Raw genomic sequence first — 115,343 nt, forward strand, 5'->3', positions numbered from 1 at the left:
AGCCTCCTGCCAAGATTCTGGTAAGTGATCCCATGCAGCAGGACATAGAATTCGTCTCCGCCAAATCTGCCAAGCAGATCCTCCTGCCGGAAGGTACTCTTCATCCTGTCTGCTGCCTTTTTCAGCAGTTCATCTCCTGCCACATGCCCATATGTGTCATTCACCTGCTTGAAATTATCCATATCAAAGAAAACAAGCGCCATATTGACATCCTCTGAGCTGGACAGCACATTTTCGGCAGCCCTCTTAAATGCCTCTTTATTCAGCAGTCCTGTCAGTCCATCCGTCTGTGACTGCTTCTCCAGTGTTGTCCGCAGGCGCTGTCCCTCCTGCATATGCTCCTTATATTCCTGTGTCTGGTAATACATATAATAAAAGATCGTAGAAAGCACGATCACAGCCCGTCCTGTGAAACGCACCTTGATCACTGCCTCAAGCACCATACTTATAATGATCAGCGTCACCGTTGATATAATAATGGCAGACTCCATCACAGGATTTTCCTTTGCATTACGGATGGCGAAAATTATCACCAGAAGCAGATAAAAAACCGTAACGATCTGTGAAGAATAGCCTAAGGGTCCCCGGATGAATCTGTTATCGGGTGAATAGGAATAAGCAATATCTGTAAAAAATGCAGAAAAAGCGATCAGTGCATTAAGACAGAGAGGGATCAGCAGCAGGATCCCTCTTTTTCTGCTGATTTTTCTCTGCATGGTGCACCACAATACCATGAAGGCAAGCACCGGCCTTATCGTATATCCCAGTGCTGACAGCAGGATCCTGTGCATTGTCGGATAGGGAAGCCCTGCTGTTACAAGCTCACAATTATAGAAAATAAGCTCCAGCAGCTCCAGACCCATGATCCAGTAAAAATTATACTTCAGCTTTTTTTCCATAGAGGTATTCGTATATAAAAAGACAAACAAATAAATTAATCCGATCACCGATGCCGTATTGATCATGATCCACAACTGCAAATCCATAAGCTTCTCCTTTCTGGTACTTCAGTACTAGTTCCAATTTTATGATAAGCTTATCCTATTTCCTTCAGAATTGCAATAAAAAAATGCAATAAAAAAAGCCCTCACGGACTTTTTTATAACTGGTTCACGATATTTTCCGGTCTTCTGCCCTCTGTCATGTCCTGTACTGCCTGCCAGAGTATTCTGTGGGACCGCTTCATGGAGCTTGCTGTGGCTCCGCCGACATGCGGTGAAAACAGGATCCTGTTTTCAAATCCCTCCGGCAGATGCAGCAGTGGATTTTCTATTGTTGTCGGTTCCGGGAACACCGTATCCAGTGCGGCTCCGGCTATCCTTTCTTCCACGATTGCCTGCACCAGTGCTTCATTATCAACCAGATCCCCCCTGGCTGTATTCACAAGAAACGCCTCTCTCTTCATCCTGGTGAGGAACTCTGCATTTACCATATTCCTTGTATCATCAGTTACTGCGCAGTGAAGGCTGACCACATCACAGACAGAGAGCAGCTCCTCCTGCGTCAGATACGTCACATGAAATGCCTTTTCTGTTTCCGGATCCTTTCTGTGAAGAGAGGAATAATACAGCTCACAGCCAAAGGCATGAAGTCTCTCTGCTGTTGCTTTGGCGATATCCCCAAAGCCGATCAGACCTATCTTACAGTCCGATACCTCCTTCAGTCCTTTTACCATCATGGCTTCCTTCATCTGCATCTGTTCCCCGATCCGTTCCCTCCGGTCTCCCTCTGTTACCTGCCGCAGGAAGCCCAGGATCAACAGAATGGTCTGTTCTGCAACTGCTCCGGCATTGGCGCCCTTGCAGTTACATACATATATCCCGGCCTCTCTGGCCGCTTCCACGTCAAAGCCGTTAAATCCGACTCCTTCCGAATGGATCATTTTTAAATGTGGCAGTCCCTCTATGGCAGCTCTGCTGACCTTTGTCATGGGGTCTGCTGCAAGAAACTCACAATCTTTTCCGGCAGCAATGATCTCCTCATCAGAAGCTCCTCTTGGCAGGAATATCTTTTCTATCGTCCTGGTGACAGGGATATCCTCCGGCATATGTCTTGCATACCGATCCTCTGCACCGATAATCAGTATCTTCATTTTCTTTCTTGTCCTCCCGATATTAGGTCATATTCATTACAGACCATAGGCCTTTGCCAGCTTTTTGAATGCCTCCACTGACCTTTCTGCTTTCTCTGTCTGCACACAATAGGATATCCGGAAATATCCCGGACATCCGAAGCTGTCACCGGGAACCAGTACCAGATTGTATTCCAGTGCCTTCTGGCAGAATGCCATTGCATCCTCCTCAAGTGCCTTGGGGAACATATAAAAGGTTCCTCCCGGCTCCTGACAGGTATAGCCCATAGCCGTCAGCTCTTTATACAACATTCTGGCATTTGTTTCATAAACCGTCAAGTCAGAAGTTTCCCCGCACATTCTTCCTGCCACATACTGGATAAGAGAGGATGGGCAGTTATGTCCTATGCATCTGGAAATCTGCGCACACATATCAATGATCAGCTCAGCCATGCTGCAGGCCGGGTTCACTGCCACATATCCGATTCTTTCCCCCGGCAGGGATAACGATTTACTGAACGAATAACAGATGATCGTATCTGCATAATAGTCAGAGACAAAGGGATTGTCCACTCCCGCAAAAACGATCTCACGGTATGGCTCATCTGAGATCAGATAAATGGTATGTCCAAGCTCCTCTGATTTCTGCGTCAACAGTGCTGCCAGCCTTTTGACCGTTTCTGTTGAATACACAACTCCAGACGGGTTATTTGGTGTGTTGATAAGAACTGCAGCTGTTTTTTCTGAAATCTCCTGCTCTAACAGATCAAAATTAATCTGAAAGCTTTCTGTATCCGCAGGTATGATCTTCAGCGTCACACCCGCTCCTTCAATATAGGGCTTATACTCAGGAAAATATGGTGCAAAGGTAATGATCTCTTCCCCGGGACTGGCAACTGCACGTACAGCATGTGCCATGGCCGCACAGGCGCCGCTTGTCATGAAGATATCTCTGTAGCTGAAGGGTATCCCAAATCTTTTCTGCAATGACGCAGCGATCTGCTTTCTGACCTCCAGGATACCATGACTTTCGCTGTAGCCATGCAGCAGCACTGAATCCATACCAGTCAGCAGCTCTTCAAAAACTGCATTCAGGTTTTCCGGTGCAGGCACACTGGGATTTCCAATAGAAAAATCAAATACATTTTCTGCACCGATCTTCTCTGCGATCGCATTTCCCTGGCTGTTCATCTTCCTGATCACAGATTCTCCTTTTAACATACTTCTGAATTTTGGTGAAATCATAAAACTGCCTCCTGTTCCTTTCTATGCGCCAAGATATGCTTTCTTGATATTATCATTTGCAAGCAGCTCTGACGCCTTACCACTCATGCTGATTCTTCCAGTTTCAAGGACATACGCCCTGTCTGATACAGCCAGTGCCATCTTTGCATTCTGCTCCACCAAAAGGACGGTGATCCCATTCTGATGAAGCGTCTTTATAATATGAAAGATCTCCTTTACAAGGAGCGGTGAAAGTCCCATAGACGGCTCATCCATCAGCACAATTCTGGGATTGCTCATCAGGGCTCTTCCTGTTGCCAGCATCTGCTGCTCTCCTCCTGACAGGGTTCCTGCCAGCTGTTTTTTTCTCTCAAGAAGCCTTGGAAAATACTCGTAGACCATATCCATATTCTTCTTGATCTGGCTCTTATCATTCATGATATAGGAGCCCATCTCCAGATTTTCCTGTACACTCATCTGGGTAAAGACGTGTCTTCCCTCAGGCACATGTGCCATTCCGATCCGGATGATATGGCTGGGATCCATCCTGCGCAGATCCTTTCCATCATACTCGATGACTCCATCTGTTGCACCCTTCAGTCCTGTTATCGTATGCAGGGTTGTGGTTTTTCCGGCACCATTGGCACCGATCAGGGATACCACCTCACCATCATTCACCGTAAGGCTGATATCATGGAGCGCATGAATTGAGCCATAGGAAACATTTACCTTTTCTATTCTGAGCATATTATGCACCCTCCTCTTCTTCATCTGCCCCAAGATAAGCAGTAATAACCCGCTGGTTGGATGCGATCTCTTCAGGAAGTCCTGTGGCAATGGTTACGCCATAATCAATAACAACAATCCTTTCACAGATCTTCATGACAAGACTCATATCATGCTCGATCAGAAGAATCGCAATCCCGAACTGTTCCCTGATCACATTGATGCAGCGGAGCAGATCAGCGGTTTCCGTAGGATTCATACCTGCTGCCGGCTCGTCCAGAAGAAGCAGCTTCATCCCGGTTGCCAGTGCCCTCGCGATCTCCAGCTTTCTCTGCTGGCCATAGGGAAGATTATCTGCCACAAAATCTGCCTTATCCTCGAGACCGAAGATTTTCAGAAGCTCCATGGCCTTTTCCCGATATTCAGCCTCCTCACGCCAATAGGTGCTGCTCCTGAAAAGAGCACCCGGCATCTTGTACTTAATACTCATGCCATAGGCTACCATAACATTCTCAATTACCGTCATTGACTTAAAAAGACGGATATTCTGAAAGGTTCTGGCAATTCCTGCCTGGACGACCTGATAGGTCTTCTTTCCATTCATCTTTTCCCCGCATAAGAAAAATGCACCCTCCGTCGGTGTATACACACCAGTCAGAAGATTAAAGACGGTTGTCTTGCCGGCACCATTTGGTCCGATCAGTCCCATCAGCTCACCGGCTTTTATTTCAATATTAAAATCATCAACGGCCTTCAGGCCGCCAAAGGATATGCCAAGATGCTTTGCCTGTAAAATAACCTCTGCCATATTATTTCACCTCCTGTTTTTTCTCCGCCTTTTTCCCATGAAAGATCCGGTTTAAAAGCCGGTACAGAGAAAATTCATAGGTTCCGAGAAGCCCTGTAGGCTTAAAGATCATAACAAGTACAAGAGCCACGGAATATGCGAGCATTCTGTACTCGGAAAAGCTTCGAAGAAGCTCCGGCAGTGCAGAAAGTACAATAGCTGCCAGAATGGAACCGGTAAGGGAGCCCATGCCGCCAAATACTACCATGATCACGTACTCGGTTGATTTCAGCCAGCCAAAGGTAGCTGCATTTAAGGATCCGATATAGTGTGCAAAAATACCGCCTGCAATTCCTGCAAAAAATGCTGATACCGTAAATGCAAGTACCTTGTAGAAGGTAGTATTCAGTCCGGAGGCTCCGGCTGCAATATCATCATCCCTGATCGCGATGATCGCTCTTCCATATTTGGAACGGATGAAGGTGTAAAGAAGTGCTACCGAAATCACTACCATCCAGAACACTACATAAATATCAGCCAGTCTGTTGATCCCCACTAATGCCTGGCCTGCCTGCCCCTCTGAAAAGCCCTTGCCGCCTGCAAATTTCAGATTCTGGATGATAACCCGGATGATCTCACCAAAGCCAAGTGTGATGATCGCCAGATAATCTCCACGGAGCCGCAGGGCAGGAATTCCTACCAGAACACCGAATACGGCTGCCAGTACACCACCTGCCAGTGTTCCGATCAGGAACCGCAGCGTATCGGGTGCCCCTGCTCCCACAAGAATTCCGGATGCTTCCATTGCCTTTGTGATCAGTGCCGCTGTATATGCACCAATTGACATGAAACCACAGCCGCCAAGTGCTACCTGTCCCAGATATCCTACTGTGATATTTAAGGAGCTTGCCATAATAATGGCAATGCCACATACCATCAGCACACCGCTGATATAGTTGGAAAGGGCACCTGTCTCTCTCAGAATGACAAGGAGCAGAAAGAGTAACAGTACTCCCGCCAGGTTTACTATCATTGCTTTTCCTTTTTCTTTTGGTATCCTCACAGTCACCACCTACACTTTCTCTCCAATATTTTTACCAAGAATACCTGCCGGCTTTACGATCAGAACGATGATCAGTATGCCAAATACGATCGCATCTGAAAATGCAGAGGTGATCACACCGCCTGTAAGTGTTCCTATATATGCCTTTGTCAGGCTTTCTACCAGTCCTATGATGATACCGCCGAGCATGGCACCCGGTATGATCCCGATCCCGCCAAGAACGGCTGCAATAAATGCCTTCAGACCAAGCATGGAACCCAGTGTGGGAGTTGCCTGCGGATAGGAGGCACAATACATAAGAGAAGCGACTGCTGCCAGTGCAGATCCGATGGCAAAGGTGATGCTGATGGTTCGGTTCTTGTTGATCCCCATAAGGATCGCTGCTTCTCCATCCTCAGATACTGCACGCATTGCCTTTCCCATTTTGGTTTTCTTTACGAACAGCTGCAAAGCAATCATCATTACAACGCCAATTGCGATCGTGAGCAGCGTATTTCCATTCAGCTTGGTACCTCCGATCTCCAGATTAGGGAAATTAAAGATCGTTGAAATTGACTTTGGTGAAGCGCCAAACAACGTCTGTGCCAGATTCTCCAGAAAAAGACTCATGGCAATTGCGGTGATCAGTGCGCTCATCTTTGTTCCCTTTTCCCTTACTGGCTTGTATGCAACCTTTTCTACGGTAATACCAACTGCCGAGCAGGCAATAATAGCAAGAATTACAGCCGCCCATGCAGGAAGTCCGCCTGCTACCATGATTGGAATCGTGTAAAGCAGCACATAGCTTCCAACCATGATGAAATCTCCATGTGCAAAGTTAATCAGCTTGATGATACCGTAAACCATGGTATACCCAAGTGCTACTAACGCATACACACTGCCGATTTTCAATCCGTTTATGATCTGTTGTATGAATATGCTTATCTGTGTTCCCATAGTCGTTCTCCTTTATAACCGGCACCACCGCCGGGGCGGCGGTGCCTTTCTGGTTTCTTACTGCCTGACAGCTGTTAATCCAGTGTGCAGTTCCAGACAGCTTCTCCATCCTTAAATTCAATAACTGCAACTGACTTCTCAGGTGTACCTGTTTCATCCAGGATGAACTTACCGGTAACGCCCTCAAAGCTCATGCCTGACATGGCATCACGGATCGCTGCTCTGTCTGTGCTGCCCGCCTTTTCAATTGCATCCTTAATCATATAGGCGGAATCATATGCAAGTGCTGCCAGCGCATTTGGCTTTGCACCATATTTATCATTGTAAGCAGTAACAAAGGTCTGTACTACATCAGAGGTATCATCCGGTGAATAGTGGTTGGTATAGTAGCAATTATTGTAAAGAGTCTTGTCATCCAGCATGGATTCTGTCGTACCATCATAACCATCAGCACCCATGATCACACCCTCAAAGCCTGCTGCTCTTGCCTGGGGAATGATATAAGGACCTGCCGCATTATAGTAGTAGGGTGCAAACAGGAACTCTGCTCCGCTTGCTGCAATATTGGTCAGCTGGGAAGAGAATTCGGTATCATCTGTTGAGGATGAGCTTTCTTCTGCCACGATCTCCAGTCCAAGCTCGCTGCAGGCTGCATCAAAGGACTCTCTTACACCTGCCGAATAAGCATCTCCGGAAGCATACAGGACAGCCACCTTCTTTACTCCCAGCTTTTCTGCCGCAAACTTGGCTGCCATCTTGCCCTGGTAGGAATCCTTAAAGCAGGCGCGGAATACGTAATTATCTGATTCGGTAATGGTATCTGCTGTTGAGGTAGGTGTCAGAAGTACGATCTGGCTCTCATCTGCAAGAGGTGCCAGAGAAGCGGTAACACCACTTGTTACAGAACCGATAATGGCACAGGCACCATCACCTACCAGTCTGTTAAAGGCATTTGCACCCTCTGTGGAATCTGCCTTATCATCATAGGATATAATGGAAATATTCTTACCAAGCACACCACCTGCTGCATTGATCTCCTCTACCGCCAGGTTAATACCATTCAGAACGGATTCTCCATAGGTTGCAAGATTACCGGTATTGGGTGAGATCACCCCGACCGGAATGCTGTCCCCATCTGCTGCTGTTCCTGCTTCTGCTGCTGTATCACTGCTGACGGCACTTTCTGCTGCCCCGCCGGTGCTTCCACATCCTGCAAGCAGTGCTGCTGTCATTGTTCCGGCACTGACAAGTGCCGCCAGCTTCTGAATCACTTTTCTTTTCATAATCTCATCCTCCTTTTGCATTATAGAATACATGTATACAATACTTATTCATAGAAAAGGTATCCGTAACGATACCCTGTAAAACAAAAAACTCCGCCGGTTGTCTTCACCTGCGAAGTATTGTTTTCATTATGTTATTTTGTACCTGTCCTAGGAAATACCCAGCTTAAAATCCACGAATTTCTTAATGATCTCAGTACACTGTTCATAGCTGTATATCCCGGTATCCAGCGACAGATCATAGTTCTTTACATCCTGCCATTCCCTGCCGGTATGGTATTTGTAATAGGCACTTCGGTAAGCATCCATCCTGGCGATCTCATCGACTGCCTCTTTTCTTGTGCAGCTCTGGAAATCCATTTCATGAAGTACACATCTCTCATAGGGTGCATGAATGAAAACTCTCACGAGATAAGGATAATCCTTAAGCACGTAATCCGCTGCCCTTCCCACTACCACATAGGATTCTCTTTTTGTCAGTTCCTTTAATACCTTAGCCTGATAAGCAAACAGGTTATCATTTGAGGTAAAATCATTGCTTTCCGGTGGGATCAGCTCTCCATTGAAAACCTTTTTAAATGCCTTGAACAACGGCTTCTTCTTCGTTGTTTCATCTGCTGCTGCAAATAGTGTTTCATTGATTCCGCTGTCTTCTGAAGCAAGTCGCAGCAGCTTTCTGTCATACATATCAATCTGATAATCATTTGCAAGCATTTTTGCAATGGTCGTACCGCCGCTTCCACAGGTTCTTGTGATTGCAATTACAAAATGTTTCATTGCAGCTCCTCCTTTTCAAGCCAGTCGGCAATCTTCTCTGCCAGGATCTGTCTGCATTCAGGAAAATCATGGGATGCAGGCAGTGTCTCAAGCCTTCTGACCGCGTCTGTCTGGTATTCTGAAAGCTTTTCCCAGAAGGGATACACATATCGTTCCGGAAAAGCGATCTCATCATATTTACCTTCTATCAGGTACAGATTCCTGTCTTTCAGTCATATCTGCTCTCCATCAAGTTTACAGTTATTGTAATCTCGCATCTATGCAAAGTCAATTATCATTAATAATGCATTTTCAGGCAGATTGTTACTAATTATTTCTACTCCTTCTACTTATTTATAAGTAGTTAATTTTTGTTTTCTGCTTCAAAATGAGTACGCAGCCTTTTTCCGGTCTCCGTAACAGCAAGACCTCCTTCTCCTGTTTCCTTTAAATCCATCGGCATTTCATTACCGATCCTGCGCATGGTATCGATCACCTCATCAGCCGGGATCGCACTCCGTACTCCTGCCAGTGCCATCTGTGCTGCACTTACAGCATTCACAGCCCCTGCCGCATTTCTTTTTATACACGGAACCTCTACCAGTCCGCATACCGGATCACAGGCAAGACCAAGCATATTTTTGAGTGCCAGGGCTGTGGCATGTATCATTGCCTCATGACTGCCACCCTGCAGATAAACAATTGCCGCTGCCGCCATGGCACTGGCAGACCCTATCTCTGCCTGACAGCCTCCGGCTGCACCGGCAATGCTTGCATTCTCCGCGATCACTTCCCCAATGCCGGCGCTCAGGAAAAGCGCTTCCACCATTTTCTCTTCTTTTTCCCCAAACACCTCCTCATAGGCAAGCAGGACTGCCGGTATGACACCACAGGAGCCCGCTGTAGGCGCCGCAACGATCCTTTTCATACAGGCATTGGACTCTCCCATCTTTACCGCCTTCTCCATGACAAGGGAGGGATAAGCCCCCATCAGGCTGTTCCCTGTCTGGTTGTATGCATGAAGCCTTTCCCCGTCTCCTCCGGCAAGACCGCTCGGAGAAGAAAGAGCTCCGTTGTAGGACTGGTCAGCCTGCTTCATGGCAAGGTACATGGCTCTCATGGCCTCAAAGGTTTCCCCCTCCGTAACCTGTCTCTCCTCCATGTCCTTTTCCATGATGATACGCCACATGGGCACCTGCTTTTCCTCTGCCAGATTTTTAATATCTTCTATGGAATGATAGATCATCTGCTCTTTCCCTCTCTTTCACAGCCTCCGTTAAAGAAGGCTCAGATACGTCACCTTCTGGATTCCCTCAAGATGTGTCAGGAAACGGATCCCGTCCTCCGGAACCTCCTGGTCACACTCAATGACCATAACCGCATCACCGCCCCGGCTTCTCCTGTAAAGCTGCATGGTCGCAATGTTCACAGACTTATGTCCCAGCATGGACGTAACCTCTGTGACGTGTCCGGGCTGATCCAGGTTATGTACGATCAGCGTAGGATAATCTCCTGAAAAATTGGTTGCGATCCCATCGATCCTCGCAATATTGATCCTGCCCCCGCCAAGAGACTCACCGACAATTTCCAGCGTTTTACCCGTTTCTCCGGTAAGCAGCAGCTCAGCAGAATTAGGATGCCCCTCCTTCAGCTCCGCTTCCCCAAAGGAAAACCGGATCCCTCTTTGCTCTGCCAGTGCAAAGCTTTCCGGTATCCTGGTATCATCCGGCTTCATTCCAAGAAGTCCTGCTATGATCGCTTTTCTTGTTCCATGTCCGATACCGGTTGCCAGAAAGGAGCCATACAGCAGGATCCTTGCCTCCCTTACCGGCTCGCCAAGAAGCTTTCCTGATACATAGCCTATCTTGGCAGCACCTGCTGTATGGGAGCTGGAGGGACCGACCATAACCGGTCCTATAATATCGTATATGTTCATACCATTCACCCCCTTGCCAGGTTCAAAAGGATCCTTACAACTGCCTCCATGGATTCTATGCAGATATACTCAAATCTGCCATGGAAATTATGGCCTCCTGTACAGAGGTTCGGGCAGGGCAGCCCCATATAGGAAAGTCTGGCACCATCCGTACCGCCCCGGATGGGAACCACAACCGGCTCTACCCCGGCTTCCCTCATCGCCTCCATGGCATGGTCGATCAGCTCCATATGATCCTCTATGATCTCCTTCATGTTGTAATAAGAATCCTTAAGCTCTATTTCCACTGTGCCTTCCCCATACTTCTCATTCAGGAATGCACCGGCCTTCTCAAACAATGCCTTTTTCTGTTCAAATTTTTCTCTGGAATGATCCCTGATGATATAATCTGCCACTGCCCTTTCAATATCTCCATTCAGTGCATCCAGATGGTAGAAGCCCTCATATTTTTCCGTGTACATCGGGTTTTCAGATACAGGCAGCATTCCCTGGAATTCCATGGCAGTCAGCAATGCATTCTTCATTTTGTTCTTGGCATCTCCCGGATGCACACTTCTCCCATGGAAGGTTACCCTGGCACCTGCCGCATTGAAATTCTCATATTCCAGCTCCCCGAGCTTACCGCCGTCCACCGTATAGGCACAGTCTGCTGAAAACAGCTCTACATCAAAGTGATCTGCTCCCGCTCCCACCTCTTCATCCGGGGTAAAGCCGATCCGGAGCTTTCCATGGGGAACATCACTGTGGGAAAGCAGGTACTCCGCCATGGTCATGATCTCAGCAACACCTGCCTTGTCATCTGCGCCAAGCAGCGTAGTTCCGTCTGTCACGATCAGGCTCTTTCCCTGATATTCCTTAAGCTCCGGGAAATCCGCTGTTTTCATGACAATGCCAAGCCCGCTGTTCAGGACAATATCCTCTCCGTCATAAGCAGTAATGATCCGCGGCCTTACATTCGCCCCACTTACTGCCGGAGAGGTATCCATATGGGAAATGAAGCCCATGACCGGCTTTCCCTCCATCCCTTCTGTGGCAGGAATGGAAGCATATACATAGCAGTGCTCCTTATCATAGGTGATCTCCTCTGCCCCCATTTTTGTAAGCTCTTCCACGAGGAGCCTGGCAAGCTCATGCTGCTTTTCCGTAGTCGGCGTACCTGTTCCCTCTTCATCTGACTGGGTATCTATCTGTACATAACGCAAAAACCTGTCCGTAACCTTTTCCATCTTAAACCTTCCTTTCCCTACTTCTATTTTTCTCTTTTATTTTGTGTTTTCTTTTATTTTCATATCCGCAAAGTCCTAAAACAGGAGCAGCGATACCACAGGCATGGTAATGACTGACAAAAGCGTCGTCAGTGTCACACCTCTTGATGCTGTCTCATAATCTCCGTCATACTCCTGTGCCAGCATGGCAGTCATGCTTCCTACCGGCGTTGCCAGCATGATCATAAATACACCGCAGATCACCTCATTTGTCACTACCTGCCGGATCAGAAGCATACCAAAAACCGGTATCAGAAGCAGCTTGATCAGTGAAAAGAGTAACAGCCTCACATCCGTAAACAGCTCCCTCAGACTAATGCTTGTCATGGAAGCGCCAATGACCATCATACTTAAAGGTGCAGTCAGATTTCCAAGATAACTCAGCGTATCTGTGAGAAATCCCGGTACCCGGATCTGCCAGAGATACAGGATCAGTGAAATAATACTGGTGATCACCCCGATATTCAGGACTTCCTTCAGCGAAAGCTTTTTCTTTTCCGCACCATTCTCCTTTTTCCGCAGTGCAGAGACACCAAAGGTATAGATCAATATATTAAAAGGGATGCTGTACAGTGCTCCATAAAGAACGGCGCTGCTTCCATACAGGGCTGCGATTATGGGATACCCCATAAAGCCTATATTTGAAAATACCGTCATGGCCTGATAAACACCCCTGCTCTTTGGATCTACACGCAGCAATGCCGGCAGCAGATAAGCCAGCAGCAAAAGTACCGCATAGATCGCAAGGATTACTACTGTCAGTGAAAGCAGCTCCCTGCCTTCCATTCTTTCGTCACTGATCCCACTGACAAGGATCATCGCCGGATTGGCGATATTCACAACGATCGCCGACAGCCTTTTGGAGGTTTCCTCTGTGATCATTCCGATCTTACTTCCCACAAAGCCGACACTCATAAGCAGAAACATGATAATCATTTGTTGTAAAAGCAGCATAGGTTTTCTGTCCTTTCTTATCCGCCGTAAATCTGTATCAATGCATTCAGCTTCCCCTTTTTGCTTAATCCCCGGCCTCCTGCATAGATAAACCTTCCATAGCCACGTACAGAAATCTGATCTCCGTCCTTCAGCATATGACTGTTATTTTCACACTGTCTTCCATTCACGAAGATCCTCTTTTGCAGAAACAAGGCTGCACTGTCACTTCTTGATAATTTATACACCTTTGCGATCACACCGTCAATACGTTCTGATGCAATCTGTATATTGATATCCTTAAGCTCTGCCTCTCCTTCCACCGGTATCTCCTCTGTCACCTCACAGAGGACAGAGGTATGTTTTACCCTTGTCAGGTTCTCCATGATATAAGGTGCAATGATCTCTTTACAGAACAGAAATGCTTCCTTTTCCTGAAGGATAATATCCCCAAGAGTACCTCTTTCAATACCAAGGTTCATCAGTGCACCAAGAAAATCCCTGTGTGTAAGATCCTCTGCAAATTTTTTCATGAGTGGTCTTATCCTGAGACATACAATGGGAAAATCCTGTTCATAACCAAGCTCTCCCGGATTTCCAAACCGGATCATGCACCGCTCCCGCCCTTCACTGCCACCGGATACCATCTCTCCGGCAAATGACAGCTCACGCTCCATTTCGTAGTAACAGGAAAGCTCCGCAAGCGACAGAAAATCTGTAAAGGTATAACAATTTCCCCTGTACGATCTTTCTGCCAGCTCACGGAGCCTTTTTTTCATTTGTTCTTCTTCTGCATTCATTCCGCTCTTCTGTGCAGCCTTCCAAAATATGCACAGCCCTTCTCCCCTTCCGGGGACTACACTTTCAGGATCTTATGCAGCCTCTTCATCACATGGAAATATGCCGGAAACAGAAACAGATCAGCAAGGATCCAGGCCAGCGGGCTTGCAAAGCAGGCTCCGGTATACCCAAACACAGGTACCAGAAAAACACCCCCCAGCGTCCTTGCTATCATTTCAAATACACCCGCCAGGATCGCAAAGGTACTGTAGCCCATTCCCTGGATCAGGAAGCGGATCACATTTACAAACGTAAGCGGAATAAAAAATGCTGAATTGATCACAAGCATCATCCGTGCATTCTGCAGAATTTCTGTCTCCCCTGCATCCAGAAACATCAATGCAAATTTATCCCCGAAGAAATACAGGATCACAAAGGCTGCAATAGAATAAACAATTCCCAATATGCTACAGGATAGCAGACCTTTGCCGATCCGGTCAAGCCTCTTTGCTCCCACATTCTGTCCTCCATAGGTTGACATGGTGGAGCCAAGGGCATCAAAGGGACAGCAGAAAAACAGACTTACCTTTGAGCCTGCTGTCATGGACGCTACTGCTGCCGAGCCGAGGGTATTGACCGCTGTCTGAAGAATAACAGATCCGATCGCTGTGATGGAATACTGCAGTCCCATGGGAACACCCATGCTGCATAGAATCCTCATCAGATGGGTATCCGCCTTCCATTCATCCTTCTTCACGATCAGAATGTCAAATTTATAATACATATATATCAGACACAGGATTCCTGAAATAAGCTGGGAAAGCACCGTGGCAACTGCAGCTCCCGCCACTCCCATCCGGAAGACCATGATCAGCAGGAGGTCAAGTCCGATGTTCAAAACGGAAGAGATCACAAGAAATACCAGGGGTGTCTTACTGTCCCCGATGGAACGGATAAAGCCGGACAGCAGGTTGTATAAATAAGTGGCAGGGATCCCGATAAATACAATCAGAATATATGAATAGGCGTATTCAAGAATATCCTCCGGTGTTCTCATCAGAGTCAGGATCTGCCTGCAGAATATCGATACCAGTACGGTCATCACAGCAGCAAATCCTATAGAAAGCCACACACTGTTCGCAATAAAACGGCGCATGGTCACATAATCCTTAGCACCAAATTTCTGGGCCACCGGGATTGCAAATCCATTACAGACACCCATGCAGAAGCCGATCACAAGAAAATTCACGGAACCGGTAGCACCTACACCGGCAAGAGCATCAACACCAAGTGTCTTCCCAACAATAATAGTATCCACAACGCTGTAAAACTGCTGGAACAGAAAGCCGAACAACAGGGGTACTGCAAACCCCAGAATCAGCTTCATCGGTGAACCAACTGTCATATCCTTTGCTGAACTTCCTGCCATTTTCTTCTCCTCCTGAAATAGAAGTTTTCTCTACTGAAGCAAGTTAGAGTATACTCATCTTCCTGTCAGAAATCTAGTATATTTTCTTACAAAAAAAGTAAAAATCTCTTCTGTTATGCATCAAAAAACTGCCGCCCTCTCCATACAGCCTTCTGTCATGGAAAAGAGCGGCAGCCTTATTTTTATTTCATCTTACCTTTTCAGTCTGTCTGATTTCTTATGCGAAAGGATTCTCGGAAGGATAACGAACTCCCTTCGGCTGATTATAACCGATGCTGTCAAGCTTTACACCAAGGAGCTTCAGTACCTCGAACATTGCCTTTCCGTAATGTCCAAACATAACAGCTCCATGGTGAGGGAAATTCTTCTCAACCAGTACATGACGGTAAAATCTTCCCATTTCAGGAATAGCGAAGATACCGATACCGCCGAAGGATCTGGTCGGAACATCAAGGATCTCACCTTCTGCCACATAGGAAACCAGCTCTCCGTCTGAATTGCACTGCAGACGATAGAAGGTAATGTCAGAAGCTGCGATATCACCCTCCAGGGTTCCTCTTGTGAAATCAGGCTCGCTTCCAGCGGGCTCAAGAAGTCTGTGCTGGATGAGCTGATATTTAACAGCTCTGGATGAGCACATCTTGCACTCCGGTGTATTTCCGCAGTGGAAGCCCATGAAGGTATCTGTCAAAGCATAATCATACTTGCCGGCGATATCCTCGTCATAAATATACTTCGGTACGGAGTTGTTGATATCAAGCAGTGTAACTGCATCATCAGATATGCACAGTCCGATGTATTCGCTGAGAGCACCGTAGATATCTACCTCGCAGGATACCGGAATACCACGGGATGCCAGACGGCTGTTTACATAGCAGGGCTCAAATCCAAACTGGGAAGGGAATGCAGGCCAGCACTTATCAGCAAATGCCACATACTTTCTTGCACCCTTGTGGTTCTCAGCCCAGTCAAGCAGGGTAAGCTCGAACTGTGCCATCTTGACATTGAGGTCTTCGTAGTAGCTGCCTTCTCCCATTTCCTTAGCCATGTCTGCACATACCTCAGGGATACGGGGATCATTCTCATGCTCCTTGAAGGAAACAAGCAGATCCAGTTCAGAGTTCTCTTCGATCTCTACGCCAAGCTCATATAAGCCCTTGATCGGTGCGTTGCAGGCAAAGAAGTCCTGAGGACGGGGACCAAAGGTGATGATCTTCAGATTGCGGACACCAATGACAGCACGTGCGATCGGTACAAATTCGCCGATCATCTTTGCGATATCATCTGCGGTTCCTACAGGATATTCAGGAATATAGCCCTGCAGATGACGCATTTTCAGGTTATAGGAGCAGTTCAGCATACCACAGTAAGCATCGCCTCTTCCATTGATCATATCGCCGTCACCTTCTGCTGCTGCTACGAACATGCAGGGACCGTCAAAATTCTTTGCGATCAGTGTTTCCGGTGTTTCCGGTCCGAAATTTCCAAGGAATACTACAAGAGCATTACACTCTGCCTTCTTTACATCCTCTACTGCCTTCAGCATATCCTGCTCATTTTCCACAGTGACAGGGCACTCATATAAGTCACCCTTGTAGGCAGCCTTGATTGCTGCACGTCTCTTCTGTGATAATTCGATCGGGAAACAGTCACGGCTGACTGCCACGATACCAAGTTTTACTACCGGTAAATTGTTCATGATTACCTACCTCCTGTTTTCTTATATTGTTTTATTCATTGATATTAAGGTTCTTTCCAACAAGTCCCATGGGACTGCCCTCCGGAAGTCCTCCTTCGGGATGGCCAAGGAGCCATTTGTTCTTTGCGGTAAGGTGTCCGTCCTCACCCTCTGTATGGGCTGCTTCCAGATCAAGGTTGGTTCCCTTCGGAAGTACTACTGTCACACGGAAGCCCTGTCCATTTACGCCGCAGGGTGCATAATGCAGAGTGGTTGCATATACTTCTACTGCAGTTCCCGCAGGAATCAGAAATGCTTCTGCCAGAGAGGTATCATAGGTAAAGTCCTCCGTGATATCCTGCTGTCTGCCAAGGATCAGAATGGCGTCTGTCACTGCCACATTGATCTCTGAGCTTCTGTGATATTCAAAAGCATTCAGCATACAGTTGTGTCCGTTGCAGTAACCGATCTGGACCTGCAGCTCTCCGTAGGTCTTATCTGTCAGCTCCTTCATAACTGGAAGTGCCTCAAGCTTTTGATCTCCCGGTACATAGATCACATCCTCAGGACAGGGTGTTTCTTCCATGGCCTTGCAGAGCTCTGAAAAGTCGATCCCGGTAACAACTCTTCCATAGGTCTTGAATCTCTCATCTGTTACACTGTAAATCTTCATTTTCCTTCTCCCTTCTTTAGAATAAAATTACTTAATGATATCAAACAGCGGCTTGCAGGCAGGATAGATCTGCCTGAACTGCTGATAACGCTCGTCATACTTCTTTACCAGCTCTTCCTCCGGCTCTACAGTATCCACAATCCTTACGATCTTAGCGGCAGCTTCTTCCACGTTCTTATATTCCCCGCAGGCTACCGCCGCCAGCATGGCTCCGCCAAGTGCCGGTCCTTCTTCGCTTTCGATCACATCCACCTTCAGGTTCAGGATGTTGGCGATCATCTTTTTCCAGAGAGGGCTCTTCGCACCGCCGCCGCAGATCTTCGTCCGCTCAATCTTAATGCCAAGGGACTTGGCTACCTCGAAGGAATCACGAAGTGCAAAGGCTACGCCCTCCAGCACTGCCTGGGTCATATCTGCCCTGGTGGTATCCATGGTCATGCCGATAAAGGTTCCTCTGGCATTGGGGTTATTATGAGGGGAACGCTCGCCCATCAGGTAGGGCAGGAAATACACGTGATTTTCTCCAAGTACACCGATCTTCTTCTGCTCTGCGCCGTAATCGGAGGTACCGATGATCTCATCCATCCACCATTTATTGCAGGAAGCTGCACTGAGCATACATCCCATCAGATGATAATGTCCGTCTGCATGTGCAAAGGCATGCAACGCATTGTTCTTATCTACACCAAATTTCTCAGAAGAGATAAAGATGGTTCCGCTTGTTCCAAGGGAGATATTGCACATACCATCTCCAACAGTTCCGGTTCCTACTGCTGCTGCGGCATTGTCACCTGCACCGGCTGCCACCTTTACTGTCTCCGGAATACCAAGCTCCCTTGCGATCTCTGGCTTTACTGTGCCTACGCATTCATAGCTTTCATAAAGCTTTGGCAGCATCTCCTCGCTGATACCACAGATCTCACACATTTCCTTTGACCAGCGGCGGTTTTTCACATCCATCAGCAGCATACCGGAAGCATCTGATACATCCGTACAGTTCACACCGGTCAGCTTATAGGCGATATAGTCCTTGGGAAGCATGATCTTCACAATTTTTTTAAAATTCTCAGGCTCCTTATTCTTCACCCAGAGGATCTTCGGTGCCGTAAATCCGGTAAAGGAAATATTGGCTGTATACTCGGAAAGCTTTTCCTTGCCGATCACATTGTTCAGATAATCACACTCTTCATAGGTTCTTCCGTCATTCCAGAGGATTGCGGGACGGATCACCTGATCCTCCTTATCCAGAATGACAAGTCCGTGCATCTGTCCGCCAAAGCTGATACCTGCAACCTTACTCTTATCTGCCTCTGCAATCAGCTCCTTCATGCCATCCATAACCTGCTCATACCAGTCCTCAGGCTTCTGCTCTGACCAGCCCGGATGCGGGAAATACAGGGGATATTCTCTGGATACGATCTTCTGTATCTTTCCTTCCCCGTCCATCAGAAGCAGCTTCACTGCGCTGGTTCCCAAATCAATTCCTACGTATAACATTTCTCTCCTCCTTTTCTTCTGATACCCTTCTGTTCCATCGTTCTATATAAAAATCCTCAGAAATAAATGAGATTCTCTTTCATGATGATCTCCAGCTTGGCATAATGCTTCTTTTCACTCCGGACCTTGCCGTAGCACATCTCTTCAAACAGCATTCTCACTGCCCGGTATGCCTGGCTGCTCAGATCCTGATAGATCAGTGCATCGATCGTGGAATCCTCCACACTGCCTCTGATCTCCTCAAACAGATCGAATCCAACCAGCGGAATTTTTTTCTTCTGCCGCTTCAGGACATCTGCGATCACATCCAGCCGGTAGGTAAGATCAAAAATACCATCCGGTTTCCTATCTGGTTCTTCCTGTAAAAGCTTCTCCAGTGCTTCCTTTATCTCCCTTTCTCCGGTAAGTCCAAAGAATGGCGGCAGCATCTCCAGCTTTTCGCAGGTTTTCAGTCTGTCCTGAAACCCGGAAAGTCTGCTCAGGATATCCTGATTTGTTTTATATTCTTCTGTCACCGGTACAAAGATTATGCCCCCCTCCGGCATCAGCTTCATCAGAAGCTCTGCCGCCAGCATGCCACTGCGGTAATAATCCACGCCCACATAATAATTGTCCGGATGCTCCGCCACATCACGGCTGAGCAATACGATCCTGCAGTTCTCCTTTTCAAGCCTCTCCAGAATCTGGAGGATCACTTTATGGCTGGAATAGGAAAGGATAAAGCTGTCAACGCCCTGCTGTCTCATCTCTTCTACAGCTGCAAGCTGCTCCGAAGGCTTCTCCACATCAAATTCAGAGATCATGAGCGTCAGTCCGTCGTCTCCAAATTCCTGCAGTGCCCTCTTAAGTCCCCTGCCTACTTCCGTTGCAAAGTAATTGGCACTCTTTGACCTAAACCCCACATACCCGATCGTATAATGGCGGTTCATAGCCAGATTACGGGCATTTCTGTTCTGTACATAATGGTACTTTTCCAGCGCGTCCTGTACCATTTTTACGGTTTCTTCGCTGACACCGTCTTTATTTCTAAGCACTTTGTATATTGTTGTGCGTGAAATACCTATTTTTTTAGATATTTCTTCTAATGTCATACGGGAGGCTTCTTCCATTTTGCACCCTTTTGCCCATTTCACTTTTCATTTAACACGTGTTAACTATATGCTATCACCAATTGGAATATGTGTCAACAGCTCTGAAAAATATTTTGCCACAGCAGAAAAAACGGACCACTGCTTTCGCAGCGGTCCGCCTGTCATTTCAGTCTCTGTTCAGTTTTCAGCTACCGATCAGCCTTCGAAAGGAACAACTGCTCCTTCATAGGTCTCTTCGATAAACTTCTTGATATCATCAGACTTAAGAACGTTAACCAGTGCCTTAACACCTTCATTGTCCTCATTGCCTTCCTTAACAACAACGACATTTACATAGGTCTGTGCTGCAAGGGAATCAGATGTCTCAGATGCCAGAGCGTCTGTCTGTGCATTCAGACCTGCATCCAGTGCATAGTTACCATTGATAACTGCGAATGCCACTTCACTAAGAACCTTGGAAACCTGTGCTGCTTCCATCTCAACGAAATTGATGTTGTGAGGATTCTCTGCGATATCATTGATGGTTGCATCAATGCCGGCACCTTCCTTTAAGGTAATGATACCATTGTCCTGAAGGATCAGAAGGGCTCTTGCCTCATTTGTTGTATCGTTAGGGATTGCAATGTCAGCACCATCAGAGATATTGGAAAGGTCACTCTCTGTTCCTGCATAAATTCCGATAGGCTCATAATGGATCTCTCCAACGCTTACAAGGTGAGTTCCTCTCTCTTCATTGTAGCTGTTAAGATAAGGGATATGCTGGAAATAATTGCAGTCGATATCACCGGCTTCTACAACCTCATTGGGCTGTACATAATCATCAAATACAGTTACCTGAAGATCATATCCCTGCTCTGCAAGGATGGGCTTTGCTGCCTCAAGGATTTCTGCATGGGGAACAGCTGTTGCTGCTACGGTGATCACCTGAAGGTCACCTGTCTCTGCCTGTGCATCTGTGTCTGCTGTTTCTTCTGCTGCTGCAGTTTCTTCTGCTGCGGCTTCTTCTGTGGTTGTTTCTGCTGCATCTGTCTGTGCCTCGCTGCTTCCGCAGGCTGTCAGGACTCCTGTCAGTAAAGATGCTGTCAGAATCAGTGCTAATGCTTTTTTCATAATACTCTCCTCCTGAATATAATGCATTTATGATAAACCCTTTCGGGATCTATCCTTACCTGAGATTTAATCGGTGATACGCTTATCCAGCTTCTTGGATACTGCGGTTCCGATCATCTGCAGTACCTGAACGATGACGATCAGTATAATAACTGCTGCGTACATCACATCCAGCTTGTTTCTGTAATAACCATACTGGATGGCGATATTGCCAAGTCCGCCACCGCCTACTACACCGGCCATAGCGGAATAACCAAGGATCGTTCCAAGAGCAATAGTTGCCCCCACGATCAGGGAGGTTCTGGCCTCTGCCAGAAGCACCTTGAAAATAATAGTAAATAATCCGGCTCCCATGCTTTCTGCAGCCTCGATCACACCCTTGTCTACCTCAAGAAGGGAAGATTCTACAAGTCTTGCCACAAAGGGCGCTGCCGCAATGGCAAGGGGAACGATCGTTGCCGCCGGTCCGTAGCTCTTTCCTACGATCAGCTTGGTAAGAGGCATGATCGTGATCAATAAGATCAGGAATGGTACGGAACGAAGTATATTTACAATAAAATCAAGAACCTTGTAGGCACCCTTATTGGGACGCAGTCCACCGGGTGCAAGTACTACCAGGATCACACCAAGCGGAAGACCGATGGCATAGGCGATCAGGGTAGAGATCCCTGTCATATAAATACTGATCCATGTATTTTCAGCAAGCATGCTGATCATTGAACTATCCAACATAATTTTTCAGCTCCTCCACTTCCAGATTTCTGTCTCTCAGGTACTGGATCATCTTCTCAGCAGCTACGGCCTCGTCCGGAAGCTGAAGGATCATCTGACCATGCGCCACACCTCCGATATCCTTAGTGTCAGCAAGCAGAATATTGACAGGTGCCTTACATGCCAGCACCATATTGGCAATCACCGGTTCAAAGGACGAATTGCTCTTAAATACGATACGGATGCATCTCTTTCCGGTCATCTCCTCATATTTTCCATTTTCATCCTGGAATACCAGCTTTCTGGCTGCACTGCTCTTCGGTCTTGAGAAGACCTCCTCTACTGTACCGGTCTCTGCCAGATTTCCGGAATCTACGATGGCAACATGTGTACAGATCTCCTGTACAACTGCCATCTCATGGGTAATGATCACAATGGTAATTCCATATTTTTCATTGATTTCCTTTAACAGGGCAAGGATCGCCTTGGTTGTTGTCGGATCCAGCGCACTGGTTGCCTCATCGCAGAGCAGGATCTTCGGATTGTTGGCAAGTGCTCTTGCAATCGCCACTCTCTGCTTCTGTCCACCTGAAAGCTGTGCCGGATAAGCCTTCGCTTTCTCAGAAAGTCCAACGATCTCAAGCAGCTCCTTTGCTCTCTTAACCGCATCCTTTCTGGAAGTTCCCTTGATCTCCATGGGGAAGCAGATATTATCTATGACATTTCTCTGCATCAGCAGATTGAAATGCTGGAAGATCATCGCAATCTCGGTACGGGTCTTTCTAAGCTCCCCTTCCTTTAGCTGTGACAGATCCTTTCCTTCTATAAATACAGTTCCTGTTGTCGGGCGCTCCAGGAAATTCAGACACCTTACAAGTGTGGACTTACCGGCACCGCTCATACCGATGATACCGTAGATCTCTCCCTTATGTATGTCCAGATTGATTCCCTTCAGGGCTTCGACCTTATTATCTTTTCCAACGAAGGTTTTCGTAACATCCCTTACCTGAATGATTGCTTCCATCTGACCTTTTCCTTCTATATTATTGACTTTCTTAAGTCTCATAGTTCTGTATCATATCACAAACTGCCAAACCTTGCAAGAAAAGCTAATCCATAGTTATTCTGTATGAATTGTATAGTATCATCTGTTTCTTCATCTGTCAACACTATTTTCAAAAAATTTTAAACCCTATACAAAATTCCTCTGTTTTGTTATACTGAAAGCATGATGTTTCCGGGCATTCACTCCCCGGATCATACACTTTCTGATAGAAATAGGGAGGTATTTCCTGATTATGAGCAAAAAAGCAGTCGTTTCCCTCGGGCATGATGCCCTTGGCTATACAACCATGGCACAGTTAGATGCCGTAAAGGTCACAGCCAAAGCACTGGCTGACCTGATCGAGGCTGATTACCAGCTTACGATCACCCACAGCAACGGACCTCAGGTCAGCATGATCCACAAGGCCATGACTGAGCTGCGCCGTGTCTACATTGATTACACGCCTGCTCCCATGTGCGTCTGCAGCGCCATGAGTCAGGGCTATGTTGGCTATGATATCCAGAATTCCCTGAAGGCTGAGCTGCTTTCGCGGGGAATCAGCAAGACCGTCTCCACGATCCTGACACAGGTTACCGTGGATCCGTATGACGAAGCCTTTTATGAGCCTACCAAGCTGATCGGACGTTATATGTCTGCCGAAGATGCTGAGATGGAAGTAAAGAAGGGCAACTTTGTCAAGGAAGAGGAGGGACAGGGCTTCCGACGTATCATCGCAGCTCCAAGGCCCATTGATATCGTAGAGATCGAAGCGATCCGTACCCTTGCTGATGCAGGTCAGATCGTGATCGCCTGTGGCGGCGGCGGTATTCCCGTGATCGAACAGAAGCATGCCTTAAAGGGCGCTTCCGCTGTCATTGAAAAGGATGCCATTGCCGGCAAGCTGGCAGGTGACCTCAGAAGTGATGAGCTGATCATTTTAACCTCTGTTCCCAATGTATACCGCAATTACCAGAAGGAAAACCAGGAGGCACTTGCTTCCCTGACTGCAGCCAAGGCTAAAGAGCTGATCGCAGAAGGCCAGTTTGAAGAAGGCACCATGCTTCCCAAGATCGAGGCTGCTATTTCTTACCTTGCAGCCAATCCTGCCGGCAGCGTCCTGATCACCTCTCTTTCTGAGGTTGCAGATGCTGTGAAGGGTAAGGCCGGTACACGCATCACTGCTTAAATACCACTGACCCTGCACCTGTATCCGTATATCGACAGATACATGCTCTTAAAAAGGGACCGTCTTTTAACAGACAGTCCCTTTTCCTATCCTCCCCTTACTCCAGGTTCAGTTTCTTTGTTACCAGATATTCTGTCACAAAATACAGCAGAACGGTTACCACCAGGCTGACAGTTCCTATTCCAAAATATGTTCCTGTCAGCAGCGGCAGTGGGTTATCTCCTTCAAATCCGATCATGATCGGAAAAAATACGGCCTGCGAAACAATCTGAAAAACCGTCATGATCCCAAAATAAGCACCGATAGATCCAAGAATCCTGTGTTTTCCTACAAGCTGTCCGATAGCAATGGAAGCTGCCAGCACCATGGGTCCGTTAAAAATCCCAACGATCATGATATAAACCATACTGATGATAAAGGCTGTCAGTGAACTGCCACCCATCAGCTGCATCTGCCGGATCAGCTCATGGATCTCTTCCCATATCACTGTCATAACCGCAATGCCTTCCCTTTCTGCAAACAGCATTCCCATGCCGCCAAAAATCAGCACCGCCAGAGCCACAACCAGCATCGTCAGAAGGCTCCATGCAGCCATGGGAATCAGCTTCGACCAGAGCAGCTCACGCCCACTAACCGGCAGGGTATGTGTCAGATAGCCCTCATCCGTATACATGGTCTTATAAAAATGGACTGCCAGATAAATGGTAATCCCGAGACTGACTGCGATCAGTGCAAAATAAAACAGCAGCCACAGCATAATTGTCATAAATCTGCTGACATCCGCAGCCCCCTCCCTGATCCCAAGGAACGAAAAACCAGAGATCACAGAAAGCACCAGCAATACAACAGATAAAACACACGGGATCACAGATATCTCTTTCCACTCATGCTTCAATAACTTGCCTAACATGCAAACACCTCCCTGAAATAAGCATCCACGCTCTTGCCCTTCTCTTCCCGGATCTCCTCCACACTTGTCTGAAGCAGAAGCCTCCCTTCCTTCATAAAGACCACCTCATCCAGAATGTTCTCGATATCAGTGATCAGGTGCGTGGAGATCAGCACTGTGGCATTCTCATTGTAATTTGTAATAATAGTACGAAGGATATAGTCTCTGGCTGCCGGATCCACACCTGCGATCGGCTCATCGAGAATATACAGACTGGCATCCCTGCTCATTACCAGAATAAGCTGTACCTTTTCTCTTGTTCCCTTGCTCAGCGCCCTGATCCTGGCATTCTCTTCGATCCGGAGTGCTGCCAGCATTTCCTTCGCCCGGTCAGTCCTGAAATCATCATAAAAATCCTGAAAATAAGAAAGCAGCTCCCGGATAGTCGCTCCATTCTTCAGATACGTTCTCTCCGGCAGATAGGACACCTTTGCCTTGGTAGACGGTCCTGGCTTTTCTCCATCGATCAGGATCTCTCCGCCATCCGGCACAAGCAGCCCGTTTAACAGCTTGATCAGTGTCGTCTTGCCGCTGCCGTTTGGTCCAAGCAGCCCTACGATCCTTCCTCTTGGCAGTGTCAGTGTCAGGTCATGCAGTGCATCCTTCCTTTTATCATATGATTTTTTCAGATTATGGATCTCTACCAGTTCACTCATGCTTCCTCTCCTCCCGTCTCCTGCTCGATCAGTGCCAGTATATCTGCTTTCTGAAAGCCAAGCTCCTTCATCTGTTTCACAAATTCAGCCGCCTGCTCTGCTGCAAGCTGCTTTCTGATCTGTTTTATCATTTCCATATCCTCCGTCACCACTCTTCCGCTGGTTCTCATCGTCACGACAAGTCCGCTTCTTTCCAGCTCAGACAATGCTTTCTGCATCGTGTTGGGATTGACTCCCGCCTGTGCTGCAAGCTCCCGTACACTCGGGATCTTCGTCCCCGGTGCATATTCACCGGATACGATCTGCCGCTGGATCCTTTCCAGTATCTGTGCGTAGATCGGCCTGTCGGAATCCAAATTCCATGCCATATCCATCTTCCTTTCCTTTTCCCTGTTTCTCTCTCCATTCTGCTTTTTATTGATTTCATGTTCGTTTGTATTATCTGATTAATACAGTAATACATATTACCATTTTTGTCAACCTGAAAAATAAAAATATAAAAGGCCGGCAATTCCATTTGCCAGCCTGCTTTTCTTACTCCTGCAGATACCCTGCTGTCGTTAGCAGAGCTCCGGTCATGATGCAGAAATCACCGATATTAAACACGATCCGGCGGATTCCCTTCACCGGTACATTAAAGCTTACATAATCTACCACATATTTTCTCTTCAATCGGTCATAGGTATTGGTGTAAGCACCGCCAAGCAGAAGGGTCAGCCCCCACTTCAGAAGCCCTTTTCCTGCAGTTCCGAGTGTCAGAAGAAATACTACTGTCAGAACTGCAGTCAGCACTACCGATACCAGCATCACAAGCTTCTGCTTCTTTTCACCGGCATTCAGAAAGGCTCCCCTGTTGTGGTGCTTCCTGACCAGCAACGCACCGCCGCAGATCCTTTCATTCGTCTGCTCTGTTTTTGTCTTTTCAATATGTCCCTTGATCCCTGTTTCCAGTCCAAAAATTCCAAGAATAACTGCCAGATATTTCATGCTGCTCCTCCTCATCGTTTATATCCCTGCGATCACATCAAAGGTTTTTGCGATATTCACCTGTCCATAGCCCCATTCCCTCGATGGGAACTGAATACCGGGTGGTCGCACTGCACCCCGGACGAGATAATTTTTCACTTCTCTGCTCTCTAACCACCGTTCTCTGCCATCTACCACTGCCCACTGCAGGAACTGGGCACAGATCCCGGCAAGCAGTGCCGCTCCGAAAGCAGATCCCGTCCTGCTTCCCAGCACTGTTGAAATCTCCACCCCTGGTGTGCACAGCTCTGGCTTTACATTGCCTCTTCTGCTAAAGCCTCTTCCGGATTCCCCATAAAAGCTGTTATTGCTGTCCTGATAATATGTGGTCGTGATCACCTCTCTTGTATTTCCAGGCTCCGTCAATGTAACGTAAGGAGATGGTCTTAAGAAATAGGTATCCCCGCCCAGGAACTGCGTAATGGGAAGCCATATATGGAAATTTCCATTCTCATCATATTCTGCTCCGGTTGTTGTCACCTGGATCGTCCAGATTCCCGGTGTCGGATCCTGAAAACGGAACAGTATCAGTTCACCCCCGGAGCCCGGCTCTACCAGACTATGGTTGACCCTGATCACGGTTTTTTCATAAATAAAGGTAAACTCCCTTGTTTCCTGCACCTTAAAATCCACCGGATCTGTTATCTCACCACCCGGTGCCCGGATCGATATGGCGTGTGTCGCCGGCATGGTTCCCCAGAGCTCTGCCACAAATCCTTTTTCCCCGGCATCTACCCGTATTTCCACATTTTCGGTAGACTGCTTCATGCCTGCCGTAGCATACCCGATAAAATGATGGGCGCTGTTTCCCTCATCACCGCCGCACACCACCACAGACCGGCTCCTTCTGGTTGCCACACTGTTCAGATACTCTGCAAGCAGTGACTGTCCCTCATGATTTCCCATATTGGTACCGATCCCCATGCAGATCACAAGCGGCCTTCTCATGGAAACAGCATAGCCTTCCAGATATTTCACAGCAGCGATAACATCATTTTCTTCATAGGCTGTCACACCATCCGGAACAAAAAAGGATTCTGTCAGATAACGCTTTGCCTGCTTCAGCTTCACAACCACAATATCTGCATCCGGTGCTGCCCCCTGAAACCGTAAGCCTCCGGAAAGCATACTGCCTGCTGCCACACTGGCGATCTCTGTCCCATGACCGTTTTCATCATAGCTTGGCACGATCTGCCGCGGCTTTTCGCTTTGCAGTGCAGCCTGGATCAGCTCCCTTGTATACTCTGTTCCATAAAGAAACCCAGCCGGTGGCTGTCCACTCTGGATCTCCTGATCCCAGATACCAAGGATCCTGGTGGATCCATCAGGATTTCGGAACACTTCCTCATCATACCGTATCCCTGTATCAAGAAATCCTAGCACCACGCCCCTTCCCGTCAGGTTTAATGGTGCACCCTGCACCTGCAGGATCCCGCACTTCATCAAAGGCTCCGGATCAAAAGATACAGCAGCTCCTCTCTCCAGTCCCATAAGCCCAAAGAGCTTGGGGACATCCCTGTAGATCAGCCCACGAAGCCTCTGCGGACTCATTTCATCCTTCTTTATATAGACCAGGCTCAGATCATTTTCAATATTTAAAAACAGACCGTCTTCAAAATAACCGGTAAAACCTTCTTCTCTCGGGCTATCTGTAAGAAAATCATAATAGTCCTCTGACATGATTTTTTCTCTGTCTGTCATGTAAGTCCATTCCAAAGAGACATGCCGTTTCCTGTCTGCTGCCTCTTCTTTGTTTTACTTCCTATTATATGAAAACAGTCTGTTTTTGCTCTTTATTTTTCCTGTACTTCAATTGCCTTCAGTCCGTCTGCACTGATCGCTGCCGAATTTCTGATATCAATGACCGGTCCGCCGGCTCCTTCTATATACTCTCTGGTGATCGTCACCTTGCCGATATTGTCATCCTTGGGGATCTCATACATAATATCCAGCATAAAATCCTCAATAATAGCACGCAGTGCTCTGGCACCTATATCCTTCTTCATAGCCTTTTCCGCTATCGCTTCCAGCGCACCATCATCAAAGCAAAGCTGTACCTCATCCAGCTCAAGCAGCTTTTGGTACTGCTTCAGGATCGCATTCTTGGGCTCCTTCAGGATACGTACCATCATATCCTTATCCAGTGCCTTCAGTGTATAAATGATCGGCAGTCTTCCAAGAAATTCGGGGATCATACCAAATTTCTTCAGATCCTCGATCGTTACCTTACTTAAGATATCGGTATCATTATCATATTTATCCTTCAACTCTGCATTAAAGCCAATGGAGGTCTGCCTGCGCAGTCTCTGCTTGATGATCTCTTCAAGATCCGGAAACGCACCGCCACAGATAAACAGGATATTACGTGTATTGATCGTTGTCAGCGGCACCATCGCATTTTTACTGTTTGCGCCAACCGGTACCTCCACCTCTGCTCCCTCCAGCAGACGGAGCATACCCTGCTGCACACTTTCTCCGCTCACGTCTCTGCTTGTTGTATTCTTTTTCTTGGCGATCTTATCGATCTCATCAATAAAAATGATACCACGTTCTGCCTTTTCCACATCATTATCTGCTGCCGCAAGAAGCTTGGATACCACACTTTCGATATCATCACCGATATAGCCGGCCTCTGTCAGGGATGTTGCATCGGTGATAGCAAGCGGTACATCCAGAAGCCTTGCCAGCGTCTTTACCAGATAGGTCTTGCCACAGCCTGTAGGTCCGATCATCAGCATATTTGACTTCTCGATCTCAATATCATCCATGGTTCCCGTCGCCACACGCTTATAATGATTGTAAACAGCCACGGAGATCACCTTTTTAGCATGCTCCTGTCCGATCACATAATCATCTAGCTGTGCCTTGATCCTGTGTGGAGGCGGAATGTTCCTGATATCCAGAACCGGTTCCGACCCTTCGCTCTTTTTCTTTTTCTTGATCTTCTGCTTATTGGGGATACCTCCCTCTCCCTGAAGGTCTGCAATATTCAGGAACCTGATATTGGGAAATCCCTTTTTACTCATATCCTGATTCAGGCTGTTCATAAAATTAGGATCCAGCATACCCTGATAATCAAACTGGCTCACAGTATCCATGGTCTTATGCATACAGTCATTACATACACAAATATTATTGGGAAGCTTGAACATCTTTCCCGCTTTGCTTTCCGGCCGCCTGCAGATAAAGCAGACATCCTCATAATCGCTTTCCTTCTGATCTTCTGTCAGCGCGTCCTTCTGATCCTTGTCCTTTTCATCAAAATCTGCCATATATTTCTCCTGTCAGTCTGCTGTTCTCTATCACTATACGATCCTGCGGATCGTCAGCATCTCCTTATAAGTTGCATTTGTTATCTTAATACCTGTCCTCTGTGTGCTTGCATGCACAATCTGCCCATTTCCAATATAAAGTGCCACATGTCCGGCATAACAGATCACATCTCCAGGCTGTGCCTCTGAATAACTCACCTCACTGCCATAGCTTCTGAAGGAATACGATGTTCTTGGCACAGAATAGCCAAAGTCCTTATACACCCTCCAGACAAATCCGGAACAGTCTGCCCCGTCTGTCAGGCTGGTTCCTCCGGGAACATAAGGGTTCCCGATAAACTGGCACGCATAATTGGCGAGCTGCTGTCCCTTACTTCCGGAAAAGCTGGACGGAGACGCATACTGCCTGGAGCTTCCTGATGAGCTGCTGTCTGCACTGCCTCCTGATTCCCCGGAAGAGCTGCTGCCATAAGAAGCTCCATCTTCTTCACTTTGTCTCCGGAGAGCCTCTTCCTGTGCCTTCCTTGCTTCCTCCTCCGCCCTCTTTGCTGCCTGGATCTCAGAATCCTTCTGGCTTGAGGCGCTTTCAAGCTGCCTGATCTCATCAGACTGCTTTTTGATATTGGCTTTATAAACTGCGGCCTCCCGCTTCGCCTGTGCAAGCTGGGTCTCATAATCATCATATGCTTTTTTCTTCTCGTTCAGCATGATCGTCAGACTCTTCTGCTCTTCCTCCAGCTCATGCTGCTGTGCCTGGAGCTCTGCCTTTTCATCCTCCAGCTGGTTTTTCAGGTCTTCGGTCTCCTGCTTGACTCTCTGATATTCCTCAAGCATTTTGCGGTCATAGCTGTAAAGCTGCTCCACATAGTCTGCCTTGTTGACCATATCCCCGAAATTCTGGCTTTCCAGGAGAAGCTGTAAATAAGTGCTGTCACCCTTTTCATACATGAAGCGGATCCGCAGCTTCATGGCATCATACTGCTTCTGCTCCGTTTCCTTAGCCGCTTCGTAATCTGCTGTGGTTTTCTGAAGAACCTCTTCCTTTTCCTTCAGCTCCTCCTCTATGATCTCTACACTGGCGATCGTTTCTACCAGTGCAGCATCCACCTCTTCCACCTCTTCAGCAGCGGCATCCACATTCCCCTGAATGGAACCGATCGTCCCTGTTACACTGTCCAGCTTCTGCTGTTCGGAATTCTGTCTGTCCTTGGCATCCTGCTTCTTTTTTTCCAGCTCCTGCTTTTCCTGCTCCAGTTCGGAGACAGTCTTTGCCTGTACCGGCACTGTACCAGCTGCCAGCAACAGAACGCCCATTATAACTGCTGCAACCTGAATTCCTCTTTTTCTTCTCATATCCCTTTATTCTGCCTGCTCCACTGTAACTACCGCATTCTCTGAAAGGAAGTTCAGCACCTTTTGGGTCAGAAGATACTCCCTGAATGCCTCTTCATCGATCATTTCCCTGTAATCCTCTACAGCCTGTCCATAGAGCTCTGCATCTGCCTGCAGCTCCTCCTCTGCCTCTGCTTCCGAAACAGTAATGTTCTCCTGGTCAGCGATTGCCTGCAGCATCAGATATTTCTTTGTCATATCCTCTGCCTGCAGCAGAAGGGTTGCCTGGTAATCATCAGCATCCCCGCCATAGTAAGCTGCCACATAGCTTCCGATATCCACACCGTATGCAGAAGCATAGCTTGTGATATTGGCTGTCAGTGTATTGTTCATCCTGTCTACGATAGGCTGCGGCACCTCTTTAAATTCACAGTTCTCTTCTGCTGCTGTGCATGCCTTATCCGCTTTCTCGGAATTGTAGCTCTGTGTCTGCTGCTCTGTCAGGATATCCTTCGCATATGCTTTATATTCTTCCAGTGTATTTACTCCGTCAATTCCAAGACCTGCCACATAATCATCATTCAACTCTGCTGTTTCCTGTACACTGATGCTGTTCACTGTAACAGTAAATACGGCTGTCTTTCCGGAAAGCTCTGTATTGTTCGGATAAGGATCCGGGAAGGTAGCTTCTACATCCCTTGTTTCTCCGATTTCCATGCCGATACAGCCATCCTCAAATCCGTCGATAAAGCTTCCGGAACCGATCGTCAGATCCTGTCCCTGTGCAGTTCCTCCTGCAAAGGCAACGCCATCCAGCTTCCCTTCATAATCAATATTGACAGTATCCCCGGACTGCACCGCCCTTCCCTCTACAGGTGTGGATACCGGATTCATCTGCCGGACGTACTCAATATAACTGTCGACATCTTCCTCTGTTACTACCGGTTCCTCTGAGGTCATGCTGATCTCAAGTCCTTTATATTCCCCAAGTGTCACATAATCAGAAGCTGTATAATCCTTCAGATAGCTTCCATCTGTATCTGTACTCTCTGCCGCTTCTGTACTTCCCTCTGCTTCTGTGCCCTGCTCTGCATTTTCTGCCTTCTGGCCGCAGGCTGCCATGGATACAGTCACTGCCACAAGCAGTGCTGCCAGTAATTTTCTTTTCATAAACTCCTCCATTTTCAGATCTTATCTGTGCTTACAAATATATCATATTTTTTCCTCTATTTAAAGGTTTTACAAAAATTTCAGAATTAGCCGGAAAATGATTCCTTTTAATCCACCTGTAAAATCACCTGCAAAATACTGGCTTTTGTCTTGCCTATTTTTCTGTTAGATGTTACAATATTTTTTGACTTTATTTAATAGAGGAGGACTATCGTGAGTACCTGGCAAATCGTTTTATTAGTTATACTTGCAGTATTGATCATTACACTGGTTGTTTTATATTTCCTTGGAAAAAAGGCGCAGAAAAAACAGGAAGAGCAGCAACAGCAGATCAACGCCATGAAACAGACTGTCTCCATGCTGATCATTGACAAAAAGCGGATGAAGATCAAAGAATCCGGTCTTCCACAGGCGGTCATCGACCAGACACCGAAGCTTATGCGGGGCAGCAAGCTTCCTATTGTGAAGGCTAAGGTTGGTCCCCAGATCCTTTCTCTTGTCAGTGATGAGAAGATTTTTGACAGTATTCCTGTCAAAAAGGAAGTCAAGGCCGTTGTCAGCGGTATCTACATCACTGAGGTAAAAGGACTTCATGGAAAACAGCCTGTTGTAGAGAAGAAGAAAAAGGGGTTCTTCAAAAATATGGTTGAGAAGGCACAGGAAAAGGCCGGTGCCAAGCCTGTTAAATAATTTTATGAATTAACCACACTTTAAAAGCCTGGTGCATTCCTCTGCATCAGGCTTTTTATTACTATTTTTTGTCCGCCTCTGACCGGCAGCTTTTATAATTCCAGCATTTCTTCTCTTGGACTGATATTCATTTCCAGCTTGCAGTCTGCCATATGCTCATAGTTGGCTTCCAGGCTGTAATCCACATCCACATGGATACTGTCCTCATCTTCAATGATCCTGATATCCCCTGTGTCAATACCGATCAGAATATCTCCGTAAGGTGTGCCATATCGTGTCATATTCCTTTTGTTCTGTTCAAAGATCATATGAACATTGATAAACCCCTTTTTGGTCACCTCTACCTGGGAGCCCTTTATCTTGATCGTGTTTTTAACTGTTTCTGAGAAATCCTCCATCACCTCATCATAAATGATGTAATGACTGTCATTTCTCTTATAATACTCAGCCGGTGTAATGGTTTCCAGTGCCCTGGCATCCTCTTCAGCTGCTGCAAACTGCAGCCCCTTGAGCGCCAGCAAAACTTCTTTTTTCATATAAAAATTCCTCGTATAAAATATTTCAATAGCCTTCCACATTCAGCGTCTTGGCAGAAAGGATGCCATACTTGATGATGGAATTGGCAAACTGCTTGAACTTTTCGGAGGCATCACTGACGTAGAACTGATACTGGTTATCCCCCAGTGCCGGCCGCACCTTACGCAGCAGCTCCTCCCTCTGCAGCAGCTCCTTCAGCTCCCGTGCAGTCTCATAAGCAGGATTTACAAGTGTCACCCTTTCTCCCATGATCCTGCCGATCGTTTCCCGGATCAGAGGATAGTGGGTACAGCCAAGTACCAGGGTATCGATATCAATATCAATAAGCTCTGCCAGATAACGCCTTGCAATCTCATCTGTAACAGGATCCCGCCAGAGTCCTTCCTCTACCAGTGGCACAAATAACGGACACGCTCTTTCGATCACTTCCACATCCGGCTTTTTCTTTTTTATGTAACTGGAATAGATCGCACTGGAGATTGTCGCCGCTGTGGCGATCACTCCGATCTTTCCATTTTTTGTCACCTCACTGGCTGCCCTTGCTCCCGGCTTCACAACACCGATGATTGGAACCTCGGTTTCCCTTTCCAGCTCATCCAGCGCATAAGCACTTGCCGTATTGCACGCTACCACAATGGCCTTCACGTGCTGACTTTCCAGGAAATGCACAATCTGTCTGGAAAACTTAGTCACAGTCTCCCTTGACTTGCTGCCATAGGGTACTCTTGCTGTATCTCCGAAATAAATGATTTTTTCATCCGGGATCTGATGCATGATCTCCTTCATAACGGTAAGGCCACCGATCCCCGAATCAAATACGCCTATGGGCGCATTAGTATCTGTCATTCTTCTAATCCTTCTTATTCACTATTTTTTCTTTTACCTGATATACATATTCCGCAAGCCGCCATTTTATTCGGACTGGCTGCTCCTGCCCGTCCTCATCCCACAGAAAAAGCTGCTTTGCTTCCTCATAGGGAATCTGATATTCCGCTCCTTCCTCCTCCACCAGAAGATACGCATCCTCCGGGAGGATCAGCTCCGGATATACAAATCCAAAATAAGCTGCCATGCCTGCGATCAACAGGCCATATTCCAGAATTTTCTTCAAAGCTTCTCCTTCCACAGCGCCTTTCCACTGTATACAGAGAAGTATATCCTGAATTTGTACAGCTATACTGTACCTCGATTATTTCCTTTTTTCAAGCCGTATCTGCCGGATGACAGCCTTCTGCTGATTATCGATATGCTGCTTTGCTGCATTACGGGCACGTACCACATCCCTTGCTGCAATGCTGTCACAGATTTCCCTGTGTTCTGCAAGAAGTACACCCCTCTGCTCCTCTTCCTTGATATAGACAAAACGATACCGGTACATCTGCTCTGCCAGATTATTGACAAGCTGCTCCAGTCTCTGATTTCCTGCCGCCCGGATAATAATATCATGAAAAGCCACATCCGCTTTTGCAATTGCATCCGCATCATTCCCGGCAGCCGCTTTTTCAAAATCTTCACAGGCCTTTTTCAGCTCCCGGATCTCCTCCCCGGTGATCCTTTCACAGGCAAGCTCTGCTCCCAGTGCATCCAGTGCACGCCGCACCTCCAGCACATCATTCAGACTTTTCTCCGTGATTTCCGCAACCTCTGCCCCTCTTCTTGGAATGATCGTCACAAGCCCTTCCAGCTCAAGCTTCCGGATTGCCTCACGGATAGGTGTCCTGCTGACCCCCAGCTTTTCTGCAAGATGTACCTCCATCAGCCGCTCTCCCGGCTTTAGCTGTCCTGTCAGGATCGCCCTTCGCAGGGTGTAGAATACCACATCCCGCAGCGGTAACAGATCATCCACTTCTATCTGAAATTCCTTCTCTTCCATATACCCTCTTCCTTCTGTTTTCCGGCTCGTCATCTCTTTCCGCCGGTCTGCCCCTTCTGTTTCAAGTTTCTTTTTGATTCACCGTCCGGTCACATATTTACAAATTCTGTCACAAATACCTGCTGCGCCAGCTTTTCCTTCCGGATCCTTTCCATCGCCTCACTGGCTCCTGCTTCCTCTGTAAATACCCCGAATACGGTGGGTCCGCTGCCGCTCATCAGTGCATTTTCTGCACCGCTCTCCAGCATCTTTTTTTTGATCTCCTGGATAATGGGATATTCTTTTACCGTCACCGTTTCCAGGACATTTGCCATCCGGTCTGTGATCCCCCTCAGATCCCCCTCCCGGATCGCCTGTACCATTCCGTCAATATCAGGATGATCCTTCACTGTTTCTATATGGAGATTCTCATAAACAAATTTCGTTGATACATTGATGTCCGGCTTGGCAATGCAGAGCACTGCCTTTGGTGGTGCGGGCAGCGCAGTCAGCACCTCTCCGATTCCTTCTGAAAGCGCTGTCCCACCCATGATACAGTAAGGAACATCGGCTCCGATCTTTACACCCTCTTCCCGCATGGTCTTCTCATCCATATGCAGATTAAAAAGTGTATTCATTCCATGAAAAACTGCTGCTGCATCCGTGCTGCCCCCGGCCATGCCTGCTGCGATCGGGATGTTCTTTTTCAGCGAGATCCTGATGCCTTCCCGAATCTGATATTTCTCTGTCAGAAGCTCTGCTGCCCGGTAGATCAGATTCCCCTTATCTGTCGGCAGCTCCTCTTTATCTGTTGTAACAATGATTCCTTCCTTTATTTTCTCAAAGGTCAGCTCATCATATATCCCTACGGTCTGCATCACCATTTTTACATCATGGTAGCCGTTTTCTCTTCTTCGTAACACATCCAGTCCAAGATTGATCTTGGCATACGCCCTGCGTTCTGTCTTTTCCATTCCAAACCGTCCTTTCTTTTGCCCGGTTTCCTTTGTATACAATATACACCAGATTGTACTTAATTTTATACAATCTGGCTTTTCCTGTCAATGGTTAATAAAATACTCCATTCTGCCGATTATATTGTTAGGATAAGGCTTTTCATGATTAATTTTGAAACCAAGGAGGGTGTAAAAATGAGTGTAAACGGAATTACCGGTGCTTCTGATGCTTACAGTACTTACTCTGCAGCATCTAAGACAGCACAGACCAAAGCATCTGAGAAGGCTGTGTCAGATAAGACCTCTGAAAAAGATACCGCTGCGGTATATGAGCCTTCGAAGAAAACTACTACTACAACCACAACCAAGAAAACTTACAAGCCTGATACTGCTACGATCGCCAGGCTAAAGGCTGATGCAGAGCAGAGAACTTCCCAGTTACAGAGTCTTGTAGAAAAGATTCTCATAGGTCAGGGCAAGGTCTACAATAATGCCAATGACATCTGGAGTGTTCTTTCCAGTGGAAATTTCACTGTAGATGCCGCTACCAAAGCACAGGCGCAGGCTGACATCGCTGATGATGGTTACTGGGGTGTATCTCAGACCTCACAGAGAATTCTTGATTTTGCTACCGCTTTAACCGGTGGAGATCCCGATAAGATCGATGCTATGCAGGCAGCTTTCAAGAAAGGCTACGAAAAGGCTCAGAAAACCTGGGGCGGACAGCTTCCTGATATCTGCCAGAAGACCTACGATGCCGTATTAAAGGGCTTCGATGATATGAGAAAGCAGAATGCAGATACCACTTCTGAAGTACAGTAAGCAGTATCTGTACAATGAATAAAAACAGAGCAGGGTGCCAGACGGCACCCTGTTTTTTGCTGCATCTGAAGTTTTTCACTCTTCTTCTGGTGGGGCACCATGGCTGCTTTTCTTCTCCTGTGCCCCGCTTCCTCGGGTTTTTCTTCTCTCTTCCCCTCCCGGCGGGGCACCACGACCTCTTTTCTCCTCCTGTGCCCCGCTCCCTCAGTTTTTTCTTCTCTCTTCCCCTCCTGGCGGGGCACCACGACCTCTTTTCTTCTCCTGTGCCCCGCCCCTCGGTTTTTTCTTCTCTCTTCTCCTCCCGGCGGGGCACCATGGCTGCTTTTCTTCTCCTGTGCCCCGCTCCCTCGGGTTTTTCTTCTCTCTTCCCCTCCCGGCGGGGCATCACGGCTTATTTTCTTCTCCTGTGCCCCGCTTCCTCGGGTTTTTCTTCTCTCTTCTCCTCCTAATGGGGCACCATGGCTGCTTTTCTTCTACTGTGCCCCGCTCCCTCAGTTTTTTCTTCTCTCTTCCCCTCCTAGCGGGGCACCACAGCTTCTTTTCTTCTCCTGTGCCCCGCTCCCTCGGTTTTTTCTTCTCTCTTCCCCTCCTAGCGGGGCACCATGGCTGCTTTTCTTCTACTGTGCCCCGCCCCTCGGGTTTTTCTTCTCTCTTCCCCTCCCGGCGGGGCACCACAGCTTCTTTTCTTCTCCTGTGCCCCGCTTCCTCGGTTTTTTCTTCTCTCTTCCCCTCCTGGCGGAGCACCACGGCTTCTTTTCTTCTCCTGTGCCCCGCTCCCTCAGTTTTTTCTTCTCTCTTCCCCTCCTAGCGGGGCACCACAGCTTCTTTTCTTCTCCTGTGCCCCGCTCCCTCGGTTTTTTCTTCTCTCTTCTCCTCCAGGCGGGGCACCATGGCTGCTTTTCTCCTCCTGTGCCCCGCTCCCTCAGTTTTTTCTTCTCTCTTCCCCTCCCGGCGGGGCATCATGGCTGCTTTTCTTCTCCTGTGCCCCGCCCCCTCGGTTTTTTCTTCTCTCTTCCCCTCCTGGCGGGGCACCACGGCTTCTTTTCTCCTCCTGTGCCCCGCTCCCTCGGTTTTTTCTTCGCTCTTCATCTCCTAGCGGGGCATCATGGCTTCTTTTCTTCTCCTGTGCCCCGCTTCCTCGGGTTTTTCTTCTCTCTTCCCTCCTGGCGGGGTATCACGGCTTCTTTTCTTCTCCTGCACCCCGCTTCCTCGGGTTTTTCTTCTTTCTTCCCCTCCTAGCGGGGCACCACAGCTTCTTTTCTTCTCCTGTGCCCCGCTTCCTCAGTTTTTTCTTCTCTCTTCCCCTCCTGGCTGGGCACCACGGCTTCTTTTCTTCTCCTGTGCCCCGCTCCCTCAGTTTTTTCTTCTCTCTTCCCCTCCTAGCGGGGCATCACGGCTTCTTTTCTTCTCCTGTGCCCCGCTTCCTTGGTTTTTTCTTCGCTCTTCCCCTCCTGGCGGGGCATCACGGCTGCTTTTCTTCTCCTGTGCCCCGCTTCCTCGGTTTTTTCTTCTCTCTTCCCCTCCTAGCGGGGCACCACGGCTGCTTTTCTTCTCCTGTGCCCCGCTCCCTCGGTTTTTTCTTCTTTCTTTATCGTATGATCAGAATCCGGTCACCAGCCTTGATCTCATTTCCGGGCATACCATTGGCCTCCCTAAGGGCTGCCACAGGCACATAATACCGCTTTCCAATATCCCACAGGCTGTCACCCTCCCGTACTACATAAACAGCCAGTGATGGCAGTCCCTCTATCTTCTCACTATCCAGCTCACTGGTAGTGATCTCTTCAATAATATCCTCTGTCCACGCCCGGTAAATATGTGCATGGAAAAATACCACACACTTGCAGTCCAGCTCGCTGCCCTCCACAATAGAAGCCGAAATCTGTTCCAGATCTGCATCCACCTGGAAGGTGCAGCTTTCATCAATTCCCTCTGCCTCCAGAACATATTGCACAGGCAGGCTGATCTTTCTGCTGTACAGATTTCCTTTCTCTGTACCATCCTCATACATCACCTGAAGCTTTGCTTCTCCAAAGAGCGCAATACCTCCCTCTGTGTATGCCGGCTCCTCAAGCTGGATCATTCCCCTTGTATATAAGACCTTTCCGGCATGTTCTTCCTCTGGAAGCGTCAGATGCTCTGCAAGCTTCATTTTCCCACTGCTCTTAGTCAGGAACCTCCGGAAGCTTCCTTTCTTCTTTTCTATACCCACTTCCTTTACAACACCATAAACATCCGACAGGATCTCAAGCTCTTCCTCTTCACAGGCATTGATCTCAAGATTCAGTACCAACTCAAAAGTAAAAACCCTTTCCTCGCCATCAAAATCAGGCCGTACTGCCACCTCACGCACCTCTGACAGACAACAGATATCTGGAATCATGCTTTCCCTGGAACCATCACAATCCAGCGCTCCTGCAAAAGGGATCACCGTGTCATAGTGGCACACCTTTCCTTCCCCTTCTCCTCTGTACAGAAAGAAAACCCGCACTTCCCCCTGTACAGTGATCTTATCCTGCTGCATTTTGAATTCCACACCTGCAGGCTGGATATCATACCAGATCAGAGAAGCTATGTTAGGAAAGCTTCCCGGTATCTCTGCCTCTTCCTTCATCCTGAAAATATCCTTCTTTTTCATCACTGTTGTTGCCACAGATAAAGGCTTTTTCCGGTATTCAATCTCATTTGTTCCCGTTACACCACTATCTGCCACATCAACGGCCGCTTCTTCATCCTTCAGCTCCTCACATACCGCCTTCAGCATGACAAGCGCCTGCACATTGAATTTGCGTGAATTGATCAGTGTGGTAGTCAGATCCTCCAGCACCGCCCCCACCTTCACTGAGTCACCCTCGCCAAGACCGGCAAGATAAATCTGCTCGTCAATGGGAACCTCCCCATCCACTACAGCTACACTTTCTCCTTCCTGATCGGTCGCATAAAGAATCTGGAACTGAAGCTTCCCCTTTATAAAAGCCCGATCCTCCCTTGCCCTGACCTCTTCTATCACTACATTTCCCTTATCCATGATGATCCGCACAGCGTCCGGTCTCACATCGGAAATATTATGATCCTTTTCTAAAGATGTCTCCATGGATGCGCTGCATTTCCGGCAATCCATATGTATGTTTCGTTTCAATAATTCCACAAAAATACCTCCCTGCGTATACTTATTCTAAATATATGACGCAGGAAGGTTCTTTATGACATTGCTTTATTCTCTGACTGCTCCGATCAGATCGGTCAGGTTTTCCACCTGATACTGCTTCATGTAGGCTTCAATTCCGCTTACCACTTCTTCTGTCAGGTAAGGATTTACGAAATTCATGGCGCCCACTGCCACCGCACTGGCTCCTGCCAGAATAAACTCAATCGCATCCTCCGCACTGGCAATACCGCCCATTCCGATCACCGGGATCTTCACTGCCTGACTTGCCTGGTATACCATACGGACTGCCACCGGCTTGATCGCAGGACCGGAAAGTCCGCCGGTCTTATTTTTCAGGGCAAAGGTTCTTCTGTGGATATCGATCTTCATACCTGTGATCGTATTGATCAGGGAAACCGCATCTGCACCGCCTGCCTGCGCTGCCCTTGCCATTTCTGCGATGTCTGTCACATTGGGACTGAGCTTCATGATCACCGGCTGCTTTGCCTTCGCCCTGATCTTCGATGTGATATCAAACAGACAGTCCGCCTTCTGCCCAAAGGCGATCGCTCCTTCCTTGACATTGGGACAGGAAACATTGATCTCCAGCATATCTACTGGTGCATCTCCCAGCTTTTCCACAACCTCCAGATAATCTTCCACTGTTTTTCCACAGACATTGACGATAATCTTCGTATCATACTTCTGTAAAAAGGGAACATCCCTGTCAAGAAATACATCGATACCCGGATTCTGCAGTCCGATCGCATTCAACATACCACCGTAGGTTTCTGCCACACGTGGGGTTGGATTTCCTGCCCATGGCACGTTGGCAACACCCTTGGTCACCACTGCGCCAAGCCTGTTCAGATCCACAAACTCACTGTATTCCATACCGGAGCCAAAGGTACCAGATGCTGTCATAACGGGATTTTTCAGTTCTACTCCTGCAATCATTACTTTTGTATTCATCAGATCTCTACCTCCCTGGCATCAAATACTGGCCCGTCTGTGCAGATCCTGGCATTATTCACATGGGAATGGGCGTCCTTTTTCGTTGTCTTGCAGACACATCCAAGGCATGCACCCACACCGCAGGCCATCCGCTCCTCCAGCGAAATATAAGCATCACAGTTCTTCTCTTCTGCATATGCCTTGATCGCCCGGAGCATCGGCATGGGACCGCAGGCCATGATCACCTCTGCCTCCACCTGATGCTCTCTCATGGCATCCAGTACATTTCCCTTTGTACCGACGCTTCCATCCTCTGTTGCCACAAGAACATCTGCATAAGCTTCAAATTCATCCTTCAGGAAAAGCTGTGCATCCCGGTAGCCCAGAATAACAGTGACCTTCTCTCCCTGCTCATGAAGCTCTCTTGCCGTCTCCAGCATGGGAGGAATTCCGATTCCTCCGCCAAGAAGCACAGTTCTTTTTCCTGCTGCTCTGGTAAGATCATATCCATTGCCAAGAACACCGAGGATTTCCACCTCATCCCCTTCCTGATAGGAAGAAAATTCCTTTGTCCCCTTTCCTGCGATCCTGTACACCAGACGAAGGCTTTTCTCTTCCCTGTTGACCTCACAGATACTGATCGGTCTGGGAAGCAGAGTGCTTTTATCCTTGGGATATACCCCTACGAACTGTCCGGCTCCTGCCTCATCTGCAAGATCTGTCCGGATCTTCAGGTCAAAAATATTTTCCGCCATGGCTCTCTGACTGAGCACCCGTCCGGTTACCTTTGCTTTTCTGCTCATTTCCTGTCTGTTCCTTTCTGTATTCTTGCGTGCATACCTGTTTCCCATCACTTCACGCTTCTTCCCGGTACACTATACTGCCTCCGCAAATGGTCATTTTCACTACACCTGGCAGTGTCTCTCCAATAAACGGGGAATTCTGCGATTTGGATAAAAACCGCTCTACACGGAAGTTCTCTGTATCCTTAAAGAGTACCAGATCCGCCACTTCCCCTTCCTGAAGCCGTCCGCCCGGAAGCTGATACAGCTTTGCCGGTGCAAGACTCATCCGTTCAAAAAGCTGCGGGTAGGTCAGATATCCTTTTCTCACCAGTTCCCGGATTGCAAGCGGCAGAGCCGTTTCCAGTCCGAGGATCCCGCTTGGCGCTTCTGTAAGCGGCTTTTTCTTCTCATCCCTGCTGTGCGGTGCATGGTCTGTAGCGATCAAGTCGATCGTTCCATCTGAAAGTCCCCTGCAGATCGCCTTTCTGTCCTCCTCCTCACGGAGCGGAGGATTCATTTTCGCCAGTGTACCCTTTTCCAGCACAGCTTCCTCTGTCAGGGTAAAGTGATGCGGCGTTGCTTCTGCATGGATATCTGCTCCTGCTGCCTTCGCCTTTCTTACCAGCTCTACCCCTTCCTTCGTACTGATATGCTGGATCACAACTTTGGCTCCGGTCTTTAGGGCAAGGGCTGTATCCCGTCTGATCAGATCGATCTCCGCATCTCTTGAAGATCCCTTTATACCAAGCGCTTCTGCTACCTTTCCTTCATTGATTCCATTGTTCTTGATAAATGCGGGATTTTCCTCATGGAAGCTGATAGGCTTACCCAGTGCATGTGCCCTTCTCATGGCTTCCTCCACCAGTTCCTCAGAAAGCAGCGGCTTGCCGTCATCGGTAAATCCTGCTGCCTCCTTAAGGCTCTCCATATCCACCAGCTCCTTTCCCTGCATGCCCTTTGTCACGGTAGCACAGGAGCTGATCCTGATCCCGGTCTCTTTCCCTCTGGCAAGTACATAGGAAAGTGTCTCCTCATTATCCACACAGGGCTTGGTATTGGCCATCAGCACGATACCTGTATAGCCGCCCTTCTTCGCCGCCTGTCCGCCGCTCAGGATATCCTCCTTATAAGTAAAGCCGGGATCCCGGAAATGCACATGAGTATCGATCAGCCCGGGGCCGGCCAGAAGCCCTGTGGCATCTATGATCTCTGTCCCGTCCGGTACCTCTGCCTCTGCTTCCTGTCCGCCTTCTGAAAGTCCGGACTCTTTCTCTTCTCTTTCCACGATTCGTGCGATCTGTCCATCTTTTATCCAGATATCGCCCCGGAAGGTTCTCTGCCCTTCCGGATCGATCAAAGTTCCATTCCGTATGATCAGCATATTTTTCCTCCTGTATCTGCGTCACTCCCCTGTATCACATTATTATCAGTATACTCATTTCTGCTTCTTCCCACAAGCATTGATTCAAAAAGGATCTGGCAATGAAAAGTCTGTCTCCGGAATCATCCACGTAACATGACTTTTGCCAAAAAAATACCGTCCTTATAAGAAAAAGCACTGGCACCACCGGTTTTTCTGGCAATATGCCGTACTGACTGGATACCGATTCCACTGCCTTTTCGTTTGCTGGACTGGAACACCTCATTCTTTTCTTTAATAACACCGTCAAACGCATTTTTCACCTCTATCAGAAGCAGTCGTTCCCCGTGTACATACGCAGTTACCTCAATCTGCCTGTGGTCCGGTGCGGTACGCAGACTGGCTTCCAGTGCATTTTCCAGCAGATTCGAAAATACCAGACACATATCAATCTCATCAACCATAAGCTTTTCCGGCAGATCGATCTGCAGGCAGAACGGTATATTCTCCCTTTTTGCAAGGCTGCAGTAATATCCAATCACACTGTCTGCTGCACGGTTTTCACAGAAGCTCATATCCAGGCCAGGAATCCGTGAAACAGTTTGTGCCAGATACGTTTTCAGCCCTTCCAGATCACCCTCTTCTGCCAGTGCGGAAATCCGGTTCAGGTGGTGCCGCATATCATGCCTTGCCTGCCTTGCTTCCTCAATGGCCGTTTTCAGATTCTCATACCGTTGCTGCTGCATATCCAGCAGCTGATTTTCCCGCTGCAGTCTGGCATTTTTATTCAGACTGGCCGCCATCATCAGAAAAACCGTATAAAAACAGATCAAAAGGATAAGCAGGGTGATGCCAAGAACGATGTACCCCTGAAGAACCCTGCCGACATAAAGTGTGTCCTGATAGCGTGGAATCATAAAAAAATTACATACAATGAAGATAAGTGGCAGAATCCAGAACACATACCATGTCCTGGCGAAATTATCATCTTCCACCATCGTACGTGCCGCATGGTTAGCCGGATAATACGCAGCAGCTGTTGCAAGCCAGCAGATTCCATGATAAAAGACACATGCCCACAGACAAAACCATGGCTGTGGCTGCACCGCCTGTCTCTGGATCAGGATAACCGCATTGACTGCTCTGGCCAGACTGTTCATACAGGCAAACAATGCACAGACAGAAAGTGCGATCGTTCCGGATTTCCAAATGGAGATCCGAAGCACTTTGATATACAGAATGACCACAATCAGTACAATCAGTATAAGCACGACAGCTGTGGAAATATGAAAATGCCAGCAGAATATTCCTCCACCGATACAGAGGCTCAGCACCAGTGGCCCCTGCCACAGTGCAAGCTTTCCCGGAGGCTGCTTTAAGCCGGACTTCACCGGAAAATATGCCAGCAGTAAACCGGGAATCACAACAGATAGCTCAAGAATTGGACGAAGTATATTTATCATGACTGATATCCCCTTTGCAGCAGAAATTCCATAAATGCCTGTCTGGCACTTTTCAGAAGCTCCTTATTGACATAAATCCGGCTTCCATCTTCCATACAGAAAGCCTCATTCTCAAAATCAGAGGCATGCTCCAGATTGACGATCACTCCACGGCCGCATATAAAAAAACGGGATTCTTCTTTCAGCTTTTCCGTGAATGTTTTGAACGTCTGGCGTGTGGAAATTGTTTTTCCTGCCGTAGTATGTACATTGATCATATGCGCAAAATGCTCGGCATAAATGATGTTATGATAGCCAAGCCGGATATCGCTGCCACCCACCTTCAGCTCCATATATTTGTCAGGATATGGATTTCTCGCAAGCATCTCATCCGTCAGCCGTTCCAGCTCTTCTGTGGAAAATGGTTTGACCAGATAATGCATGGCCCGCACCTGAAAGCCTTCCAGTGCGTGATCTGTAGAAGTTGTAGTAAAGACCAGCATACAGTCCGTATCCATCTTCCGAAGCTCTCTTGCTGCATCCATACCACTCATGCCGTCCATATAAATATCTAAAAATGCGGCAGTAAACTGCTGTTCCTTTTCCGCTGCAAGAAATGCCTCCCCGCTCTCATATTCCAAAATCTCCGCACATACACTGCGAAGGTTCAGTATCTTCTCAAGCCGTAAGTGCAGCGATGCACGTTCTTTGGCAAGGTCATCCACAATTGCAATTCTCATATTGGTCATACTCCTTTGCACAGACTTCCAATATGATTATACCATGAATCCCCAGATCCGAGTGCTGTGTTCAAACCGGATTTCATTCCAGAATCTGCTTTTTCATGCCAGAATCCGCTCTTTCGTGCCAGATGTCTTGTAAACCCTGCTGGTAATCGTATACTGAACAAAGAATTTATCAGTGAAGCGGGAAGGGAGGCGTACCGTGTACCGAATTGTCATACTGACAGGCCAGGAATCACAGAAATCGTTTTTTACAGAGCGTATTTTCAAATTCTGTGCAGGAAGGGGACTGTTTCCCAGAATTGAACAATATTGTGATCAGGAATCGTTTTTTGAAGCTGTGCGAACTGCGGCTCCTGAAAACGCTGTCATCGCATTACCCGGTGTAGACGGTCTGAATGCCGCTGAGCATCTGCGTGCCCTTTGTCCCACCTGCAAGATCATATGGTGCAGCGATCTGGATTTTTCACTCCATGCTTTCCGGCTTCGCATTGATTATTTTCTTCTGGAACCGGTAACTGAAGAAAATTTCTGTCAGGGACTCTGTGCCTGGTTTAAAAGAAAGATACCGGTTACCCGGTCATCAGACTGCAATGAACATAACAAGGAGGATCACTCATGAAAAAGAAAAACATAACCCGCTCTGTACTGAGCCTATTGCTTGTGGCATTACTTGGCCTGTCAGTCACAGGCTGCGGTAAGGCACAGGCACCCACCCTCACAGACGAAAACACAAATGCAGAAGCCTCTGCTTCTGCTCGGCCATCCGATACACCGGCAGAAGAGATACCAGCAGCCAATACACCGGCATCTGATTCCTCTTCTGCTGTGCAGCCATCCAGTGCACTGCCTGTAAAGGCGCTGCACCCAAAACAGGTAGAGGAAAACCCTTATATGGCCAAAAGTGATGCCAATATTCATCACGATGGCTATAATACCGACTCTACGGATGAAATTCTTCCTCTCGGCATTTATCCGGAAATCAATGTCTCTTATGAGACGACCAATGCCAATGCTTCACCGGCCATTTACTTTGACAGCTACGGACATGCTGTCGTTCCGCTGCTTGGAGGCATTGCCATCCGTGACCTGAATGCTGAGGAAACACAGACACTTGGCTATTTCTCTCCAAAGCAACATGACGGTGGCGAATACATCATTCAGAGTTCCTATACCTTTCTGGACTCAGAAAACCGTATTGTCTGTCCCACCAGCAATAACCATGTTCTGATGCTGCGCACAACAGATGAAGACGGCAATGTGCTTCCGGAATTTGAAAAGGTACTGGATATCGACATTAAGGCTGCCTCAGAGGCTGCACTTGGCAGGACGCTGGAGCAGAATCTTCTGTCTGTTGTTTTTGATTATGAAGGAAATCTCTGGTTTGCCACCGGTGGCTTCCGGATTTATCCTGAGCGTAAACAGCAGGGTGTGGTCGGTTACATTGATCACGAAGCCATTGATACGATCCTGGTCGGTGGGCAGGCAGATCTGTCAAAAGCCGTATACGTCCATGAGCTGACTCCTGGTGAAGGTGCAGAAAACGGTATTGCTGCTTCCCGGGAAGGCGCTGTGATCCTGACAAATCAGAACTGCTATCTGCTGCGTGCAGAAAATGGTGTGGAAATTATGTGGTGCACGCCATACGAAAGTATTGGTGCAAAGGTCAGTGGTGAAAATGACAAAACGACCGGCGGCGGTCTTGCATGGGGCGGCGGCTGTTCTCCCTCCCTGACACCAAACCTCGTAATGTTCACCGATAACCGGGATCCGGTAAATCTCCTGGCCCTTGACATGAAGACCGGAACGATCGTAGCAGAGTGTCCTGTTCTTGATGATCTCCCTGACGGCTATCAGGTCGCAGTAGAAAACTCCGCTATCGTATATGACGATGGAGAAGGCACCGTCAGCACCATTGTCTGCAACTGGTTTGGTGCCGGCAATGCCGGGCTTGCTGATCCGGACAATGACTCTTCCATCCAGAGCTATGCTAATATTTATGATACAAACTGGCTCACAAAGGGTAATATCATGATTGCCCCCGGTGTTGAACGTATCGATACTGTAAAAACAAAAAACGGCTATGAAATGAAAAGCATCTGGTGCCGGAATGACCTGAGTGACACATCCATACTGAAGCTCTCTACTGCAACCGGCTATATTTACGGTTATGTACAGGATCTGGGCAGCGGCATGTGGCAATATATCATTCTGGATTTTGAAACCGGTGAAACTGTATTCACCATGGATGTATCCAATAAATATGGCTACAACAACATGGCGATCGGTATGTATACCGGCAACAGTGGAAATGCCCTTTATTGTCCCACCGGATATCTGGAACTGCTGCGCTTACAGGACCGGTTCGCATACCTGCCTGAAATGCCTTATCGCAAAATTGATCTCGATCAGGCATCCCGCCATGTACTTTCACAGGAGCAGTTTACAGCAGCCGGTGGTGCAGGCTCTGTTGCAGGCTGGCTGAATACAATATCCATCCGTAACGTACATCCTAATACTACTGTTGCCTTCCGCATGAATAATCTCTCCGGAAGTGTCAATGATCTGACACTCTATGCTTACAATGCAGCTGGCATCCTGACACCTGTTGCATCTGAGCTGTGGAAGATCACCTCTGAAGATGGTCAGACAGTAACAGAGCTGACAGATGGTACACTCTATGAAGTACGCATCACCGTTGCAGACAACGGAGATCTCGACTTAAATGAAGTAGAAAAAGAAATCCGGCTTTCTGCTGTGCTTGGAAAGTAGAATAAAGTGCAGAAAATAAGTTATCGAAAACCCCGGTGTTGCAGCCGGGGTTTTCCCATCTTCCAAGTCCTGGTACAGACAGACTCCTGGCCGGAACATCTTCTTACTCAAACACTACCGGCTTATCTACCAGCTCTGCCTTGATCACAATATAAGGATAGGAAACGCTTTCCTTCTTTCCCCCATTTTCTCCCGGTACCGGTCCTTTCAGTGTTGTATCAAAATAAATGGCATTGGCTGTCTCATACAAAGACTCCACCACGATACTGTAACCACCGGTCTCCTGTTCCCCGTATCCCCGACAGAGATACATGAACCCATTATCCTGATAAGTCACCTTGAATCCATCCGTCTGCTTTTCCTGCAGCGTTTTCAGAAGTTCCTCCGGAATATTTTCTTCTGCTGTAACTGTAAAAGCAAGATCCTTTACCTTTTCCAGATTATCAGTTTCCTTTTTGCAGCCTGTAAGAGAAAGCAGCCCCCATAACAGTATGAGCAGCAGTGCCATGCTCCCGGTCTTTCGATATTTCTTTTTCATCAAATACAGCCATCCTGTTTTCTTTGTAAAATCCTATGAATTTCCGGGCAGAAAAATACCGGCATGAAATGTTTCCACTTCATGCCGGCACCACTATTTCGTATATCAGCCGGATCTCCCTTTATGCTGACTCTTCAGACTCTGGATTACTGCTGCTGTGTCGGTACACCACCAAGTGTTACCTGAACAGTCTTTGCCTGGTAGCCGGTAGGACTGCCCTGCATAATCGTAAGCTCTACAGTAGTTCCTGCTGCATAATAGCTCAGCTCATTCTTCAGCTCTTCCATCGATTTGATCTCTTCACCGTTCAGTCCGGTAATGATATCACCCTTTACAAGACCTGCCTGTGCTGCACCGGTTCCCTCTGTAACAGATGATACATAAACTCCCTGTGGCATACCATAAATTTCTGAATACTCTGCTACCACATCAATGCCTGTAATACCAAGATATCCCTTACTGTCCTCGTTTACCTTAAGTCTGGTCTGCTTGGTCATCAGGTTCTCGATGATAGGCTTTGCATCAGAAATCGGGATCGCATATCCCATACCCTCTACTGTACTTCCACCGATCTTGTTGGAATTGATACCAATGACCTCACCATGGATATTCAGAAGTGCACCACCTGAATTACCGGGATTGATCGCTGCATCTGTCTGAATAAAGGTGTTAACCTCTGTATCTGTTCCCGTCTGGACATTCTGTGAACCATCACTGGCAATAGCTCTGTTCAGGGCACTGACAACACCTGTTGTAACAGACTGTCCATAACCAAGGGCATTACCAATGGCTATCACAGGTTCGCCAACAGTCAGTGCATTGGAATCACCAAGTGTAGCAATGGAAATGCTGCTCATGGTGTCACTGCTGATATCTGAAAGCTGTACTGCTATGACCGCCAGATCCTTATCGGCATCTGTACCCTTGATCTGTGCCTGGCTCTGACTGCCGTCTGCAAACTGTACCGTCAGCTCCTCTGCAGATTCCACCACATGATTATTTGTTGCGATCAGAAGCTCTGAATCATTCTGTCCTACGATGATACCAGAACCGCTTGCTTCCCCTTCACTGTTATACTGCTGGCCAAAGAAGGATGTGGTCTCTATATATTTATTATTTACAGATACAACAGAAGGCATTACCTTCTTTACAACCTCTGTCACATCTGTTGTCGTAGTAAGTACGGTACCATCTGCTACAGCCGTCCCAAGGCTCTGACTCTCTGCAATGGATGCAGAAGCATCTGCCGTATCTGGTGTACTGTCACTGTCAGCTGCTTCAGGAACGGTGCTCTGTATCTCTGGCTGTGCTGTTGTTTCCTTTGTTACTGCATTCTTTGCCAGGCTGGATGCTGTTGTGACCGCTTCAAAGCCGATTCCTGCAAAGATACCAAATAATAAACCACAGCAGATACCAAGTGCTATCTTCTTCCCGTTTCCGGATCCTTTTTTCTTATTATGTGGTTCTTCCTGTTTCTTTACTGCTTCTCCATAATGATATGTGTTATCTGAGTAATTATTTTCGTACATAACAATTACCTCCTCTTCTCTCAACTCTTGACTACAGTATATCCACTAATTGTGTTCAAAGTGTGATAAACCTTTGACAAATCTGTCAAGTCTTCCAGTATTCCCTGTTCATGGTAAGGAAAAGAACCACTCTTCGAGGCAGCTTCCGGTAATTTTTTCCAAGCCTGTATCCCAGATACTTACAGCCGCTCTGCCAGACCAGCTTAAAGATCATAAACGGCTTTCCTGTCTTCAAGAGATACCCTGCTGTTTCCTTCACCAGCTTCATGCCTTCCTGCTGTGTTGCCACTCCCCCAAATATTTCCGGATACTGGGCATGGGATACCCCAAGGTCAAAATTCCGTTTAAGCTGCTGGATCCCTGTGTAATTATGGGAATGATACACTTCTGCATCTGCTGCATAAGCAATACTTCCACCGGCATTAAGGAGCCTTCTTGCAAAGATCATATCCTCATTAAAAATTGTATGCTTCTCGAAGCCTCCCAGCCTTTCATACCATTCCCTGCTGTAGGCTGCACAGACATCTGATGCAAAAAAGGCCTTGATCCCTCTGGTTTTCAGATCTGCTGCTGTCTTGAGCTCTGACCTGTCCGGATAATTGAACTGTCTGGTAAATGCCTCGATCACGCCGCCGTCCTTCCGGATCAGCTGCCTGGCATAGCTCATCTGTGCCCTTCCCTCTTCGATCGGTGCTGCCAGCCTTTCGATCAGATGACTGTCCGCCGGGATAGCATCATCTGTCATCATCAGGAAGATATCATTCTGCGTCCGGGAAACAGCCCATCTCCTGGTTCCTCCATGATCAAATTCGCATCTTGAAATATGCTTTACTGATACATTTTTATATCTGTGCCAGAAATCTGTACCAGCGATCAGCTGTTCAAAATAAGTCTGCTCTGTATTGACCAGAAAAATATCATCCGGTCTTCTGGACTGTTCCTCCAGCCTGTCAAGCAGGGTAAACAGCTCCTTGTCCGGTTTGTATACCGGTATGATCACATCTATCTTCATGTTTCAAAGTCCCCTCACTCAGGAAGCCTCTCCCTGCCGGTCTCCTGTCTCAGTATTCAGAAAAAGGACCACGCTGCATGGTCCTTTTTCTTCTTAATTATATTTATTACCGGGTACTGCTTTAATGAACGTATCCGCTTGTATCTGATACGATCTTATCACTGTACTGCTGGACAGCAGATGATGGTGTATAAGATGCATCATTAAACAGGAATTCATGCAGCCATGCTACGTTGTCTGACAGTGACTTCGGCACTACGCAGCTTCCCTTTGCACCGACCGTACCTGTAGCACGCATGCTCTCTTCAGGGAATCCGCCCTGATCCACGATCTTGTACTTGGCAATATCACCAAGCAGTTTAATGATCTCTGACAGATCCAGGGAGGTATATACTTCTCCGAATACATCATTGGCAATCTGATTTAAGGTTGCCGGAGAAGCTGTCTTTGCCTTCTCTGCAACAGCCATCAGCACACGCCTCTGTCTTGCTGCTCTTTCAAAGTCATCTCCGACATATCTGATACGGCAGTATGCAGTTGCCTGCAGTCCATTCAGTGTCTGAAGGCCAGCAGAAGTTACCGGTATATAGTCCGTACCTGCTGTTGCAGTGAATGTCTCGCCGTCCTTTGTCGTACCTACCATACTGATCTGATAATTATTCAGATGTTGGATCTCATTTTCATGGACATCGATCTGAATACCGCCCAGTGCATCGATCGTATCGGTCAGTCCGGCAAATCCGACAGTAACAAAGTCTGTGATATTCATATCCAGGTTCATATTCAGCATATTGATCGCCTGTTCAGGACCACCCTTTGCATATGCTGCATTACACTTATTATAAGAATCATTTCCCAGATTCAGGTAAGTATCACGGTAAACAGACACAAGCTTACACTCTCCCGTATCCTGATTGATGGATGCGATCATGATGGTATCGCTTCGTGTCTTCTTGTCAAGCTGTCCTTCCCTGGAGTCAACACCAAACAGGGCAATATTACGATAGCCCTTCATAGTCGTCTCTTCCTTCTCCTTGACCTCTTCATTGATCACGATATCCTCTTCCGGAATATCTACCTTTCCTACCTTTTCTGTCTTCAGTACACTGTAAAGAACAAATACCATCACAAGCAGGATCAGGATCTCTATAATAAAGAGTACGATCTTTCCGCCCTTATTCTTCTTTTTCTTTTTATGATGAGCACTGCCATGCGAAGCATGTGAGGAAGTACTGCTGTGCTTTACAGGAGCTTTTTTTCTGGATGAGCTTCTGTATTCACGCTCATATTCATACTCCTCTTCTTCCTCAGCCCTTCTCCTGGCTGCGGCCTTTCTTGCACGGATTTCCTCTTCCCGGCTTCTCTGGCTTGCCGGTCTCCTGTTTGCAGGTCTTTTTGGTTGCTGTGCCATTTGATCTTCTCCCTTATTCTACGATGTTTTCTTTCGTATTTTCTGTATACAATGGATAATTTTCTCACAAATCAGCGGTTTAGGCAACCCCTGACTATTATTATTTAGGTATTATTAAGATTTCTTAAAACACCATTAATATGCATTTTTATTGATAAAACCTTTAAAGATCGTAAGAAACATGATTCTGAAATCAAATCCCATGGACCAGTTTTCTATATAATAAAGATCATACTCGATTCTTTTACGGATAGAAGTATCCCCGCGATACCCATTGATCTGTGCCCATCCGGTCAGCCCCGGGCGGACCTGATGCTTGATCATGTACCTTGGGATCTCCTCTTTGAATTTCTCCACAAACTGCGGTCTTTCCGGTCTTGGTCCAACCAGGCTCATCTCTCCCATCAGGATATTGAAAAGCTGGGGCAGCTCATCAAGACTGGTTTTTCTGAGAAATTTACCAGCCTTCGTGACCCGTGGATCATCCTTGACTGTCCATCCCTTTTCTTCTGTAGACGGCTTCTGAACCTCCATCGTCCGGAATTTGTACATCCTGAACACTTTATTGTGCAGTCCCACTCTCTCCTGTGCAAAGATCACCGGACCTTCACTGGAGAATTTAATCATCAGTGCCGCTGCGATCATAAGCGGTGAGGATACGATGATTCCCAGCATGGAACCTATGATATCAACCGTCCGCTTGGCCACCCAGTTCAATGTATTGGTAAGTGGTACATAACGGATATTGATCACCGGCAGCCCCATCAGATCCTCAGTATAAGGGTGGCTTGGTACCAGTGAGTTATAATCCGGGATAAACTTTGTATGCACACCAGATTTTTCACACAGATCAACGATATATTCCAGATGATCATAATCCTTCAGTGCCAGTGTGATTGCAATCTCATCCAGCTTATTTTCCGGCAGGATATAGTGGATATTCTCAATACGGCCAACTACCTTGACCCCCTTGTACATAGTTCCGCTCGGGATCCTGTCATCCAGAATCCCTCTGACAACATAACCCCACTGGGGATTGGCATTGATCCTCGTGATATATTCCTCTGCTGCTCTGGAATAACCGATCAGCAGAATATATTTCAGATTATAACCACGTCTTCTGAAAAGCTGCAGAAGATTTTTGATCATCATCCTGCAGACAGTCGTAAGTATGATGTTGATCCCATAAAAGAGGAACATCATAATACGTGAGAAATGTGGCTGCTTAATCACATACAGTACTACAATAAAGAATACCAGACCTGCCGTATTTGCCGAAATGATATTGATCAGCTCTACCTTCCGTCTGGTGACTCTCTTTGGTTTGTACATATTAAAATAATAATATATCGCTATATATCCGGGCACCAGAAAATAAAGAAACCTGAAATAGGTTTCCTTGGAAAGAGCTCCCGCCCCCGGTTCCGTATCCGCAAACCCTGTTGCAAATTTTATATACCATGCAAGTAAATAAGAGATCAGCACCACAATGGCATCTACTACCAGGTGCAGTCTGTTAAAAACCTTCTGATTATCCTTGATCATTACCCTTACCTTCTCATCGGCATCTGGTTCACTTTCTTACCTTAACAATACTAGGTACATTCTACAATATTATACTCAAAAGCACAAGCGCCGTAATGTGTTCAGAAGCAGCTCCCATTCTGTCCACAGATAAAAAGGGAGCCTCTTCAGCTTAAAGTGTACCCGTTGTTCCCTTCCCTCTTTGGAAGCACACAGGGAGATTCCCTTTTTCAGGCCGGAAAGATAGCTTTTCCCCATCCCTTTTCTGACAAAATAAACACCCTTGATCAGGATCCCCAGCAGTAAAAAGGGCAGATTGATGAGCAGCTGCAGGGGCGGCATGTTTTTATAGATCAGATACAGATTGTTCCTCGCTGTCAGTTCCACCTTAAAGGGATTATGCCTGGAGCCCGATACCGCACTTCCCGCATGATATACCGCCGCATCCGGTGCAAACAGATTCCGGTATCCATAAAGATTGGCACGATAGCCCACATCCACATCCTCCAGATAGGCAAAATGTGCTTCATCAAATAATCCAATCTTTTCAAGCAGCTCCTTACGGTAGATCGCAGCTCCGGCACAGGCACTGAAGATCCGGTCACATTTTTGGTATTTTTCAACTGGCTGATCCTTTCCTCTGGCAAAGGCCCAGCCAAGCAGGCAGTAATAATCTCCTGCCCCATCCAGCTTCTCCGGCTCTCTCATCTGGATCATTTTAGCTTCCATGGAAAAACAGTTTCTCTCTTTCCCCATGGCCTCCTCCAGATGCTCAATACACAGAGGATCTGTCATTGTATCATTATTTAAAAGAAAAACATAAGGTGTTCCCGCCGCCTTGATCCCGGCATTGACTGCCGCCGAAAATCCTTTATTTTCAGGAAAGGAGATCAGCTCTGCTTCCGGGAATTTCTCCCTTACAAGTACGTCACTTCCGTCTTTTGAAGCATTATCCACCACAATGATCTCCGGGATCCGGCTTCCTGCATACAGAGACTTCAGACAGTTTTCCATATAAGCTATTCCATTATAATTGGGGATCACTACTGTTGTCAGTTCTGTTTTTCTCTGCTCCATGGATCCTTCTGCTTCCTTTCCTATATTTTCTCTGTCATGGCCGGATCATATACAATCCGCATGCCTTTTTGCCGGATCTGACAGCAGAGTTTCTTGCTCAGTTCCAGATAATCCACATCCTCCTTCAGGCTTCCCTTCCAGTCAAAACGTTTATTTACCGGGTTTTTCATATAAGGAAGCCCTGTCAGCTCCTCGATCAGCTTCTCTCCCGCCGGAGATGCCATCATGCAGCGGACATCGATCACTTCTGCCTCCTGCTGCAATACTGCCCGGTGCATATAACCGCTATATTCCTTATGCAGTCCTGCATACAGAGGCGTTCCGTCTTCTCTATAAATACCGCCTGCTATTTTATTTTTATGATCGACCAGGCGGCCTCCCACCAGTCCTACATCCGGTCTGTTGCTTAAAAGATCCGGTTCATACTCTATCCGGTAAAAGCCAAGATGCTTTAAGGAAACTACCTTTCCCTTAAAGCCACGGAGCTTAAGGAACCCTTCTACCGCACGCTTTCCCGCATCATAGGCATAGGCCTTGCTTGCCGGATTCTCTGCCGTGGAATCCCGGTGGCAGCGCCAGTGATACAGAACCTTATCTATATGGACAATGGGCAGAGGCTCTGCCTTGACTACCTGTCTGTTCTTTCCCATCATATGGTTTACCGCCCGGAGCACCAGATCATAATCCTGTGCCCCGTCACAGGCTCCGTTGAGCTGCAGCTCCTGCATAAGCTGCCTCTTCATCACCAGGAAATGACAGATATAATTATTAGACAAAATTAAATCAAGATTAAAGTTCTCTTTTCTATGTGGTTCAAAATAATGGGCAGCATCCCCATCACACTTGTCTTCATCAGAATACAGCATCTGTAACTCTGTATCTTCCCTCTTTGCCTGCTCAATCCTTTCCGCCATGGCAAACAGGGCATCCTCCGTCAGCAGGTCATCATGATCCAGTAATGCTGCATAATCTCCAGTAGCGTACATCAGTGCCTGATTGGTATTGGCAGAGATCCCACCGTTCTGTCTGATCCTCTTATACAGGATCCGCTTGTCCTGATACGACGCGATCACCTTTTCCGGTTCTTCACTTTTACTGGCATCTGCGAGGATCAGTTCAAAATTCCCATAGGTCTGCGTCAGTACTGATTCGATCATGGCCCGGAGCAGATCTTCCCTTGTTTCATAAACGGGCACAAGAATGCTGAACCGCACAGAAAAGCTCTCTCCTTCTTTTCTCTGCCGCTCCTTTTCTTCCTCCGCCAGTCCCTGATAGCAATATGAATCTTCCTTCTCACTGTCGATCCGTTCCCTGGCTGCATACCAGGCACTCCTGATCCCATTTTTTTTCAGGTAATTTATCGTCTTTCTGAAATTGGCCAGTTTAAAAATTTTTGCCATTGCCTGCTCCACAATCTCTACGACCGAATAACGGACACATGGAATTGATCCGCTGCGTCCGTTACTCGTTTTTTCTTTATAAATATGCTTTCAGATCCTCTGTCAGCTTCTCAAGCCTGACCTGTGCATCCTCAAGGCTGGTTCCCTTTACGCCCATGTAGAATTTGATCTTCGGCTCTGTTCCGGAGGGTCTTGCGCAGCACCAGGAATCATTGGTCAGATCAAAGTAAAGCACATTGGATTTAGGAAGCCCTGTAGGCTTTGTTTCGCCGGTTTCAAGATCAAGAACCGTATCCTTCTCATAATCTCTGAACTCTTTAACCCTGAGATCACCAAAGCTCTTCGGCGGATTGCTTCTGAGCTTGTCCATGATCGCCTGGATCTGTGCAGCTCCGTCAATTCCCTTCAGCGTCATGGCATACTGTGTTTCCTTATAATATCCGTATTTCTCATAAAGCCTCAGCATCTGATCCCATACGGTGATGCCCATCTTCTTGCACCATGCAGCCACTTCACACAGGCACATAACAGCCACAACAGCGTCCTTGTCTCTTGCATGGGTTCCTGCCAGACAGCCATAGCTCTCTTCCAGGCCAAATACATAATTGTTGCTGCCGGTCTGCTCGAAGAGCTTGATCTGTTCGCCGATGTACTTGAAGCCTGTCAGGACTTCTACGAAGCGAAGACCGTAATCCTTGGCAATAGCACCTGCCATGTTGGTGGTAACAATGGTAGTTACCAGTGCCGGATTCTCAGGCATGGTGTGTGTGGCAGTTCTTTCTCTTAAAATATATTCTGCGATCAGCATACCTGACATGTTTCCTGTGAAAGGCATGTACTCGCCGGTCTTGCTGTCAAGCGCATAGATACCAAGTCTGTCGGCATCCGGGTCAGTAGCAAGGACGATATCTGCATTCTTCTCCTTAGCCAGCTTCAGTGCCAGGGTAAAGGCCTTGGGATCTTCAGGGTTCGGATACTCCAGTGTGGTAAAGTCGGGATCTGGAAGCTCCTGCTCCGGTACTACATATACATGCTTGAAGCCAAGCTCTGAAAGGATTCTTCTGACCGGTACATTACCTGTTCCGTGGAAGGGCGTATATACGATCTTGATCTCATCTGCAACTTCCTTAATGATTTCAGGATGAATGATCTGCTTTTTCAGTTCTGCCATGTAAGCATCATCAATTTCCTTGCCGATTACCTGATACAGTCCCTTGTCCATGGCTTCCTTCTTGTCCATGGTCTTTACTTCATGATAGTCTGTAACATTCTTCACTTCTGTAATGATCTCTTTATCTCTGGGGGCAGTTACCTGTGCACCATCCTCCCAGTATGCCTTATATCCGTTGTATTCCGGGGGATTGTGGCTAGCTGTGATCACAATACCGGAAATGCAGTGCAGGGTACGCAGTGCAAAGGAAAGCTCCGGAGTCGGTCTTAATGCATCAAATACATATGCCTTGATTCCATTTGCACAGAGGCAGAGTGCTGCTTCATCTGCAAATTCGGGAGACATCCTTCTTGAGTCATAGGCGATCGCCACACCTCTGTCCCTGCCGCCCTGCTTGATAATATAGTTGGCAAGTCCCTGGGTTGCTTTTCTTACGGTATAAATATTCATACGGTTGGTACCGGCACCGATCACACCTCGAAGTCCGCCTGTACCAAATTCCAGTTCCTTATAGAAACGGTCTTCGATTTCTCCTTCGTTTCCCGCAATACTGCGAAGTTCTTCCTTGGTAGCTTCGTCAAAATATGCGTCCTTTAACCAAAAATCATACTGCTCCCTGTAGCTCATAAAGGTTCCTCCTCTTTCATTTACAATAGGTACTCATTATATCATGTTTTTAACGCAAAGTCACTTCTATCAAGTGAAAAATTGGGATTGTAATAGGGATCTCCTTTTTCCAGCACAGTCTTCCATTTTTCCCGGAAATGTGCAGATTCCCGGTTATAGCGCTCTGCCTTCTCCCCGCTGTCATCCAGGCCCCTTGATACCGATTCATAATGATAAAGCTCCGCAAAAGGAGTAAATACATTTAAGAGTCCCTTCTCCCTGAGCTTTAAACAGAAATCAACATCATTCAGGGAAATGGCAAAGCTTTCATCAAGACCTCCCACTTCCTCGAAGAGGCTCTTTTTCACAAGCAGGCAGGCTCCTGTCACAGCAGAAACATTCTGTGCATAGCAGAGCCTTCCCATATAGCCCAGGTTCTCTCTGCTCTGGCCGTAATGGCTGTGTCCGGCGGTTCTGTGCGCACCAAGCTGCAATACCACACCGGCATGCTGGATCGTCTTGTTTCCATAATAAAGCTTGGCCCCTGCCGCCCCCACATCCTCACGCTGGGCATACATCAGAAGCTCTTCCATCCAGTTGACGGTAATGACCTCTGTATCATTATTTAAAAGGAGGATATAATCTCCCTTTGTCTGCTTTACCCCAAAGTTATTTACGGCAGAATAGTTAAATCCATTCTGTCCCTCCGGCTTTTCATAAGTAACCACACGGATATTGTCATATTCCTTTAAGGAAGTGTAGTACTCAAAGATCTCCTTCGTCTCACTGCCATTTTCCACAATCACGATCTCATAATTTTCATAGGTCGATTTCTCCAAAATGGAAGTAATGCAGCGCTTCAGGTCTGCTGCGTGATCCTTGTTCGGGATCACAATGGAAATCATGGGATCTCCGATAATTTCATATCGGATCTTGAAAATGGTTTCAAAAGCCCTTGTCGAGGTGATCTGGAAATGGGTAAAGCCATGCCGTCTCAGATGGTCTGCCACAGCTCCCTTCGCCGCAGCCACTACATAAGGCTTTGCGTCGATCCCGGAGGCCACACTGCCCTCATGGCATCTCCAGTAATACAAAAGCTTTGGAATATGCACGATATGCTTTGCCCTGTCTGTCATACGAAGGATCATATCGTGATCCTGACTTCCGTCAAACCGGGAACGGAACAGCTCCTCCCCTTCCAGAAGCCTTTTTGCAAACACGCTGAAATGACAGATATAATTATTGGCCCGCAGATTGTCCACCGCATAATCCGGCTTGAAATGCATGGTCAGCATTTTATTGATATCACCATTTTTAAAGGTGGTTTCATCGCAGTAAATATAATCGGCATCCTGCTCGTTGACCGCCTTCACATATTCGTACAGCGTACTTGGATGCAGGATATCATCATGGTCAAACAACCCGATATATTCTCCCGTAGCCAGCTTCAGGCACTCATTGGTATTTCCGGAAATCCCTTCATTCTTTAAAAGCTTCTGATAAACGATCCTGCTATCCTTTTCCAAATATTCCCTGCAGATCCTTCCTACCTCCCCGTGCTCTGCATCCGACCCGTCAGCAAGACAAAGCTCCCAGTTCTGATAGGTCTGATTCAAAACAGATGTTATCATATCTCTGAGGAACGGTTCCGGCGTATTATAAAGAGGTACCAGGATGCTGATCTTTATCATCCTGTCAAAGACTGTCTCCCGCTCTTCCTTTGCCCTTGCTTCGTCCGGAAAGCTCTCTGTTCCATATCTGGCCATTGCCTTCCGTTCTATCTTCTTATAATCCAGCTTGGCAAGCACACCTCTGATACTTCCGCAGTTTTTCAGCCTGTCCCGCTGGCGGATCACGAAGTGCATGCCCCGTCTGAGCGGTGCACTGGCTTTCCAGAGGGGATTATTTTTGATCCGTGAAAGCTTGAAATTCAATTCTTCATTCTTTGCTTCCAGTACCGCCACACGCTCTGCCAGATCTGCTGTCTTGATATGTTCCTTTTCATAGGCTTCCTGATAATTCTTTTCTTCCGCCATATCTGTCTTCCTTATCCTTTCGCCCGCTTCGTTTCATCAAAGTAAACCTGTTCTTCTCCTGCCCGGAGCACCCAGCTGCTGTATGAGAACAGCTTCTGCCTGGAGCACCCATCCTCCATCAGCATTCCAAACCGGTACTGCCCCTTAGGAATGTCCAAAAGATGTACCTTTGCTGCAAACCCGGTCAGCTCCGTATGGATCTGATCCTTCAGGTTCCCGTCAATATCCGGGCGGTAACAGTCCCTGACCGGGATCAGGAGCTTTTCTCCTGTCTCCTTTTCTTCCAGAAACAGCGTCTTTTTATAACATGCGTTATCAGATCCGATCACAAAGGCATAGCCCTGGAAATAGTATCCCTCATCTTCCTCTGCAGGAAGTATCTTTCCCCTGCCAGCCGCTACACCATACTTCCATTTATAAATATCCATGGCACATTCCATACCAAGTACAACGCAGGCATCCTCCCTGGCATTCTCCGGCAGTTCTTTCTTCTGCACCCTGCTCCACGACATATCCATGGACACCTGATAATGATAAGCCGGTGTGTATTCTGACTCCAGCATATCTGTCGTAAGATATTTACTATAATAGGGATCCTTCCCATAGCAGTCCTGGTGCCGCTCGTAAAGCACATCCTTTTCCCGAAGAAGCCGGAGCTGCTTTTCCTCAGACTCTCCGTCCTTTCCACGGCTCAGTGATTCATGGTGGTACAGCACCACATCATTTCTCTGTATATTATCATATCCGCTTTCAAAAAGGGTATAGCAGAGATCCACATCATTGAAGGCTACTGCAAGACCCTCGTAGAAGCCGCCAAGCTCTTCAAACCTCTTCCTCTGAAGCATCAGGCAGGCTCCGGTCACCCCCATCATATTGTGGACATACCGGTTCCTTCCATAATAGTGGTCATCCTTATCATCCAGAAGCTGCAGCTTATGCGCCGGTCCCACATGCAGATTGGTAATCCCGGCATGCTGGATCACAGTAGAATCAGGATACAGGAGCTTAGCACCTACTGCTCCCACCCGCTTCAGCGATGCCTTTTCTGCCAGCTTCACAAGCCAGTCTCCCTGAATGATCTCCATGTCATCATTCAGGAAAAGGAGCAGATCTCCTTTTGCCATGGACGCTCCCAGATTACACATCCGCGAGAAATTAAAGGCCATGGACTCATAATGATAGCAGATTTCTCTGCACAAAGGATAATTTTTCTGCTGTAGTGCTTCTATATTTTGTTTAATCAGGATTTTATTTTCTTCTCTGCTTCCATTATCTACGAGAATGATCTCGTAAGGGATCCCCCCTTTGGTACGCTCGGTCAACGAGCTGATACAGTGGAACAGCACCTCCGGATTATCCTTGGAAGGGATGATAACTGATACCAGATGGTCTTTCCCATCTTCCGGCTGCCAGCTGTCCTGTCTTTCATACCCGAATGCACAGTCCGCGGGCAGCCGCATTTCCTTCACGGCTCCATACCCTTCCTCCGCCGTATGATACAGCACCTCATCTATATGTCTGACACAGCCTTTCCCTGTCAGACTGATTTCCTGACCGATTCCCCGGTTGATCACCTGATAACACAGCTCATAGACTGCATTTTTCCGGGTCAGAGCCTCCTTTGCTGACAATCCTTCCACAAGCTGCTTATTCTGATCAAGGCACTCGCACACGGCTCTCGCCGGAAGTGCCACCAGACTTCCCATATAGAAATACGAAAGGAAGGTATCCGGAGACCAGTCCGGCTTAAACCAGGGTTTCTCTCTTCCCTGTTCTGCCAGCACATCTTCATCTCCATATACCAGAACCGGCATTTCTTCATTCCATGTCTTAAACAGCATCGGCAGCGCAAGATCTGACAGCATCCCCTCAGCCATGGCAAATAAAATAACATTTGTATTTTTATCTTCGCCAAATGCTCTGATCTCCGGGATCCAGGCCTCTTCTCCCTTTCCATCCTGCCAGACCGGCAGGCAAAGGAATTTCACTGTATTTTCCGTACCTTCTTCTTTTTTTCGTACTTCATACCAGACAGGTGTCCGGATCATTTTTGAATGTATTCCTTCATTTTTGTATCCGGAGCCGTCCTGTGTTTGTTTTTCCGCTTCATTTTTCAGACATTTCTCATGTACTGATATAATGATCTTATCAATTCGCAGTTTTTCTTCCTGTTGCCTGATCCATCCATCATAGGTCATTTTCAGCCCATTCAGTTTTTTTTCGTAACTCCTGAACTGTTTTTTCATCAGGATATTTTTTGCAAACCGTTTCAGATCTGTCACGTTCATTATCCTTTCCGGAACAGATGCTTACACCCGTTCATAACATCAAAAGCCATATCCATCGCCACTGGGGACAGCTTCATCCGAAGGTGCAAGGTATTTTCACCAGTAACCGGCATCTCCAGTACAGAAAAGGTCATTCCCGGATCCATGGTTGCAAATACCCATGTCTGATCCTTTACCTTCCTGCCATTGGTGGCAAAATTCTTATCACTTAACTGTACTCTGCTTCCGTTCAGCAAAACCTCTTCCATCCTTACGATACAGCTTCTGTCTGCAGGGTCTACCCGCAGCGCCCGTACATTGCCGTCAAAAGGAATATCCACTTCTATGGTATCCTCATCTGCATATACATCCGGCAGATACTCTGAGTTCTGCTCACTGAAGCCTTCTCCAAAGTCACGGTACACCTGGATCCTCTCATCCAGTATCTTCTGCAGATGCCCCTTTGCCAGCTTCTTCACATCAATACAATAGGTACCGATCCCGGCCCGGATCTCGCCCATGGACTTATGCTTTCCGGTCACCTTTTTCTGGAACGCCTCTTCCCTAGCCCGGTATTCCTCTGCCTCCTGCTGCGTGATATGAAGCTTATTCATGATCCGGTCAAGATCCAGTTTATTTCTTCTTTCTTCTTCCAGAATATAGCAGTAGATTGCCCGGAAGGCGATCTCCTTTGTACTGATCTTTTCTTCCATCGTCCACTCATAATCGATCACAGTGAACCGGTCATCCTTTACAAGGATATTGGCAAAGATCAGATCGTAATCTGTCACACCGCTGTCTTCGCCATAGGAAATAAGCTGCAGATACCGTTCAAACAGCCGTTCAAATTCCTCTGTATCATCCTGAAAAAGTGCCTTATCCATCAATTCTTCCAGCGTCACACCCTCTTCAAAGTCAAAGCCGGCATAGCTGCCATCCGCCGGAAGGGTACATTCATTGATCCTAAGGTCACTTCCCGCATAACGTTCTTTCAGCAGTCTGCAGGAGTGCTCCATTTCCCGTACATGGCCTTTTGCCTGCTCTGTCAACGGATATTTCCGGATTTCCCTGCCCTCTGCTGTCTCCAGAAGTGCCGTGCAAAGCTGATAGCTTTCTGCCCGGTCATTGCTGTATTTCACATAGGTCGCCTGTGGCATTTCCCCCGTGATCACCATAAAGGAATTGGAGAAATCCGGGAAGCTTCCATCCTCGATCAGTCCGTCATATACATATTTTTCATTAAAGGTAATCAGTCTGTCCCTGTCAAAGTTCCGGATATTATCTGTCAGCTCTCCTACCACTGGCAGTCTCCTGTCAGAGTAGATCACTGTCGGGAATTTATAATCCGGGTAGGGATAATAGAAGGAATAATCAGATACCCCACAGCTTTCAAGGATCCTGCAGAGTCCCTTTCTGCTGAAGGTTCTGGCACTGCCGCCATCCGGATATCCTTCAAGACCGGAAAACCACGTTCCCAGGTGATCCTCCTTGCATCCGGCAAAGTACTTAAGTCCCAGCTTATTTTCAATTGCGATCACCAGATGACCGCTCTTTTTCACATGACGCAGCATGATCTTCAGAAAATCTTCATAGGGTGTTTTCGAGGGGATATAGGATGCCCCATATTCAAACACACCGATCAGACATACGAAATCATAGTCTGCCGGAAGCTCCGGCTCGATATCCTTAAAGTTTCCCACATGGATCGTGATATTGTCCTGATCCTGGTTTCTCCAGGCATTGATATGGCTTCTTCTGGCTGACAGATCCACACAGGTCACTTCTCCTGCCTTCTGCGCCAGCTTGTCCGTGATCGCACCACATCCGGATCCAATCTCAAGCACCTTATGCTCCTTCGTAATGGGAAGCCAGTCCACAATATTGGCCCGTAAGGGAGATAAATGATACAGGATCGGCCAGCTGTTTTTTTCCTCGATCAGCTCCTGATATTCCACTTTGGAAGCATTTTTCACGATACCAAGCAGTTCATCCTCGATCGCTCCATCACTATACAGATCTTTTCCCGGATAATGGCTGTAATCCAGTCTGACACTGCCGATTCTTTCTGGCAGGCTGCTGATCAGCTCCTCCTGCTGCAGACGGATCGGCTTTCTTACTCCATCCTGATTCATGGGCTTACTCCTTTTCCTGCTGTGAAAGCTCCTTCACAACGACTCTGGAATTCATATCATAGTATCCAACAGTATCCTTATCAGAGATCACCGTCATGTTTATCACATCATACAGTCTGTGATATACCTGAAACTCTTCCTTTTCAAAACCAGTCACACCAAACGAAAGAAGATACTCTCCTCCCTGCAGGTCGATCTTCTGGGTAAAGGTGATCTCCATGTCTCTGCCTGCCCTCACCGGAGAAAGAAATGCCTTTTCCACCATGGTATTGGTTCCTGTGATCTCCACACCCTTGATATTCTTGATCGTAAAGGCAAAAATAGGAGCTTCTATATCATGCTCAAAATGCACCTGCATGGTGATCGTACATTCCTTTCCCTTCAGCAATGCACTGGTCTCTCTTCCCATATCATCTGTTATTTTATATCCGGTGATCATGGCGTCCTTCGTTCCGTATTCCAGCAGCTCCGGATTCACTTCACCCTTCACTGTGCCAGCCGCCGCTGCCGCTGCTGCGGTGATCTCCTTATCAGAAAGGAGGCTATGATCGTCCGCAGCCGGTACGTACTGACCTACCAGCACCTGTTTATAAGCATCGATCATTTCCTTGGGGGAGCCTTCTCCAAGCTTCACGCCCTGGTTCAGCAGTACAACCCTGTCGCAGTATTTACTGATGCTGCTTAAGTCATGGCTGACAAAAACGATGGTCTTTCCCATCTCCTTGAACTCCTCAAACTTGTGATAGCACTTTGCCTGAAAGAAAACATCTCCTACCGACAGCGCTTCATCCACAATCAGGATCTCCGGTTCAATATTGATGGCTACAGCAAAAGCCAGCCGTACAAACATACCGCTGGAATAGGTTTTGACCGGCTGATGTACATAATCCCCAATATCTGCAAAATTTAAAATATCATCCATCTTTGCATCGATCTCCTTCTTGGAGAAGCCGATCATCGTACCGTTCAGATATATATTTTCAATCCCGTTATATTCCATATTAAAGCCGGCACCCAGCTCCAGCAGTGCGGAGATCCTTCCATTCACATGGACAGATCCTCCTGTTGGATTCAGAACACCCGTTATTATTTTCAGGATCGTAGACTTGCCGGAGCCATTGGTTCCGATGATTCCCACCGTCTCTCCCTGATAGATCGTCATATCCACGCCCTTTAAGGCATAGTGCTCCTTGTAGCGCTTCTTTCTGCCAAATCCAAGAGCCTCCTTCAGACGATCTGAAGGCTTATCATACAGCTTATAGGCCTTTTCCAGTCCTTTTACCTGTATTGCGACCTTTTTTTCATCCATTTTCCCAGTTCCTTTCTCTGTCCTGTAAAGTATGCCACAATCTCCCTACAGAACATCTGCAAAGTGAACCTTCAACCGTTTAAAGATCAGTGATCCCACACAGAACAGTGTCACAGTAAAGATCCAGAAATACGTGGAGGAATAAAAATGTTCAAAGAACCATTCATCTCCATAAATCGCATTGCGATATCCATTGACAATATAAACAAGGGGATTGAGCTTCACCAGCGTCACCAGTCTGTCATCCCCGATCTGGCCGATGTTCCAGAGGATCGGTGTTGCCCACATCCCAACCTGCAGGCCGATATTAATGATCTGGGAAAGATCCCTGAAAAAGACGGTAATCGCACAGGTACAGTAGCTCATTGCCAGCATCAGTACAAACAGACAGAAGCTGTAATACACGATCTGGATCGTATAGATGGTCGGGTAGTATCCGTAGATTCCGGCTACAACAAGCAGTACTCCCGCAAAAAATACATGGATAAAGGTAGCTGCTACCAGCTTAATGATCGGCAGGATACTGATGTTAAATACCACCTTTTTCACCAGATAGCTGTACTCCAGAAGAGCATTGGTGCCGCTGGTGATCCCCTCTGAAAAATAAAACCAGGGAACAAGACCTGCTGTCAGGAAAAGCACATACGGTACCTCCACTCCGCTGGCCACCATTTCACTTCTGGTATTAAAGATCACATCAAAAACCACATAATACATGGCCACCGTTACAACCGGCTGTACCAGTGCCCACAGAAATCCAAGATAAGAACCGGCATAACGCTTTTTAAAGTCATTTTTGGCAAGCTTCCAGATCAGCTCCCTGCTCTGGAAAAGTTCCCTCGGAATGATAAACATCCTGTCATAATACACACTGAAGATCACACATGCCAGCAAAAGAAGTGCACAGGCACAGAATTTCTTCAGATTTTCCGTGTGGATATCTGATGCCAGCGGATTACTATGGCTGACTACCATAATCCCCACCAGAATACAGATCCCCCAGAAAATACCAATTCCCACCGGCTTTGGAACAGATTTCAGCACAGATGCCAGTGATTTCTTTTCTTTACTGTTCATGCTGTCCTTTTCTCCATTCGGTGTAAGCTTTAAGTCCGCCCCACTTCTGATCCTTGTCTGACATCACAAGCTCAGTTCCCGGCGCAAAGGGCCATTCCACGCCGATATCAGGATCATCGAACTTAAGACCGCCCTCATCACCCGGATGATAAAAATCTGTACATTTATAAGCAAACTCCGCATAGTCGGAAAGGACAAGGAAGCCATGTGCAAAATTCTTGGGAATAAAAAACTGCTTCTTATTTTCTGCAGAAAGGACAACACCATGCCATTTTCCGTAGGTTGCAGAACCGGGACGCAGATCCACAGCCACGTCAAATACCTCCCCGCTCACCACACGGACCAGCTTGTCCTGTGGATATTCAATCTGGAAATGCAGTCCTCTCAGCACATTCTTCACAGAGGCTGACTGATTATCCTGCACAAAGATCTGGTCAATTCCTGCTGCCTTATAATCATTATAATTGTAGGTTTCCATAAAATACCCTCTGGCATCTCCATATACCGCCGGGGTAATGATCTTCAGTCCTTCAATCTCACATGTCTCAACTGTTATTTTTCCCATTTCTGTCCGGGAACGTCTCTACAGACCTTCCGCAACCTCCTTTAAATATTGGCCATAATTGGTCTTCATCAGTGGCTCCGCCAGCTTTAAAAGCTGTTCCTTATCAATAAAGCCTCTCTTATAGGCAATCTCTTCAATACAGGAGATATAGAGCCCCTGTCTCTTCTGGAATGCTGCCACGAAATCTGCCGCATCCAGCAGGGAATCATGATTTCCGGTATCAAGCCACGCAAAGCCTCTTCCAAGGGTTTCCACCCGCAGGGTTCCTCTTCGCAGATATTCATTGTTGATACTGGTAATCTCAATCTCTCCGCGTGCAGAGGGTTTCACATTGGCTGCGATCTCCACAACATCATTGTCATAGAAATAAAGTCCAGGTACCGCATAATTGCTCTTTGGATGCTCAGGCTTTTCTTCAATGGAAAGAGCCTTCCCGTTTTCATCAAATTCTACGACACCATACTCTCTCGGATCTCTGACATAATAGCCGAAAATGGTCGCTCCGCTTTCTCTGGCTGCAACCTCCCGAAGTACCTTTGAAAAGCTCTGTCCATAAAAAATATTATCCCCAAGCACAAGTGCCACAGAATCATCTCCGATAAAATCTGCGCCGATGATAAAGGCATCAGCCAGTCCTCTTGGCTGCTCCTGTACCGCATAGGAAAACTTCATGCCAAGCTGGCTTCCATCAGAAAGCAGTTCCTCAAATACGTGGATATCACGTGGTGTAGATATGATCAAAACCTCCCGTATCCCGGCCAGCATCAGTGTGGATAACGGATAGTAGATCATGGGCTTGTCATAAACCGGCATGATCTGCTTGCTGATGGCCTTGGTGAGAGGATATAATCTGGTTCCCGAACCTCCTGCCAGAACGATTCCTTTCATTGCATAACCCTCCATTCCATGCATTGCATAATCTATATCAGTATACCACAAAATGGGAGTGATTGTAAATCACTCCCATTTTATCTGTGTTTTCTGTGTTTTCATGCTCTGTATTTTATTTTGTATGGTACATATCTTCGTAATACTTCTGATAATCACCGCTTGTTACATTCTTCAGCCATTCCTCATGCTCAAAGAACCATGCGATAGTCTTCTTAATGCCATCCTTAAAACAGGTTTCCGGCTCCCAGCCGATCTCTGCCTTAATCTTGTCCGGTGCGATCGCATAGCGTCTGTCATGTCCCTTACGATCCTCTACATAGGTGATCAGATCTTCACTGACCAGTGCCTTTCTTGGATCATCATCAGGAAGCATTTCCTGCAGAGTGTCAAGAATAATATGAATAATCTCGATATTCTGCTTTTCATTGTGTCCACCTACATTATAGGTTTCAAACAGGCGTCCCTTTTCCTGTACCATATCAATGGCCTTGGCATGATCTTCCACATACAGCCAGTCACGGACATTCCTTCCATCTCCATAAACCGGAAGCTTCTTGCCCTGCAGTGCATTGTTGATGATCAGCGGGATCAGCTTCTCCGGGAACTGATAAGGTCCGTAGTTGTTGGAGCAGTTGGTAATATTAGCCGGGAAATGATACGTATCCATATACGCCTTTACCAGCATATCTGACCCTGCCTTGCTTGCAGAATAAGGACTGTGTGGTGCATAAGGGGTGGTCTCATAGAAATAACCGCCATCCTCACTTAAGGAACCATATACTTCATCGGTAGATACATGCAGAAACTTCTTATCTGCTTTAAAACTGCCATCCGGAAGCTCCCAGGCTGCCTTGGCACAGTTCAGCATAACAGCGGTTCCCAGCACATTGGTCTGTACAAAAACCTCAGGGTGTTTAATACTGCGGTCTACATGGCTCTCTGCCGCGAAGTGGACTACTCTGTCAATATCGTTCTCAGCAAACACCCTGCTGATGGCTTCCTTATCACAGATATCTGCTTTCACAAAGGTATAATTGTCTCTTTTCTCAATATCCTTCAGATTCTCCAGATTGCCCGCATAGGTCAGGGCATCCACATTGATGATCCTGATCTCCTTGTCATATTTCTTAAACATGTAATGAATATAATTTGAGCCAATAAAACCAGCTCCTCCTGTTACCAGATAGGTTCTCATTTCTTTTCTCCGTTTCTCTTTCACTGATATCTTATCTACGGTTTACTATAACGCATATTCTGCCAGATTACAACCTCTAATACCCCAGATAGCTGATGTTCATATCCACATTTCCACTGATACCGGACACCTTGCCTTTGGAGGAATACTGCCACATATCATACTTGGTTCTTGTATAGGAAGGTGCTGCCGCATACTGTGCCAGCCAGATCTTGTAGCCTGTCAGGCTGGGTGTATTCATATAGCTGGTAAACCATGTCTTATTGGCATAGATACCTGCCTTATAGCCAGAATTCTGGATTGTCTGACAGAATGCCCTGCAGACTGCTGTACGGGTATCTGCACTGATCGCATCTCCCCGTCCGTTGCTGGCCTCTACATCAAGGAATACCGGATAGCTGATATTATAGCCTTTGATCAGGCTTAATACCATGGATGCTTCCTCTACCGCTTCTACCTCATTTACTGCCTGGGTGAAGAAATATACGCCTACCTTCAGACCTGCATTCTGGGCTCCCTGGATATTGCTCCTGAACTTTGGATCCTCGATCAGGGCTCCTGTTGTAGAACCCCGGTATCCGCATCGGATAATTACATAGGATACACCACTGTTTTTCACTGCTTTCCAGTCAATGCCGCCGTTCCACTTGGAAACGTCAATTCCCATATGACCGGAGCCGGTATCCAGCACACCGTTATCATTAAACTTGTATTCTGCCCCCTGGATAACCTGCCGTCCGGTCACCTTATTTCCGTTTTTGTCAAAGAAATAGGTTGCACCATCAATGGTCTGCCAGCCGGTATATCTGTACTCCCCTGTTGTTTTGCTGCTCTTTCTGTAAAACTCCTTAATATCATTATTATAATAATCTGCGTACTTGGCTTCCCGGAAATTACCGTTGCTGTCCTTGACATACAGCTTATCACCGCTGTTGTTCTTCAGATCTGTCTTGGTATCCGTTCTGGCACTGTTTGCAGGTGTTGGCGTAGCACTCGGCGTAACCGTAGGGGTCGCCGAAGGTGTTACAGACGGACTCGGACTTACCGATGCACTGGCACTGGCTGACGCGGATGCAGACGGTGTTGCCGTAGGTACTGCTGTAGGTGTCACTGCAGTCGGTGCCGCCGTTGCTTCCGGTGACTTTGTTTCCTGAGGCTTTTCGGTCGGTGCCGCCGTTACCTCCGGTGACTTTGTTTCCTGAGGCTTTTCGGTCGGTGCCGCTGTTGCTTCCGGTTCCGGAGTCGGAGTCTCTGTCTGTACCGGTTCCGGAGTCATCCCACTGTTATTATTTCCGCCGCTCTCTTCTTCAAACTTCCTGGACAGCAACCGGAAGCCCGCTGCTGTCTTGGCAGCAGGATCTGTAATATCTGACCGCGAAACCTTTTCATAGCTGTCCTCAGACTTCTCAGTTCCTTCTATCAGTGTCCTGGTCGATTCTACCCATTCTACCGTGTCCGTATTAGTGGATTCCACTTCTGTATTATTGACTGCGGTATCCTCTACTGCTGCATTGACCTGTGCTTCTGATTTGATCTCATCAGCCACTTCTACCTTTTTATATTCAATCGTATCCTTAACGGTAATAGTCACCGCTTCCTGGCTGAAGCTGTATTCGTCAAGACCGGAAGGTCCAATGATCGCTACCTTATATTTCCCAGGGGCAATATTCTTTTCATAAATAATACCATCCTTATCATCATCCTTCAGCACATAGCTCTTGCCATCCGGGGGTGTTACCTCTGCTTCAAAAGCAATGCTTGGTATCAGCTTTCCTGAAGTTTTGTTAACAAACTTGATCTTCAGGTCTTTTTGGATAGAAGTCATATTCATCATCACTTCTATCTTACCTGTATTCTCATCAACCTGTTTTTCCTCTTTTTCAAGCCTTTCAAGCTCCTCTGCCATGGCACGCGAGGACTGTGCATCTGCTATGGCAAGCAGACCGCTCTCTCCGATCACAGGGATATTTTCAAGACCCTCCCCTATCTGTGCAAAAGCCGCGATCGCTTTTGTCTCTGCTCTGGCATTCAGGTACATACTTCCCGCTACGATTCCAACTGCGATCACAATGATACCGGTCAGAGCCACTGCATAATCTGTGAGGGTGCGTTCTTCGAGGAAATCTATAATCCTGCCAAGGCCATCTCTCCTTCTTCTCCGGAAAGCATACGCCCTGTCATCTTCCTCCTCATCATCTTCATAATCCTCGTCGTCTTCGTAATCCTCGTCGTCCTCGTAATCCCCGTCGTCTTCGTAATCCTCGTCGTCTTCGTAGTCCTCGTCGTCCTCGTAATCCTCGTCGTCTTCGTAATCCTCGTCGTCTTCGTAGTCCTCGTCGTCTTCGTAGTCCTCCGCATACTCATCCTCATCATATGCAGCTTCTGTTTCGTCCTCTTCTATCTCATCATAATCATCATCGGACTCATATTCATCGAATTCATCGTCTTCATATTCGTCAGTCTCTCCGTCCCACTCGTCCTCATACTCTTCCATGTCATCATCAAAATCCATCCACTCCATGGATCTGTTTCCTGACTTCCTGACATTTCCTGCCCGCTTTTTTTTCTTCTTATTATGTAAAAAAAGTCTGCTCATTCCAGTTTTAATCCTCCAGCTTCTGTCCAGCCCGTCTGCTTCGGACAGCATTTACCCAAAATAATTACATTTTAGTATATCATTTTCACCCTGTAAGCACAATTCCTTTCTCTTTTTGCTATTCTTAAAAAAAACTTAATGTCATTTTCCCTAAATTTCTGCTGTCGTCTTTTCCCGAGTGCCGAAAAAACATAGTCTATTTTTCCCATTTTTGCTAATTTATACGATAACTTAACAAAATCTTAACTGTTTTCACGGATTTAGCCATTGACAAAGATTGTAAAAAAAATATAATATTAAATCAGATTTACAACTTATAAAAGGGGGAATTTTATATGATGTATATGCATTACTGCAAAAAATGTCACCGGATCATGATGCTGACCGGTCACAAGATGATCTGTCCAAGGTGTACAGATCCACTTACGGAGCTTCGTATCTCCTACCTGGACTATGTTGATCTCGGTCCCGGAGAACGGGAAGCACTTCTTCAGAAATGTGCCAATGAAAGCGAACTGTCAGGTCTGAAGACAACCTACCGGATGTACAAGTACAGCAAATGGTACCGGGAACTGCAGGCAGAAAATTCTGACGAGCTTCCCATCACGGTTCTGCTTGCCGAAAAAGCCAACAAAGCACATCACAAGTAATACACAGCAATTCCTGCAAAGATCAGCGCCATTCCCAGGACTTTTCTTTTGGTGATCTTCTCATGGAAGAAGAAATAACTAAGGATCAGCACCATGATATATCCGGTCGCTTCCACGATCTGCACATTGGTAAAGTCCATACCGGAATAGGCGATGATCGTCAGGAACATAGAAAGAAACATCATTCCATATCCACAGATCACGTAAGGATTCAGATATTCGTAGATTATGGATCGATAGGTTTTCTGTGCACTCTTCTTTAACAGGATCTGTGAAAAGGATGCCACTACCACAGACAGGATCAGGATCAGTAAATGTGTATTCATTCCTTTACCTCCTCACTGTTCAGCACCACGATCCCAACGATCACAAGCAGAATGCCTGCCACCTTTGTCAGTGTGATCTGTTCTTTAAATAAAAGTGCGCCAAAAACCATGGCCCACAAAAGGACAACTGCCTTATTGGAATAGGCAACCGACAGTTCCATTCTCTTGATCAGCTGCTGCCAGAGGATCGCATAAACGCCAAGTACACACAGCTCCAGTCCGTAAAGCAGAATAAAATTCAGGCTAAATGGCTCCTGCGCCGATGCAAATTTCGCAACTACACTGTTAATACTGTAGATAAAAAAAACAATCTGAAGCATCAGAATATCTTTGATCTGAAACTTCCTTTTCTGATCTTTCATAACCTTCTCACCTTCCACCGGATGCTTATTACCGGATGTCCGTTTTTGAAATACGTTACTATTCTATCACATCCCCTCTGGCCAGTATATTAATTTTTTATGAATTAGGTAGATTTTTAGGCAGAATAATAGTAGAATAGCAGGGTACATTCCCTTAGAACAGGAGATTATCAATGAAAAAAGAAATAAAAGCCCAGGAGCTGCCTGATCCTGAAATTGAAGATCTGGATCTGGAAATGGACAGTATTCCAGATGCTCAGGCTGATGATGACGATACAGACAATGATGCATCTGATAATGAAGACAGGAGTCCGTCTGATACTGATAATGATAATGATAATGAAAGCGATGACATCGAGGATGTCGATATGGACAGTGTCCCTCCCTCGGAAGAAAAAGCTGCCGGCTCCGGCAGACAGCCACATATCCAGCTTGGTCTTCACCTGATCCTGCTGGCAGTCATCCTCTTTATCGGCGGCTTCTCTGTTTACCGCCTGGTGAAATGGAATCAGGGCACGAAGCTCGAGAAGATCGATCCCAATGAAGATACCTCCGAATTTGACATCGAGACTAATGATATGATCATCCCCATGGATTCTTCCAGACTGGAAGGTCATGAGGATGACGGCGTGACGACGATCCTCTGCCTCGGCAATAATCCCTTTGCTGATGACAGAAGCGGCGACGGCCTTGCTTCCCTGATCGCAGGTAAGACAAACTCTACTGTATATGACTGTTCCTTCCCGGATTCTTCTGCTGCCTGCAGGTATGCCATTTACAATCCGGAGTATACAAAGGATCACTTCAATTTATACTATGTAGTAGAAAGCCTGCGCAGCGGTGACCTGACAGCCATCAATTCCATTGCCGGAGATGAGCCTGATCCCCGTTATCAGGAAGCTGTAGATGTAATGAAAACAGTAGATATGTCCAAGGTTGATATTCTGATCATCATGTACGACAGCACCGATTATAACAATGGCACTCCCTCTGATAATCCGGATAATGCCTACGATGTAACTGCCTTTACCGGTGGTCTGCGTATTTCCCTTAAAAATATTCAGGAAACCTGGCCATACATCCGTATTTTCGTAATGTCACCAACCTATGCCCAGTACATGGACGAGGACGGGAATCTTCACAACGGCACTACCACAGATCTTGGCAATGGTACCCTGAACCACTATCTCCTCAAGGAGATCGATGCTTCCATGGACTGCGGCGTATCCTTTATCGATAACTACTTTGGCACGATCAACGAGGATAATTACAAAGAATACATGCGCGACTATATGCATGTCAATCAGGCTGGACGCGAAAAGCTTGCAGACCGCATCGCCGCCATCATCAATGCCACAACAGGCACTGCAAATGCAACAGAAGAAGCTTCCTCCTGTGAATAACTACTCACCAGAAAGAAGCTCCTCAAAATCATAATTCTGAACAATGGTTTTCATGTGGGAAAGATATTCATCAATCGTCTTTCCCTTTTTTGATCCCTCTTTTGCCACAAGTCCTGTGCTGCCATCTGCAAAGCACTCTGTCATAAACCTGTTATACCTTGGATGATAATGGCTGTAATCCGCATAGTTATTCAGATCCAGGATGATATCCTCTCTGTCCGGGAAAAAATAGACCTCCACATTATCATAGGCATTCAGCCGCTCTGCCAGATACCGGTACTGTGCAAGAGTCGCCTCCAGATGATTTCCAACAACCACATCATTCCAGAACAGAATACTGTACGGCGGAAAAAATACCACAAACTTGGTATCCGGATTCTGTTCAATATAGGGACAGATGTTAACATCCAGATTTTCCCTTGTCCCGGGCAGATATTCCTCTGCCGGTGCTTCCTCCTCCACAGGCTGCGGACTTTCATAATTATGCAGCACCCATTCTTTATTATAATATTCCTCAGTCCACCAGCTGGCATATACATTTGAGAGATTCGTCGGATCCGGATCTGCCATAGGCCTCAGGATGTAATTCAGGATCACATCCTTATTCAGTACATACTCTATGTCATTCAGATAATTGTCATCATACAGATATTCCGGGATAGGATACTTTGTCTCATCTACACCACCCATATAGGTGATCACATCAATACCAAGAAAAACCTCTTTTACCTCGTGGCCGCTGTCAAAGATGATCTTCATGATATTGGACTGATCCTTCGGGTATGCACCGCTGTAGCTCAGCTTGATCGTATTGAGTCCCATCAGCTCTTTAAACCAGTCTGTCTGAAAATTTACGGTCATGGAGGATCCAAGGATCACGCTGTCATATTCCATATGCTCTGCCATCCCCGGATTCTGGGAAAGCTGATTGTCGATCAAATACGGAAAGCCCTTCAACGGCTTATGATAATGGAAAAAAGGATCTACTATAATGACCAACGTCATTGCCAGTATACAGCCCAGAATAAAGATGCCAAGCAGTCCTGCCACTGCTTTCCGAAAGGCTGATTGCTTCATCGTTCAAAATCTCTCTTTCTAAAAATTCAGGTAAATAAAGGAGCTGACACCGCCAAAGCCAAGCACACACCATAGTAAAAGGCCTGCCAGTACCAGCGTGGACAGGGCTCCCGGCTTTATCTTTTCTGCCATTCTTACAGCGCTTTCCTTTTTCATGGAAAGGACAAGTGCCGCTGCCAGGATCAATACCATCAGTATGTAATGCGCATACTGCCAGGAATCCAGATGCAATACCTTGATCACGTACCAGAATTCATCCAGATTAAAGCTTCCGGCAAGATTCCAGTTTATCCTGGTAAAGGTAAGACTTCCCATCCGTTTAAACAGTGCCAGTGCATCTCCTATAGACGGTGCCCGGAAGAATACCCACGCAGCATTCACAAACAAGAAAGTAAGGATCGTGCAGTAGAGCTTTCTGATCCTGGATTGGAAATCCACCCTTCTCTCCATTCCTCCTGATGCCACAGCTCTGTCCTTCCTCCTGTCATGCAGCCATCTTGTGATCACATACAGTACGCCATGCATGCCACCCCAGATCACAAAGGTAAGTCCTGCCCCATGCCAGATACCGCTCACAAGAAATACCACCAGTGTATTTACATAGGTACGGATTCTTCCCTTCCGGTTTCCTCCCAGCGGGATATACAGATATTTCGTAAAGAAACGGGTCAGTGTGATATGCCAGCGTTTCCAGAAATCCATGATGTTTTCTGCCCGGTAGGGCATATCAAAATTTAACGGCAGCGAAATAGAAAAGCACCTTGCAATTCCCATTGCCATATCGCAATAGCCGGAAAAATCAAAGTAAAGCTGCAAGGTATAGGACAGCATGACGATCAGTGCATCCGGTGTATTCAGTACCGATAGATTGCTGTATCCAAAATCTACTGCTTTTCCAAGCGTATCTGCAAGCAGCACCTTCTTTGACAGTCCAAGAATAAACAGTGTCAACCCTCGATACAGATTCTCAATGGAAAATCCCTTTTTTCCGCTCTCCTGATACGCAGGCAGAAAATCCGTCGGAAGTGCTATTGGGCCTTCCATGATCTTAGGGAAGAAGGTGAGATACACACTGTAATCAAGAAGGCTCGTCCTTTTCAGGCTTCCCCGGTATCCCTCCATCAGAAATGCGATCTGGCTGAAGGTAAAGAAGCTGATCCCCAGTGGTACAAAGGTGCTTCCCGTATATTTAAAAATGCCAAGCACCAGCAGATCGAGAAATATCCCCCCTGCCAGAAATGCTTTCTTTTCCTTCCTTTTTTCTATCTGTCTGTAAAAGGCAAAGTTCACCAGAAGGCTTACCAGCAGAACCGGCAGATATGCCGGCTTCAGATAACCATAAAACAGCAGGGATGCTGCCACCAGAAACAGAGAAGGCAAAAAGCTTCTTCCCTTCTTTTCCGCAGCTTTACCACACAGCCAGTAACCGGCCAGGCTCACCGGAAAAAACAAAAATACAAAGATATAGGAATTAAACAGCATTACTTATCATCCTCTTCATAATATACCGCAAAGCTTTCTGCCGCCGCCTTTGAAACAGGATCCAGATAGATCAGATAACCATCTATCTCTTCCTCAAGTGTCAAGCCGGCATTCTCCGGATCTCCTGTCATCTCTCTGCTTTTATCCAGAATAATATACTGACAGTACTCTTCCCTGCAGGCCTCTACCAGCTTTTCCGGATCCAGAACCTCGTCCTCTTCCATGGCCTCGTGAACCTTATTATAGTAATCCCACTGGCTGGCGATCATTTCCCGTCCGTAGGGCATTCTGATATCCGAATCATACTGTCTCACAAAATGCACCAGCTTCTCTGGAAATACAGCTGTCACCTGCACATCCGGATCAGCATCAGATGGATGGATCAGGTCACAGATCCTCACCACTGTGTCCGGAATATGATATAAATTCTCCGCTTTGGAAATATAATCACTTTTGTACACATAACTGCCACAGAGTATGATCAGCACCATACTGACAAGAATACCGATCCTTCTGTGCCTGCCTGTAAACCTTACAGCTCCGTAAGCGGTGATCATCCCCATCGGAATCGTCCAAAGCACCCGGTAATAGGTCTCCCCATCCAGCCCCATGGCCACAAACAGCTGCCGGCTCACCGGGAACAGAAATAAGATCAGGATCAGCACCGGTGCATATACAAACAGCTGCCGGATCGTTTTATCCTTTTCTGTGACCAGGAGATAAAGAAAGGACACCAGTGTCAATACAAACAGAAGCTTCAGTCCCGTATATAGCTTGAAGATCACAAGACTTTCCATAAAAATTCCAAACATGACAGACTCCTCTCACATATGGCTGGCAATCAGATAGGTCAGCATATATGCTGACCCGGGTACACAGGATAAACAGGCTTTTACCAGAATCCCAGGGCGTTTTTTACTGACTGCAAGAAGCAGGCCAAGTCCCGCCGTCAGAAGGCAGGTAAGCAATACCCCAAGGGAGCTGCTGATACCGGAGGCCAGATTTAAAAATGCCAGCAGGAAAAACAGCTTCTGCTGTGCTTCTCCCCGGAACATACACAGATACAGCCAGAAGATCGCCGGGATCATGAAGTTTCCACACAGGGATTTGCCCTGCCAGGTTCTTGTCAGGAAAAAGGTCTCACTGGTATAAATAGACACATTTCCAAAAATCTGAAACAGTGCCATCAGAATAAGAAACCGCAGTATCTCTGTTCTTTTCCCCGGAAACAGCCTCCTTCCAATCTGAAAATACAGTGCGTAGGTCAGCAGGATCAGACCGATCGGTGCTGCGCTGTGTGCAATGATCGTTGCATGGATCCCGCTCATTTTCCCAAGGAATGCCTCATAGATCGGCATCAATGCCAGCGCATGCCGGATATCTAACGGTGCACTTCTGCCGGTATTGGGATTGATCCGGTAAAGGGTGTCCTGCTGCTGGGCGATCAGTCCCTGCACACCATAATACGCATCATCCCCGTCAAAGGATGCTCTGGTAAACGCCATATATAGCTGAAATCCAAGCAGCAGTGCAAACAGCACCAGATAGACCCATTCTTCCACAGTCCTCTTTTCAGGGAAGCTGCCTTCCAAAAGACTGCTGTAGTCTTCCTTCTTCTTCAGCAGCCGCACCACTCCTGCAAGGAATCCCACTCCTGCAAGAAGCCCAAAAATCAGGCACAGCCTCGAAAATCCATGATAAACAGTAAACAGTACCACCGGAATTCCCACCAGCTCAAACAGGGCAAACAGTACCAGATAGCCACTGATCCAGATCCCCGTCAGTGTCCTGTCCTCTTTTTTTAGCCACCGTCCCGGCAGCACGCCAATCCCAAATGGCAGAATAACCATGCAGAAGATCAGCATCAGTATCTGCAATACGATCATTTCCTAATCCTTTCTCCGGAACAGATAATAGGTAAAGTCCTGTCCGTTTTCCGTCCAGTCTTCTTCTGCTGCCAATTCGTACCTCTCAAAGATCACATCCGGGTAGGAATCCCTTGCCAGCACAAACTGTATCTGTCCCTCTCTGATATAACGCTCCTGTTCACTGAGCACCGTATCCATAATGACGGTCTGCGTCTGAAACCACTGACAGGTAGGCACAATATCACATACCGTATACAGTCCGGCATCCAGACAACCGATATTTAAGAGCGTCGGAGCTTCCTCCTGCTCTACAACGGCCGCCAGCTTATATAAAAAGTGATCTTCCCTCTTTACCTTATGAAACGGGAAATTCATGGAAAGGTTACAGAGCAGCACTTCCATAATAACAAGAATGGCTGCACCGCAGATGAGGAAGGCTCCATGCCGCATATTTTTTTTCGGTTGTGCACTCATCTGTGCGTTTTTCCTCTGTCCTTTGCACAAACCATAAATCCATTCCAGCACTTTTCCAAGAAATACAAATCCAAGCGGCGTGAACACGGATAACGGCAGCGCATAATAAGGCAGCTCACTGCCTCCCACATAAATACCAAGAAACAGGAAAAAGCACAGACAGATCATGCTAACTGCCGGCAGGATCCGTTTTTTCTTTCCCTGCAGAAGATACCATAAAACACCCGGTATCACAAATGCAAAATAGCAGAGATTTTTACGGATCACCCAGTAAAGCAGCTTCGCCAGTATATAGACCCGCTCTGAAAGTCCCGGTCCTTCCCCGTTCAGATTGCTGTATGCAAATACATTGATATACACATAGCCCCAGTACCAGTCATACAGCGCATGCTGCAGGGCAAAATAAAGGATCCACGGAACAAAGGGAACGAACATGCCAAGCAGGAAAATTCCACAGGCCTTAACAGCCCCTTTCAGATCCTTTTTCACAAGAAAGGCAATGGCAATGCACATCATCCATGCGAAGAAAAAGCCAAGCACGGTAAACTTGATATTGGCTACCATACCAGCCAGCAGCCCGCCAAAGAGCAACGTCTTACTATCCATGACCTTTTCCGGATATTCCTCCTTAAAATAACGCAGGATCAGATAAAATCCGGCAAGCAGGAACGGCAGACAGATCTCCTCCGCGCTTCCTCCATAATAAAAGCTGTTTGATACAAAAGCTGCCGCCAGTGGCAGCGGACTTAACAGAAGTGCCAGATCCTTTTTCAGATACAGTGACAGGATCCGGTAAATACTAAGCAGATCTGCTGCCGCCAGCACAAGCTCCAGCACAAAAACACCGGCAAAGGTCGTATGCGACAGCAGATAGGCCAGTCCATAAAAAAAGTATAAATACATACCCTTCTGATCAAAAATGTCCCTGTATGGCACCTTTCCGTGGAACAGTCCTTTTCCTACGGAAAAATAACTGTTGGCATCGTTCCAGTCATTGCAGGGATACAGCAGGGAGGATCTGCTGGCCACAAACAGTATGGCAAAAGCCGAAAGCAGCAGATATCCCGCCTCTATATAATGATTTCTTTTTTCCTTCTGATTCATACCTGTATTTTCCATAGGTTCTATTTTACACTACTTTCTCCGGAAGCACCAGTCTCTGTTTCTTCTTGCTTGACGCTGTCTGCAATCAATGTTACTATAATTAGGTTAGATTGTACATTTTATATATTATGTACCAATAAAGGAGTTTATTATGTCAGTAAGATTTCACAATTTCGGCGGTGCACTTGGCTGGAATCTGCAGAAGCATTTTCCCAGGCTTTCCTCCGAAAGTTACTTAAAATTACAGTTTCTTACCAGGAATAAGCTGCAGGAGCAGTATATCCAGTATTTCCTGAACGCAGAGGAAACACCGCAGCCGCTTGTAGTCAACCTGGAAACGATCAACCGCTGCAACAGCACCTGTTCCTTCTGTACTGCCAACAAGAACGCCGAAAAGCGCCCCTATAAGCGCATGGATGAGGATCTGTTCTACAGCATCATCGATCAGCTCCACGACTGGGGCTACAAGGGTCATCTGACACTGTATGGAAACAATGAGCCCTTCCTGGATACCAGGATCGTGGAATTCCACAAATACTGCAGGGAACAGCTGCCTGACAGCTATATTTTCCTCTCAAGCAACGGTCTCCTGCTCACCATCGATAAGGTCAAGGAGATCATCCCTTACGTAAACCAGCTGATCATCAACAACTACTGCCGCGACATGAAGCTTCATGATAATGTGCAGGAAATTTATGATTATGCGAAGTCCCATCCGGATGAGTTCAAGGACGTAGAGCTTCTGATCCAGATGCGTTATATGGATGCAGTCCTTACAAACCGTGCCGGCAGTGCTCCAAACAAGCAGAATACCCAGAAGATCATCAAGGAAACCTGCTTAATGCCCTATACCGATATGTTTATCTTCCCGGATGGCCGCATGGGCATCTGCTGCTGTGACAATTTCGAAGCTACCACACTTGCAGATCTTACTAAAACCCCGTTAAAGGAAGCATGGAGCAGTGAGGAATACAGGAAACTCCGCCAGGCGATCAAAACCAGCCGGAGTGATTATCAGTTCTGTAAGTACTGTGATTTCATTGATGCCGGACTCCGTATGGATATGGTAGATGATACCTTAAAGCACAGAGCTGCAAATCACGGTGCAAGACAGTCCCTGTTCCGCAAGAAATAAAATAACCTTTCGAAAAAGGCGCTGCCAGTTCATCATAACAGATGTCCTGTCAGCGCCACTTTTATTTACTCTGCCTTCTCAGCCTCAGTCAACCTCGGCCTGGTTCTTCTCATCCTCGTTATTGGAGGTCTCATGATATTCCTGCTCGGTATTTACACTCCAGATATTCTTCTTATCCTTTGTTCCGCTTATAATGTTCTTAACTGCCTCAAAGGAAGTAACCATGGAATGATCAATATTATTGTAACGGTGCTGTCCATTTCTCCCCACACAGTACAGATTCTCAATACCGCTCAGATATTCAATCAGCCTGTCCATCTCATCATAGGTGTCAAAGTAAGCCGGATAGGCCTTCTTCACCTTCTCCATATGGACATCCAGTACCACATCCGGACTGTCGATCAGACCAAGCTTCACCATTTCAGAAACACCGATCTTTGCAAACTCTTCCTCAGTCATATTCCAGTACTCATCGCCTTCATTGACAAAGTACTCAAGACCGATCCATACGGTATGCTCCAGATCCTTGATCATATATGGTGACCAGTTATTGTAAATCTGGAAACGTCCCAGCTTTACATTGCGATCCTGCACATAGACCCAGCAGTCCGGAACAATATTGTTAATGGTCTTAATATTAGTCTTATTTACAAGATTGATCTTAGGTACCAGTACGCCAAGCGTCATATAATCACGATAAGGAAGTCCCTTGGCGATCCTTGCAGGCTCTGCCGGCACATCGTTCATACCGCCAACCAGATCCTTCACCGGCATGGAAGAAATGAAATAATCACCTTCCATGGTGAACTCCTGTCCATCCTTTTCATAGGTCAGGGAGGTCAGCACATTATCCGCATTCTTGTGAAGCTTCGTAACCTTTGCATTTTTGATGATCGTACCGCCAAGCTTTTCAACCTCAGCTGCAGTTACGTCCCAGAGCTGTCCGGGACCAAGCTTTGGATATTTGAATTCCTCGATCAGAGAGGTATTGACCTTACGGTTCTTTACCTTGAAAAGCTTGCCAAAGAAATCCTTCAGGATTCCCATAATGGAAAGCCCCTTAGTTCTCTGTGCACCCCAGGAAGCATCGATCTCACTGGGATGACGTCCCCAGAGGTTCTCTGTATAGTACTCAAAGAACATGGAATACAGCTTCCTGCCAAAGCAGTTAATATAGAAATTTTCCAGATTATCCTCCGGCAGCTTATGGAACATGGATCCCAGATAGCTGAAGCCTACCTTCAGGGTAGTCAGCACACCAAAGTTCTTAAAGGTTTCCGGCTTTAAGGAAATCGGATAATCATAAAACTTGGTATCAAACAGGATACGGGAAACACGGTGTCTTGTCAGCATAACACGATCTTCCTTCTCCGGATCCGGCCCGCCCTTATGCACTGGCATCTCACGCTTTAATACAATATCATCGTAGGTCGGCGCTCCCTGCATAGGAAGCATGTTGTCCCACCATTCATTTACCTCCGGAATCTTGGAGAAGAAACGGTGTCCTCCCATGTCCATACGGTTTCCTTTATAATTTACTGTTTTGGAAATACCGCCAAAGCAGTCACTCTCCTCAAAAACCACCACCTCTATATCCCTGGCCTTGGTCAGGAGCTCATAAGCTGCTGTCAGTCCCGCCGGACCGGCACCAATGATCAGTGCTTTCTTCATGCTATACCTATACCTTTCCGATTAATCAATTATACTGATTGTAACATAATTCTCAATTACTGTCTATGTGACCGCATACTAACTTCCTAAAAAGAGCCTTTGATTTTCTAATTTTTCACTTCTCCGTCATGAACAAGCAGGGAAACATTTTGTATCCCCTCAACTTTCATGAGTTCCTCTATAATCCCGTTATCATTTCCTTTGAATCTGATTTCAAATATCATGTCGATTCCATTCTTATTTACATTCTTTGAACGCAGTCTCAGCTTCCCATATTTTGCAGCAATATCCGAAATTTTCCCATCGCTGCATCCGCAATCCCCATTCACAATCAGTAAATACGCACTTGTTTTTAAAGGAATCATATCCAAAATCAAAATTCCAATTGTTACCAGTATTGCAAGAATAATTGCAATTTTGTAAAGTCCCGCTCCACAAATGATGCCTGTCCCTATCGACCAGAACAAAAACAGAAGATCCATGGGATCCTTAATTGCTGTTCTAAACCGGACAATAGACAATGCTCCTACCATACCAAGTGAAATTACAATACTGGACTGCATTGCAAGAATAATTCCTGCCGTTACCACTGAAATTACAGCCATGGAAATATTGAAATTTTTGAAATAAAAAGCGCTTTTCGTTATCCTTTTATAAATAAAAAAGATATACACTCCAATAGCAAACGTTATCAACAAAGTAATTATTATCTTTTCCGTTGACAGATCTGTATACGAAAATCCTTCTAACACTGACTTTTTAATAACATCTTTTGTACTCATTTTTCTTTCCCCTTTATAGTTAATTTAATGTCTCTCTTACGTAATAATATTTAGAAAATGATGTCTGCTGCAAAGTTCCTATTTCCAGCAGTTCGGCCAAATATTGTGGCAAGAACTCATCATACTTCACTTCCAGAATATGTTGTCCTTTAGGTAATACCGGAATTTTATATATTTTTTCATCAAAGAAACTATTCACCTTTTCACAACCTGCAATATTTCTGTCAAAAGTAATTCTCACATTTCCTCTAGGATCAATATAAGCTGACCTCTCATATTCCACAATACACTTCGGCATCATCCGGCATGTCATCGCTTCACTATACAACTCTTTTTCTATTCCAGTCATATTGGGTCTATATACCGGTATCTCTCCACTCATATATTTTTCACAGTCATACCTGGCAATATCTGCAGAGTTCTTCCGTGTCATCCCCCTACATTTTTCTTTCTTTTCCAAATGTAATACATCTATGCGCCCATCATAAAGACGAATCCGGAATTTTCTTCTGTTATCTACACCATCTTCATTTTCTCTTTTGCAGCTATCATTGATATCATCAAAATACATACTCCTTATTAAATACGAATTTCCTTTTTGATGCATATCCTTCTTCATGACAGGTAAAAGTCTGTAATGAAGTATCTCTAATTCCCTTTCTGAAACAAGAAACTTCATTTCATGCCTGTATTCCATTTTATTCTTTCCGTCCTTTCAAACCAAATGGTTTTCCATATAGTGCATAATGCTCTAATAAATCCTGTCTATTATAAGTATATATTTCTGAAAGAGTCTCATAATTTGCCTCCCAGTAATACCTTGCCTCGAATTCATCCGTATAATCTATACCATCATAAATTGCACGTTCTTCATTGCCCTCATACAGATCCCGGAAGTAATTATCTAAAAAAGGAATTCTGTTATTAATATACTCATATACATAGCTATCATCCCAGTGTTCCTTTCCTTCCGGCCACTTTCTGTAATTTCTCTGATATGCACCTGACATATACAGATACATATATTCTTCCTCAAACATATCATTAATTATCTGCTCATTAATAACTTGATTCGTTCTTAATTCGCACCATCTGTCATAGAGCATCCCAGATATTTTCTCTGGTTCTTCATAATACAAGACACTCATATCAACAACCCAAGCACTTACATTCTGGTAAAAAGCTGCATCATACCGTGTATAATTATACTCCTCATAATCTACCCACGGATTTCCAAATGTTGCATTCAAATCCCACGGTATCTTTATGAATTTATATGTTCCATCAGATTGATAATCTGCAACATAAAGAATATTCTTTTTCAGATTATCGGTTCCACCAATTAAGAGACAAAACAGTGTATAATCCACTGAATTTTCCATATTGAGTAATGCTTCACCCTGTTCTGGATCTGTTTCCTCTTCCTTCAGAAAGAAATTAACCCATTCCTTTAATGGCATCCAGTTTTCAGCAATATCTTCCTTAGGATATTTTAGCTGAAAAATTGGTCGAAGACCATCTGTATCCGCATTCGTATAATTATGCTCTTCAGGAATTCTGTCAGCCCGGCACTTATACAATTTATCCTCTTTGTTTACAGATAAATTCTTTTTATCTGGTTGTTCAAAAACAAGATACACCCCCCTATATTCATCATCTAAAAACAATTCAACATATTCGCAACTAATGCCTTCATCATTTTCAACTGTATTGCTTCTGGCAATTTTTTGCCATAAATCCATTCCAACCTTATTATGGACAAGTCCAGCATCATCATAAAGAGCATTCAGAATCCAGTCATCATTTTTGCGAAGACCAAGAATACTATCTTTTTTTCCAAACTCCAGTTTATATCCTGCTTTTTCATAGGTCTCCGATGACCCGCCACGAACATGATAAGAACACTTTTCTACTGTTACAATATCGCTTTCTCTATAAGGATCAAATACACTCATTTCCCCATTGTAAACGATTCTTCCATTATGATCTACTTCATGATATTCTTCTGCTTCTGTTCGTAATACAAGTAATGGCATTCCTGAAAAGACAACATTACAACTATAATAATCTTTTTTCCCAACAAAATATAATTTAAATTCATGTCCGTTTGCAATTGCAGCAGTCCTATCGTCAAACATTTCATCTGTTGCAAAATATAACTTGTACTGATCACTTTTCAGCCTGCCATCGTATTTTTTATTCTCTATATTCTGGGGTATATAAACCGTATTGGATTCAACATCATAGGCGCACAAACTATCATTAAAATAAACATCCGGGATTTCTTCTTTTTTCTCTTTCTTCTGTATCAAACCCAGTATTTCTTCCTCTGTTTTGATGCTCGTACTCTCTATCATTTTTTTCTGAAGTACACCATTATGATCCCAGACTAAATACCCTATTAAAAACAGGACTAAAATTCCTATTATAATTATATTGTTTTTACTTTTACACATATTTCTTATTTAAATTTATTCCGTTTCCTTAATCTTCCTTACAGAATCAATTCCATAAAACCGGCAGAGTCCCCTGTTCTCCCAGTCCTCCGGATCTTCTTTGATATCCGAAAAATACAGAAGCTCTGGCTGTGCTGGCAGTTCCTTCACTACTACATCCTTTTCTCCACTTTCATAGATTGTAATCCGTTCTTTTCGTGCCTCCCCATAGGCCTTTGCTGAACCATTTGCCAGATCTGTGATCGCTGATGAAAACGTAAAATAACGAGGTACAGGGATCACAGTGATCACAGATGCGAAAGCAAAGAACAACAGGCAGAAAAGGACATATACTGCCGTGTTTCCCTGCGACCATTCTCCCTTCAGGTTCCACTCTTTCTGCTCCACCTTTTTCCGGAACCATCCGGCTGTGTATCCTGTACTCAGTGTCACCACCAGAATATACATAGCATATGTCAGTGCCTGCAGACGCTGTGCATCCATGCCTCCTACTGCAAACAGAGGCGGCGTCATCATCGCTGCCACAAGACAGAACCCAAAGGCTATAACGCCAAGAGGACAGGGAAAAGAAAAATCTGTTTTTCCCGCCATATCATAAAACAAAGGTATCAAAATCAGTACCAGGAAAAGCACCGGCCAGCCGGACCATTCATTGATACAGTAATCAAATGCATAATAAAAGGACACAAAAATGGCTTTTACCGGATTCATCCCTGTGGCATCTGCTGCCCGTACCCAGTTACCAGGAGCCGCCACATTTAAGAGAAAGCCCAGATAATACAGTCCTATGGGCCACCAGAAAGCTCTGTAAGTCCTCCATTTCTTCTGCAGGCTGACACACAGAATAACTGCCAGAAACACAACTGCTCCGTTCAGAGCCGTCATCTGGTTGCCACCTCCCACCAGGAAGCCGAGAACAGATGCCCCCACCAGCTTTCTGATTCGTTTCTTTCCCGTATCATAAATAGCCGAAATCAGCAGTCCATAAAACCACATACAGAAGCTATGCACCAGAATATAATTAGCAGCACCGCTGTACCAGTAAAAGGCCTCCACCCTGCCCTGCATACGCTGCACCGTGATAAACAGCATCAACAGTATCACTGAGCCTGCCAGATACTTATCAGCATGAAACACCCTGCAGAAGATCACCTTGAGTAAATACGCTGTAGAAAGACTGAGTGCCCCGATCATGATCACACTGGTCCACACATAAGCCCTTTCCCCAAAGGTATTGGGGGGCAGAGCCATCAGAAAATTGGAGGTAAAATAACCCATCCAGTTCAGCCAGTCATCTGCTGCACGCACGATCCCTGCCCAGACTATCGCCAGCAGGGAATGGGTATTTACAAATGCCTGTCTGCAATCACTTCCAATCGAGTAATCATCTGCACTTGGATAATTATAAAATCCGATCCAGAGCAGCGGAACCAGACTGAGCAGATAAACGACCAGTAAAAACCAGAATAACCGTTTCGGTGTCAGCCATCCAGAAACAAATTTTCCAAACTGTACTCCTTTTTCCTTAACAAATGCCTCCAGCTCCAGTGCTGTATTTTTTTCCTGTTTCTTCATGCTAAAGCTTTCCTTTACTCGCCTGTATAATCATTGCAGGCATCTATTACCAGCTGTACCTCGTCTGCAGTCATCTCAGGGAAAAGAGGCAGGGTTACGCAATGCTTTGCCAGTTTTTCTGCATTCGGGCAGTCCCCCTCATGATACCCCAGCGAAGCATAGGCCTTCTGCAGATGACAGGGAACCGGATAGTGTCTGTTACACTCCATTCCCTTTTCCTGCATATAGGCCAGGAAGTGCTCCGGGTTCTCCACCTGGATGACAAACAGATGGAATACCGGATCTGTATTATCCGGATGTGCCTGATGTATAATAAGCGGATTATAGATCTCTCTTAAATACTGTTTCCCAATCTCACGTCTTCGTGCTGTCCATTCCGGCAGGTATTTCAGGCTCACACTCAAAACTGCCCCCTGGATTCCCTCCAGACGGTAATTATAACCGATCATGTCATGATAATACCTCACATGACATCCCTGATTTTTCATGGTTGTAACTGTATCAAAATGCTCCTGTGTTTTGCAGGTCACACTGCCGCCTTCCCCGAAGGCATACAGATTTTTGCCGGGATAAAAGGAAAAGCAGCCAATATCGCCAAGGCTTCCTGCCATTCTTCCTTCATAACCAGCTCCATGTGCCTGCGCGCAGTCCTCCACAACAAATAATCCGTGTCTGTCTGCAATTTCTTTCACTTTGCTGAATTCAAAAGGCTGTCCATATAAATGGACTCCGATGATCCCCTTTGTCTTATCTGTGATCTTTTCTTCGATCTTATCCGGATCGATCTCCCAGGTATCTGCCGTACAGTCCACAAATACCGGTGTTGCTCCTGTGTAGCTGACACCCCAGGCCGTTGCAATGTAGGTATTTGCAGGAACAATCACTTCATCCCCCGGTCCTACACCAAGTGCTGCCATCGCACAATGCAGGGCGCTGGTGCCATTATTGACACCCGCTGCGTAAGGAACTCCCACATATTCCGCAAACTCCCGGTCAAACTGATCTGCATATTTCCCACCGGAAAAGGCTGTTTCCTCACAGACAGCCTCAATCGCCTTTAAATATTCCTCTCTATGCTTCTGAAAATCCCTGGATAAATCAATTCTTTTCAGCATTTTTATGCCCCTTTCTTTTCTGACTTCAATGCCTTTCGTAATCTGTGGATCTGTATGATATAGTTTTTAATTGTTTTGAAAACCTTTACCGTGGTATTATAATCTTCCTGCCATTCTACCGGCATGTCGCAGATCTTCATACCATCCCGTTCTGCTCTGAGCAGAAATTCTACCGTATAAAACCAGCCATTGTCCTGACTGCTCTCTGCAACCAGCTGCTCTGCTTCTTCCTTCCTTAAGAAGGTAAATCCACAGAGTGCATCTGTTGCCTTCATATGAAATATTGTCTTCAGCAGAAACACCAGCCCCATAGAGGTGATCTTCCTGTACCATTTTCTCCCTTTGGTATCAGATTCTTTACTGAATCTTGTCCCATTTACATACTGAAGCTCCGGATCCTGCTGAAACATTTCTATCGTTTTTCCCAGATATTTCAGATCTGTGGAAAGATCAATATCCATATATCCCACAATATCGCAGTCATTCAGCTCGATTCCCTTCCGGAATGCTACACCAACGCCTCTCTCCCCTACTCTGACATAGGTTACTTCCGGATAAGCTTCTTCCAGTTTCTTTCCAATCTCCGGTGTTTCATCCTCTGATCCGTTATCTAATATCGTTAGCTTACAGGGAATCGTCACCTGCTCCCTGACATAGGCTATCGTTGTCTCAATCCCTTTCTGCAGCCGCAGTCTTTCATTCAGGACCGGAAAAAGCAGATTAATGCTGTTTACTTCTCTTTTCATCATATTTTCCTTATTTCCTTGCAATTTTCTCGATATCAGAAACCAGATATCTCTGGTGCTTATAAATCAGATTCAGCAGTACTGACAGATACTTCAGAATAATGGTCAGCAGTGCAAATACACCAAAGAAACCAAGCGCCAGAAAGCCCATCGTTGACAGCCAGCCTTCTACCGGCTTATGGGAATTAAACAGATCTGACACCAGATAAATCCCCATGGCTACTGTAAACACCAGAAAGGCGCAGCAGATGACCATGGAAACTCTCTCCAGCACATTAGTAAAATAGATAAAGGAATCCAGTGCCAGTGATGTTCTTTCTGAGGCTACCGTCTCATTCGTGATCCTCGCCTTCTCATCCCTGCTCTCATAATACATGGTTGCTGCATTCAGTCCACAATTACTGTATACAGCCTTCCGGTAGGGAATATACTGTCCTATCGACTTGATCCGGTTAATTGCCCTTCTCGAAATAATACGGAAGGTTTCCGGTCCGATCCTGCCGCCACCCCTGCTTGTCATATTATACAGAGAATAAAAGATCCGTGATGTCAGCCGCATTTTCCCCTTACTGCTGGCAGCCACAATATCATTTCCTTCAAGAAGCTTTTCATACACCCGGAGCAGCATATCCGGATCATAATCCATGAATACATCGTCAAATTCATACACAAAATCACCAATAGCAAGATCCCGGCCTGCATTCATGGCACTCTCGATCCCCTGGAAATAACTCATATGGATGATATTGACCATGGCATTTATCTGGTTTTCCTCCAGAAAGCCTTTTAATTTCTCTATTGTTCCATCTGTACAGCCATCATCTACACATACGATCTCAAACTTTTCAAAGTTGTCCTCAAACACCGGAATAATAGAACGCATGAAAAAGCGGATATATTCTTCCACATTATGCAGATACACAACCAGAGAAATAAACTTTTTTTCTTTTTTACTGTTTCCCGTCACATTCATTTCCTCGCTTTGTCTTTTTATAAATACGCATCCAGATCGTATACGGTATTGATCTTTCCTGACAGCACGCTGATAAAGACCGGACTCTCACTGAGTACCCGGATTGCAGTCGGTCTGGAATCGTCTACCTCCGATGACTTCAGGATCGGCTTCATGGAATACAGGGATTCCTTATAAGTATAGGCATATTCCGGTTTCAGATACTTATCTGCCAGATGCGACATATACGGCCATGCGCTGTCCGGCTTATGAATACAGGTATTGCAGTTGCCAAGTGCCTCCGGCCTGCATTCCGGTCTGCCATCCTCACTCTCCCTCTGACACTGGAATGTCGGCAGCTCCTCATAGCTTGTCACATGCGGTGTGAAAGTCACACTGGTCAGTGAATGCAGTCCGGTTTTCCCAAACGGCATGATGGAAAAAAACGGTCCATCCATAACGGTAATACCCGTTCCTCTCAACGTATCACCAGGCTCGCACAGAATGATCTCACACAGCTCATACTTTATTTTAAACTTCTCCTGATCAATTCCTTCCGTCTTCTCAATGATCTGGTTAACAGATGCATACGTGGCATTCAGTACAAAGGGAGCCTCAAAGCATATATCATCGCACATCCATACCTCGAACACGTCATTTTTCCGGAGGATCTTTTTCAGCCTTGCCCCAAAGAGAAACGTTACGTTATTCCTGTCAGAAAGCTGCTCTTCATAATATTTCTGAAGGATCCCGGCATCATAAGTATACTCCTCTGTCAGGAAGGCTCCATCGCACATTCCTGTCTGAAAATACTTGGAAACCGCTACTTCCTCACACCTGATCCCTGCTGCCCTGCAAAACTCCATGAACTGCTCCGCATTCGTCCAGGAAAAACGTCCTGACGTGGCATAGATCTGTTCAAATCTGTCATGAATGCAAAATCCAAAGTCCTCTACAAACCGTCTGAAATATCCTGCTGATTTCACTGCTGTCGTAAGGCTTCTTGGATAATGATATCCCATATGCACCCTGGCCTGATTAATATAGGTTGCTCTCTGAAAGGGTGCCCTGTCATATTCCAGCACCAGCACCTTTTCGCCCTTATCACTGCACCTTTTCGCCGCGTACAGACCATACAGACCGGCTCCGATTATAATTTTGTCATATTTTCTGTCCATGGTGATCCTCTCACTTATGGTATTTCTATTTCATACAGCGTATAGGCTTCTCCCTTCGCTGTATCTGTCATTGTCTCATAGCAGATCCTGCTGTTTTCTTCTCCCGGTTCGAAGCTGCTGATACAGTTCTGCTCACATTTTAAAATATAAAAGCTTTTCTTATCCGGAAAAGTATCACTGATCCAGTCCAGCAGATCTGCATATTCGATCCCGCCCTTCTGTTCCTCTGTATAATCTGCAAAGGTTTCGATTTTTCCATTTCCCGCATAATAAAACTGATATTTCTTCCCAAGATAAGCGATCACTGTGGATGCCTCCGATACATCCGTACTGATGATCAGTGAATCCTCCGGCACATTTTCCCTGATGTAGGAAGCTGCATTTACACCATCAGAATATACCCCGGATAAAGCATTCTGAAGGCTTGAGCTTTCCTCTGCACTATTCCATTGTACAAACATCAGTATCGAGATGATGATCAGGAAAATCTCCGGCAGAATACGTGCAGCTTCTTTTGTGCTTCCTGACTGACCAGCGCTCTCTCCATCCGTTTCCAGAAGGATCCAGAAGCACCAGATCACAGCAAATACTATTGCGATATAATGCCAGATATGAAGCTGGTACACCAGCACACTGAACAGTGCCTCAAACAGGAAAGTTCCTGCTGCCACGATCACAGGGAAGAAATTTTTCTTTTTCACGCCAATCCAGATTCCTGCTGCGAGAAAAAGTAAAATTAACAGCAGATCTGCTGTCTTCCCCACTCCTGTCATTCTGGAGAGAATATGAAGGGAAAAATTTTTAATTTCAGTCAGCAGTGAAGTAAATCCCAGATCCTGCATCTGATATTCCGGACTGTCTGACACCCCGTGGAATTCATAGATCCACAGCATCAGACTGGCAAACGGAATCCATAATCCCTTTGCTGCCTGCATAAACGCATTCTTCTGTTTCTTATGGACACTTTCTGATGCTGCTTCCCACAGCCACATCAGGGAGATCAGTCCTGCTGGTGCCAGTGCGATCGTATCTGCCTGTACCAGAAGTCCAAGCAGCAGACCACAGACTACCGGCTTCCGCTTACGATCCTTATAAAAAGCTGCCAATACTACCAGAAAAAGGGCGATCAGACAATAATTTCTCGCTACCACAGAATAATAATAGGAAAATACCGGACTGAATAAGCAGCAAAGCTTCGTCACCGGATAAAACGGTGCCCGGTATACAAATATTCCTGCCGTTATTCCCATGATCACATAGCTGAGTATGCTGATCGTCTGAAAGGGAAGTCCTGCCTTGGCGAATGGCATCACCAGAAGATACCACAGACAGGGATGCCCCTGAAACCTGATCTGTGCAAACAGTTCCGGAACCGACAGCTCCCTGGCGATCAGCCAGACATTGGCTTCATCTCTCCACAGCTCATGCCCTGCCAGCAGGATTCCATTAAAAGCAAGATAGGAAAGCCACAGGATGGTCAATATAATGATATCCTTCTTTTGGATCTTTTCCTTCATAGGCTGACCATTTTACTCCTTTTCCCTCTTGTCAGCAGCTTCTATCGCCTGCTGCCCCATAATGTTTATGGTATCACGATATAAAGGAATGGTCAAGAAAAGCGCTTCTTGAACGATGCCCATAAAATCGTCAAAAAGCGCTTTCCAAAAGCAAATATATATACACTATTGCTTAATTATTTTTTGTCTCCTCAATAGACAGGATCATCTCGGAAAGAGCATCCGCATACAGCCTTCTTCCTGCCTCTGTCAGATGCACACCATCCTCCAGATATTCTTCTGCCGTATACCCGTCTATGCCAAGATCCAGATAAGCATCAAAGAATTCTGCTCCCTGCTCCTTTGCCACATACTCACAGCTTCCCTTATAGTCAAAAAGTGTGCCATAGCCTGTATTCAGGGTATTACCATCACCGATAAATTTATCCCCATTATAAAACATGGCATAATTCGGTGCGCAGAGGATTATCGTTGCATCAGGTGCATATTCACTCAAATTGGACACTGCATATCTGAGTGCACCTACATAGGTTCTGATATCATATCCATTATCCGAATTGCTCATAGGAGTAGCCCGGAGAAGATCATTCATACCATATTCTATTATAAAATAATCTGTCTTTGAAAAATCCACTTTCCCACTGCTCAAAATTTCCCCTGCCCTTGTGCCATTAAAAATGTCTGTTGATATATCACCCCTGATCGCTTTTACAATTCCTACAAGGCTTCTGGATGTCCACTGATCACTTTCATATTTTTCATCCAGTTCAATTGCTGCACAGGTTCCACCAATCGCCAGATTATAGCAGTCTGCATCACAGGCCTCCGATGTCAGATAGGGAATTCCGGTACCATCCCTGCTGTTATCAAAAATACTGTCTCCCATAAATACAATCTGCAGATGGCCGCCTTTACTTTCTGTCTGATCTTCCTCTGAAACCACCTGCTCCTGCTCCGGCTCCTGTGGCATTTCCTCCGGCACCACATCCGGCGCCGGGAGATCACTCTGTGCTTCAGGTGTCGCTGCAGTCTCCGGTTCTTCCGTTGGCTGCTCCTGCACCAGGGTTTCCCCTGTCTCCGTAATGATCACATTATCTGCTGCGTTTTCCTGACTCCCACTCTCTGTTTCTTTCCCTGCACAGCCACTGAGCGAAAAGACAAATAACGCTGTGATCAGGCCTCCCACAATTATATTTCTCCATTTTTTCATAATTTTCACACTCCTTTGAGATTCCATAACTCTCATCTGCAATCTCATCATAGCACATTCACTAAAATAGAAAAGAGTTTTCCAAGCGTATTAAGGTTTCCTTCAGAAACTTTAATAAAATCTTAATGAATCGCGTTCTTTCCCTGTGGTTCATCATATACTATGCAGTATTTCATAGATTTATGCGTAATACTGCAAAAACCACTCTGCAAATCTGGACAATCCCTCTTCTATAGTTGTGGATGGCTTGAAATCAAAATCCTTCATCAGCTCACTGACATCCGCATAGGTTTCGTATACATCTCCCGGCTGCATTGGCAGGAATTCCTTCTTTGCTTCCTTTCCCAGACACTTTTCCAATACACTGATATAATCCATCAGCTTCTCTGGCTTATGGTTTCCTATATTGTAGATCTTATAAGCTGCACCGTTCTCATCCTGTGCCGGCGGATTGCAGAGAATGTTCTCCACTCCGGTCACAATATCATCAATATAAGTAAAATCACGCTTCATATCCCCATGATTATAAATCTGGATCGGTTCTCCTGCCATGATCTTCTTCGCAAATTTAAAATATGCCATATCCGGTCTTCCCATGGGGCCATACACAGTAAAAAAGCGCAGTCCGGTCAACGGTATCCCATATAATTTGCTGTAGGCATAAGCCATCAGCTCATTGGACTTTTTCGTAGCCGCATACAGGCTCACCGGCTGATCCACCTTATCCTCTGTAGAAAAGGGAACCTTCTTGTTCCCACCATACACAGAGCTGGAGGAAGCAAATACCAGATGCTCCACCCCAAAATATCTGCACGCTTCCAGAATTTCAAAAAATCCTACCAGATTGGACTGAATATAAGCATCCGGGTTGGTAATACTGTATCTGACCCCCGCCTGGGCTGCCAGATTCACCACAATATCAGGATGATAGGCTTCAAATATCCTGTGAACAGCTTCCTTATCCGCAATATCTCCCTTTTCAAAGGTGTAGCCCTCGTATTCTTTCAGGATCGCCAGCCTGTCTTCTTTCAGCGATACCTCATAATAATCATTCATATTATCAAGCCCGATGACTCTGGCTCCCTTTTTCAGAAGCTCCCTGGAAAGGGAAAATCCGATAAATCCGGCTCCTCCCGTAATCAGATATGTTTTGTCTGTATCAAGTGGTTTCATATATATCCTCCATCATCTGGCAGCCTGTGCCAGTTTTTCTTTTCTTTTTTCTTTTCTCTTCCTGACATTATCAAGAATGTCTGCAAGACCTGCAGCCGCAAGCGGCAGCATCAATACGAAATATCCAAGCACATACCTGGACTGTGCCTCCCAGATCATATGGAACAGAAAGCCTCCAAAAATATTCAGCATAAAATATGCCTTAGGCAGATCCCAGTCCCTTTTTCTGAACACTTCTATGCCAAAATAAGTCCCTGTCAGCAGAAATATCAGAAAATGATATCTATTCATAACAAAAAGCAAAATTTCCCTTCCCTCTTCAAACAGAAACCATTTTGCGATCCCTGTCGTTTGCAGAGAATGCCTGGTGCACCACTCATTACTGATCATTGCCTGAAAATCCGGAGCATTCCACTGAGAAGTAAACTTCTTATAGAAATAATTCAGCGCATATTTCTGCTCATGCAAAAAACGTGACAGTGACTGCTTCAGGTTTTCCACACAGGCTTTTTCTGTAGCAGTCCTGTCAAATCCATTCTGTCCATATACCGCCCAGTTATAACCATTGTACCATCCGCAGGCATACCCGCCTTCATCTCCCTCCTGCATACTCATAGCCACCCATGCAAGCTTTGGAATCCCCTCCGGGTATCTGTCAAGTCCTGCTCTCTGTACATAAACACCCTCTATTGCAGAGTTACACATCACCGGCAGTAAGATCACGGGGAGTATATACAGCAAATGTCTATATTTTCTCTTTTGGAAGCAATTCAGTAAAACAGCAATCACTACTGCCACAAGAACAATATTGATATTGGACTTGATCACAATGCCGCATGCCAGCAATACTGCTATCCTGAGCAGATATTTCCCCCCATCCCTTTTCAGATAGCAGAGCATCTGCCAGATTGCCAGCATTCCAAAAGCCCAGCCGATCAGATCTCCATACACAAAGGTAGAAAACAGAAAAAGCGGCAGCATTCCCATTGACAGAACCGACTCCAGCTTCCTGACATTCTCCAGGAAAAGCTCTTTCGTGATCTGATCCAGAGAAAACAGGATGATAGCAACAGCTGCCACATTTATGATCTGAAAAGCCAGATAATTTTCTACTCCTGCCAGATGATACAGCACTTCAAGAAACGCTGTAAGGCCAATCTGGAACGAATAATTATACAGATATTCTCCCTGCCTGAATGCATCATAATTTCCCTGCATAAAGCTGACGGCAATTTCACTTACCGTTTCTCCGTCACAAATTGCCGTTCCCCTGACAAGCAGTACGATCACAAGACTTACTCCCGTTCCAAACAGCAATGCTGTCAGAGATAATTTTCCTGTCCGCTGAAACCATTCCGTTATCGACAGTCTGTATAAGAGAAATAAAACAATTCCTGTAACGATCAGCAGAAGGATTGGATCGTCCCATTTATATTTTGCCGTTTCCATGTCCTTATACAGGTCAAAATACGTAGTCCTCAGCAGACTGTTCACCGCATTAAACAGAACCATGATCCCCAAGGGAATCAGGTAAAATGCTGTCAGAAGCTTTATGATCTTTTTTCTTTTTTCATAATTTGTCGTTTCCGGCATATTTCCATCCTGTCTTTTACTGTCTGTCATTTTCACTCAGACCTGTGCCATTTCACTCTGTATCATACATTCACGATTATAGAGGATTGTTCCTGTTCTTTCAAGCCTGCCAGCTCCTCTTTCCCAAGGATAACATTGCATTTCTTTTTTTTCTTGCGTATACTGTTACTGTAGCCAATCAGAAAAAGAGGTATATTATGAATCCTTCCAATAAAACGCTTTCTGTGATCATTCCTTCTTATAACGAAGAAGCCATGATACAGACAACCTTCCAGACAGTAAAGAAAATCCTTTCTGAAAGTCAGATTCCATTTGAGATCATTTTTGTAGATGATGGTTCCCGGGACAGAACCTATCAGGAGATCAGCAGGCTCTCAAAAGACAATCCGGAAGTACAGGGAATCTCGTTTTCCCGGAACTTTGGCAAAGAGTCTGCCATCTTCGCAGGACTTGCAGAAGCAAAAGGGGCATGCTGTGTTATCATGGACTGCGACCTGCAGCATCCTCCCTGCACGATCATAGAAATGTACCACCTCTGGGAACAGGGCTACGAGGTTGTGGAAGGCGTCAAGACTTCCCGTGGAAAGGAAAGTGCTTTCCACCATCTCTGTGCCAACGGCTTTTATGCTATCATCAGCAGGCTTACCCATATTGATATGGCAAACGCTTCCGATTTTAAACTTTTGGACAGACAGGCTGTAGATGCCCTGCTTGCCATGCCAGAGCGTGCTCCCTTTTTCCGAGCCCTTTCTTCCTGGATCGGCTTTTGCAGCATCCAGGTTCCTTTCGAAGTGCAGGAACGTACAGTCGGAACCTCCAAATGGTCCATGTGGAGCCTTACCAAGTATGCGATCCGGAATATCACTTCCTTTTCCGGTGCACCCATGCAGGCTGTAACACTGCTTGGCTGGATCATGCTGGTGTTTTCCCTTGTACTTGGCATACAGTCACTGTACCGCTATTTCACCGGCACTGCGCAGGAAGGTTTTACTACTGTGATCCTCCTGCTTCTGATCATTGGCAGCATATTAATGATCAGCCTTGGCATTATAGGCCACTACATCTCCCGTATTTATGATGAGATCAAACGTCGTCCCAAGTATATTATCAGCAGACGATGCGGCAAATAAATAATCCACCCACTACAAAAAGCGCACCGCATCTGCCAGTGCGCTTATCGCTTCTTTTCGATCATCCTTATTTACTCGTAGAGATCGTAAATTGTAACCTTCAGAGCCTCAGCAAGTGCTTTCAGTTCAAAATCCATAACAGCCCTTTCATGACGCTCAATTCTTGAAATTGATCCTCTGCAGATATAAACAGCATATGTTTCCAGTCTCTCAGATAATTCCTTCTGACTTAAGTCCTGTTCTACTCTGTATCGTCTTACATTGTCGCCAACTACATTAAAATTTTGGAGATTTGTATCCATCTTTTCCATCCTCTGCTTGCTATCCTTTCTTTCCTCATTTGAATAAGTGGATCATTACTATTTTAGTATATTCTTATGCATAGTGTGTCCTATTTTAAGACATATTTCCAAATTTTTCAAACTGCATTAAACTGTAGAAATAATTTGCAATTATATAAATACCATTTCCCACTTTTAGGACATTTTTATTTGTTATTTCTGTGCATTATTTGTCAATATGCTGATTTTTATACATTTCTCATAAAACAGTCTTGAATATTCTGTTTTACGTTGTATAATAAGTGTTGTCAGAAAGACTGATGTTACTTATGAAGGGGAATCGTCTGTTAATCATTTTACATTTCTGCGTGGCATTATCGTCCTATAGTGTTATTATGAGTAAATATTGTTCAATATTCGTTCTCTTATTTTATTGACTTTTTTCCATGTTTCTTCTATGATATGTATACGTTAATGTTTATGTTAACAACATTATTATACAAAAGTAAGGGAAGAAATTATGACACTCAGCCGAAATGACAGATACCGTTTAACTAACAGAGAAAGAGATATTTTGGATATTCTTTGGGAATCCGGAAAATCTATGGTGGCTTCCGAAATCACCTCTATGCGTGATGACTTATCCATTAATACTGTACAGGCTGTTCTGAAAAAGCTTCTTCAGAAGAAGCTGATCGCAGTGGATGAGATCGTTTATAGTGGAACCGTTCTCAGCAGAAGCTATAAGCCGACCATGACACCTGATCAATTTGAAATTCAGAAATTTGAGAATGCCTTCAGCAAGGTTTCCGGTAAGCCCTTCTCCCCCTCTTCCTTTGTAGCAACTTTACTCGAAGAGGAAAAAGATACCTCAGATCTCCTGTCAGAAATTGACAGTCTCGAGCAACTTATCTCTCAGAAAAGAGAGGAGCTTTCCAAGAAAAACTAGAAAGTTATTTGTCCTGTCCTTTCCTGAAAGGTAAATGAGAGATCGACCAAACAGGAAAGGATTGACAAGCATATGAGTTTCACGTTTTCTACCCTCTTAAGCATGATCATTATCAATGCTGTTTTTGTTATTGCCCTTAATCAGGTTGTTAAGACATCTGTGATCAATTATTTTAATATTGATCTGTTCCTTCTCAGCTCTCTTGTTATTCTGCTTCGTTTCCTTTTACCATTTGAATTTCCCTTCACTGTTTCTGTACCTGTAAAGTTGGGCTTATCCTATCTGTATGATCTCTTTGTTATGCTGGAGATCAACATTCTCGGTCATCCCATCAATATCTTTACTATTTTTATGATTGCTTGGTACATTGGCATCCTTATCTGCGGCTCACGGCTTTTTCTCCAGTTCGCCACTATCCGGCAACGATATCGGCTTCGAGAAGCTGCACCTGACTCTGACGCATATGCCATACTTCATAAGATCACTTCCTGCCACCAGAAAAGCAAAGCTGTTTTCAGGATCTACATAACTCCAAGGAATATCACACCCTTCATATATGGCATTTTCCATCCGGTTATCGTCCTGCCTGACAGCGTTCATTCCAAAGAAGCGCTATTCTATATTCTCAGCCATGAAACAGCCCACTACTATAACCACCATACCTTGTATAAGTTCCTTTGTTCTCTTCTTGAGGTGATCTACTTCTGGAATCCACTGGTTAAAATCTTCGTAAAGGAGATCAACCGTATCATAGAAATCAGTGTGGATTCCAAGGTTATCGCACCGTTAGAACCTCTTGGTCGCCTGGACTATTCCAAAAGCCTTACCAGCATGGCAAGAACCCTTGCAGAGAAAAAGACGACATTCGCTTTTACTGCCACCTACAGCTCTACAAAGACAGACGATTCCAGGTTGAATAAATCTTCAAAAACCAAATCTGCCAAAAAGCCGTCTTCTCTCAGCCAAAGAATACAAATGATCATCGGAAGCCCTGATAAGATCAAAACATTGGCACCAAATGGGCTGGTTTCCAGTCTGCTGCTTATTGGAGCATTAATGATCTCATTGGTTTTTGTGTTTGAGCCATATAGGGTAGATTCTCAAAATGCTATTTCTACATTCACATCCGATGATCGAAATTTATTTTATATTGTCAATCCAGATGGAACTTATGATTTATACTTAGATACAAATTTTTTAATGAATGAATCTGAAATATCTGATCCCTATATACCCATTTACACGGAATTTCCTTACTAGTCAAAGATAAATTTTTATCACTTTTATTTAATTGACATGATATTTATTTTATTGTATTATCAATATATAGTCGGTAAGTCAAAAACACATTAAAAGGAGAATTATGCATGAAAATCAAAAAAATACTCACAAAGTCATTTATTACTTTTTTTGTTTCTTTTCTCGTAATGTCAACCCCTGTTTTTGCAGCAGAAACCTCTTCTGCTGAGTCATTTTCTTCGAGTGATTTCTCCGCTGTTGCTCCTTGTTCTGACATTATCAGATATAGGTATAAAGAAGAAAATGGTAAGGTATATCGTCGCCTTTACAACTATACCAGAGGCGAATGGGCAGAAGACACTTGGCACTTTGTAGGCTAACGTCCAGCACCACCCTCAAGTTTTTCCCTTGACTTCTCCGACAAACCGTCATGGATCATGGCATGCAAATCGCAGGTGGAACAAGCGTCCAGCTGCGATTTTGTTACCTTGCCGTCACGATAGTCCCTTACGATCTTATTTTCATACATACTGTATTTCTTATCTGTCCAGAACTTCAGCTTATGTCTGAGAACCCAGAACGCCGGCACCCAGATATACTTGTGCATCGCCGGAGAAACTGAACCGATCATCCAGCAGTTCCTATCACAGCAGCGCACCTTTGCCCGTACTGCATCTGCCTGAGGACTGTTCCACAGCTCATCAAAGCTGTCACACTCATTCAGATTCCCCATCACTTCCTTATCCTTTGTACCATTACAGGGCATAACATCCCCGTAAGGATCAATAAAGAAGGTATCAAACGCCATATCACAGGGCAGGAGACGCTTCTGTCCATAGATATAGTTGATCAGTCCATGATTGAAATATGCCCGGAACCATTTCTTGGGACTCTTTGATTTCAGCAGCTCATTGATCAGGTTTTCAAATTCCTGCGCCACCATAGGTCTGTCATGAATAATGTTCTTCGCTTCCACAAAGTAGAAGGAATTGTGCAGAGATGCAGTAGCAAACTCCATATTCATCTTATCAGAGAGCTGATACAGGGCTACCAGATCCCTGGCATTGGCATCCTGTACTGTCATGCCAAAGCCCACATCCTTCATCCCCATATCCACCAGCTGCTTCAGCGTTGAATAGCCCCTTTGAAACCCATTCTCCAGCCCACGGATCTTATTATTTGTTTCTTCCAGCCCTTCTATGGAAATACGGATACCGATATCAGGAAATTCCCTGCACAGGTCTACAATACGGTCTGTAAAAAAGCCATTCGTGGAAATAACGATACGGTCACTCTTTTTCTTTAATTCCCTCACAATATCCTTTAAATCTGTCCGTATGAAGGGTTCTCCTCCTGTGATATTGGTAAAATACATCGGAGGCAGCTTTTTTATCGTTTCCAGTGAAATCTCTTCATCCGGCAGGGATGGCTTCTTATAGCGGTTGCACATATTACAGCGTGCATTACAGCGATAGGTTACAATAACAGTTCCATTCAGCTTTTTCATGAATAACTCCTTTTTTTGCTATTAGTAACAGCGTGCGATAACTAACTATTTACAATGTTGTTATTTTTATATTACAATTATCCTGTAAAGGGGGATTGCAGAAGATGTGGAAATGAGAAATCATTTTTCGCATCTTCTGTTTTTCCCACATCTGTTCCTAGAAGGTAACCTCCCCATCATGGGAGATCAGGGATACGCTCTCAAGACCTTCCAGCTCCTGCACCTTCTGTACCAGATCATATTCTTTAGATGTCCGCACCTCAATCACCAGATTACAGCCATTTCCGGTAATATTCCTTGATTTGATCTTGTAATATCTGCAGAATTCCCTGATCCTTTCCACCAGCTCAGGCTCCTGCTTTCCCTCCTGCAGATTGACCACCAGGATCATTGGAGCCTTGCCAATTGGAATACGATCTAAAATAAGCACAAGGATCGTCAGTAATACAGACAGGACGATCGCAATTTCTGTCACATGTGCGCCGCAGCAGATCCCCACAGCAATCGACCAGAACAGAAATACCAGATCCATGGGTTCCTTCACTGCCGTTCTGAATCTGACAATGGAAAGAGCACCCACCATACCAAGGGAAATCACGATACTGGACTGTACTGCCAGTATGATCCCTGCTGTGATCACTGCGATCGCCGCAATGGAAATATTAAAGTTCCTGGAATAAAAGGTTTTCCTTGTGATCACCCGGTATACCATAAAAATATAGCAGCCTATGATACATGTAATGAAAAGTACCGCCACAATATGCGGCACACTCACTGTTTCACTGGTATATGATGCCAGAAAATCCTTTTTGAAAATATCTGAAAATCCCATTCCTCTGTCCAAACCTTTCTGTTTCGATTATTTGTAGCTTCCGGCAGTGCCCTGCCCCAGTTTTGTCTCTGCAGATCTTTTACCTCTTCTGCCGCACCTGAAATTTTCTGCACAGGTAATACTTGGAAAAGGTAGATGCTTTAAGCCCCTCCAGCTGCAGGATCTGATATATCTCATCTGGCAGGAAGCTGTCAAACTTCACTTCCATCAGCTCTGTCCCTACCGGCAGGATCCCTCTTCCCGCGATCCTTTCATCCAGAAACGCTCTCACATCACTGCCGGAAAGGATCTTCCGGTCAAAGGTCACTCTCACATTGGCATCCTGCATCCTGTATACATAGGGAATACGCTCATATTCCACAATCACGGCTGGCCGCATCAGCCGCACTGCCATCAGATAAGCAAGCCGGTGCAATACCCTCTGTTCCTTTGTGATATCTGAAGGGATTTCTCCCCGCATCAGCTTTTCACACTGGGACAGTGTGATCGGGCTGCTGCTTTTATGTGTCATCCCACGATACTTTTCCTTACACTCCAGAGTGATCCGCTCTGTACTGTGATTATAGATCCGGATCCGGAACTTCTCTCTCTCATCGACCCCATTTTCATTGCTCATATAGCAGCTGTTCTGATAATCATCAAAATACAGGCTTCTGATCTGATAAGAGCCATCTGCACCAGTATGGCTGTCCCTGGATGCAACTGCATTTATTTTAGCATTTTCGATCAATGCCTGTCCATGCGTAAGGGGATATTTATATTCGTGTCGATACCGCTTTTCCTCCACCTGTTCTGCTCCTTACTCCTCTTTCTGTTCCCATCTGGCCACCAGTACAAGATCGTCCATGACTGGTGTTCCTGCCACATACTGCTGTCCATCCTCATCATCAAAGCAGCCAAGGAATACACTATCCTCTCTGTCTTCATCCAGAATGGCCGGCAGAGGCTGTCCCTTTTCCACCCAGTAATACAGTGTCTGATTATAGTCCTCATTAAGGAACGGCGCCCTGCGCTTCACTTCTACAATACAGTATTCCTTTTTTTCTATCCAGATGCTGTCAAGGAACTCCCTTTTTTCTGTAAGATACTGCTTCACCATGGAAATCTCCTGCGAAAGCGTATCAAATCTTGTATAATCCCCCTCTGCAGGGATTTCAAGTCCATCTGGAAGGACAAATGCCCAGGAAAGCCGTTTTTCATTCCATCTGAGGGCATCCAGCTGCGCACTACGACTGATCATCTCCCCGTAATCACTGATCCCGCTGTCAAGCAGCTCTTCCAGCGGCTTCTGAAAGGATGATGCGTAGATTTCTTCTACCACCTGCCGGAAAACCGGATTCTGGTACATGGCAGCCAGCCAGATGTTCTGATTGGCATTCCCTTCCGGTCTGCTCATGGCAATGGATGCCGTTAACGCCTCCGGGATTCCATACATAGGCGTATTTACATTCCCCATAGCTCCGTCAAAATCCCATACCGGTCCTGCATACAGCAGGGAACTCTCTCCCTTCGTGCAGGCAAACTGACTGGCAATTCCCACATCATGATCACCGGAAATCTCTTCCGCAAGCCATCCCGCCGCCCATGAGGGGATATCGATCAGCTCTTCCAGTGGCTTTCCACTGATATTGCTGATACCATCATCCGCAAGCAAAGCGCTTTCTACATCATTTAACAGCTCCTCTGCTTCCTGCTTTCGCTCTGCACTCAGCTTCCGGCCGGATGCTTCCTTCACCTCGAACAGCCTGCCGCCCGTCGTTGTAATATAGTCTTTCCCGTTTTCCTTTCGGAAATCCAGCTCCATTTCAAAAGCGAAGCCGCCATCTTCTGCAATATCCCATCTGTTTTCCCCGATCTCTACTGCCTCTGTAATGAGATACAGTCCCTGATATTCACCATTCATAAACAGCTCGACAAATTCACCATCCGGCTCATAGCCTTCTGCCCCTACCGCCCTGTCTGCCAGATCCAGTACGATCTTATTCCTCATATAGGAGCCATCTGTAGCATTGGCGATCAGGTTCCACTTTCTCGCCGTCGCCATGCCGCACACAGAAGCCTCCTTTGACAGAGTAAAGGTATAGGGCTTCTTATCCAGTGTTGCCGTCAGATTTCCCCTTACCCTCAGCTTTTCCAGATGATCGGTAAGGACAGCCTCCCCGGATGGATCCAGCAGCAGAATCTCTCCTGTCTGCGCATACTTTTTCTTATCTGCCTCCAGATCCTTCTCCAGAAAGGAGGTATCCTCTACTGTCAGAAGCAGCGATGGCAGCTTTTCAGAAATAAGCACCTGCAGCTCACGGTCACAGAAGGTTTCACCAAAGCCTCCCTTCACCTGATAAGCAAAAACCTCTTCTCCCTGTATCCCGGAAACGGTACTTCCGTTCCGGAGCTTCTCCCCATTCAGGAAAAGCCTGCTATCCTCTTTGTCATAATGCACAGTCAGTTCTGTCTCTTTTCCCTGAAAGCAGGACGGCAGGATCAGATAATATCTTCCGTCTGTTTCCTCCAGAAACGGCTTGAAGGAAACCATTTCACCATCCACCTCCGCAGTGAATGTAAGCTCCTCCAGAAAGGCTGCCTCATGGTCTGTCCGCAGATAAGCGATCCAGAGCGTCAGCAGCAGAAGTGCCACAGCACTTATCATCAGTAATATTCGTATCAGCTTATTTTCTCTCATGTTCACCAGTATACCACACACATCACACACAAAAAAGCCCGTTATCCTGTTTTGTCCACAGGATAACGGACTCTCTTATCTTTTTAGATGGAAATCATACAGCCAGTGCCTACTGTGCACCGTCGATTTCCTGCCACTGCTTCTCGATCTGCGCACATGCACCGTCCTTGTCAAGATCACCTGCGATATAGGACTGCATGATCTCACCAAAGGTCTGATGCCAGCTGTCTGTAGAGTAAATGATCTCAAGGTCTGCTGCACCTGCAGAAGCTGCCAGCTCATCGCCCTGCTTGATGATCTCGAAGTTACTCTGTACATCAGATTTGATCGGAGGAACAACACCTGCTACATCTGTAAACCATGCCTTGCCATAATCAGAAGTATACCACCAGTTCATGAAATCAAGTGTCTGCTGAAGTACTGCAGAATCCTTGTTTACATGAAGTGACTGGTCAGAACCGGAAATAACCTGGCACTGGGAAGCATCCTCTGTTACAGGATAACCATTGAAGCCGATCTGGATATCAGGATCGATGGAAAGAACATCAGCTTCGATCCATGCGCCCTGTCCGAGAACCATAGCCGCCTTGCCTGTACCAAAAGCAGATTCCTCACCATCGAGTGCTGTTTCAAGGGGCTTATCATCACCGTACTTTACAGCCAGATCGATGAAATCGAAGAAGTTATTGTAAAGCTCAGGATAGTCTGAGATCTTGGCTGTTCCATTTTCAAAGCCGGATACCAGCTCTGCTGCGGAAATTCCTGCGTTTGCAGCTGCAGCATCAAAGAAATGCTGTGCTACATGCTTATATACCCACCATTCATTGAAACCGGTCGTGAAAGGCTTGTATCCTGCTGCAGAGATCTTTTCACAGGCATCCTTCATGGCACTTACAGTTGAAGGGAACTCAGTAATACCGCATTCTTCAAAGATCGCCTTGTTGTATACGATACCGAAATAATTTCCCTTGATCGCGATTCCGTAGCATCCGCTTCCGTCCGCCGGGCTCTGCATAGTTGCCGCTACTGCATCAGACATGGTCTCTGTCAGCGGCTGTCCTGCCAGATCATAAGAGTATTCCTTGTAAACATCGATCTCCTTACCTGATGTAGAGGAAAAGATATCCGGAACCTCACCGGAATTCAGCTTTGCCTTTAACAGTGTCGGATAGTCATTCTGAGTGGTTTCATAGTTGATGGTCACATTTGGTGCTACTTCCTTATAAGCATCAATGAGTTCACCGATCGCATCTGCATATTCCGGAGAACTGATGAACATATAGATCTCACAGGGCTCGTCAGAAGAAACCTGTGCTGTCTCTTCTGCTGCAGAAGTATCTGCTGCTTCTGTTGTCTCTCCGGCCTGTGTACTGTCAGTGGATGCACTGCTGCTGTCTCCTGCGGATGATCCACAGCCAGCCAGAAGGCTCATTGTCATTGCTGCGCAAAGAATTGCGCTGATGAATTTCTTTTTCATTTTTACCCTCCTTTGTCCCCTCTTCGGGAATCCCTTTTTTACTTTATTTTCACCCGTCTGTTTCCGGCTATAACATCATCCCCACTTCACTGCGGCAGACAGACAGGAAAAAATCATTTTGAACTTTACGTCAGGGGAATCAGCCCTTTACTGCTCCTGCCACAACACCTTCTACGATATACTTCTGCAGCAGGATAAATACGATGATAGACGGTACAACTGTCAGCACCATGGCAGTCAGTGCGTAGTTCCATTTGGTATTCATCTGTCCTACAAAGGTGTATGCCGCAAGCACCAGTGTCTTTGTCTTATTATTGCTATTTACCATCAGAAGCGGAAGCAGGAAATCGTTCCAGATCCACATAACATCCAGTACGGTAACCGTTACCGTCACCGACTTCAGCAGCGGGAAAATAATGGATCTGTAGGTGCGGAAGGTGGAGGCTCCATCTATCTTCGCACTTTCGTCCAGTTCCTTTGGGATCGTCTTCATAAAGTTAAAGAAGATGAAGGTTGCCATGGGGATACCAAATCCCCAGTACTGGATCCCGAGACCGATCTTACTGCCTGCAAGGTGAATCACATTCATGGATTTCAGCAACGTAATCATGATCGTCTGAAAAGGGATCAGCATTGGTGTCGTGATGATCAGATAAGCAATCCTGCTGTAGGTTCCCTTTCTTCTGTCCAGGATGTATGCTGCCATGGATGAAAAGATTACGATCCCGACAATACCGATCACAGTGATGATCACATTATTCTTAAAGAGTGCCAGATAATCCATTTTCTTAACAACATAAGTATAATTGCTTAAGTCAAGGCTCTTTGGCAGGGCAAGTACATTCGCCACGATCTCTCCAAACGGCTTGAAAGAGTTCATAAACATAAGGAACACCGGATAAATATAAATAGCTGCAACCACAATAAGCACGAGGATCATGACTGTCATCCGGAGTCTTCTTTTTGCTTTGATCGTCATTACAGATCAACCTCCCTTCTGCTGAAGGCCTTTAACACCAGCTGTGTAATGACCATGACAAACAGGAAATAGATAATGGATTCTGCGGAACCAAGTCCATAATTATTATTCGTAAATGCTTCCTTATAAATCTGTAATGTCACACTGTTAGATGCCGTTCCCGGTCCTCCCTTGGTCAGTGCAAGGATAATGTCGAACACCTTCAGACCATTGGTCAGTGACATGAAAATACAAGTCGTAAAGGACGGTCCAAGAAGCGGAAGCGTTACCCTGAAAAAGGTCTGCGCCCTGCCGGCTCCATCTACAGTCGCCGCCTCAAGGACATCCTTCGGAACTGCCTGAAGACCGGCTATGTAAAGCACGATATAGAAGCCAAGTGACTGCCATACCCCAACTAATACCACCGAGAAGAATACCAGCTTCGTATCACCAAGCCAGCTTAAATTTAAGAAGCTCCAGTCCGTTGCTTCATACAGCTTCTCAAATCCGCTGGTAAAAATGAACTTCCAGATAAAGCCTACGATCGTCATGCTCATGATATAAGGAACGAAGAAAATTCCCCGGAAGAAATTTGCCCCCTTAAACTTCTTTGTCAGCATCACTGCCAGCGCCAGCGCCAGCACATTGGAAAATACCACAAAGCAAAAGGTATATTTCGTCGTAAACCAGAGTGCCGGAAGGAAGTCACCCCCCTGCGAAAACAACGTTTTAAAATTGGTAAGTCCTACGAATTTAACGGCCTTGGAAATACCATTCCACTCTGTCAGGGAATAGTAGCCACTCAGAATAAAAGGCACATACATCATCAGACAGACCAGTATGATCGCCGGAACTGTAAAGGCTGCCATTTCCAATCCATTTTTAACCTTCTTATTCATTTCCGTCCTCCTTCTCTACTTGATGTAATCATTATAAGATACTCGTCCCTGTCCTGAAAATGAAATAAACTGACCAGAAAGGTGTAAAAAAATGAACAAAGCACTTTTCACTTTTTGAAACTTTTTGTATAATATGCCTGAAGTGAGGGTGAAAAAATGTCATTATCCACAAAAATAAAAGAATTACTCCGCCCATGGATTCAAAAAATACGCAGAATGCTGAATCCGGTGCCATTATGGATCCAGTTGATCTTTATTATGATACTCCTGACTACTGCAGTGTCTGTACAGCTTGTACATAAAGACTATACCTCAACCAAGGAGCTGACTCTTTCCCAGTACCTGTCCACCACCTCCCAGATCCTTTCCCTGGAGGCAGAAAACTCAGACTGGTATCTGGACTCCCTTGCCAAATTCTGTATCCAGCCTTATTATGACTCCTCCTATACCAGGATCATTGACCAGAAAACACCGATCACCACAGAACAGCTCAGCTACGTCAAACAGCAGATGTTCTATAATTACTATACAAGAAGTGATATCCTTGACTACGAGCTTTATCTGATCAATCAGGACATGATCATTGGCAGAAACGAAAGCCAGCAGCACTTTACTGTGCAGCAGAATATGGATATCCAGCCCTTTCTTGATGCCGCGGAGAAATGCAAGGGCAGCCCACGGAACCTTTATATTGAAAGTGATGCTTCCGGTAATCTCACCTATTACCACACACTGTTTACCGTCCCCGGCCAGATCATCCAGGCCGTCGTCCAGGTCACCCTTGATGACAGCTTTACCAGACGGCTCGTAAAGGATCACAGCGATACCGGCGAGATCTTCCTTCTGCTGAACAACGAACAGGAACTGATATATTCCTCTGCCGATACACTTCCCTTTTCCCTTTCAGAGCTGCTGCCGCTTCCTTCCTCTGAGCAGCCGGCTATTACACTGAACAATCAGTCCTATTACCTTGTAAGCAATACCGGCACAACCGGCGATCTGACTATGGTCTGCCTCATGCCGGAAGCCTGCATCGATGCTGAGATCGGACACCTTGGCCACTCCATCCTGATCAATGGCTTTCTGTTCTGGCTGATCACGGTGGTTCTCATCTATCTTCTGCTAAAGCTCCTGATGAACCCGTTAAAGGAGCTTTCTGTACAGATGCAGCGGACCGGAGCCGGTGATTTTTCCACCAGAATACAGGCAGATGGCTGCCAGGAAACCTGCGAGCTGTCCCAGAGCTTTAATGGCATGGTACGGCACATAGACCGTCTCATCGATGAAAATTATGTGGCAAAGCTGCGTGCCAACGATGCCAGACTGGCAGCACTGGAAGCCCAGCTGAATCCCCATTTCCTGTATAATACCCTGCAGGCGATCTCCACAGAAGCACTGATCAATGACCAGCCACAAATTCATAAGATGATCACCTCACTCGCCTCTAACCTGAGGTATACTATTAAAGGCAACGTTATGGTTCCTCTCCGGCAGGAAATGAACTATACTGATAATTATGTATTTCTGCAGAAAGTGCGGATGGGAGATGCGCTTGTCTTTTCCTCTGAGATCGATCCGGCTTCCCTTGACTGCCTGATCCCCAAGATCAGCATTCAGACTCTTGTGGAGAATTCCATTATCCACGGAAAATCCGAAAATCAAGCTTCTATCCACATCACCGTTACAGTAAGACTCATGGAAAATGATCTTCTGATCACCGTCAGGGACAGTGGCTGTGGCATTTCTGATGACCGCCTCCAGAAGATCTACGAGGATTTTGCATCCCAGAAATCCTCCGGCAAGGACAGTGGCATTGGTCTTGCAAACCTTTACAGCCGGATGCAGATCCTCTATAACCGCGAAACAAAGTTTGTGATCAATACAGAAGAGGGTAAATACACCAGTATTTCCCTGACTCTTCCCGTTTCCCGGGATCACTCCCAGGACATTTTCCACGAAAGGAGCTCCCATGTACCGTTCTCTGATCATTGATGATGAAAAACCTGTCCAGATCGCCATTTCCAGGCTTGGCCGTTTCGCCTATTATGGCATTGAACCGCCACGCTATGCGGTCAATGGCAAGGACGGCCTTGCCGCCATGCGCGAATTTCATCCGGATATCGTTTTTGTAGATATGAGCATGCCTGTCATGGATGGCTGTGCCTTCCTTGAAAAGGCCCATGAAGAATTCCCTGACAGCCAGTACATCGTAGTCAGCGGCTATGACGACTTTTCCTATGCCCAGCATGCCCTCCGAAGCGGTGCCTGCGATTATCTTCTGAAGCCCGTAGACGAAGAAAGCCTCAACTGCGCCATTGAAAAGGCAGTCAAGGCCATTGATCCTGATGCAGTGTTCGGTATCTCTGACACTTCTGCCAAGACCGACCACATCACCCCTGATGAAATTGTTACTATTATCAAAGACTACATAGAGAGCAATTACTGTACCAATATCCGCATCTCCATGTTTGCAGAAAAGTACTTTTTCTCTCAGGAATATCTGAACAAGCTGTTTAAAAACAAATACGGCTTTACCATCTATGAGTATGTCCTGAAGCTGCGTATGGAGCGTGCTGCAGAGCTGCTCGCCCAGCCGGATATCAAGATCTCCGATATTGCAGAGCGCCTCGGATATGCGGATAATCACTACTTCAGCAAAGCATTCCGGAACTACTACCAGCTGACACCGACGGAGTACCGGAAGGGATTAGGCTGAGCATTATGTATCAATCGTTTTCACTACCAGACTTTTACAGAACTCTTTTTTATCCTTTATATTGTTATGGTTTTTTCTACGATAAAAAATATAAAACATATTGTCCTTCGTAGTATCTGCAGCTGCTATACTCCCCAAATGAAAAACACCGATAGAATGTACGAAGCGATTATGTATAGCAGAAGAATATAATGGAGAATAACTCGTCTGTAAAATTCTCCTCAATCTCTGAAACTCTGCCTTATTAATACACTGACAGTCTTCTCACTCATAAAAGCCAGCAGCACATCTATCTCCAGATATGTCCGAAACCTTTCAATCAGATCTGAAACTGTCTTTCCTTTCCGTAATTCAATGGCAGGCTCCTTCTTATCCGTTTCTGTTTCTACAAAGAAATCCGAATAGCGGCACAGCATATGATTCGTATTCTCTCTGGATAAAATAAGAACTGCCTTCTCTCCCTGTTCACCAAGATAATGCACTACTTCAGCACCATACTTTTCCAGCTCTGCATATGTGACAATATTCTGACTGTCATCCCCATTCTTAGACTGTAAAATCTCAATCAGTGCATTCGCTGCCAAGTCTTCAATACCAATATAAAAGCACATTTTATTTCCTCTTTTTCGTTCTATTATACTATATGCATCTGCCTGTATAATAAGACAGATGCACAACTGATTTATGTTCTAATCTTAGTATAAACGAACCTGTGTATCAATATGCCCACGCAAAAATTTGTTTTATTTTTTAATTACTGTTTTTACGTTATATTTTGTATTTCTTTAACATTTTCAGATCTCTCCACTCTTGCCGCTGCCCTCGTCATGCCAAAGTGCAGCATACCGTTTTCCTCCAGGATATCATAAAGTTTTCTGTAATCCTCAGAGAGACTTGCTGCATTCCCCGGCTCAGGCCATCAATACCATTTTTTCTACCAGCACTTACTGCAGGCTTCCAGACCTTCTTTCTTTGCTTCTTCTATCGTAATCTTCTTCGCTTTCTTTGGATTCATCTTGCCACAGTGGTCAATAGAATGATATTTTGATCCGGTCGCTGATTTCCAGCACATTCCACCTGCTGCTGCATTCTGTGATGCTGTTGTGGAAGCTGCTTTCTCTATCGTTTTCGCATCAGACTTTGCAGTTTTACCGGCACTTTCTTTCTTATCATTGGCCACTGCTGTTACCTTCGCATCCGCTACCGGCTTCCGTCCTTCTGCCTTGCCATAATTCACATAATGATCATACAGCGCTGTTTCATCGCTTCCGACAGCATCTTTCACATCCGGATAAGTCTCTGCATAAAACTCTGCATCAAAAACTGTTCCATCTGGCATGGTCTTCGGTGCCGCCTGCATATCCATCGTAGTAAACAGGAATACAAAGCTCATAACAAGACCTGCTAAAGCTATATGTTTCTTCATACGTAATTCCCCCTTTGTAAGTGTATGAATTATTTTTAATGCATTCCAATTATATCATGTATTAAAAACATTGTCATCATTCAATTATTTTTCTTGTCTGCATTCACCAACCGACTCTCCATTCGTATCTTTCTTCAATTGATAATCATCACTTTTGATTATTATTTAAATCAAAAATTTTTAACTCATCCGCTTCTTTTTGTTGTTTATGTCACGAATATTATATAATTATCGTAAAAAAAGATGCAATCTGTTTTATATTATTTCACTATTAATGGTTGTTATCAAAAAATCTGTAGGCACTCAATATAGCAAGGGAAACCCGTAAGCACATGGTTTGACATTTTCACCACCGCTCTCGTCATGCCAAGTACAAATTCCTTCTTCTGTCCAGAAACGCTTTTCGCCGGAGCAGCCT

The 115,343-nt window shown here is 46.0% G+C and carries 105 protein-coding genes (1 of these 105 only partly in view); 14 read left to right on the forward strand and 91 right to left on the reverse strand.

The window, feature by feature from the left end; all coding sequences use genetic code 11:
* The 23 genes from OCV77_RS00225 to OCV77_RS00335 all read right to left on the reverse strand — a co-directional run.
* Nucleotides 1-986, reverse strand: the 5' portion of a protein-coding gene (locus OCV77_RS00225) for a GGDEF domain-containing protein (protein WP_262572235.1). 202 nt of this gene lie to the left of the window's left edge; 986 of the gene's 1,188 nt are visible here — the first part of the coding sequence; its start codon is at nt 984-986; its stop codon lies off the left edge, out of view.
* Nucleotides 987-1,099: 113 nt separating this feature from the next.
* Nucleotides 1,100-2,092, reverse strand: coding sequence for a 2-hydroxyacid dehydrogenase (locus tag OCV77_RS00230; protein ID WP_262572238.1), 993 nt, complete (start codon nt 2,090-2,092; stop codon nt 1,100-1,102).
* 36 nt (nt 2,093-2,128) lie between these two features.
* Nucleotides 2,129-3,316: a pyridoxal phosphate-dependent aminotransferase gene (locus OCV77_RS00235; RefSeq protein ID WP_262572239.1), complete on the reverse strand. Its 1,188-nt coding sequence runs from the start codon at nt 3,314-3,316 to the stop codon at nt 2,129-2,131.
* Nucleotides 3,317-3,337: 21 nt separating this feature from the next.
* Entirely contained in the window at nt 3,338-4,042 is a 705-nt protein-coding gene (locus OCV77_RS00240; protein ID WP_262572240.1) for an ABC transporter ATP-binding protein, read from the reverse strand.
* 1 nt (nt 4,043) lies between these two features.
* A complete protein-coding gene (locus tag OCV77_RS00245; protein WP_118798355.1) occupies nt 4,044-4,829 on the reverse strand; it encodes an ABC transporter ATP-binding protein in 786 nt (261 codons plus the stop codon).
* Between the two features lies 1 nt (nt 4,830).
* Complete coding sequence (locus OCV77_RS00250) at nt 4,831-5,841, reverse strand: branched-chain amino acid ABC transporter permease (protein WP_118798434.1); 1,011 nt, start codon at nt 5,839-5,841, stop codon at nt 4,831-4,833.
* A gap of 39 nt (nt 5,842-5,880) precedes the next feature.
* On the reverse strand, nt 5,881-6,807 hold the full coding sequence (locus tag OCV77_RS00255) for a branched-chain amino acid ABC transporter permease (protein WP_118798354.1): 927 nt from the start codon (nt 6,805-6,807) through the stop codon (nt 5,881-5,883).
* Nucleotides 6,808-6,881: 74 nt separating this feature from the next.
* Nucleotides 6,882-8,090: an ABC transporter substrate-binding protein gene (locus OCV77_RS00260; protein WP_262572242.1), complete on the reverse strand. Its 1,209-nt coding sequence runs from the start codon at nt 8,088-8,090 to the stop codon at nt 6,882-6,884.
* 150 nt (nt 8,091-8,240) lie between these two features.
* Complete coding sequence (locus OCV77_RS00265; protein ID WP_262572243.1) at nt 8,241-8,867, reverse strand: cytidylate kinase-like family protein; 627 nt, start codon at nt 8,865-8,867, stop codon at nt 8,241-8,243.
* On the reverse strand, nt 8,864-9,013 hold the full coding sequence (locus tag OCV77_RS00270; RefSeq protein ID WP_262572246.1) for a hypothetical protein: 150 nt from the start codon (nt 9,011-9,013) through the stop codon (nt 8,864-8,866). The genes OCV77_RS00265 and OCV77_RS00270 overlap by 4 nt, the downstream gene beginning before the upstream one ends.
* 197 nt (nt 9,014-9,210) lie before the next feature.
* A complete protein-coding gene (sdaAA, locus tag OCV77_RS00275) occupies nt 9,211-10,092 on the reverse strand; it encodes an L-serine ammonia-lyase, iron-sulfur-dependent, subunit alpha (protein WP_262572248.1) in 882 nt (293 codons plus the stop codon).
* 30 nt (nt 10,093-10,122) lie between these two features.
* Complete coding sequence (gene sdaAB, locus OCV77_RS00280) at nt 10,123-10,782, reverse strand: L-serine ammonia-lyase, iron-sulfur-dependent subunit beta (RefSeq protein WP_118798351.1); 660 nt, start codon at nt 10,780-10,782, stop codon at nt 10,123-10,125.
* Between the two features lie 5 nt (nt 10,783-10,787).
* Nucleotides 10,788-12,008 carry a peptidase T gene (pepT, locus tag OCV77_RS00285; protein WP_262572251.1) on the reverse strand — a complete coding sequence of 407 codons (1,221 nt, stop codon included), beginning with the start codon at nt 12,006-12,008 and terminating at the stop codon, nt 10,788-10,790.
* A 75-nt stretch (nt 12,009-12,083) separates the two neighbouring features.
* Entirely contained in the window at nt 12,084-13,001 is a 918-nt protein-coding gene (locus OCV77_RS00290; protein WP_262572254.1) for an AEC family transporter, read from the reverse strand.
* Nucleotides 13,002-13,018: 17 nt separating this feature from the next.
* Nucleotides 13,019-13,759: a YlmH/Sll1252 family protein gene (locus OCV77_RS00295; RefSeq protein WP_262572256.1), complete on the reverse strand. Its 741-nt coding sequence runs from the start codon at nt 13,757-13,759 to the stop codon at nt 13,019-13,021.
* Nucleotides 13,760-13,836: 77 nt separating this feature from the next.
* Nucleotides 13,837-15,189: an MATE family efflux transporter gene (locus OCV77_RS00300; RefSeq protein WP_262572258.1), complete on the reverse strand. Its 1,353-nt coding sequence runs from the start codon at nt 15,187-15,189 to the stop codon at nt 13,837-13,839.
* 217 nt (nt 15,190-15,406) lie between these two features.
* The gene (locus tag OCV77_RS00305) at nt 15,407-16,888 is read right to left on the reverse strand and encodes an L-fucose/L-arabinose isomerase family protein (protein WP_118798346.1); all 1,482 of its coding nucleotides are present in this window, start codon (nt 16,886-16,888) and stop codon (nt 15,407-15,409) included.
* Between the two features lie 31 nt (nt 16,889-16,919).
* Nucleotides 16,920-17,540, reverse strand: a complete 621-nt coding sequence (locus tag OCV77_RS00310; protein ID WP_262572261.1) for a DUF4867 family protein — start codon at nt 17,538-17,540, stop codon at nt 16,920-16,922.
* Between the two features lie 27 nt (nt 17,541-17,567).
* A complete protein-coding gene (gene xylB / locus OCV77_RS00315; RefSeq protein ID WP_262572262.1) occupies nt 17,568-19,037 on the reverse strand; it encodes a xylulokinase in 1,470 nt (489 codons plus the stop codon).
* 56 nt (nt 19,038-19,093) lie between these two features.
* Nucleotides 19,094-20,128, reverse strand: a complete 1,035-nt coding sequence (locus OCV77_RS00320) for a LacI family DNA-binding transcriptional regulator (RefSeq protein WP_262572263.1) — start codon at nt 20,126-20,128, stop codon at nt 19,094-19,096.
* A gap of 195 nt (nt 20,129-20,323) precedes the next feature.
* Nucleotides 20,324-21,238, reverse strand: coding sequence for a MetQ/NlpA family ABC transporter substrate-binding protein (locus OCV77_RS00325; RefSeq protein WP_331488679.1), 915 nt, complete (start codon nt 21,236-21,238; stop codon nt 20,324-20,326).
* A gap of 66 nt (nt 21,239-21,304) precedes the next feature.
* Nucleotides 21,305-21,970 carry a methionine ABC transporter permease gene (locus OCV77_RS00330; protein ID WP_262572264.1) on the reverse strand — a complete coding sequence of 222 codons (666 nt, stop codon included), beginning with the start codon at nt 21,968-21,970 and terminating at the stop codon, nt 21,305-21,307.
* Nucleotides 21,960-22,973: a methionine ABC transporter ATP-binding protein gene (locus tag OCV77_RS00335; protein WP_118798340.1), complete on the reverse strand. Its 1,014-nt coding sequence runs from the start codon at nt 22,971-22,973 to the stop codon at nt 21,960-21,962. The genes OCV77_RS00330 and OCV77_RS00335 overlap by 11 nt, the downstream gene beginning before the upstream one ends.
* A gap of 274 nt (nt 22,974-23,247) precedes the next feature.
* Between OCV77_RS00335 and arcC the strand changes: the two genes are divergently transcribed.
* Nucleotides 23,248-24,180 (forward strand): carbamate kinase, encoded by a 933-nt coding sequence (gene arcC, locus OCV77_RS00340; RefSeq protein ID WP_331488680.1) that lies wholly within the window; start codon nt 23,248-23,250, stop codon nt 24,178-24,180.
* A 97-nt stretch (nt 24,181-24,277) separates the two neighbouring features.
* Here arcC and OCV77_RS00345 read toward each other — a convergent pair whose 3' ends face one another.
* From OCV77_RS00345 to tig, 8 genes are all read right to left on the reverse strand, one after another.
* Nucleotides 24,278-25,090: a hypothetical protein gene (locus OCV77_RS00345; RefSeq protein WP_262572267.1), complete on the reverse strand. Its 813-nt coding sequence runs from the start codon at nt 25,088-25,090 to the stop codon at nt 24,278-24,280.
* Nucleotides 25,084-25,785, reverse strand: a complete 702-nt coding sequence (locus OCV77_RS00350) for an ABC transporter ATP-binding protein (RefSeq protein ID WP_262572270.1) — start codon at nt 25,783-25,785, stop codon at nt 25,084-25,086. The genes OCV77_RS00345 and OCV77_RS00350 overlap by 7 nt, the downstream gene beginning before the upstream one ends.
* Entirely contained in the window at nt 25,782-26,153 is a 372-nt protein-coding gene (locus OCV77_RS00355; protein ID WP_118798432.1) for a GntR family transcriptional regulator, read from the reverse strand. The genes OCV77_RS00350 and OCV77_RS00355 overlap by 4 nt, the downstream gene beginning before the upstream one ends.
* A 166-nt stretch (nt 26,154-26,319) precedes the next feature.
* Nucleotides 26,320-26,772, reverse strand: a complete 453-nt coding sequence (locus OCV77_RS00360) for a signal peptidase II (protein WP_262572272.1) — start codon at nt 26,770-26,772, stop codon at nt 26,320-26,322.
* 18 nt (nt 26,773-26,790) lie between these two features.
* Nucleotides 26,791-28,512 (reverse strand): S8 family peptidase, encoded by a 1,722-nt coding sequence (locus OCV77_RS00365; protein WP_262572274.1) that lies wholly within the window; start codon nt 28,510-28,512, stop codon nt 26,791-26,793.
* A gap of 92 nt (nt 28,513-28,604) precedes the next feature.
* Nucleotides 28,605-30,083 (reverse strand): ATP-dependent Clp protease ATP-binding subunit ClpX, encoded by a 1,479-nt coding sequence (clpX, locus tag OCV77_RS00370; protein ID WP_262572276.1) that lies wholly within the window; start codon nt 30,081-30,083, stop codon nt 28,605-28,607.
* 33 nt (nt 30,084-30,116) lie between these two features.
* Nucleotides 30,117-31,436, reverse strand: a complete 1,320-nt coding sequence (locus tag OCV77_RS00375; RefSeq protein ID WP_118798333.1) for a C40 family peptidase — start codon at nt 31,434-31,436, stop codon at nt 30,117-30,119.
* Between the two features lie 6 nt (nt 31,437-31,442).
* The gene (tig, locus tag OCV77_RS00380; RefSeq protein WP_262572278.1) at nt 31,443-32,585 is read right to left on the reverse strand and encodes a trigger factor; all 1,143 of its coding nucleotides are present in this window, start codon (nt 32,583-32,585) and stop codon (nt 31,443-31,445) included.
* A gap of 213 nt (nt 32,586-32,798) precedes the next feature.
* On the opposite strand from tig, the gene OCV77_RS00385 reads away from it, so the two are divergent.
* Nucleotides 32,799-33,275: a hypothetical protein gene (locus OCV77_RS00385; RefSeq protein WP_118798331.1), complete on the forward strand. Its 477-nt coding sequence runs from the start codon at nt 32,799-32,801 to the stop codon at nt 33,273-33,275.
* A gap of 92 nt (nt 33,276-33,367) precedes the next feature.
* Here the strand turns inward: OCV77_RS00385 and OCV77_RS00390 are convergent, their stop codons facing one another.
* From OCV77_RS00390 to ispE, 5 genes are all read right to left on the reverse strand, one after another.
* Nucleotides 33,368-33,811, reverse strand: a complete 444-nt coding sequence (locus OCV77_RS00390) for a YwiB family protein (protein WP_118798330.1) — start codon at nt 33,809-33,811, stop codon at nt 33,368-33,370.
* Nucleotides 33,812-33,836: 25 nt separating this feature from the next.
* On the reverse strand, nt 33,837-34,658 hold the full coding sequence (gene murI / locus OCV77_RS00395; RefSeq protein ID WP_262572281.1) for a glutamate racemase: 822 nt from the start codon (nt 34,656-34,658) through the stop codon (nt 33,837-33,839).
* 4 nt (nt 34,659-34,662) lie between these two features.
* On the reverse strand, nt 34,663-34,923 hold the full coding sequence (locus OCV77_RS00400) for a hypothetical protein (RefSeq protein ID WP_147371219.1): 261 nt from the start codon (nt 34,921-34,923) through the stop codon (nt 34,663-34,665).
* 78 nt (nt 34,924-35,001) lie between these two features.
* Complete coding sequence (locus OCV77_RS00405; protein WP_262572286.1) at nt 35,002-35,685, reverse strand: GntR family transcriptional regulator; 684 nt, start codon at nt 35,683-35,685, stop codon at nt 35,002-35,004.
* 89 nt (nt 35,686-35,774) lie between these two features.
* Complete coding sequence (ispE, locus tag OCV77_RS00410; RefSeq protein WP_262572288.1) at nt 35,775-36,638, reverse strand: 4-(cytidine 5'-diphospho)-2-C-methyl-D-erythritol kinase; 864 nt, start codon at nt 36,636-36,638, stop codon at nt 35,775-35,777.
* A 177-nt stretch (nt 36,639-36,815) separates the two neighbouring features.
* Here ispE and OCV77_RS00415 point away from each other — a divergent pair, with 177 nt between their 5' ends.
* On the forward strand, nt 36,816-37,442 hold the full coding sequence (locus OCV77_RS00415; protein ID WP_118798325.1) for a hypothetical protein: 627 nt from the start codon (nt 36,816-36,818) through the stop codon (nt 37,440-37,442).
* A 384-nt stretch (nt 37,443-37,826) separates the two neighbouring features.
* On the opposite strand, the gene OCV77_RS00420 is transcribed toward OCV77_RS00415, so the two are convergent.
* The 8 genes from OCV77_RS00420 to OCV77_RS00455 form a co-directional block, all read right to left on the reverse strand.
* Nucleotides 37,827-38,186, reverse strand: coding sequence for a hypothetical protein (locus OCV77_RS00420; RefSeq protein WP_262572290.1), 360 nt, complete (start codon nt 38,184-38,186; stop codon nt 37,827-37,829).
* Between the two features lie 60 nt (nt 38,187-38,246).
* A complete protein-coding gene (locus OCV77_RS00425; protein ID WP_262572292.1) occupies nt 38,247-38,531 on the reverse strand; it encodes a hypothetical protein in 285 nt (94 codons plus the stop codon).
* A gap of 499 nt (nt 38,532-39,030) precedes the next feature.
* Nucleotides 39,031-40,590 (reverse strand): DUF3794 and LysM peptidoglycan-binding domain-containing protein, encoded by a 1,560-nt coding sequence (locus tag OCV77_RS00430; RefSeq protein ID WP_262572293.1) that lies wholly within the window; start codon nt 40,588-40,590, stop codon nt 39,031-39,033.
* Between the two features lie 66 nt (nt 40,591-40,656).
* Nucleotides 40,657-41,562, reverse strand: a complete 906-nt coding sequence (locus OCV77_RS00435) for a dihydroorotate dehydrogenase (RefSeq protein WP_118798322.1) — start codon at nt 41,560-41,562, stop codon at nt 40,657-40,659.
* Nucleotides 41,562-42,347: a dihydroorotate dehydrogenase electron transfer subunit gene (locus tag OCV77_RS00440; RefSeq protein WP_262572297.1), complete on the reverse strand. Its 786-nt coding sequence runs from the start codon at nt 42,345-42,347 to the stop codon at nt 41,562-41,564. Before OCV77_RS00440 ends, OCV77_RS00435 begins: the two co-directional genes overlap by 1 nt.
* Before the next feature lie 52 nt (nt 42,348-42,399).
* Complete coding sequence (locus OCV77_RS00445) at nt 42,400-43,710, reverse strand: dihydroorotase (protein ID WP_262572298.1); 1,311 nt, start codon at nt 43,708-43,710, stop codon at nt 42,400-42,402.
* A gap of 122 nt (nt 43,711-43,832) precedes the next feature.
* Nucleotides 43,833-45,152, reverse strand: coding sequence for a sensor histidine kinase (locus OCV77_RS00450; RefSeq protein WP_262572299.1), 1,320 nt, complete (start codon nt 45,150-45,152; stop codon nt 43,833-43,835).
* Entirely contained in the window at nt 45,149-45,871 is a 723-nt protein-coding gene (locus tag OCV77_RS00455; RefSeq protein ID WP_262572300.1) for a LytR/AlgR family response regulator transcription factor, read from the reverse strand. Before OCV77_RS00455 ends, OCV77_RS00450 begins: the two co-directional genes overlap by 4 nt.
* Nucleotides 45,872-46,076: 205 nt before the next feature.
* Between OCV77_RS00455 and OCV77_RS00460 the strand changes: the two genes are divergently transcribed.
* Together OCV77_RS00460 and OCV77_RS00465 are read left to right on the forward strand one after the other, a co-directional pair.
* A complete protein-coding gene (locus OCV77_RS00460; RefSeq protein WP_262572301.1) occupies nt 46,077-46,496 on the forward strand; it encodes a response regulator in 420 nt (139 codons plus the stop codon).
* On the forward strand, nt 46,493-48,646 hold the full coding sequence (locus OCV77_RS00465) for a hypothetical protein (protein ID WP_262572302.1): 2,154 nt from the start codon (nt 46,493-46,495) through the stop codon (nt 48,644-48,646). Before OCV77_RS00460 ends, OCV77_RS00465 begins: the two co-directional genes overlap by 4 nt.
* Nucleotides 48,647-48,749: 103 nt before the next feature.
* Here OCV77_RS00465 and OCV77_RS00470 read toward each other — a convergent pair whose 3' ends face one another.
* The 17 genes from OCV77_RS00470 to OCV77_RS00550 form a co-directional block, all read right to left on the reverse strand.
* Nucleotides 48,750-49,184: a protease complex subunit PrcB family protein gene (locus tag OCV77_RS00470; protein WP_262572304.1), complete on the reverse strand. Its 435-nt coding sequence runs from the start codon at nt 49,182-49,184 to the stop codon at nt 48,750-48,752.
* Between the two features lie 146 nt (nt 49,185-49,330).
* Entirely contained in the window at nt 49,331-50,713 is a 1,383-nt protein-coding gene (locus OCV77_RS00475) for a S1C family serine protease (protein ID WP_262572305.1), read from the reverse strand.
* Nucleotides 50,714-50,798: 85 nt separating this feature from the next.
* Nucleotides 50,799-51,725, reverse strand: a complete 927-nt coding sequence (locus OCV77_RS00480; RefSeq protein ID WP_262572307.1) for a glycosyltransferase family 2 protein — start codon at nt 51,723-51,725, stop codon at nt 50,799-50,801.
* 121 nt (nt 51,726-51,846) lie between these two features.
* A complete protein-coding gene (locus tag OCV77_RS00485; protein WP_118798317.1) occupies nt 51,847-53,136 on the reverse strand; it encodes an LCP family protein in 1,290 nt (429 codons plus the stop codon).
* A 135-nt stretch (nt 53,137-53,271) separates the two neighbouring features.
* Nucleotides 53,272-54,681 (reverse strand): undecaprenyl-phosphate glucose phosphotransferase, encoded by a 1,410-nt coding sequence (locus OCV77_RS00490; protein ID WP_118798316.1) that lies wholly within the window; start codon nt 54,679-54,681, stop codon nt 53,272-53,274.
* A gap of 75 nt (nt 54,682-54,756) precedes the next feature.
* A complete protein-coding gene (locus OCV77_RS00495; RefSeq protein ID WP_262572310.1) occupies nt 54,757-55,737 on the reverse strand; it encodes a glycosyltransferase family 2 protein in 981 nt (326 codons plus the stop codon).
* 20 nt (nt 55,738-55,757) lie between these two features.
* Nucleotides 55,758-57,137, reverse strand: coding sequence for a glycosyltransferase (locus OCV77_RS00500; RefSeq protein ID WP_262572312.1), 1,380 nt, complete (start codon nt 57,135-57,137; stop codon nt 55,758-55,760).
* Nucleotides 57,138-57,213: 76 nt separating this feature from the next.
* Nucleotides 57,214-58,935 carry a phospho-sugar mutase gene (locus OCV77_RS00505; RefSeq protein WP_262572314.1) on the reverse strand — a complete coding sequence of 574 codons (1,722 nt, stop codon included), beginning with the start codon at nt 58,933-58,935 and terminating at the stop codon, nt 57,214-57,216.
* Between the two features lie 41 nt (nt 58,936-58,976).
* Nucleotides 58,977-60,950, reverse strand: coding sequence for a glycosyltransferase family 2 protein (locus tag OCV77_RS00510; RefSeq protein WP_262572316.1), 1,974 nt, complete (start codon nt 60,948-60,950; stop codon nt 58,977-58,979).
* A gap of 11 nt (nt 60,951-60,961) precedes the next feature.
* Nucleotides 60,962-63,238 (reverse strand): glycosyltransferase, encoded by a 2,277-nt coding sequence (locus OCV77_RS00515; protein ID WP_262572317.1) that lies wholly within the window; start codon nt 63,236-63,238, stop codon nt 60,962-60,964.
* Nucleotides 63,238-65,349 carry a class I SAM-dependent methyltransferase gene (locus OCV77_RS00520; RefSeq protein ID WP_262572319.1) on the reverse strand — a complete coding sequence of 704 codons (2,112 nt, stop codon included), beginning with the start codon at nt 65,347-65,349 and terminating at the stop codon, nt 63,238-63,240. Before OCV77_RS00520 ends, OCV77_RS00515 begins: the two co-directional genes overlap by 1 nt.
* Nucleotides 65,350-65,353: 4 nt before the next feature.
* A complete protein-coding gene (locus OCV77_RS00525; protein WP_262572321.1) occupies nt 65,354-66,658 on the reverse strand; it encodes an ABC transporter ATP-binding protein in 1,305 nt (434 codons plus the stop codon).
* A gap of 45 nt (nt 66,659-66,703) precedes the next feature.
* Nucleotides 66,704-67,735: an ABC transporter permease gene (locus OCV77_RS00530; RefSeq protein ID WP_317246607.1), complete on the reverse strand. Its 1,032-nt coding sequence runs from the start codon at nt 67,733-67,735 to the stop codon at nt 66,704-66,706.
* Nucleotides 67,725-68,300: a dTDP-4-dehydrorhamnose 3,5-epimerase gene (gene rfbC, locus OCV77_RS00535; RefSeq protein ID WP_118798307.1), complete on the reverse strand. Its 576-nt coding sequence runs from the start codon at nt 68,298-68,300 to the stop codon at nt 67,725-67,727. The genes OCV77_RS00530 and rfbC overlap by 11 nt, the downstream gene beginning before the upstream one ends.
* Nucleotides 68,301-68,318: 18 nt before the next feature.
* On the reverse strand, nt 68,319-69,188 hold the full coding sequence (gene rfbA, locus OCV77_RS00540; protein WP_118798306.1) for a glucose-1-phosphate thymidylyltransferase RfbA: 870 nt from the start codon (nt 69,186-69,188) through the stop codon (nt 68,319-68,321).
* Nucleotides 69,189-69,303: 115 nt separating this feature from the next.
* A complete protein-coding gene (gene rfbB, locus OCV77_RS00545) occupies nt 69,304-70,386 on the reverse strand; it encodes a dTDP-glucose 4,6-dehydratase (protein WP_262572324.1) in 1,083 nt (360 codons plus the stop codon).
* A gap of 76 nt (nt 70,387-70,462) precedes the next feature.
* Nucleotides 70,463-72,982, reverse strand: a complete 2,520-nt coding sequence (locus OCV77_RS00550; RefSeq protein ID WP_262572326.1) for a GH25 family lysozyme — start codon at nt 72,980-72,982, stop codon at nt 70,463-70,465.
* Between the two features lie 335 nt (nt 72,983-73,317).
* Here OCV77_RS00550 and OCV77_RS00555 point away from each other — a divergent pair, with 335 nt between their 5' ends.
* Nucleotides 73,318-73,632 carry a hypothetical protein gene (locus OCV77_RS00555; RefSeq protein WP_118798303.1) on the forward strand — a complete coding sequence of 105 codons (315 nt, stop codon included), beginning with the start codon at nt 73,318-73,320 and terminating at the stop codon, nt 73,630-73,632.
* Here OCV77_RS00555 and OCV77_RS00560 read toward each other — a convergent pair.
* The gene (locus OCV77_RS00560) at nt 73,623-73,958 is read right to left on the reverse strand and encodes an EamA family transporter (protein WP_262572327.1); all 336 of its coding nucleotides are present in this window, start codon (nt 73,956-73,958) and stop codon (nt 73,623-73,625) included. The two genes, OCV77_RS00555 and OCV77_RS00560, sit on opposite strands and share 10 nt — an antisense overlap.
* Nucleotides 73,955-74,320: an EamA family transporter gene (locus tag OCV77_RS00565; protein WP_262572329.1), complete on the reverse strand. Its 366-nt coding sequence runs from the start codon at nt 74,318-74,320 to the stop codon at nt 73,955-73,957. Before OCV77_RS00565 ends, OCV77_RS00560 begins: the two co-directional genes overlap by 4 nt.
* 173 nt (nt 74,321-74,493) lie before the next feature.
* Here OCV77_RS00565 and OCV77_RS00570 point away from each other — a divergent pair, with 173 nt between their 5' ends.
* Nucleotides 74,494-75,723, forward strand: a complete 1,230-nt coding sequence (locus OCV77_RS00570) for an SGNH/GDSL hydrolase family protein (RefSeq protein ID WP_262572331.1) — start codon at nt 74,494-74,496, stop codon at nt 75,721-75,723.
* Here the strand turns inward: OCV77_RS00570 and OCV77_RS00575 are convergent, their stop codons facing one another.
* From OCV77_RS00575 to OCV77_RS00595, 5 genes are read right to left on the reverse strand one after another with little or no spacing between them, the layout of a single operon-like run.
* Complete coding sequence (locus tag OCV77_RS00575; RefSeq protein ID WP_262572332.1) at nt 75,724-76,800, reverse strand: hypothetical protein; 1,077 nt, start codon at nt 76,798-76,800, stop codon at nt 75,724-75,726.
* An 18-nt stretch (nt 76,801-76,818) separates the two neighbouring features.
* Nucleotides 76,819-78,282: an MBOAT family O-acyltransferase gene (locus OCV77_RS00580; protein WP_262572333.1), complete on the reverse strand. Its 1,464-nt coding sequence runs from the start codon at nt 78,280-78,282 to the stop codon at nt 76,819-76,821.
* Nucleotides 78,282-79,094: a hypothetical protein gene (locus OCV77_RS00585; protein WP_262572334.1), complete on the reverse strand. Its 813-nt coding sequence runs from the start codon at nt 79,092-79,094 to the stop codon at nt 78,282-78,284. The genes OCV77_RS00580 and OCV77_RS00585 overlap by 1 nt, the downstream gene beginning before the upstream one ends.
* Nucleotides 79,095-79,106: 12 nt before the next feature.
* The gene (locus OCV77_RS00590) at nt 79,107-80,168 is read right to left on the reverse strand and encodes a DUF6077 domain-containing protein (RefSeq protein ID WP_262572337.1); all 1,062 of its coding nucleotides are present in this window, start codon (nt 80,166-80,168) and stop codon (nt 79,107-79,109) included.
* A gap of 3 nt (nt 80,169-80,171) precedes the next feature.
* A complete protein-coding gene (locus tag OCV77_RS00595) occupies nt 80,172-81,728 on the reverse strand; it encodes a hypothetical protein (protein WP_262572339.1) in 1,557 nt (518 codons plus the stop codon).
* 151 nt (nt 81,729-81,879) lie between these two features.
* Here OCV77_RS00595 and OCV77_RS00600 point away from each other — a divergent pair, with 151 nt between their 5' ends.
* Nucleotides 81,880-82,863 carry a radical SAM/SPASM domain-containing protein gene (locus OCV77_RS00600; RefSeq protein ID WP_118798294.1) on the forward strand — a complete coding sequence of 328 codons (984 nt, stop codon included), beginning with the start codon at nt 81,880-81,882 and terminating at the stop codon, nt 82,861-82,863.
* Between the two features lie 84 nt (nt 82,864-82,947).
* Here OCV77_RS00600 and OCV77_RS00605 read toward each other — a convergent pair whose 3' ends face one another.
* The 13 genes from OCV77_RS00605 to OCV77_RS00665 all read right to left on the reverse strand — a co-directional run bounded on the left by OCV77_RS00605 (nt 82,948) and on the right by OCV77_RS00665 (nt 98,831).
* Nucleotides 82,948-84,534, reverse strand: a complete 1,587-nt coding sequence (locus OCV77_RS00605) for an NAD(P)/FAD-dependent oxidoreductase (RefSeq protein WP_262572344.1) — start codon at nt 84,532-84,534, stop codon at nt 82,948-82,950.
* A 107-nt stretch (nt 84,535-84,641) separates the two neighbouring features.
* Nucleotides 84,642-85,316: a DUF4956 domain-containing protein gene (locus tag OCV77_RS00610; RefSeq protein WP_262572347.1), complete on the reverse strand. Its 675-nt coding sequence runs from the start codon at nt 85,314-85,316 to the stop codon at nt 84,642-84,644.
* A gap of 19 nt (nt 85,317-85,335) precedes the next feature.
* Nucleotides 85,336-86,013, reverse strand: coding sequence for a polyphosphate polymerase domain-containing protein (locus OCV77_RS00615; RefSeq protein ID WP_262572349.1), 678 nt, complete (start codon nt 86,011-86,013; stop codon nt 85,336-85,338).
* Between the two features lies 1 nt (nt 86,014).
* Nucleotides 86,015-87,772, reverse strand: a complete 1,758-nt coding sequence (locus OCV77_RS00620; RefSeq protein ID WP_262572350.1) for a CotH kinase family protein — start codon at nt 87,770-87,772, stop codon at nt 86,015-86,017.
* 15 nt (nt 87,773-87,787) lie between these two features.
* On the reverse strand, nt 87,788-89,347 hold the full coding sequence (locus tag OCV77_RS00625) for a DUF6056 family protein (RefSeq protein ID WP_262572352.1): 1,560 nt from the start codon (nt 89,345-89,347) through the stop codon (nt 87,788-87,790).
* A gap of 14 nt (nt 89,348-89,361) precedes the next feature.
* Nucleotides 89,362-90,462 carry a DegT/DnrJ/EryC1/StrS family aminotransferase gene (locus OCV77_RS00630; protein ID WP_262572354.1) on the reverse strand — a complete coding sequence of 367 codons (1,101 nt, stop codon included), beginning with the start codon at nt 90,460-90,462 and terminating at the stop codon, nt 89,362-89,364.
* 2 nt (nt 90,463-90,464) lie between these two features.
* Nucleotides 90,465-91,211 (reverse strand): glycosyltransferase, encoded by a 747-nt coding sequence (locus OCV77_RS00635; RefSeq protein ID WP_262572356.1) that lies wholly within the window; start codon nt 91,209-91,211, stop codon nt 90,465-90,467.
* Between the two features lie 7 nt (nt 91,212-91,218).
* Entirely contained in the window at nt 91,219-92,175 is a 957-nt protein-coding gene (locus OCV77_RS00640) for a glycosyltransferase (RefSeq protein ID WP_262572358.1), read from the reverse strand.
* Nucleotides 92,176-92,198: 23 nt separating this feature from the next.
* The gene (locus OCV77_RS00645; protein WP_262572359.1) at nt 92,199-93,338 is read right to left on the reverse strand and encodes an FAD-dependent oxidoreductase; all 1,140 of its coding nucleotides are present in this window, start codon (nt 93,336-93,338) and stop codon (nt 92,199-92,201) included.
* A 14-nt stretch (nt 93,339-93,352) separates the two neighbouring features.
* On the reverse strand, nt 93,353-94,855 hold the full coding sequence (locus OCV77_RS00650) for a hypothetical protein (protein WP_262572361.1): 1,503 nt from the start codon (nt 94,853-94,855) through the stop codon (nt 93,353-93,355).
* Between the two features lie 172 nt (nt 94,856-95,027).
* Nucleotides 95,028-96,065 carry an SGNH/GDSL hydrolase family protein gene (locus OCV77_RS00655; RefSeq protein ID WP_262572362.1) on the reverse strand — a complete coding sequence of 346 codons (1,038 nt, stop codon included), beginning with the start codon at nt 96,063-96,065 and terminating at the stop codon, nt 95,028-95,030.
* A 180-nt stretch (nt 96,066-96,245) separates the two neighbouring features.
* A complete protein-coding gene (locus OCV77_RS00660; protein WP_262572363.1) occupies nt 96,246-97,238 on the reverse strand; it encodes an NAD-dependent epimerase in 993 nt (330 codons plus the stop codon).
* 12 nt (nt 97,239-97,250) lie between these two features.
* Nucleotides 97,251-98,831 carry a glycosyltransferase family 39 protein gene (locus tag OCV77_RS00665; RefSeq protein ID WP_262572365.1) on the reverse strand — a complete coding sequence of 527 codons (1,581 nt, stop codon included), beginning with the start codon at nt 98,829-98,831 and terminating at the stop codon, nt 97,251-97,253.
* Between the two features lie 197 nt (nt 98,832-99,028).
* On the opposite strand from OCV77_RS00665, the gene OCV77_RS00670 reads away from it, so the two are divergent.
* A complete protein-coding gene (locus OCV77_RS00670) occupies nt 99,029-99,961 on the forward strand; it encodes a glycosyltransferase family 2 protein (protein WP_262572366.1) in 933 nt (310 codons plus the stop codon).
* Between the two features lie 71 nt (nt 99,962-100,032).
* Here OCV77_RS00670 and OCV77_RS00675 read toward each other — a convergent pair whose 3' ends face one another.
* On the reverse strand, nt 100,033-100,263 hold the full coding sequence (locus OCV77_RS00675) for a helix-turn-helix domain-containing protein (RefSeq protein ID WP_118798426.1): 231 nt from the start codon (nt 100,261-100,263) through the stop codon (nt 100,033-100,035).
* Between the two features lie 499 nt (nt 100,264-100,762).
* Here OCV77_RS00675 and OCV77_RS00680 point away from each other — a divergent pair, with 499 nt between their 5' ends.
* The 3 genes from OCV77_RS00680 to OCV77_RS00690 all read left to right on the forward strand — a co-directional run bounded on the left by OCV77_RS00680 (nt 100,763) and on the right by OCV77_RS00690 (nt 102,810).
* Nucleotides 100,763-101,191: a BlaI/MecI/CopY family transcriptional regulator gene (locus tag OCV77_RS00680; protein WP_118798282.1), complete on the forward strand. Its 429-nt coding sequence runs from the start codon at nt 100,763-100,765 to the stop codon at nt 101,189-101,191.
* A 72-nt stretch (nt 101,192-101,263) separates the two neighbouring features.
* Nucleotides 101,264-102,451: a M56 family metallopeptidase gene (locus tag OCV77_RS00685; protein WP_262572369.1), complete on the forward strand. Its 1,188-nt coding sequence runs from the start codon at nt 101,264-101,266 to the stop codon at nt 102,449-102,451.
* A gap of 107 nt (nt 102,452-102,558) precedes the next feature.
* Complete coding sequence (locus tag OCV77_RS00690; protein ID WP_262572371.1) at nt 102,559-102,810, forward strand: hypothetical protein; 252 nt, start codon at nt 102,559-102,561, stop codon at nt 102,808-102,810.
* On the opposite strand, the gene OCV77_RS00695 is transcribed toward OCV77_RS00690, so the two are convergent.
* The 7 genes from OCV77_RS00695 to OCV77_RS00725 all read right to left on the reverse strand — a co-directional run bounded on the left by OCV77_RS00695 (nt 102,807) and on the right by OCV77_RS00725 (nt 110,783).
* The gene (locus OCV77_RS00695) at nt 102,807-103,937 is read right to left on the reverse strand and encodes a radical SAM protein (protein WP_262572373.1); all 1,131 of its coding nucleotides are present in this window, start codon (nt 103,935-103,937) and stop codon (nt 102,807-102,809) included. The two genes, OCV77_RS00690 and OCV77_RS00695, sit on opposite strands and share 4 nt — an antisense overlap.
* Nucleotides 103,938-104,094: 157 nt before the next feature.
* Entirely contained in the window at nt 104,095-104,769 is a 675-nt protein-coding gene (locus tag OCV77_RS00700; RefSeq protein ID WP_262572376.1) for a DUF4956 domain-containing protein, read from the reverse strand.
* Nucleotides 104,770-104,848: 79 nt separating this feature from the next.
* Nucleotides 104,849-105,556, reverse strand: a complete 708-nt coding sequence (locus tag OCV77_RS00705) for a polyphosphate polymerase domain-containing protein (RefSeq protein ID WP_262572378.1) — start codon at nt 105,554-105,556, stop codon at nt 104,849-104,851.
* 12 nt (nt 105,557-105,568) lie between these two features.
* Nucleotides 105,569-107,449, reverse strand: a complete 1,881-nt coding sequence (locus tag OCV77_RS00710; protein ID WP_262572745.1) for a CotH kinase family protein — start codon at nt 107,447-107,449, stop codon at nt 105,569-105,571.
* Between the two features lie 109 nt (nt 107,450-107,558).
* Nucleotides 107,559-108,926: an ABC transporter substrate-binding protein gene (locus OCV77_RS00715; RefSeq protein ID WP_262572380.1), complete on the reverse strand. Its 1,368-nt coding sequence runs from the start codon at nt 108,924-108,926 to the stop codon at nt 107,559-107,561.
* A gap of 139 nt (nt 108,927-109,065) precedes the next feature.
* Nucleotides 109,066-109,905 carry a carbohydrate ABC transporter permease gene (locus tag OCV77_RS00720; RefSeq protein ID WP_262572382.1) on the reverse strand — a complete coding sequence of 280 codons (840 nt, stop codon included), beginning with the start codon at nt 109,903-109,905 and terminating at the stop codon, nt 109,066-109,068.
* Nucleotides 109,905-110,783, reverse strand: coding sequence for a carbohydrate ABC transporter permease (locus OCV77_RS00725; RefSeq protein ID WP_262572383.1), 879 nt, complete (start codon nt 110,781-110,783; stop codon nt 109,905-109,907). The genes OCV77_RS00720 and OCV77_RS00725 overlap by 1 nt, the downstream gene beginning before the upstream one ends.
* A gap of 156 nt (nt 110,784-110,939) precedes the next feature.
* Here OCV77_RS00725 and OCV77_RS00730 point away from each other — a divergent pair, with 156 nt between their 5' ends.
* Nucleotides 110,940-112,775, forward strand: a complete 1,836-nt coding sequence (locus OCV77_RS00730) for a sensor histidine kinase (RefSeq protein WP_262572385.1) — start codon at nt 110,940-110,942, stop codon at nt 112,773-112,775.
* Complete coding sequence (locus OCV77_RS00735; protein ID WP_262572388.1) at nt 112,753-113,499, forward strand: response regulator transcription factor; 747 nt, start codon at nt 112,753-112,755, stop codon at nt 113,497-113,499. The genes OCV77_RS00730 and OCV77_RS00735 overlap by 23 nt, the downstream gene beginning before the upstream one ends.
* 221 nt (nt 113,500-113,720) lie before the next feature.
* Here the strand turns inward: OCV77_RS00735 and OCV77_RS00740 are convergent, their stop codons facing one another.
* Both OCV77_RS00740 and OCV77_RS00745 read right to left on the reverse strand, forming a co-directional pair.
* Nucleotides 113,721-114,110, reverse strand: coding sequence for a hypothetical protein (locus tag OCV77_RS00740; protein WP_262572390.1), 390 nt, complete (start codon nt 114,108-114,110; stop codon nt 113,721-113,723).
* Between the two features lie 323 nt (nt 114,111-114,433).
* The gene (locus OCV77_RS00745) at nt 114,434-114,925 is read right to left on the reverse strand and encodes a hypothetical protein (RefSeq protein ID WP_118797400.1); all 492 of its coding nucleotides are present in this window, start codon (nt 114,923-114,925) and stop codon (nt 114,434-114,436) included.
* Between the last annotated feature and the right edge of the window lie 418 nt (nt 114,926-115,343).

Origin of the sequence: Suilimivivens aceti (assembly GCF_025567405.1) — a bacterium.
In the GTDB taxonomy this organism is placed as follows: Bacteria; Bacillota; Clostridia; order Lachnospirales; family Lachnospiraceae; genus Suilimivivens; species Suilimivivens aceti.

Bases quoted from the DNA above. Each gene is read 5' to 3' on its own strand.
- sdaAB (WP_118798351.1), bottom strand. From the start codon at position 10,782: ATGAACATATACGATATTATAGGACCGGTTATGGTCGGTCCCTCCAGC.
- OCV77_RS00595 (WP_262572339.1), bottom strand. From the start codon at position 81,728: ATGAATCAGAAGGAAAAAAGAAATCATTATATAGAGGCGGGATATCTG.
- OCV77_RS00735 (WP_262572388.1), top strand. From the start codon at position 112,753: ATGTACCGTTCTCTGATCATTGATGATGAAAAACCTGTCCAGATCGCC.
- OCV77_RS00590 (WP_262572337.1), bottom strand. From the start codon at position 80,168: ATGATCGTATTGCAGATACTGATGCTGATCTTCTGCATGGTTATTCTG.
- tig (WP_262572278.1), bottom strand. From the start codon at position 32,585: ATGAAAAGAAAATTACTGGCAGCACTGCTTGTGGCAGTGACTGTATCC.
- OCV77_RS00565 (WP_262572329.1), bottom strand. From the start codon at position 74,320: ATGAAAGATCAGAAAAGGAAGTTTCAGATCAAAGATATTCTGATGCTT.
- OCV77_RS00325 (WP_331488679.1), bottom strand. From the start codon at position 21,238: ATGAAAAAAGCATTAGCACTGATTCTGACAGCATCTTTACTGACAGGA.
- OCV77_RS00335 (WP_118798340.1), bottom strand. From the start codon at position 22,973: ATGGAAGCAATCATTCAGGTAAGGGATGTTACGAAAACCTTCGTTGGA.
- OCV77_RS00440 (WP_262572297.1), bottom strand. From the start codon at position 42,347: ATGAGCAGAAAAGCAAAGGTAACCGGACGGGTGCTCAGTCAGAGAGCC.
- OCV77_RS00425 (WP_262572292.1), bottom strand. From the start codon at position 38,531: ATGAAGAGCGAAGAAAAAACCGAGGGAGCGGGGCACAGGAGGAGAAAA.
- OCV77_RS00505 (WP_262572314.1), bottom strand. From the start codon at position 58,935: ATGAGCTACAGGGAGCAGTATGATTTTTGGTTAAAGGACGCATATTTT.
- ispE (WP_262572288.1), bottom strand. From the start codon at position 36,638: ATGGAAAAGACAGAACGCAGGGCGTATGCCAAGATCAATCTTGGACTG.
- OCV77_RS00255 (WP_118798354.1), bottom strand. From the start codon at position 6,807: ATGGGAACACAGATAAGCATATTCATACAACAGATCATAAACGGATTG.
- OCV77_RS00345 (WP_262572267.1), bottom strand. From the start codon at position 25,090: ATGTTAGGCAAGTTATTGAAGCATGAGTGGAAAGAGATATCTGTGATC.
- OCV77_RS00715 (WP_262572380.1), bottom strand. From the start codon at position 108,926: ATGAAAAAGAAATTCATCAGCGCAATTCTTTGCGCAGCAATGACAATG.
- OCV77_RS00450 (WP_262572299.1), bottom strand. From the start codon at position 45,152: ATGATAAATATACTTCGTCCAATTCTTGAGCTATCTGTTGTGATTCCC.
- sdaAA (WP_262572248.1), bottom strand. From the start codon at position 10,092: ATGATCTATCATTCCATAGAAGATATTAAAAATCTGGCAGAGGAAAAG.
- OCV77_RS00405 (WP_262572286.1), bottom strand. From the start codon at position 35,685: ATGGAAGAGAAGGAATTTCAGATAGAAGTGGATGATCTGTTACCGCTG.
- OCV77_RS00230 (WP_262572238.1), bottom strand. From the start codon at position 2,092: ATGAAGATACTGATTATCGGTGCAGAGGATCGGTATGCAAGACATATG.
- OCV77_RS00500 (WP_262572312.1), bottom strand. From the start codon at position 57,137: ATGGCAAAAATTTTTAAACTGGCCAATTTCAGAAAGACGATAAATTAC.
- OCV77_RS00720 (WP_262572382.1), bottom strand. From the start codon at position 109,905: ATGACGATCAAAGCAAAAAGAAGACTCCGGATGACAGTCATGATCCTC.
- OCV77_RS00465 (WP_262572302.1), top strand. From the start codon at position 46,493: ATGAAAAAGAAAAACATAACCCGCTCTGTACTGAGCCTATTGCTTGTG.
- clpX (WP_262572276.1), bottom strand. From the start codon at position 30,083: ATGGCAGATTTTGATGAAAAGGACAAGGATCAGAAGGACGCGCTGACA.
- OCV77_RS00240 (WP_262572240.1), bottom strand. From the start codon at position 4,042: ATGCTCAGAATAGAAAAGGTAAATGTTTCCTATGGCTCAATTCATGCG.
- OCV77_RS00585 (WP_262572334.1), bottom strand. From the start codon at position 79,094: ATGTTTGGAATTTTTATGGAAAGTCTTGTGATCTTCAAGCTATATACG.
- murI (WP_262572281.1), bottom strand. From the start codon at position 34,658: ATGACAGATACTAATGCGCCCATAGGCGTATTTGATTCGGGGATCGGT.
- OCV77_RS00390 (WP_118798330.1), bottom strand. From the start codon at position 33,811: ATGAAAAAAGAAGTTTTGCTGGCGCTCAAGGGGCTGCAGTTTGCAGCA.
- OCV77_RS00480 (WP_262572307.1), bottom strand. From the start codon at position 51,725: ATGAAGATAGATGTGATCATACCGGTATACAAACCGGACAAGGAGCTG.
- OCV77_RS00615 (WP_262572349.1), bottom strand. From the start codon at position 86,013: ATGGAATACAGGCATGAAATGAAGTTTCTTGTTTCAGAAAGGGAATTA.
- OCV77_RS00520 (WP_262572319.1), bottom strand. From the start codon at position 65,349: ATGAATCAGGATGGAGTAAGAAAGCCGATCCGTCTGCAGCAGGAGGAG.
- rfbA (WP_118798306.1), bottom strand. From the start codon at position 69,188: ATGAAAGGAATCGTTCTGGCAGGAGGTTCGGGAACCAGATTATATCCT.
- OCV77_RS00455 (WP_262572300.1), bottom strand. From the start codon at position 45,871: ATGAGAATTGCAATTGTGGATGACCTTGCCAAAGAACGTGCATCGCTG.
- arcC (WP_331488680.1), top strand. From the start codon at position 23,248: ATGAGCAAAAAAGCAGTCGTTTCCCTCGGGCATGATGCCCTTGGCTAT.
- OCV77_RS00730 (WP_262572385.1), top strand. From the start codon at position 110,940: ATGTCATTATCCACAAAAATAAAAGAATTACTCCGCCCATGGATTCAA.
- OCV77_RS00740 (WP_262572390.1), bottom strand. From the start codon at position 114,110: ATGTGCTTTTATATTGGTATTGAAGACTTGGCAGCGAATGCACTGATT.
- OCV77_RS00665 (WP_262572365.1), bottom strand. From the start codon at position 98,831: ATGCCGGAAACGACAAATTATGAAAAAAGAAAAAAGATCATAAAGCTT.
- OCV77_RS00305 (WP_118798346.1), bottom strand. From the start codon at position 16,888: ATGAACAATTTACCGGTAGTAAAACTTGGTATCGTGGCAGTCAGCCGT.
- rfbB (WP_262572324.1), bottom strand. From the start codon at position 70,386: ATGAGAACCTATCTGGTAACAGGAGGAGCTGGTTTTATTGGCTCAAAT.
- OCV77_RS00560 (WP_262572327.1), bottom strand. From the start codon at position 73,958: ATGAATACACATTTACTGATCCTGATCCTGTCTGTGGTAGTGGCATCC.
- OCV77_RS00445 (WP_262572298.1), bottom strand. From the start codon at position 43,710: ATGCTGATCATACGGAATGGAACTTTGATCGATCCGGAAGGGCAGAGA.
- OCV77_RS00300 (WP_262572258.1), bottom strand. From the start codon at position 15,189: ATGGCAGGAAGTTCAGCAAAGGATATGACAGTTGGTTCACCGATGAAG.
- OCV77_RS00610 (WP_262572347.1), bottom strand. From the start codon at position 85,316: ATGAGTACAAAAGATGTTATTAAAAAGTCAGTGTTAGAAGGATTTTCG.
- OCV77_RS00415 (WP_118798325.1), top strand. From the start codon at position 36,816: ATGAGTGTAAACGGAATTACCGGTGCTTCTGATGCTTACAGTACTTAC.
- OCV77_RS00495 (WP_262572310.1), bottom strand. From the start codon at position 55,737: ATGGAGCAGAGAAAAACAGAACTGACAACAGTAGTGATCCCCAATTAT.
- OCV77_RS00710 (WP_262572745.1), bottom strand. From the start codon at position 107,449: ATGAGAGAAAATAAGCTGATACGAATATTACTGATGATAAGTGCTGTG.
- OCV77_RS00570 (WP_262572331.1), top strand. From the start codon at position 74,494: ATGAAAAAAGAAATAAAAGCCCAGGAGCTGCCTGATCCTGAAATTGAA.
- OCV77_RS00680 (WP_118798282.1), top strand. From the start codon at position 100,763: ATGACACTCAGCCGAAATGACAGATACCGTTTAACTAACAGAGAAAGA.
- OCV77_RS00265 (WP_262572243.1), bottom strand. From the start codon at position 8,867: ATGAAACATTTTGTAATTGCAATCACAAGAACCTGTGGAAGCGGCGGT.
- OCV77_RS00725 (WP_262572383.1), bottom strand. From the start codon at position 110,783: ATGAATAAGAAGGTTAAAAATGGATTGGAAATGGCAGCCTTTACAGTT.
- OCV77_RS00375 (WP_118798333.1), bottom strand. From the start codon at position 31,436: ATGAGAAGAAAAAGAGGAATTCAGGTTGCAGCAGTTATAATGGGCGTT.
- OCV77_RS00525 (WP_262572321.1), bottom strand. From the start codon at position 66,658: ATGGATGAAAAAAAGGTCGCAATACAGGTAAAAGGACTGGAAAAGGCC.
- OCV77_RS00690 (WP_262572371.1), top strand. From the start codon at position 102,559: ATGAAAATCAAAAAAATACTCACAAAGTCATTTATTACTTTTTTTGTT.
- OCV77_RS00675 (WP_118798426.1), bottom strand. From the start codon at position 100,263: ATGGATACAAATCTCCAAAATTTTAATGTAGTTGGCGACAATGTAAGA.
- OCV77_RS00745 (WP_118797400.1), bottom strand. From the start codon at position 114,925: ATGAAGAAACATATAGCTTTAGCAGGTCTTGTTATGAGCTTTGTATTC.
- OCV77_RS00350 (WP_262572270.1), bottom strand. From the start codon at position 25,785: ATGAGTGAACTGGTAGAGATCCATAATCTGAAAAAATCATATGATAAA.
- OCV77_RS00250 (WP_118798434.1), bottom strand. From the start codon at position 5,841: ATGATAGTAAACCTGGCGGGAGTACTGTTACTCTTTCTGCTCCTTGTC.
- OCV77_RS00245 (WP_118798355.1), bottom strand. From the start codon at position 4,829: ATGGCAGAGGTTATTTTACAGGCAAAGCATCTTGGCATATCCTTTGGC.
- OCV77_RS00435 (WP_118798322.1), bottom strand. From the start codon at position 41,562: ATGAATACAAAAGTAATGATTGCAGGAGTAGAACTGAAAAATCCCGTT.
- pepT (WP_262572251.1), bottom strand. From the start codon at position 12,008: ATGGAAAAGGTTACGGACAGGTTTTTGCGTTATGTACAGATAGATACC.
- OCV77_RS00600 (WP_118798294.1), top strand. From the start codon at position 81,880: ATGTCAGTAAGATTTCACAATTTCGGCGGTGCACTTGGCTGGAATCTG.
- OCV77_RS00630 (WP_262572354.1), bottom strand. From the start codon at position 90,462: ATGCTGAAAAGAATTGATTTATCCAGGGATTTTCAGAAGCATAGAGAG.
- OCV77_RS00530 (WP_317246607.1), bottom strand. From the start codon at position 67,735: ATGAACAGTAAAGAAAAGAAATCACTGGCATCTGTGCTGAAATCTGTT.
- OCV77_RS00355 (WP_118798432.1), bottom strand. From the start codon at position 26,153: ATGGCATGGAATTTGGATTCCGACAGGCCGATCTACGCACAGATACTG.
- OCV77_RS00700 (WP_262572376.1), bottom strand. From the start codon at position 104,769: ATGGGATTTTCAGATATTTTCAAAAAGGATTTTCTGGCATCATATACC.
- OCV77_RS00645 (WP_262572359.1), bottom strand. From the start codon at position 93,338: ATGGACAGAAAATATGACAAAATTATAATCGGAGCCGGTCTGTATGGT.
- OCV77_RS00580 (WP_262572333.1), bottom strand. From the start codon at position 78,282: ATGCTGTTTAATTCCTATATCTTTGTATTTTTGTTTTTTCCGGTGAGC.
- OCV77_RS00235 (WP_262572239.1), bottom strand. From the start codon at position 3,316: ATGATTTCACCAAAATTCAGAAGTATGTTAAAAGGAGAATCTGTGATC.
- OCV77_RS00655 (WP_262572362.1), bottom strand. From the start codon at position 96,065: ATGAAAAAATGGAGAAATATAATTGTGGGAGGCCTGATCACAGCGTTA.
- OCV77_RS00685 (WP_262572369.1), top strand. From the start codon at position 101,264: ATGAGTTTCACGTTTTCTACCCTCTTAAGCATGATCATTATCAATGCT.
- OCV77_RS00650 (WP_262572361.1), bottom strand. From the start codon at position 94,855: ATGAAGGAAAAGATCCAAAAGAAGGATATCATTATATTGACCATCCTG.
- OCV77_RS00660 (WP_262572363.1), bottom strand. From the start codon at position 97,238: ATGAAACCACTTGATACAGACAAAACATATCTGATTACGGGAGGAGCC.
- OCV77_RS00670 (WP_262572366.1), top strand. From the start codon at position 99,029: ATGAATCCTTCCAATAAAACGCTTTCTGTGATCATTCCTTCTTATAAC.
- OCV77_RS00330 (WP_262572264.1), bottom strand. From the start codon at position 21,970: ATGTTGGATAGTTCAATGATCAGCATGCTTGCTGAAAATACATGGATC.
- OCV77_RS00290 (WP_262572254.1), bottom strand. From the start codon at position 13,001: ATGCTGCTTTTACAACAAATGATTATCATGTTTCTGCTTATGAGTGTC.
- xylB (WP_262572262.1), bottom strand. From the start codon at position 19,037: ATGTTATACGTAGGAATTGATTTGGGAACCAGCGCAGTGAAGCTGCTT.
- OCV77_RS00515 (WP_262572317.1), bottom strand. From the start codon at position 63,238: ATGAACGTGACAGATCTGAAACGGTTTGCAAAAAATATCCTGATGAAA.
- OCV77_RS00485 (WP_118798317.1), bottom strand. From the start codon at position 53,136: ATGGCACAGCAACCAAAAAGACCTGCAAACAGGAGACCGGCAAGCCAG.
- OCV77_RS00320 (WP_262572263.1), bottom strand. From the start codon at position 20,128: ATGACATTAGAAGAAATATCTAAAAAAATAGGTATTTCACGCACAACA.
- OCV77_RS00490 (WP_118798316.1), bottom strand. From the start codon at position 54,681: ATGATCAAGGATAATCAGAAGGTTTTTAACAGACTGCACCTGGTAGTA.
- OCV77_RS00365 (WP_262572274.1), bottom strand. From the start codon at position 28,512: ATGACAGACAGAGAAAAAATCATGTCAGAGGACTATTATGATTTTCTT.
- OCV77_RS00475 (WP_262572305.1), bottom strand. From the start codon at position 50,713: ATGTACGAAAATAATTACTCAGATAACACATATCATTATGGAGAAGCA.
- OCV77_RS00625 (WP_262572352.1), bottom strand. From the start codon at position 89,347: ATGAAGAAACAGGAAAAAAATACAGCACTGGAGCTGGAGGCATTTGTT.
- OCV77_RS00550 (WP_262572326.1), bottom strand. From the start codon at position 72,982: ATGAGCAGACTTTTTTTACATAATAAGAAGAAAAAAAAGCGGGCAGGA.
- OCV77_RS00510 (WP_262572316.1), bottom strand. From the start codon at position 60,950: ATGGCGGAAGAAAAGAATTATCAGGAAGCCTATGAAAAGGAACATATC.
- OCV77_RS00470 (WP_262572304.1), bottom strand. From the start codon at position 49,184: ATGAAAAAGAAATATCGAAAGACCGGGAGCATGGCACTGCTGCTCATA.
- OCV77_RS00260 (WP_262572242.1), bottom strand. From the start codon at position 8,090: ATGAAAAGAAAAGTGATTCAGAAGCTGGCGGCACTTGTCAGTGCCGGA.
- rfbC (WP_118798307.1), bottom strand. From the start codon at position 68,300: ATGGGAAAAATAACAGTTGAGACATGTGAGATTGAAGGACTGAAGATC.
- OCV77_RS00360 (WP_262572272.1), bottom strand. From the start codon at position 26,772: ATGAAATATCTGGCAGTTATTCTTGGAATTTTTGGACTGGAAACAGGG.
- OCV77_RS00605 (WP_262572344.1), bottom strand. From the start codon at position 84,534: ATGAAGAAAGCACTGATCATTGGTGCCGGTCCGGCGGGACTGACAGCA.
- OCV77_RS00575 (WP_262572332.1), bottom strand. From the start codon at position 76,800: ATGAAGCAATCAGCCTTTCGGAAAGCAGTGGCAGGACTGCTTGGCATC.
- OCV77_RS00695 (WP_262572373.1), bottom strand. From the start codon at position 103,937: ATGAAAAAGCTGAATGGAACTGTTATTGTAACCTATCGCTGTAATGCA.
- OCV77_RS00295 (WP_262572256.1), bottom strand. From the start codon at position 13,759: ATGAAAAAAAGGCTCCGTGAGCTGGCAGAAAGATCGTACAGGGGAAAT.
- OCV77_RS00620 (WP_262572350.1), bottom strand. From the start codon at position 87,772: ATGTGTAAAAGTAAAAACAATATAATTATAATAGGAATTTTAGTCCTG.
- OCV77_RS00310 (WP_262572261.1), bottom strand. From the start codon at position 17,540: ATGAAGATTTACAGTGTAACAGATGAGAGATTCAAGACCTATGGAAGA.
- OCV77_RS00635 (WP_262572356.1), bottom strand. From the start codon at position 91,211: ATGATGAAAAGAGAAGTAAACAGCATTAATCTGCTTTTTCCGGTCCTG.
- OCV77_RS00555 (WP_118798303.1), top strand. From the start codon at position 73,318: ATGATGTATATGCATTACTGCAAAAAATGTCACCGGATCATGATGCTG.